We start from the raw sequence: 115,343 nt of genomic DNA, 5'->3' as shown, positions 1-115,343 counted from the left end.
GATGCCGTAAACCTTATCCTCGAACGCCTGCGGGCTGACTCCAATGGAGTGGATCAGTGATTTCCATAGATCGAAGCACGGTAGCAGAGCCATTATCGCTGGCATCGCCAAACGGCAGAGGGGCTAAGGAAAGGCTACGCGCCATCAAGCACTTCGCAGCACTAGCAACCAAACCCGCAGTGGCTAAGGCAAAAGCCACGAAAAAAAAAGGCAAAATAACAAAAGCTAAAATTCCCGAAAAGTTTAACTTCGCAGCATACCGTTCCAAAGATGTTAAAGAAGCGCTGGACAAACTATTTCATGACAAATGCGCCTACTGTGAATCTAGCTATAGGGCCGTGATGTCCGCTCAGGTTGAACACTTTCGCCCCAAAGGACGCGTTGTCGAAGACTCGAGCCACAAGGGTTACTGGTGGCTAGCCTCAACGTGGACAAATCTGTTACCAAGTTGCAGCCATTGCAATATTTCGGAATATCATGAAATACATAAATTGACTGTCGAACAGCCTTATCAGCAAAAAACACAATCAGGTAAATACAAACTGGGAAAATATGACCATTTCCCAATTGGTGGCCAGCGGGCGGTAGCCGAAGGTGATGACCTCGACCTTGAAGACGCCTACCTTATCGACCCTACTCGCCGGAACCCTAATGATCACTTGGATTGGATTGTTGAGGGTGGACTAAGCCTGATTGCGCCAAATAGGGTGGGAAACGCTTGGGACCCTTATGGACTACATACCTATCAAATTTTTGGCTTGAACCGCAAAAAACTGGTCGAAACACGTACATCATTGATGCTTGAAGTAACGAATCAACTCCTCAAAGCGCGTAATAAGCTGATGGATGCGGCCACCAAAAAGCCAGGTGAACTATTCGATTATCTGTACAACGATGCAATGGATATCTTCAAAGATTTAGACAAACTAAAGGCTCCTTCGATGCCCTACTCTGCTATGGTGAAAAAACTTTTGGACAAAGAGCGCACCGAGATTATAGCAGCGTTCACGGCTCTCGCCAGGCGACGATAAACCCTTGGTCAGAGTGTGTAAAAACCGACTTTCGGTCTACCGCAGGCAAGCCAAATCCTACAACGATTGGCGAACACAATTTCGTACAGAGCATAGGGCCGCTACCGTGGGTGGGCGACAGCAGCGACCCGTGCTACCGAATATAGAGTGCCGGGCTACTTGTACCACTCTGCTTTAATTTCCGCGAAGTCCATTTCCTTCCATTCTTTCTTCCATAGTTGCCAATAAGGAATGTCATTGGACGAGGGGCATGAGTGCATGGAGCACCCATGACTTTCCTAGTCGACGAGCGATCAGCCGCACAGTCAGCAAATAGTAGTATCTGGTCCCCTCACTGCTCTGAGCAAGGCGATGTTCTAGGAACCAATCCAGATGCTTTCGCTGCCAGGCCCAAGGTTTCTCTCGCTGCCAACGTTTAGCAATCTCGGCTTGGATATGCTTTGCTTGCCGCAAATGGCGTTGCCGCGTCGCGTGCGATCCGGTCAGCACGCCAGCCAAGAACAACTCCATATCGAATGGCTTACTCATGACTGCGCTCCAATGTACGCGGAGACTACGGCGATCCGACCGTGCCCCAGCTCATAGCTGATTTGTCTCCGGGCCTGACGATCAAGATTCCTATCTACCTGGCAACATTGGCCGCCGTTGATAGGCGCGTGATGTTGGGTGATTTGCTCATAGCGCTCACATGCGTACGCCGCTCGTAGCTCATGGAAGCCTTTGAGGATGTGTGCATGCAGGATGTCCCGCGCAGGGCGGATGATTTCTTGCAGAAAATTCAGGTAGCTTTCGTGTGGCGCAAGCAGGTTGCGGCTACCCGCAGGCGACACTTGCCGTGCAAACCCAAGTGCACCTCGAACATAGCCATCCACCGCAATCCAACGTGGAGCCGAGGCACCGGCGCGGCCGCCTTTGGTGCCATCCTGAATGTTAATCCTGCCTAAATCCTTAGCCTCACGGCTTAGCCGTGGCAGGTCAGCCAGGATAGCCTCACGCAAGCGCATGCCGGTGGCTCGCGCCAACAGAACGATCGCTGCCGCTCGTAGCTGATGACAGCTGCAAAGCGCATCGACGATCTGCTTAACCTGTTCGCGGTCTTGGCCTTGCGGCACTGATTGTCGAACCCCGGTGCGCTGCATACCTAACGCCTTGCTCGGGCTGGGCAACTTCACGCACTGATCACCGCGAAGCGCCGCCATGGTTCTGTTAACGCTGGATATCCGGTTTTGTGCAGTGCTGACGGCGAGCTCACCGCGCCCAACTACGTCGCGCAAATGCGCCGCATAGTCGGCCAACACCTTCAGATCAATCTGCCGCGCATCATTGATACCGGGCCCCAGTTCGGAACGGCACCATTTGACGAATGCCTGCCACCGATCACAGTGCGCTTTGACTGTGCCGTAATGGCCGCCGCCGAACATATCTTTCAGCGCCTGCAGTCCTGCATAGCTCAATTGCCTGCCGTAGCCGAAATTGCGGCCATCGCGTTTCCCCACCAATGCCATGTCGGTTACCTCATCGTCCGCTCTCCGATCCTCGCCCCACGTCATCCCGCCAAGAATGTTGAGTGTTATCAGGGATCAAGGCCCCTGCGACCTGTGGGGAGTGTCCACTAAGCAGGACTGGCGGCTCCTTACAACCGGGAGCAAGGGCATCTCATGATCTGGCCTCCTGAGCACCGATACCGGTGGACGGGTGGAGGCTGCACTGGCTGACGAGACCAGCGCCTGAAGATCTTGAGCTGGGTGAACTCAGCGATGCGATGACCGGGGCATACCTGACTGTCAGTCAGGTGCAGTCCATTCCGTGGTCTGCGGCACCATCATCTACAGCGCTGTTGCTGGTGACGTCGGCGTTTGTCACGCCAATTGTCACGAGAGGAGTTGCCGCAAAGCCAAGTGCGATGAGGTCTGCAGCAGTGTTTGAAGCGCCCGTCTCTTTCCAGGAGAAAGAGACGGGCGCAGGTTGGCGCAAGATTCGGCCAAGCGGATAGGTTGCTGCAGGGCAGCGAAGTAGGAAGTGTCGTCTGGCGCACGAGGGCCATGATCTGAAGTAGGCATCCATCACCGGGGAGGTGACCGGGCGAGCTGCCGGACGCGAATCGCCTTTTGGGGGGAACCACCGCGGGAGCGGCGTGGCCTTCAAGGTTCGGGCCACCTGGGTTGCTGTCATCGACAGCGCTTGCACGGCCAGTTCTACGCCTGTGGATAAACCCGGTCAAGGTTCGAAATTCAGCGCCACTTTGGACTTGAAGAGCGTTTATCCACCGGTGGAATTCCGTGGTAAATCCTGGACAGCGTGGTCGCTTTTTTGCTCTTCAAAGTAAGGTCCATCCAAACAGGGCGGCTTTGCAGCCCTGTTTGGATGGACCCGCGCTTAGAAGCGGATAAGCGAGGCTGCTTGCCCCGAATCTTGAACGTTCAGTTGTTGCTGCAGTTCTTGCGCCTGTACAGCGCTAGCGAATCGGCACCACGTCCTTGTCTCTGATTTGGCCGTACGCTGAGGCGAGCAGGCTGCCGGTGGCGGCTTTCTGGATGTACTCACTCCACCAGGCCATCATCGGGCGCCGGCGCTCGATGTAGTCGGCTCGGTTGTAGGCGCTCCGCACCTCATCCTTGTCGACGTGCGCCAGGGCCACTTCGATGAGCTCAGGATCCCAGCCATGTTCATTCAAGATGGTGCTGGCCATCGAGCGCATGTCGTGGCTGACCAAGCGATCCTGGAAGCCCATGCGTTTCAATGCCATGTTGGCGGTCTGGCTATTGGCGTGGGTGCGTGGATTTCTGTCTGCCGGGAAGACGTATTCGCGATGGCCGCTGTGAGTCTTCAGTGACACTAACAGTGCGACAGCGTGATCACTCAACGGGATGCTGTGAGGGCGGCGCTTCTTCATCCGCTCCGATGGGATAGTCCAGACACGCCTTTCAAAGTCGATGTCAGCCCAGCGAGTAGTCGCCGCCTCGGCGGGACGAGTCATCGTGTGCAACTGCCATTCGATCAGGCAGCGGGTCGTGCGTTTGATGCTGGCGTTCGCGATCTCCAGCATGAACTCGGGGAGTTCTTCGGGCGGAAGCGCAGCCATATTCTCTTTCTCGGGCTTCTTGAATACTGCCCTAATGCCGGTGAGCGGGTTGGCGAAGATCAGGCCGGAATTTACGCCGTAGGTCATGATCTCGTTTAGCCGCTGGCTAAGACGTTTGACCGTCTCCAGGCTGCCTTTCGCTTCGATTGGACGAAGCAATCCGATCACCATCGGTGCGGTGATTTTAGCGAGTGGTGTAGTCCTCAAGTCCGGGAGCACATGCAGCGTGAGCGACCGCCAAATGTCCTCGGCGTAGGTTGGGGTGACCGAGTCTTTCTTGAGCTCGAACCAGGCGGTGGCCACGTTCTCGAAGGTGTGTTCCGTTTCTGCGCGCTTGGCTTCATTCAACGTATTGCGTTGCACCTTCGGATCGATGCCTTGGGCGAGCAGCTCGCGCGCTTCGACTGCCTTCTTTCGTGCGTTCGCCAGTGACAGTTCGGGGTAGGTCCCAAAACCGATGTTGATGCGCTTTTTGGTCACCGGTTCGCGGTAGTTGAAATTCCACAGCAACGAGCCGTTGCTGCGTACGCGGAGCTGCAAACCGTCACCGTCCGTGAGGACGTAATCCTTGGACGCGGGTTTGACTCCCTTGAGCTGTCGATCGGAGAGGCGGAGGTTTTGAGCAGGCATGAGATTGTCCTCAAGCACTGATTCGGTATTCCAAAGATTAGCACCGGATGAGCTGGAATACCGTCTGGAATACCCGAATGGCTGGAACTCAGAAACTCTCAAAAGACCGCAAAAGCGCTGGAGGCCGCGAATTTACTGGGTTTCAGGCACAAAAAAAGACGTCCATGGACGTCTTTTTTTGATCATTTGGTGGAGCCGGGGGGATTTGAACCCCCGTCCGCCAGTACTCCGCTGTCGGTACTACATGCTTAGCCGTGTCTATTGAGTTAACCCTCAGCGACCCGACGGGCAGGGTGCTTTGGGCGAGTTGTGTAAGTTTTAGCCGCTTCGTCCACAACGTACTGCACGGCGATTCTGTTCTATATGACAATCATTTTGGGTTTACAGACATCCCCTGATGATTGCTGGACCCGAAGGTACCAGGGGGGAAGGGCTAGCGCCGCTTACGCAGCGAGAGCGTAATCCCCGTAGGTTTCGTCATTGGCAACTATAGGAAGTTGCAACAGTGGATTTACGAGTTCTGTTACCAACTCGGCATGCACCTAAAGTTTCGCAACCGGCGTCGAATCCTAAACGGCCCCGAACCTGTTGTGCATTACCAACAGGTGGGCGGATTCTACGCTAAGCGAGCGCAGAAGGCCAACCCGAAGGTTGGCTCAATGCATTGAGCTACTGATCGCCCTTGGTGTTGTTCTGCAAGCGCTGGAGCGCTTGGGTGGTCAGGGAGATGCAGTTCTTGGTGCCTTGCTCGGTGCCTTTGGCGTGCTCGGCGGTGGCTTGCTGCACCGTGGCGTCGATGTCGCTGCTCAGGTCCGAGCTCATGGCTTCGGTGCTGACCTTGGCGTCTCTGATTTTTTGCAGGTTGATCTGGCACAGGTCCTCTTGCCCGGCGGCAAACACCGGGGAGGCCAGCATTGCGGCGGTGATGAACAGTCCAGCCAGTGCGGAACGCTTCATGGTGATCTCCTTGATTGCAGGGGCTCGGTGCTGCCGGTCAACAGGACGGGCGGCCGAGTGGGGCTAAGCCCTTTTTGTGCGGGCCTGGAAAGTGGACCCTGGCCGGGTGCCGGGGTTCGGTTTTTTTTGCGATGAAAGGCGATAGCGGTTATCGCGTTCGAGTGGGCGCCCAAAGGAGTGAAGGCCTTGGTGACTGGCTGGTCTGGGCAGGCACCGGGCTTGTGGCTAACTGGGGGGGAGCCCCAGATGCGGGGCTGCTATGCAGCCCAGCGGGAGCAAGCTCCCTCGCCACTGGTGTTGCTCGTTCCTGCGCCTGGCAGGCGTCAGTTCAGATCACCTTGGCCCGGGTGACTCGGTCCACCAGGTAGACCAGACCGTGATAGTCGATTCCGCCGTGCTGGCTGAGGCCGATTTCACAGGTGCGGCTGGTGGAGATGCCTTCGCTGCAATACTGCACCGCGTCCTTGAGGCTGCGCAGGGAGTGGGCGTTGAGTTCCGGGGTGGTGAAGCCCTTGTCGCCGGCGAAACCACAGCAGTGGATGCCTTCGGGGATCACCACATTCTTGCTGCAACGCCGGGCCAGTTCGATCAGCGCCTGGCTCTCGCCCAGGTGCTGGGTGCTGCAGGTGACGTGCACGGCGATCGGTGCTTCCTGTGGTGTGAATTCCAGGCGCTCCAGCAGGTGAGTGCGGATGAAGCGCACCGGATCGTAGAGGTCCAGGCGCACATCGCCCAGGTCCTGCACCAGGCGCAGGGTGCAGGGGCTGGTGTCGCAGTAGATCGGGTCGAGGCCGCCCCGGCTGGCGTGGAGCAGGGCGCCGATCAGTTCCTGGCGCTTGTCTTCGGCCTGGGTGGCGTAGCCCTTGGAGGCGAAGGGCTGGCCGCAGCAGAGGTTGTCCAGGTTGTCCGGCAGCACCACTTGATAGCCGGCTTTTTCCAGCAGGCCGCGGGTTTTTTCGTAGAGCGAGCTTTGTTCCTTGTCGCCTGCCGCTGGCCCCATCACTCGGGACACGCAGGCCGCCAGGTACACCACTCGCGGGCGCGCATCGCTGACGCTCGGGCTGAAGCGAATGGCCTTTTCCGGCTGGGGCATGGCGTTGTTCCACTGCGGCACCCGGCCTTTGGACAGGCGCGTCAGGCTCGCCGACAGCTTGCTCAGGCGCGGTGCTCCCAGGAGCATGCGCGCGCCATTGGCCACGTGCAGGGTGAGGCGGGCGCCCTGCAAGGTGCTGGCGAAGTGTGAGCCGAGCCAGTCGGCGGTGCCGTTATGGGTGGCGTGTTCACTGCGCAGTTTTTTCACCAACTCGCCGGTGTTGATGCCCACTGGGCAGCGCTGGGCGCACAGGCCGGTGGCGGCGCAGGTGTCGATGCCTTGGTATTGATAGGCCGCCTCCAGCTCGGACGTATCGATGCCAGCCCGTTTGCGTGCCTGGATGTCGCGCCAGATGACGATGCGCTGGCGCGGGCTCAGGGTCAGCCCCTTGGACGGGCACACCGGCTCGCAGAAACCGCACTCGATGCACTTATCCACAATCTCGTCGGCCGCCGGCAGCGGCTTGAGATGCTTCAGATGGATCTGCGGGTCTTCGCTGAGCACCACGTCCGGGTTGAGGATGCCGTTGGGGTCCAGCAGGCGCTTGAGCTGCCACATCAATTGGTAGGCATCGCTGCCCCATTCCAGCTCGACGAAGGGCGCCATGTTGCGTCCGGTGCCGTGTTCGGCCTTCAGCGATCCGCCGAATTCCACCGCCACCAGTTGTGCCACGTCGTCCATGAACGCCTGGTAGCGGTTCACTTCCTCGCTGCTGTTGAAGCCTTGGGTGAAGACGAAGTGCAGGTTGCCCTCCAGGGCATGGCCGAACAGGATCGCTTCGTCGTAGTGGTGCTTATCGAACAGCTCGATCAGGCGGTTGACGCCGATGGCCAGCTGTTCCACGGGGAAGGTCACGTCTTCGATGATCACCGTGGTGCCGGTCTTGCGCACCGCGCCCACCGCCGGGAAGGTGTCCTTGCGGATCGCCCAGAGCTTGGCGTTTTCCTGCGGGTCTTCGGTGAAGTCCACCTGTTTTTCCACCGGGAAGGCGGCCAGGGAATTCATGATCTGCGCCAGTTGCTCGTGCAGCAGCGACGAGGACGCGGCGCGGGACTCGATCAGCAGCGCGCAGGCGTTGGCCGAGAGTTGCTGGACGAAAGCCGGCATGCCGGGCTTGTCCTGCACCGAGCGCAGGCTGCGGCGGTCCAGTAGCTCCACTGCCGACACTGGCTGGCTCTTGAGCACGGTCACCGCGTTGCAGCAGGTTTCCACATCGGGAAACACGATCAGCGCCGAGGCCTTGTTCGGGTGGTCGATCACCGTGTCGTAGGTCACTGCGCTGATAAAGCCCAGGGTGCCCTCGGAGCCCACCAGCAGGTGGCTGAGGATGTCCAGCGGTTCGTCGAAATCCACCAGGGCGTTGAGGGACAGGCCGGTGGTGTTTTTCAGCCGGTATTTATGACGGATCTTCGCCGCCAGCTCGCTGTTGGCGCGGGTACTGCGGCCCAGTTCGGCCAGGCGCTCCAGCAACGGGCCATGGCTGGCGCGGAAGGCGGCGATGCTGGCCTCATCCTCGGTGTCCAGGCGCGTGCCATCGGCCAGCACCAGGCGAATGCCGGCCAGGGTGTGATAAGTGTTCTGCGCGGTGCCGCAGCACATGCCGCTGGCATTGTTGGCGACGATGCCACCGATCTTGCAGGCGTTGATCGAGGCCGGGTCGGGGCCGATCTTGCGCCCGAACGGTGCCAGCCAGGCATTGGCCTGGGCGCCGATCACCCCGGGTTGCAGGCGAATCTGCGTACCCTGATGGCGAATCTCCTTGCCGTTCCAGTTATCCCCCAGCACGATCAGCACCGAGTCGCTGATGGCCTGCCCGGACAGGCTGGTGCCGGCGGCGCGGAAGGTCACCGGCACGCGGTCGCGCTGGGCCAGCTGGAGCAGGGCCACCACTTCATCTTCGGATTCGACGCGGATCACCAGCTTGGGGATCAGCCGGTAGAAGCTGGCGTCGGTGCCGAAGGCCAGGGTCGAGAGCGGGTCGTCGAAACGCCGCTCCTGGGGAATCAGTTGCTGGGCATCGCGCAGAAAAGCGGCCGGTAGGCTCATTGGTCCTCCAGGATCAGCACCACCAGGTCTTTCGGGCCGTGGGCGCCGTAAGCCAGGACTTGTTCGATATCAGCGGTCTTCGACGGGCCGGACACCAGCAGTGCGTTGGTCGGCATGCCGGCGGCCCAGTTCATCTGTTGCTGCACCTGATAGAAGTTGTCGCGGATCTCGCTGGCCTTGAGCAGGGCGAAATGCACCGGCGGCACCAGGCTCATCAGCCGCGGCTCTTCCCGGGTCGGCCAGAGGATCAGGCTGCCGGTGGCGGCGATGGCACCCAGGGTGGTGGTGAGGCTGGCCGGGGTGTCGTTGAACAGCTCGGCTTTCCATTCTTCCACCGGGCGGTCGTAGGCCTTGAGCGCCGGCAGTTGCGGGTGCTCGGCCCAGTACTGGGTGACCCGCTGGCCGTGGGGCGTGCTCGGGGCGATCAGCAGGCTGGGCAGTTGGCGCTCCTGCAGCAGGCGGGCGAGCAACTCTGGCCAATCGGCGCCGTTGCTCAGGTGGATTTCGGTGTGCACCGCTTCCATCTGTTTGCGCAACTGCGGGATGCGTTGTTCAGCGCTGTAGCTGTAAGGCTGGGTGACCAGCGCCTCGTCGAAGTTATCCACAATCGGCGTGGTGCCGGTCAGGCTGTTGCGCAGCTTGGCGAGGATGTTGTGTTTCGCGCTCATCAGTGGTCTCCCTGCTTGTCCAGGTGCTCACGGGCCAAGTCATGCAGCGACCGGGCGGCGGGTTTTGGCGCGCTGTGGTTCTGCGTCCAGGGGCCGACCTTGCTCGGGGTGAGGGCGCGCAGGCGGGTGGCGGCCAGGGTGAACAGGCGATACAGGGTCGGCGAGCTGTTGAGGCGGGCCCAGGCGTTCCAGATAAAACGTTCCTTGCGCGAGTACTTGCTGCCCTGACCGCGCATCACTTGATGCGGGCTGTCCGGAGCCTTGACGTTCTCTTCGCGCAGGCGTCGCAGCAGCGCCGGGATCGGGATCTTCACCGGGCAAACTTCGCCACAGGCGCCGCACAGCGACGAGGCGCTGGGGTGATCCGGCACCTTGGCCAGGCCGACCATGTGCGGGGTGATGATCTTGCCGATCGGCCCCGGGTAGACCTCGCCGTAGGTGTGGCCGCCGACCCGGGTGTAGACCGGGCAGTGGTTCATGCAGGCGCCGCAGCGGATGCAGTTCAGGGTCTGGCGCAGTTCGCTGTCGGCAAAGGCCTGGCTGCGGCCGTTGTCCAGCAGCACCAGGTGCACTTCCTGGGGGCCGTCCAGCTCATGCTCTTTGCGCGGGCCGGAGATCATGTTGACGTAGGTGGTGATGGGTTGGCCGAGGGCCGAGCGGGTCAGCAGTGAAAGCAGCGGCACTACGTCTCGCAGGTTCTCGACGACTTTCTCGATCCCGGTGACGGCAATGTGCACTGGCGGCACGGTGGTGGACATGCGCCCGTTACCTTCGTTTTCCACCAGCAGCAGGGTGCCGGTCTCGGCCACGGCGAAGTTGACGCCGGAGACGCCGATATCGGCTTCGAAGAATTTCTGCCGCAGGACCTTGCGACCGATCTGAATGAGTTGGTCAACGTCCTTGGTGTACTCCACGCCGAGTTTGTCGTGGAACAAGGACGCGACCTGACCGGCATTCTTGTGGATCGCCGGCATAATGATGTGTGAAGGCTTCTCGTGGTCGAGCTGGACGATGAATTCGCCCATGTCCGACTCAAGGCATTCAATGCCTTGTTCAGCGAGGACATGGTTCATTTCCATCTCTTCGCTGACCATCGATTTGCCCTTGATCACTTGCCGCGCCTCGTGAGCGCGGATGATCGAGAGGACGATGCCATTGGCCTCGTCCACCGTTTCCGCCCAGTGCACAGTCACACCGTTGCGGGTCAGGTTCTGTTCCAGACGCTCGAGCAGGTCGGGCAGCTTGGACAGCGCCCGGGCGCGAATCGCGTTGCCCAGGGCGCGTAAATGTTCTCTTTCGTGGGCATCGCTGAACGACGCCGCACGCTTGGCCATGAGTGAATCCATGGCGCTGCGAAAGTTGTTTCGCAGTTGTTGGTCACCCAGGGCTTCGTGGGCCCGGGTTCGGAAATCGTCCGCCAGCGTCGTGGTCGGAATCAGCTCGGGGGTGCTCATTGCGCACCTCCAGTACGTTGCCAGAGGAAGCTCGCCAGGTGCTGGCCGCGCAATGCCTCTTTTTGCTTTTCCAGCGCGCCGTTGATGTTCATCAGGCAGCCGCAGTCGGCACTCAGTACCTGATGGGCGCCGGATTCTTTCAGCGCGCGGGTCTTGTCCGCGACCATGGCGCCGGAGATGTCCGGCATTCGGACGCTGAAAGTCCCGCCAAAGCCACAGCATTCGCTTTCGTGGCTGTGTTCTACCCGTTCCACGTTGCTCAGCTGTGACAGCAAATCACGGCCGTGCAGGTGGGTGTTCATTTCCCGGCGGGCCGAGCAGGAGGTGTGCAGCGCCACCTTGATCGGTGCGCCGCTGTCCTTGAGCTGCACCTTGCATACGTGCAGCAGGAACTCGGCCAGCTCGTAGGTGCGGGCAGCCAGGGCCTGCACCTGTTTCAGGGTTTCGGGCTCGTCCTTGAACAAGTCCGCGTAATGCTCGCGCAGCATGCCTGCGCAGGAACCCGACGGCACCACCACCGGATAGTCGCCGGCAAACAGCGCCAGTTGCGAGCGGGCCACGGTGCGCGCCTGCTCGGTGTAGCCCGAGGTGTAGGCCGGTTGTCCGCAGCAGCTTTGCCCTTGCGGGTACTCCACGCGAATGCCTTCGCGCTCCAGCAGGTGAATCGCGTCCATCCCGGCTTCGGGATAGAACAGGTCGACCACACAAGTGCCGAACAGGTAGACCCGCGACGGTTTCGCGCTGGGGTACTGCCGGGGTTCGGCCAGCGGCGGTGCGACGCGGGTCGCATTGGGCACGGCGTTGTAGAAAAGCTCGCTCATCAGGCGTGTCTCCGGGTGATCCCGGTTATTCGTCCGTTGCGGCGGCTGAAAGATAAACCAGCAAGCTTTCAGCAGCCTTGCAGACCGGGTGGTGAATGCGGACGCCGCGGGTGAGGGCGGCGTCGGTTCTATCAGTGTTGCTTAGTGCACCAGCATGCCGGTGAACCAGTAGGCCTGGGCCAGGGTGATCAGGCCGACAATAGTGGCAAAGAACAGGCTGTGCTTGAGGGTGAAGCGGAACAGGTCCGACTCCTTGCCCACCAGGCCGGTGGCGGCGCAGGCCACGGCGATCGATTGCGGCGAGATCATCTTGCCGGTCACGCCGCCGCTGGTGTTGGCCGCGACCAGCAGGGTGTCATTGACCCCGATCTGGTGCGCGGTGGTGGCCTGCAGCGAGCTGAACAGGGCGTTGGACGAGGTATCGGAACCGGTGAGGAACACCCCGAGCCAGCCGAGGAACGGCGAGAAGAACGGGAACGCCGCGCCGGTGGCCGCCAGGACCAGGGCCATGGTCGAGGACATGCCCGAGTAGTTGGTGACGAAGGCGAACGCCAGCACCATGCCGATGGACAGGATCGGCCAGCGCAGCTCGTAGAAGGTCTCTTTTAAAGTGGTCAGACCAGTTTTGACGTTGATCTTCAGCACCAGCATGGAGATCAGCGCGGAGAAGAAAATCGCCGTGCCGGTGGCGGAGATCGGGTCGAGTTTGAACACTGCCGGGATGGCGGTCGGGGTCGCCACGATCGGCGTCATCTTGATCACCAACTGATCCAGATGCGGGATGGCGAAGTTGAACACCCAGCCGTACATCGAGCCGCCGGCGGCGAACATCGCCTTGAAGGGCTTGAGGGTCCAGATGGTCACCAGCACGGTGAGGATCAGGAACGGTGACCAGGCCTTGAAGATCTGCCCCAGGCTGTAGGGCGAAGCGACGGTGCTGCGTGGCTGGCCGAAGCCGCCGGCGCTGGCGGTCACGGCCGCGCTGGAGGTGGCACCGGCGATCTGCGCGCCCGCGGTGCGCTTGGGCTGCCAGATTTTCAGGAACAGGGTCAGGGAGATCAGGCTGGCCAGGGCCGAGGTGATGTCCGGCAGTTCCGGGCCGATGAAGTTCGAGGTGAAGTACTGGGTCACGGCAAAGCTCAGGCCGGCCACCAGCGCGGCAGGCCAGGTCTCTTTGACGCCGCGCATACCGTCCATCATGAACACCAGCCAGAACGGCACGAACAGCGACAGCAGCGGCAGTTGGCGGCCGGTCATGGCGCCGATCTTGAAGGCGTCGATGCCGGTTACCTGGCCGGCAACGATGATCGGAATCCCCAGGGCGCCGAAGGCCACGGGCGCGGTGTTGGCGATCAGGCACAGGCCGGCGGCGTACAGCGGGTTGAAGCCCAGGCCCACCAGCAGGGCGGCGGTGATCGCCACCGGTGCGCCGAAGCCCGCTGCACCTTCGAGGAAGGCGCCGAAGCAGAAGCCGATCAGCAGCACTTGCAGGCGCTGGTCGTCGGTGATCGACAGCACCGAGCTGCGGATGATTTCGAACTGGCCGCTCTTCACGGTCAGTTTGTAGAGGAATACGGCGGCGACGATGATCCAGGCGATGGGCCACAGACCGTAGGCAAATCCATAGCCAGCGGCAGCGAAGGCCATGTCGGCGGGCATCTTGAAAGCGAAGATCGCCACCAGGATCGACAAGGCCAGGGTGATACTCCCGGCGACGTGTCCTTTGAGACGGAACACGGCCAGAGCGAGGAAGAAGAACACGATCGGGATAACGGCGGCGAGGGCGGACAGGCCGAGGCTGCCAAGCGGGCTATAGAGCTGTTGCCAGGTTTGCATAATGGGGTGGCCCCTAATTGTTGTTGGTCAGGCACTGCGAGCGTCTTGGTTAATTGGTAAGACCAATTTACAATCGCTGTTGGCTAGGGTAAAAGCCTTGTGCGTGGTGTGTCAATTTGCCGCCCTAAAACTTTTGTCTCATGCGCTATGGCGCGGCCATCTGATGGGTACAAATGGCTGCGTTCTGCCAGGTGTTGGCGCGCTGTGAATAGGCCAGAATAGAGCCCCCCGGCGATGGGTCGGGAGGGTGGAGAGTGAGTCATGGGGTTTGATCAGATACGCCAGCGCCGTTTGTCCGACGATATTGTCGAGCGCCTGGAAGGGATGATTCTCGAAGGCACCTTGAAGGCCGGCGAGCGGCTGCCTGCCGAACGGGCGCTGGCCGAGCAGTTCGGGGTGTCCCGTCCTTCATTGCGCGAGGCTATCCAGAAACTGACGGCCAAGGGTTTGCTGATCAGTCGTCAGGGCGGCGGCAACTATGTGGTGGAATCCCTGGGCTCGACCTTCAGCGATCCGCTGCTGCACTTGTTGGAAAACAACACGGATGCCCAGCGCGATCTGCTGGAGTTCCGTCATACCCTGGAAGCGTCTTGTGCTTATTACGCGGCGTTGCGCGCAACGGCGGTGGATCGTGAGCGGCTGACTCAAGCCTTCGAGGAGTTGCAGGATTGTTATTCCCGCTCCGACGATGTCAGTCGTATCGAGGAGGGCGCCGCGGATGCCAAGTTCCACCTGGCGATTGCCGAGGCCAGCCATAACGCGGTGTTGCTGCACACCATTCGTGGCCTGTTCGACCTGCTCAAGCGCAACGTGGTGACCAACATCGGCGGCATGTACAAACAGCGCACGGAAACCCGCGACATGCTGATCAGTCAGCACCGTGACCTGTACCTGGCGATTATCGAAGGGCGTGCTGAAGAGGCGCGGGAAATCTCCAGCCGGCATATTCTCTATGTGCAGGAGGTGCTCGAAGAAGTACGCCAGGAAGTGCAGCGAGTGGCCCGGGCCGAACGGCGCAAGGGCATGTAATGCAAATCGCCGGCAAGCTGGCTCCTACCTGGGTGTTGTAGGAGCCGGCTTGCCGGCGAAAGCGACCTCAAGGCAGGAAGATCAGTCTTCCTTGCCCTTGGTCCGCACCGCACGCTGCAGTTCGCGATCGGAATCGCGCTCGCGTTCGGTATGACGCTTGTCGTATTCCTTCTTGCCCTTGCCCAGTGCGATTTCACACTTGACCAGGTGCTTGCTCCAGTAGAGCGAAAGGCAGACGCAGGCGTAACCCTTCTGCTGCACGGCGGCGAACAGCTTCTCCAGCTCGCGCTGGTTGAGCAGCAGCTTGCGCGTGCGCGTGGGGTCGGCGATGACGTGGGTGCTGGCGGTGGTCAGCGGGGTGAAATGGCTGCCAAACAGCCAGGCCTCGCCATCCTTGAGCAGCACGTAACTGTCCACCAGTTGTGCCTTGCCCGCCCGCAGACTCTTTACTTCCCAGCCGGCCAGGACCAGTCCAGCCTCGAACCGATGTTCGATGAAGTAATCGTGACGCGCCTTTTTGTTTTGCGCGATGGTCCCTGTTGGGTGTTTCTTCTGTTTAGCCATAGGGGCGGCATTATAGGGAGTTGCGCGCGCGTCGGCTACGGTGACGCAGCGTGCTTGAGCAGGTTGATTGAATCCCGGACAATGCGGCCTCTTTTTTTTCGGTTGGGCGCGTTAACGATGTCGACAGACAGGGTCTCTGTCCACGGCGGCTGGGCAAGCCGCTGGGTCTTTATACTCGCTGCAACTGGTTCGGCCGTGGGCCTGGGGAGCATCTGGAAATTCCCCTACATGGTCGGCGTCTATGGTGGTGGTGCTTTTGTCCTGGTGTTTCTGGCGTGCATCGCGCTGATTGGGTTGCCGGTGATGCTGGCGGAAACCCTGATCGGTCGTCGGGCGCGGCAGAGCCCGGCCAATGCCCTGAAGGTGCTGGCTCTGGAGGCCGGGCATTCGGCCAAGTGGTCTTGGGGCGCCTTCGCCGGAATGATCACGGCGCTGCTGATTCTCTCCTTCTATAGCGTGGTGGGTGGTTGGTCCCTGGACTACATCATCGACATGGGGCGCGGCGATTTTCAGGGTGTCACGGCGGATCAGGTCAGTGCGTACTTCTTTGCGGTGACGGCCGATCCGTGGCGACTGACGCTTTGGCACACGCTGTTCATGCTGCTGTCGGCATTGGTGATTGCCAAGGGAGTGGTTGCCGGGCTTGAACGCAGTCTGCGGATCATGATGCCGCTGCTGTTCGTGATGCTGCTGGTGCTGCTGGGCTACAGCATGACCACCGGGCATTTCATGCAGGGCCTGCATTTCATGTTCGACTTCAGCCTGGACCGCTTGTTGGACGGGCTGCTGCCGGCCATGGGGCATGCGTTCTTTTCCCTGAGTGTCGGTGTCGGTTCGATCATGATCTATGGCGCCTACATGCCCAAGCATTCGTCCCTGGCTGGCACCGTGGTAGGGGTGGCGCTGCTGGATACCTTTGTTTCCCTGGTGGCGGGAATGGCGCTGTTTCCCATCGTGTTCGCTGCCGGGCTGAACCCTAGCGAAGGGCCTGGTTTGATGTTTATCAGTCTGCCGTTCGCCTTCGGTAATGTGGCGTTCGGCCAGCTTATGGGCGTAGTGTTCTTTGTCCTGGTGGCGATTGCGGCCTGGAGCTCGGCCATTTCCTTGTTGGAACCGATGGTGGCTTATCTCGTCGAGAGGACTAAAATCCGCCGCGGCTGGGTGACATTCTGGCTGGCGTTCAGCTGCTGGTTCGTGGGGTTGGGAACGGTGTTTTCCTTCAACATCTGGCAGCAGGCCAAGTTTTTCGTGAACGAAGGCGGTGTTTTTCATCTCTATCGATGGGGCGCGGCCGGCGGTCTGGACTTCTTTGGTGTGATCGACTTTTTCACCTCGCGGATCATGTTGCCTCTTGGCGGTTTGTGCTTCGTGGTGTTTGCAGGTTGGGTGATGGGCCGTGAGGCTGTTCGTGATGAGTTGTCATTGCGCAGTCCGTTGTTGTTCTCCCTGGCCTTGTTTTTGATGCGCTATGTGGCGCCCGTCGGCATTCTTGTGGTGTTTGCCGCCCAGTTGTGGAAATGAAGCTCACATGACGACCCATATTCAACGTTCGGCCCTTTTGCCCTATCCGGCGCAGTTTCTGTATGACCTGGTCAATGATGTGGCCCGTTACCCGGAGTTTCTGCCCTGGTGCTCTTCGGCCGAGGTGCTGGAGAACAGCGAGGAACGGATGCGTGCCAGCCTGGCAGTGGCTAAGGGCGGCATGAGTCAGCGTTTCGTGACCTGTAATACCCTGGTGCCGGGACAGTCGATCGAAATGAACCTGGAAGAGGGGCCGTTCAATCAATTGCATGGTCTGTGGGTGTTCAAGCCGCTGGGCGAGAAGGCCTGCAAGATCAGTCTTGATCTGTCTTTCGATTATGCGGGGCCTTTGGTGCGGGCCACGTTAGGGCCGCTGTTCAACCAGGCGGCCAATACCCTGGTGGATGCATTCTGTCAGCGGGCCAAGCAACTGCATGGCTGAGTCCCTGATCTCGATCGAGGTGGTTTACGCCGCAGTCGATCGCCAGTTGCTGATCACTGTGTGGGTGCCTCAGGGTTCGACACTGCGCAGTGCGCTGCTGGCTTCTTCTATAGGTGAGCATTTTGCCGAGTTGGATCTGGCGACCTGTCCGGTGGGGATCTTTGGCAAGCAGGTCATGAATCCTGAGCAGCATGTGATTCAGGCAGGGGATCGAATCGAAATCTATCGTCCGCTGCTGGCGGATCCGAAAGAGGTTCGGCGTCTGCGTGCCGCCAAGGCCGCGCAGGCACGTAAACGCGGACAGTAACTGAGTGACAGGCAACAAAAAGCCCGGGCATGCCCGGGCTTTTTCATTCGCCGCAAATTATTGCGGAGAGGTATCCAGTGGTTCAGGAATGGGCACTGGTACGGTTTTGACGCCATCCACATCTTTCTGGATCTGGTCCAGCAGCGAGCCCGGTTTGACCGGCTTCTCGGCCTTGGGTTTCTCGGCGTTCTCGGCAGGGGCGGTGACGGTGTTGCTGCTCTCCTTGCCGAGCAGTGCTTCGTCGCGGCTTACGCCTGGCATGAAGTCGCCGGCCAAGCTGACCAGTTGGTCGTTGCCATTGAAGATCAGGCTGACGCGTTCCTGTTGGCGTTCACCGCCGCCAGGTTGCAGGCTGTACAGATAATCCCAGCGATTGGCATGGAACGTGTCGGTCAGCAGAGGGTTGCCCATGATAAACCTTACTTGCCGTCGGGTCATTCCCGGGCGCAACTGGTCTATCATGTCCTGCGTCACGACATTGCCCTGCTGGATGTCGATTTTGTAAACCCCGGGGAATGAACAACCGGCGAGTGCGAGCAGTCCCACGAATGTGAAACTGGTTAGCAAGAGCTTGGTGTTTTGCATCGGTGGGCGACTTCCACTATCTTGGCTGGGACAACGTAAACCCCGATCATACCCGCATTAAGAGAAGCTGCGAAGCAGCATCGGCGAGAAAGCTGACCATGGTTGAAAATAGCGAACTACGTAAAGCCGGCCTTAAAGTGACTCTGCCACGGGTCAAAATTCTACAAATGCTCGATTCTACTGAGCAGCGGCACATGAGCGCTGAGGACGTCTACAAGGCGCTGATGGAAGCTGGTGAGGATGTCGGTCTGGCCACGGTTTACCGTGTACTGACTCAATTCGAAGCAGCCGGACTGGTGGTGCGCCATAACTTTGATGGCGGTCACGCTGTATTCGAGCTGGCGGATGGCGGTCACCACGACCATATGGTCAACGTGGAGTCTGGTGAAGTGATCGAATTCTTCGACGAGGAAATCGAAAAGCTTCAAAAGGCGATTGTCGAAAAGCACGGTTTCGAGTTGGTGGATCACAATCTTGTGCTGTATGTGCGCAAGAAGAAGTAAGCCTCTCACGCGACTGGCATAGTCGTGAAACGATCGAAGGCGACCTCAGGGTCGCCTTCTTGCTTTGTGCCTATATAAAAGAAGCGTTCCAGCCTCAGGCCTTGGTGGTCACCACCATTTTCTTGGCGTGGGCCAGGGATTCCTTGGTCAGATCGATACCGCCCAGCATTCGGGCAATTTCCTCGATTCTTTCGTTCTTGCCCAGTTTGGAAACGGCGGTATGGGTCGCGTTGTTGCCACGCACCTTGTGCACGAACAGATGTTGATGCCCCTGGGCGGCCACTTGTGGCAAGTGAGTGACCGTCAGCACCTGGCCGCGCTCGCCGAGGCGCCGCAGCAATTGGCCGACGATCTCGGCAGTCGGGCCGCCGATACCCACGTCGACTTCGTCGAACACCAGGGTAGGAACTCTTGAGGTTTGTGCCGTGATGACCTGGATCGCCAGGCTGATGCGTGACAGCTCGCCACCCGAGGCAACCTTGGCCAGTGCCTTGAGTGGTTGTCCCGGGTTGGCGCTGACCAGGAGTTCAACCTGCTCCAGGCCGTTGGGCAGCAGCTCATCACTGGTGTTGGCTCGCAGTTCGATGGTGAAGCGTCCACCGGGCATGCCCAGGCGCTGAATTTCCAGTTCCACCGCGCTGGCCAGTCCGGTGGCTGCCTGCTCTCGCAAGCGACTCAGTTCCTGGGCTTTCTCCTGATAGTGGCGGGCGAAGGACTGCAGCTCCTCGCCGAGGCGCTCGATGCTCTCGTCGTTGGCGTCCAGGGTTTCGATTTCATCCAGCAGGGTTTGCTGCATGGCCGCCAGTTCGAAAGGCTGGATGCGATGTTTGCGTGCCAGGGTATAGATGGAGTCCAGGCGTTCCTCCAGCTGTTGCAAGCGCGCCGGGTCGGCATCGAAGTGATCGAGGAAACGATTCAGTTCGCCAACGGCTTCTTCCACCTGGATCTGGGCGCTGGCCAGCAGGTTGGTGGCCTCGCCTAATGAGCCTGTCGAGTTGCCGATGCTGGACAGGCGATTGAGGCTGACGGTCAAGGCGTTGAGGACATTGCCGGAATCACTTTCGCTGCACTGTTCGACCACCTGCCGGCAGATGCCCAGTAGGGTCTCGGCGTTGGTCAGGTTCTTGTGCTCCTGCTCCAGTTCCTCGAGTTCGTTTTCTCCCAGGCCGAGATTTTCCAGCTCTTCAAGCTGATAGCTCAGCAGTTGATGGCGGGCGCGTTGCTCATCGCCGGAATTGGACAGGCGCTCCAGCTCCTGGCGAGTCTGGCGCCAGCGTTGGGCTGCCAGTTGCACCTGGCGGGCAAGATCGGTAGCGCCGGCATATTCATCCAGCAGGCGTCGATGGGTATCGGTTTTGAGCAGGGACTGGTGCTCGTGCTGGCTGTGAATGTCGATCAGCAGCTCGCCCAATGCCTTGAGGTCGCCAAGTGGGCAGGGCGTGCCATTGATATAGCCGCGTGAGCGCCCTTCGGCCGTGATGACCCGGCGCAGGATGCAGGGGCCGTCGTTGTCCAGGTCGCGCTCGGCCAGCCAGGTGCGGGCCTCGGGAATGTCCGCCAGATCGAAGGTGGCGAGGATGTCGGCCTTGTCGGCTCCTGGTCGTACCACGCCGCTGTCGGCCCGATCGCCCAGGGTCAGGCCGAGTGCGTCGAGCATGATCGACTTGCCGGCGCCGGTTTCGCCTGTGATGACGCTCATCCCTCGATCCAGTTCCAGATCCAGGTGTTCGACGATGGCGTAATTGTGTACGGACAGGTGCACCAGCATGAAGGCCGCTCCCAAACTAAATGTCTGGTTATTTATACAGTGTTTTGTTTTGGGCTGACAATGCTTTCCCTTAGCTTGATTCGCTTGGTTGCTTGGTCTTTTTAGCGCGTTCGGTAATCACGGTCAGCGGGATTTCCTGAAGGCTGATGACTTTTGCTGTGGGGGCGGGCTTGAACCCTGAAAATGCGACCCCATATAGCAGTGCAGAAGAGTGGGCCTGGCTCACTGACGATATTGAAAGGAGAATTTCATGGCTGACGAACAGACGCTGGATACGCAAAATCTAGACGCCAATCAGGCTCCCGAGGCTTCGGGTGAAGACCTGGCGGCTCGTGTACAAGTGCTCGAAGAGCAACTGGCTGGTGCGCAGGATCAGGCTTTGCGTGTTGCAGCTGATCTGCAGAACGTCCGCCGCCGCGCCGAGCAGGACGTGGAGAAAGCTCACAAATTCGCGCTGGAAAAGTTTGCCGGCGACCTGCTGCCGGTGATCGACAGCCTGGAGCGCGGCCTGGAGCTGTCCAATCCGGACGACGAGAGCATTCGTCCGATGCGTGAAGGCATCGAACTGACCTTGAAGATGTTCCACGACACCCTCAAGCGTTATCAGTTGGAAGCCATCGATCCCCATGGCGAGCCGTTCAACGCTGAACAGCACCAGGCCATGGCCATGCAGGAAAGCGCGGACGTCGAGCCCAACAGTGTTCTCAAGGTGTTCCAGAAGGGCTATCAGCTCAATGGTCGCCTGCTGCGCCCGGCCATGGTCGTGGTCAGCAAGGTTCCGGCACCGGTTTCGCCTTCGATTGACGAAAAGGCTTGAAAACGGCTGTAGAGCCCCCATTTATCAGTCAAGCGTTTAAGTGCTACCGCAGTTTGCCACCACGGCTGCGGCATCCAAATCCAAAGTTTCGGGAGAGTTAACATGGGCAAAATTATCGGAATTGACTTGGGGACCACCAACTCGTGCGTCTCCATTCTTGAAAACGGCAACGTAAAAGTTATCGAAAACGCTGAAGGCGCGCGTACCACGCCGTCGATCATCGCGTACGCCAACGATGGCGAGATTCTTGTCGGTCAGTCGGCCAAGCGTCAGGCTGTGACCAACCCGCACAACACCCTGTACGCAGTAAAGCGTCTGATCGGTCGTCGTTTCGATGAAGAAGTTGTGCAGAAAGATATCCAGATGGTCCCTTACAAGATCGTCAAGGCTGACAACAGCGACGCCTGGGTTGAAGTGAACGGCCAGAAAATGGCGCCGCCACAGATTTCGGCTGAAATCCTCAAAAAGATGAAGAAGACCGCCGAAGACTACCTCGGCGAAGCCGTGACCGAAGCGGTCATCACTGTTCCGGCCTACTTCAACGACAGCCAGCGCCAGGCCACCAAGGATGCCGGTCGCATCGCCGGTCTGGACGTCAAGCGCATCATCAACGAACCGACTGCGGCCGCTCTGGCCTACGGTATGGACAAGGCCAAGGGCGATCACACCGTGATCGTTTACGACCTGGGTGGTGGTACTTTCGACGTTTCCGTGATCGAGATCGCTGAAGTCGATGGCGAGCACCAGTTCGAAGTACTGGCTACCAACGGTGACACATTCCTGGGTGGTGAAGACTTTGACATCCGTCTGATCGACTACCTGGTTGATGAGTTCAAGAAAGAAAGCGGCATGAACCTCAAGGGTGACCCGCTGGCCATGCAGCGTCTGAAAGAAGCTGCTGAAAAAGCCAAGATCGAGCTGTCTTCGAGCCAGCAGACCGACGTGAACCTGCCTTACATCACTGCAGACGCCACCGGTCCTAAGCACCTGAACGTGAAGATTTCCCGCGCCAAGCTGGAGTCGCTGGTTGAAGACCTGGTTCAGCGCACCATCGAGCCTTGCCGTATTGCTCTGAAGGACGCCGGTATCGACGTTGGCTCGATCAACGACGTGATCCTGGTCGGCGGCCAGACCCGTATGCCGCTGGTACAGAAAGCCGTAACCGACTTCTTCGGTAAAGAAGCTCGCAAGGACGTCAACCCGGACGAAGCTGTTGCCATGGGTGCTGCGATCCAGGGTGCGGTACTGGCCGGTGACGTGAAGGACGTACTGCTGCTGGACGTTAGCCCGCTGACCCTGGGTATCGAAACCATGGGTGGCGTGATGACCGCGCTGATCGAGAAAAACACCACGATTCCAACCAAGAAATCGCAAGTGTTCTCGACGGCCGATGACAACCAGGGCGCAGTGACCATTCACGTACTGCAGGGCGAGCGTAAGCAAGCGGCGCAGAACAAGTCCCTGGGCAAGTTCGACCTGACCGACATTCCACCTGCTCCACGTGGCGTGCCGCAGATCGAAGTGACCTTCGACATCGACGCCAACGGCATTCTGCACGTAGGTGCGAAGGACAAGGCTACCGGCAAGACTCAGTCGATCGTGATCAAGGCCAACTCCGGTCTGTCGGATGAAGAGATCCAGCAGATGATCCGTGACGCTGAAGCCAACTCGGAAGAGGACCGCAAGTTCGAAGAGCTGGCCACTGCCCGTAACCAGGGTGATGCGCTGGTGCACTCGACTCGCAAGATGGTGGCCGACGCCGGTGACAAAGTCACCGCAGAAGAAAAAACGGCCATTGAAGCTGCCGTGGTCGCCCTGGAAGCCGCTGTCAAAGGCGACGACAAGGCTGCCATCGAAGCCAAGGTCGAAGAACTGTCGAAAGTCTCGGCTCCGGTTGCTCAGAAGATGTACGCCGAGCAGGCTCAGCCAGCAGAGGGCGCGGCCGCACACGCCGAGTCCGCTGAAAAAGCCGATGACGTTGTCGATGCCGAGTTCGAAGAAGTTAAAGACCACAAGTAATAGCTTGTTGGTCGGCCGGTTGACTGCCTTTGGGCGGTGACTGGTAGGATGTCGCCGCGCGGGAGCTTGCTCCCGCGTTGGCGTGTCTGGAGTCAGTGAATTTTTGACGGCGTACAACCTCCGTTTGTGCGCTGGCGGTCGGGCCGGAGAAGCTCCTGCTTTCCGGTTGCGACGACCGCAGTCGTCGACCTGCAATCGGGTCGTCTATCCAAGACCAGGATCGTTGAATTGACGTGAGTTGGGTCCGGGCCTGTATTGGGGCTCAGCGAGTTTGGCAGAGCTCAGGAGGGTTTGCCGGACGTCCTTAAGAGTGCAAAGACTTATGGCAAAGCGTGACTATTACGAAGTGTTGGGTGTGGAGCGCGGCTCCAGCGAAGCGGAGCTGAAAAAGGCTTACCGTCGCCTGGCGATGAAGCATCACCCGGATCGTAATCCCGGCGACAAAGCGTCGGAGGACATGTTCAAGGAGGCCAACGAGGCCTACGAAGTGCTGTCCGATTCCAGTAAGCGTGCAGCGTATGACCAGTACGGTCATGCTGGTGTCGACCCAAGCATGGGCGGCGGCGGTGCCGGTTTCGGCGGTCAGAATTTCTCCGATATCTTCGGTGATGTGTTCAGTGATTTCTTTGGTGGTGGTCGCGGTGGTTCCCGCGGCGGCGCGCAGCGCGGCAGCGACCTGCGTTACACCCTGGAACTGAATCTGGAAGAGGCAGTGCGTGGTACCACGGTGAATATCCGTGTGCCGACGCTGGTCAATTGCAAACCGTGCGATGGCTCGGGTGCCAAGAAAGGCTCGTCCCCTGTGACTTGCCCAACTTGCGGCGGCATTGGTCAGGTGCGCATGCAGCAGGGCTTCTTCTCGGTGCAGCAGACCTGTCCGCGTTGCCATGGCCAGGGCAAGATCATTTCCGATCCGTGCGATTCGTGCCGCGGCGAGGGCCGTGTCGAAGAGTACAAGACGCTGTCGGTCAAAGTGCCGGCCGGTGTCGATACCGGGGATCGCATTCGTCTCTCCGGTGAAGGTGAGGCGGGGACCCAGGGTGGCCCGACCGGCGACCTCTATGTGGTGATCAATGTGCGTGAGCACGCGATCTTCCAGCGCGACGGCAAGCATCTGTTCTGTGAAGTGCCTATCAGCTTCGTTGATGCGGCGTTGGGCGGCGAGCTGGAGATTCCGACCCTGGATGGTCGGGTCAAGCTGAAGATTCCCGAGGGGACCCAGACTGGCAAGCAGTTCCGGATTCGCGGCAAGGGCGTTGCTCCTGTGCGTGGCGGCGGTGCTGGCGACCTGATGTGTCGGGTTGCGGTGGAGACGCCGGTGAATCTGAGTCGTCGTCAGCGGGAATTGCTGGAAGAGCTGCGTGGTTCGCTGGATGGCGACAACTCTCATTCGCCGAAAACCACTGGCTGGTTCGAGGGCGTCAAGCGCTTCTTCGGCGACCTGTAAGGAGTAGGGCATGCGACGTATAGCTGTGATGGGGGCCGCAGGGCGCATGGGCAAGACCTTGGTCGAGGCTGTGCAACTGCGCTCTCCGCTCTCCGGTCTGACGGCGGCGATCGTCCGTCCGGGCAGTTCGCTGGTCGGTGCGGATGCGGGTGAGTTGGCGTCTCTTGGGCGTCTTGGCGTGCCAATGTCCGACAGCCTGGAAAAAGTCGTTGATGAGTTCGATGTGCTGATCGACTTCACCTTGCCGGAAGTGATGCTCAAGAACCTGGCGTTCTGCCGCAAGGCGGGCAAGGCCATGGTGATTGGCACCACCGGTCTTGGGGCCAGGGAAAAGCAATTGCTGGTCGAGGCGGGCAAGGATATCCCCATCGTCTTCGCCGCCAACTTCAGTGTCGGGGTCAATCTGTCGCTGAAGCTGCTGGATATGGCGGCGCGGGTCCTGGGTGATGACGCGGACATCGAAATCATCGAAGCCCATCATCGGCACAAGATCGATGCGCCGTCAGGCACGGCCCTACGCATGGGTGAAGTGATCGCCAGTGCCTTGGGGCGCGACCTGCAGCAGGTTGCGGTTTATGGGCGTGAAGGTCATACCGGGGCGCGGGAGCGCGAAACCATCGGTTTCGCCACTGTGCGCGGCGGCGATGTGGTGGGAGATCACACTGTGTTGTTCGCCAGCGAGGGCGAGCGCCTGGAAATCACTCACAAGGCTTCCAGTCGCATGACGTTTGCCAAGGGGGCGGTACGTGCTGCCCTGTGGCTGGAAGGTCGCGAGGCCGGTCTTTACGACATGCAGGATGTGCTGGATCTGCGTTGAGATGCATCTGAAGTGGGGTTGAGGTTGTCCTTCGGCCCCGCTTCGCACCGCTAGGCGATGTTCTGTCGCATTCCTCTGCCTTTAGGGCTCATTAGCGGTGGACCGAAAAAGCCTTTTTCTGTAAGCTACAGCTTTAGTGTGTCCACTAAAAGCGCGCAGATAATTCGACGAAGAAGCGGGGTGACGTGTCTATACGTCATTCCGCTTTTTTGCAACCTGCGATCGCCCTTTCAGGCTCTATTTACGGGAGGTCTTCTTGACTAAGCCAGCCATACTCGCCCTTGCTGATGGCAGCATTTTTCGTGGCGAAGCCATTGGAGCCGACGGTCAAACCGTTGGTGAGGTGGTGTTCAACACCGCAATGACCGGCTATCAGGAAATCCTTACCGATCCTTCCTACGCCCAGCAAATCGTTACCCTGACTTATCCCCACATCGGCAACACCGGCACCACGCCGGAAGATGCCGAGTCCGACCGCGTCTGGTCGGCTGGCCTGGTCATTCGTGATCTGCCGCTGGTGGCCAGCAACTGGCGTAACACCCTGTCCCTGTCCGATTACCTGAAAGCCAACAATGTGGTGGCGATCGCCGGTATCGACACCCGTCGCCTGACCCGCATCCTGCGTGAAAAAGGCGCGCAGAACGGCTGCATCATGGCCGGTGACAACATCTCCGAAGAAGCGGCGATTGCAGCTGCCCGTGGGTTCCCTGGCCTGAAAGGCATGGACCTGGCGAAAGTCGTCAGCACCAAGCAAAGCTACGAATGGCGTTCGACTGTCTGGGATCTGAAGACCGACAGCCACGCCACCATCGAAGCCGCTGATCTGCCGTATCACGTGGTTGCCTACGACTACGGCGTCAAGCTGAACATTCTGCGCATGCTGGTGGAGCGCGGTTGCCGCGTGACCGTGGTGCCTGCCCAGACGCCAGCGAGCGACGTGCTGGCCCTCAATCCAGATGGCGTGTTCCTGTCCAACGGCCCTGGCGACCCCGAGCCCTGCGACTACGCGATCAAGGCGATCAAGGAAATCCTCGAAACCGAGATCCCGGTATTCGGCATCTGCCTGGGTCACCAACTGCTGGCCCTGGCCTCCGGCGCCAAGACCCTGAAAATGGGACACGGCCACCACGGTGCCAACCACCCGGTCCAGGACCTGGACACCGGCGTGGTCATGATCACCAGTCAGAACCATGGCTTTGCGGTGGATGAAGCCACGCTGCCGGGTAACGTCCGGGCGATCCACAAGTCGCTGTTCGACGGCACCCTGCAGGGTATCGAGCGTACCGACAAGAGCGCGTTCAGCTTCCAGGGCCACCCTGAAGCCAGCCCGGGCCCGAACGATGTGGCGCCGCTGTTCGACCGCTTCATCAATGAGATGGCCAAGCGACGCTAAACGCTCGCCTTGAAAGTGTAGCGAGCAGCGCTTGAGGGCGGCCCCGGCGAGTCCGGCGGAATCCCCTCAGGCGCCTCAGAGAATGTTCAAGACGGCTTGCCGACTGACCTGCGGATTTGAGTGACAACCCATGCCAAAACGTACAGACATTAAAAGCATCCTGATTCTCGGCGCTGGCCCGATCGTGATCGGCCAGGCCTGCGAATTCGACTACTCCGGCGCCCAGGCTTGCAAGGCCCTGCGCGAAGAGGGTTACCGGGTCATCCTGGTGAACTCCAATCCGGCCACCATCATGACCGACCCGGCCATGGCCGACGCCACCTACATCGAGCCGATCAAGTGGCAGACCGTTGCCAAGATCATCGAGAAAGAGCGTCCGGACGCGCTGCTGCCAACCATGGGTGGCCAGACGGCTCTGAACTGCGCCCTGGACCTGGAGCGCGAAGGCGTTCTGGAGAAGTTCGGCGTCGAGATGATCGGTGCCAACGCCGACACCATCGACAAGGCGGAAGACCGTTCGCGCTTCGACGCCGCCATGAAGTCCATCGGCCTGGCGTGCCCACGCTCCGGTATCGCTCACAGCATGGAAGAGGCCAATGCGGTCCTCGACAAGCTGGGCTTCCCTTGCATCATCCGTCCGTCCTTCACCATGGGCGGCACCGGTGGCGGTATTGCTTACAACCGTGAAGAGTTCGAAGAAATCTGCGCCCGCGGTCTGGACCTGTCGCCGACCAAGGAACTGCTGATCGACGAATCGCTGATCGGCTGGAAAGAGTACGAGATGGAGGTGGTCCGCGATAAGAAGGACAACTGCATCATCGTCTGCTCCATCGAAAACTTCGACCCGATGGGCGTGCACACCGGTGACTCGATCACCGTGGCTCCAGCACAGACCCTGACCGACAAGGAATACCAGATCCTGCGTAACGCCTCCCTGGCGGTGCTGCGCGAGATCGGCGTGGAAACCGGCGGTTCCAACGTGCAGTTCGGTATCTGCCCGAACACCGGCCGCATGGTCGTGATCGAGATGAACCCGCGGGTGTCCCGTTCCTCGGCGCTGGCCTCGAAAGCCACCGGCTTCCCGATCGCCAAGGTCGCGGCCAAGCTGGCTGTGGGCTACACCCTGGACGAGCTGTCCAACGACATCACCGGTGGCAAGACTCCAGCCTCCTTCGAGCCGTCCATCGACTACGTCGTGACCAAGCTGCCACGCTTCGCCTTCGAGAAGTTCTCCAAGGCTGACGCACGCCTGACCACCCAGATGAAGTCGGTGGGTGAAGTCATGGCCATCGGCCGGACCTTCCAGGAATCCCTGCAGAAAGCCCTGCGCGGCCTGGAAGTAGGTGTTTGCGGCCTGGATCCGAAGCTCGACCTGAGCAATCCGGAAAGCATGAACGTGCTCAAGCGCGAACTGACCGTGCCGGGCGCCGAGCGTATCTGGTACGTGGCTGATGCCTTCCGTGCCGGCATGACCGTTGAGCAGATCTTCGGCATGAACATGATCGATCCTTGGTTCCTGGTGCAGATCGAAGACCTGATCAAGGAAGAAGAGAAGGTCAAGACTCTGGGGCTGTCGGCCATCGATCGCGACCTGATGTTCCGCCTCAAGCGCAAAGGCTTCTCCGATCAGCGTCTGGCCAAGCTCTTGGGTGTGACCGAGAAAAACCTGCGTACCCACCGTCACAAGCTGGAAGTGTTCCCGGTCTACAAGCGCGTCGACACTTGCGCCGCCGAGTTCGCTACCGACACCGCTTATCTGTACTCGACTTATGAAGAAGAGTGCGAGGCCGCGCCGTCGACCCGCGACAAGATCATGATCCTGGGTGGCGGTCCAAACCGTATCGGCCAAGGTATCGAGTTCGACTACTGCTGCGTACACGCTGCACTGGCGCTGCGCGACGATGGTTACGAAACCATCATGGTCAACTGCAACCCGGAAACCGTTTCCACCGACTACGACACCTCTGATCGCCTGTACTTCGAGCCAGTGACCCTGGAAGACGTGCTGGAAATCGTCCGCGTCGAGAAGCCAAAAGGCGTGATCGTGCAGTACGGCGGCCAGACTCCGCTGAAACTGGCTCGTGCCCTGGAAGCGGCGGGTGTGCCAATCATCGGTACCAGCCCTGACGCTATCGACCGTGCCGAAGACCGTGAGCGTTTCCAGCAGATGGTCGAGCGCCTGAACCTGCGTCAGCCACCAAACGCCACCGTGCGCAGCGAAGACGAAGCGATTCGTGCCGCGACCAAGATCGGTTACCCACTGGTGGTGCGTCCGTCCTACGTTTTGGGCGGCCGGGCGATGGAGATCGTCTACGAGGAAGAAGAGCTCAAGCGCTACCTGCGTGAAGCGGTTCAAGTGTCCAACGACAGCCCGGTGCTGCTGGACCACTTCCTCAACTGTGCCATCGAGATGGACGTGGATGCCGTTTGTGACGGCACCGACGTGGTGATCGGCGCGATCATGCAGCACATCGAGCAGGCCGGCGTTCACTCCGGTGACTCCGCGTGTTCCCTGCCGCCGTACTCGCTGCCTGCGCATATCCAGGACGAGATGCGTGAGCAGGTCAAGAAAATGGCCCTGGAACTGGGTGTGGTCGGCCTGATGAACGTGCAGCTGGCCCTGCAGGGTGAGCAGATCTACGTGATCGAGGTGAACCCGCGTGCCTCCCGTACCGTGCCGTTCGTGTCCAAGTGCATTGGTGTCTCGCTGGCAATGATCGCGGCCCGTGTGATGGCCGGCAAGACTCTGAAAGAGCTGGGCTTCACCAAGGAAATCATTCCGAACTTCTACAGCGTCAAGGAAGCGGTGTTCCCCTTTGCCAAGTTCCCGGGCGTTGACCCGATCCTCGGCCCAGAGATGAAGTCCACCGGTGAAGTGATGGGTGTGGGCGATACGTTCGGTGAGGCCTTTGCCAAGGCGCAGATGGGCGCCAGCGAAGTATTGCCAACTGGCGGTACTGCATTTATCAGTGTGCGTGACGATGACAAGCCGCTGGTTGCAGGCGTGGCCCGTGATCTGATCAACTTGGGTTTCGAAGTGGTTGCGACTGCAGGCACTGCCAAGGTGATCGAGGCCGCTGGCCTGAAAGTGCGTCGTGTGAACAAGGTGACTGAAGGTCGTCCGCATGTGGTCGATATGATCAAGAACGACGAAGTCACCCTGATCATCAACACCACCGAAGGTCGTCAGTCTATCGCTGACTCGTATTCCATTCGTCGTAACGCCTTGCAGCACAAGATTTACTGCACCACCACCATTGCTGCTGGCGAAGCTATCTGTGAAGCGTTGAAGTTCGGTCCGGAAAAGACCGTGCGTCGCTTGCAGGATCTACACGCAGGATTGAAGGCATGAATAAATACCCAATGACCGTCCAGGGCGCTCGCGCCCTGGAAGAAGAGCATGCTCACCTGACCAAGGTCGTGCGTCCGAAGCTCAGCCAGGACATCGGTACGGCCCGTGAGTTGGGTGACCTGAAAGAAAACGCTGAATACCATGCTGCTCGTGAGCAGCAGGGTATGGTCGAGGCGCGGATTCGTGATATCGAAGGCCGTCTGCAGAATTCGGTAGTTATCGACGTCACGACCATTCCTCATACCGGCAAGGTGATCTTTGGTACTACGGTGGAAATCGCCAACGTCGAAACCGACGAAAGCGTCACCTACCAGATCGTTGGTGAGGACGAGGCTGATATCAAGCTCGGTAAAATCTCTGTCGGTTCGCCGATTGCTCGCGCCTTGATTGCCAAGGAAGAGGGTGATGTGGTGGCGGTCAAAACGCCTGGCGGCGTTATCGAGTATGAGATTGTCGAAGTCCGTCACATCTGAAAGAAGGCGCCCGCTGCAAGCGGGCGCCATGCTTTGGCAGCTGACCCAGATGTTATGGGTCGGCGGCTTATGGTTGTTGCATCTCGGCTTGGTTCCCGCCCTGGAGCAGATTGGTCTTGCCCCTTTGCTGATCGAAGAAATTTCCACCTTGCTCAGTGCGTTGTTGGTGGGTTTTTCGGCGGCCTGCCTGATTCTGCAGGCGGCGGTACTGATTCAGTCCGAAGGGCTGAAAAGTCTTTGGCGGGATATTCGGGGGCAACTGCTGTTGATGGCGATGTATGCGTGCGGGATGTATTTCACTGTACGCATTCTGCTGCCGGAGGCTCAGCGCTGGCAGTTGTTCAGCTATCTGGTCCTGGGCTTTTCCGGCCTGGTGTTGGTGTTGCAGCCAGTGCCGGGATGGGGCGCAAGGGTGCGCCAGGCACACCCTTGACCCTTGTCGACGTCAGTGGAAACGATGGACGTTCGACAGTTGCTTGTTTACCTTGGCGTTCTTGCGGTAGATCAACGCCATCTTGCCGATGACTTGCACCAGATCCGCTTTGCCGGCCTTGCACAGTTCGGCGATGGCTTCCAGGCGCGACTCGCGCTCGAGGATGTTGAGCTTGATCTTGATCAGCTCGTGATCGCTCAAGGCGCGTTCAAGTTCGGCTAGCACACCTTCGGTCAAACCGTTGTCAGCCACAGTCAATACTGGTTTCAGATGGTGGCCAATGGATTTGTACTGTTTCTTCTGCTCTTGAGTGAGCGGCATAATCTGACCCCTGCGTCTGATCTTGTAAAAAGCGGCGGCCAGTTTACCCGAGCGAGTCCGGGACCGCCCAGTTAATCACGACCCGTTTTATTTTTGAGGTGGCCCGTGGCCCGTTCCAAGACAAGCCATAACTGGCTGAAAGAGCACTTCAACGACCCATTCGTCAAAATGGCGCAAAAAGATGGGTATCGTTCTCGTGCCAGCTACAAGCTGCTGGAGATCCAGGAGAAGGACCGCCTTATCCGTCCTGGTATGAGTGTTATCGACCTGGGTGCTGCACCGGGCGGCTGGTCGCAAGTGACCAGTCGTCTGATTGGTGGTCAGGGTCGACTGATTGCTTCCGATATTCTGGAGATGGACAGCATCCCCGATGTGACCTTTATTCAAGGGGATTTCACCGAGGACGCGGTGCTGGCGCAGATTCTCGAGGCTGTCGGAAATTCGGAAGTCGACCTTGTGATTTCCGATATGGCCCCCAATATGAGTGGGTTAGCGGCTGTGGATATGCCGCGGGCGATGTTCTTGTGCGAATTAGCGCTGGACCTTGCTAGCCGTGTACTACGTCCAGGTGGTGATTTTCTGATCAAAATCTTCCAGGGTGAAGGCTTTGACGAGTACCACAAGAGCGTTCGGCAGATGTTCGAGAAAGTGCAGATGCGTAAGCCGACGTCTTCTCGTGACCGTTCCCGAGAGCAGTATCTGCTTGGGCGCGGCTTCCGGGGTCGCAGTGAGTAAGTAGGATTTTTGACCGGGGTGATAGGATTTTCGTATTTCGCCCCGTCAGATTAAGCGCATATTGTGTAGTCTAAGTTTCACATAGGGTTACAGACAGCGCCTGCCAGAGCTGTAGGTAATGTAGTAAGTTAGGCCGGTGAATATCATGCGAAGCGCGCGCCAGTAGCGGAGCTTGCTTCAGAGGGTAGTTAATTGAACGACATGGCAAAGAATCTGATCCTGTGGTTGATCATCGCTGCCGTCCTGGTGACGGTGATGAACAACTTCTCCAGCCCTAACGAGCCGCAGACCCTCAACTATTCCGACTTCATCCAGCAAGTTAAGGATGGCAAGGTCGAGCGCGTAGCTGTTGATGGCTACGTTATTACCGGCAAGCGCAACGATGGCGACACCTTCAAGACCATCCGTCCTGCGATTCAGGATAACGGTCTGATTGGCGACTTGGTGGACAACCATGTCGTGGTCGAAGGCAAGCAGCCTGAGCAGCAAAGCATCTGGACCCAGCTCTTGGTGGCCAGCTTCCCGATCCTGGTGATCATTGCCGTCTTCATGTTCTTCATGCGGCAAATGCAGGGCGGGGCAGGTGGCAAAGGCGGGCCGATGAGCTTTGGCAAGAGCAAGGCACGTCTGCTCTCTGAAGATCAGGTGAAAACCACCCTGGCTGACGTCGCAGGTTGTGACGAGGCCAAGGAGGAAGTTGGCGAACTGGTTGAATTCCTGCGTGATCCAGGCAAGTTTCAGCGTCTGGGCGGCCGCATCCCTCGTGGTGTGCTGATGGTCGGTCCGCCGGGTACCGGTAAGACCTTGCTGGCCAAGGCCATTGCGGGCGAAGCCAAGGTGCCGTTCTTCACTATTTCCGGTTCCGACTTCGTCGAAATGTTCGTAGGTGTCGGTGCCAGCCGTGTTCGCGATATGTTCGAACAGGCCAAGAAACATGCTCCATGCATCATTTTCATCGATGAGATCGACGCTGTCGGTCGTCACCGTGGCGCCGGCATGGGCGGTGGTCATGATGAGCGTGAGCAGACCCTCAACCAATTGCTGGTTGAGATGGATGGCTTCGAAATGAACGACGGCATCATTGTGATCGCCGCTACCAACCGTCCTGACGTACTCGATCCGGCGCTGCTGCGCCCCGGTCGTTTCGACCGCCAAGTGGTGGTGGGGCTGCCGGATATCCGCGGTCGTGAGCAGATTCTCAAGGTTCACATGCGCAAAGTGCCAATGGGCGAAGATGTTGCTCCTGCAGTGATCGCGCGCGGTACTCCGGGTTTCTCCGGTGCGGACTTGGCGAACCTGGTGAACGAGGCCTCGCTGTTCGCTGCTCGTACCGGTAAGCGTATTGTCGAAATGAAGGAATTTGAACTGGCCAAGGACAAGATCATGATGGGCGCGGAGCGCAAATCCATGGTCATGTCCGAGAAAGAAAAGCAGAACACCGCTTATCACGAAGCCGGCCACGCCATTGTCGGTCGAGTCGTGCCTGAGCATGATCCGGTCTACAAGGTTTCTATCATTCCTCGCGGTCGGGCATTGGGCGTCACCATGTTCCTGCCGGAAGAAGACCGCTACAGCCTGTCCAAGCGTGCCCTGATCAGCCAGATCTGCTCGCTCTATGGTGGCCGTATCGCAGAAGAGATGACGCTTGGTTTTGACGGTGTGACCACCGGTGCATCCAACGACATCATGCGCGCCAGCCAGATTGCTCGAAACATGGTCACCAAGTGGGGACTCTCCGAAAAGCTCGGTCCGTTGATGTATGCGGAAGAAGAGGGCGAAGTGTTCCTGGGTCGCAGTGCGGGCAGTCAGCACGCCAGCTTGTCCGCTGAAACGGCGAAACTGATCGACTCTGAAGTGCGCAGCATCATCGATCAGTGCTACGGCACTGCCAAGCAGATCCTGACCGACAACCGCGACAAGCTGGACGCCATGGCGGACGCCTTGATGAAGTACGAAACCATTGATGCCGATCAGATTGACGACATCATGGCTGGGCGTACTCCGCGTGAGCCTCGTGATTGGGAGGGCGGCTCGGGCACTACTCCTCCAGTGGTGCAAAACGAACGTCCGGAAACACCCATTGGCGGTCCTGCTGCCGACCACTAAGGTTCTAAATGACTTCTGTCCCATCCTCTACCCGGTTGCCTTGCGGCAACCGGGTTCTTGATTTGGCCCGTGCGCATGTCATGGGCATTCTCAATGTAACTCCTGATTCTTTCTCCGATGGTGGTCGCTTCAGTCAGTTGGACGTCGCCTTGCGGCATGCCGAGGCCATGGTCCTGGCGGGTGCTACGCTGATCGATATCGGCGGTGAGTCGACGCGGCCGGGTGCCCGTGCGGTATCACCTCTGGAAGAGTTGGAGCGTGTGGCTCCGGTCGTGGAGCGAATTAATCGCGAGCTGGATGTGGTTATTTCCGTTGATACCTCGACCCCGGCGGTCATGCGTGAAACTGCTCGTCTGGGAGCAGGGCTGATCAATGATGTGCGTGCACTGCGCCGTGATGGTGCTCTTGATGCAGCAGCCGCTAGTGGCTTGCCAGTGTGCCTGATGCATATGCTCGGCGAGCCTGGCGATATGCAGGACAACCCGCATTACCAGGATGTCACTCGCGAAGTGAGCGAGTTTTTGGTTGAGCGGATGGCCGCGTGTGCGGCGGTAGGGATCGAGGCTGAGCGGATTGTCCTTGACCCGGGTTTTGGTTTTGCCAAGACCCTGCAGCACAACTTGAGTCTGTTCAAGCATATGGAGGCCTTGCATGCCCTTGGGCGCCCCCTGCTGGTTGGGGTGTCGCGCAAAAGCATGATTGGCCAGTCCCTGAATCGACCTGTAGCCGAGCGATTGCACGGCAGTCTGGCACTGGCGGCACTGGCGGTGACCAAGGGCGCGAAGATTATCCGCGTTCATGATGTCGCCGAAACGGTGGATGTGGTGCGAATGATTGCGGCAGTGGAATCCGCCGAATAAGAATGATGGAGTACTTATGACGAAGAAATACTTTGGCACCGACGGCATTCGTGGTCGTGTGGGCGAATACCCTATTACTCCAGATTTCATGCTCAAGCTCGGCTGGGCGGCGGGCATGGCTTTTCGCAGCATGGGGGCTTGTCGTGTACTGGTGGGCAAGGATACGCGTATCTCTGGCTACATGTTCGAGTCGGCCCTGGAGGCCGGACTGTCCGCGGCGGGCGCGGATGTGATGTTGTTGGGGCCGATGCCTACACCGGCGATCGCTTACCTGACGCGCACCTTTCACGCCGAAGCGGGCATTGTCATCAGTGCTTCGCACAATCCTCATGATGACAACGGCATCAAATTCTTTTCGGGCGAAGGTACCAAGCTGCCCGACGAAGTGGAGCTGATGATCGAAGAGTTGCTGGACGCTCCGATGACCGTGGTGGAATCAAGCAAGCTCGGCAAGGTGTCGCGCATCAATGATGCCTCGGGGCGGTATATCGAGTTCTGCAAGAGCAGTGTGCCTTCCAGCACCAGCTTTGCCGGCCTGAAGATCGTCCTGGACTGTGCTCACGGCGCGACCTACAAGGTGGCGCCCAGTGTGTTCCGTGAGCTGGGCGCGCAAGTGACGGTGCTTAGCGCGCAACCTAACGGCTTGAACATCAACGAGAACTGCGGTTCGACTCACATGGCGCAATTGCAGGCCGCGGTTCTAGCGGAGCATGCGGACCTGGGGATCGCCTTCGACGGTGACGGTGACCGGGTGCTGATGGTCGACCAGACCGGTGCGATCGTTGATGGTGACGAGTTGTTGTTCATCATCGCTCGTGATCTGCATGAGCGCGACAAGTTGCAGGGCGGCGTGGTCGGTACTCTCATGAGTAACCTCGGTCTTGAGCTGGCATTGGCGGATCTGGGTATTCCGTTTGTGCGGGCCAACGTCGGCGACCGTTATGTGATTGCTGAACTGCTCGAGCGCAACTGGTTGGTGGGTGGAGAAAATTCCGGCCATATCGTGTGCTTCCGTCACGCGACCACCGGTGATGCGATCATCGCTGCGCTGCAGGTGCTGATGGCGCTCAAGGCGCGTGGTGAAAGTCTGGCGCAATCACGCCAGGGGCTGCGCAAATGCCCTCAAGTGCTGGTCAACGTCCGTTTTGGCGGCGGCGACAGTCCGGTTGAACATCCTGCTGTGAAAGAGGCTTGCGAGCGCGTTACGACCGCCATGGCGGGGCGTGGCCGGGTCTTGCTGCGCAAGTCCGGTACTGAGCCGCTGGTGCGTGTCATGGTCGAAGGTGACGATGAAGCGCAGGTTCGAGCCTACGCCGATGAGCTGGCAAAACTGGTTGCTGAAGTTTCTGCCTGATTTCGGCTTGCCAGTGTTGTTTTGGTTGGGTAACATCTGCGCCCACTTTGACCGACGAGGTACAGCATGCGTCGCCCTATGGTAGCTGGTAACTGGAAGATGCACGGTACCCGCGCCAGCGTCGCTGAGCTGATCAACGGCCTTCGTCATCTGGCCTTGCCGAGCGGTGTTGATGTCGCGGTATTCCCGCCTTGCTTGTATATCAATCAAGTGATTGATGGCTTGAAAGGCAAGTCGATTCAGGTCGGCGCGCAGAATTCTGCGGTGGAATCCATGCAAGGTGCGTTGACGGGCGAAATCGCCCCGAGTCAATTAGTGGATGCAGGTTGCTCACTGGTGCTGGTTGGGCACTCCGAACGCCGCCTGATCATGGGTGAGCGTGACGCGACTCTCAATCGCAAGTTTGCAGCAGCGCAGGCCTGTGGTTTGAAGCCGGTTCTGTGTGTAGGGGAAACCCTTGAGCAGCGTGAAGCTGGTAAGACTTTAGAAGTTGTCGGGCGTCAGCTGGGCAGCATCATCGAAGAGTTGGGTGTTGGCGCTTTCGCCAATGCTGTTATCGCTTACGAGCCGGTCTGGGCCATTGGTACCGGGCTGACTGCAACACCGCAACAAGCGCAGGATGTGCACGCAGCCATTCGCGCGCAGTTGGCGGCAGAGAATTCTGAAGTGGCACGAGGAGTGCGGCTTCTATACGGCGGCAGCGTGAAGGCGGCCAATGCGGTCGAACTGTTCGGCATGCCGGATATCGATGGGGGGCTCATTGGTGGAGCTTCCCTGAATGCAGATGAGTTCGGTGCGATCTGTCGCGCCGCGGGAAACTGAAAAAATGCTGGAAACAGTCGTAGTCGTTTTTCATCTGCTGGGTGCCCTGGGCGTAGTTGCTCTGGTTTTGCTGCAGCAGGGTAAAGGTGCCGATGCTGGCGCGTCTTTCGGTGCAGGTGCTTCAAATACTGTGTTCGGAAGCCAAGGTTCCTCTACCTTTCTTAGTAAGTTTACTGCTATACTTGCCGCCGGTTTCTTCATAACCAGCTTGGGGTTAGGTTACTTTGCTAAAGAGAAAGCTCACCAGCTGACTCAAGTAGGTTTGCCAGATCCAGCAGTGCTTGAAGTACCAAAGCAAAAACCGGCTTCTGATGATGTCCCGGTGCTCCAAGAGCAAAAGTCGGCCAACAGTGCGACTGACGTACCTCCAGCTCCAGAGCAGAAGTAAGAAGAGTTTCACGCAGTAACGTAGTCTATGCCGAGGTGGTGGAATTGGTAGACACGCAACCTTGAGGTGGTTGTGCCCATAGGGTGTAGGGGTTCGAGTCCCCTTCTCGGTACCAATTGTCAGGAGAGCCCGCTGTTGCGGGCTTTCTTGTAGGTGGAAGGTTACATTGACCCAAAAAGGGATCGGTCGTATACTTCCGCCCCAGCTTTGTCGCGGGGTGGAGCAGTCTGGTAGCTCGTCGGGCTCATAACCCGAAGGTCGTCGGTTCAAATCCGGCCCCCGCAACCAGTTTTAGCGGAGCCCCTTTTCAGGGGCTTTTTGTTAGCTGGACACTTTACAGCGCCGCTATTCAACGGCGTTTCCGGGATGGGCGCTTCGCCCATTTTTTATTTGCACAAGCATGCACGAGGGGGTTCAGGTGTCGAGCAAGCTAGAACAGTTGCAGGCCTTGTTGGCCCCGGTGGTCGTGGCCCTTGGCTATGAATGCTGGGGTATTGAGTTTTCGGCTCAGGGTCGCCACTCATTGTTGCGCGTTTATATCGATAAAGAAGGCGGCGTGTTGGTGGACGATTGCGCCATCGTCAGCCGTCAGATCAGTGGTGTTCTCGACGTGGAAGACCCGATCTCCGTTGAATACACCCTTGAAGTTTCCTCTCCTGGCATGGAACGCCCGCTGTTCACCCTTGAACAGTTTGCCAAGTATGTCGGTGAGCAAGTGAAGATCAAGCTGCGCTCGCCCTTCGAAGGTCGGCGTAATTTTCAGGGCCTTCTCCGCGGGGTGGAGGAGCAGGACGTCGTGGTGCAGGTAGATGATCACGAGTTCCTGTTGCCGATCGATATGATCGACAAGGCCAACATTATTCCCAGTTTTGACTGAGACGCGGATCCCGCGGATCCAATGGCTTGCGAAAGGCGAGGCGTACGATGAGCAAAGAAGTACTGCTGGTTGTTGAGTCGGTATCCAATGAAAAGGGTGTACCGGCAAGCGTGATTTTTGAAGCGCTGGAGCTGGCTCTGGCCACTGCTACCAAAAAGCGCTTTGAGGACGAAGTGGACCTGCGTGTGGAAATCAATCGCCACACCGGTTCCTACGAGACTTTCCGTCGCTGGACGGTGGTCGAAGAAGCCGATCTGGATGATCCAGCGGTCGAGACCTGGTTGAGCAAGGCTCGTGAAACCCATCCCGACGCCAAAGTCGGTGATGTGATCGAAGAGAAAATCGAATCCATTGAGTTCGGCCGCATCGCTGCCCAGACCGCCAAGCAGGTCATTGTGCAGAAAGTTCGCGAAGCCGAGCGCGCACAGGTAGTTGATGCCTATCGCGAGCGCCTGGGTGAAATCATCTCCGGCACCGTGAAAAAAGTGACACGTGACAACGTGATCGTTGACCTGGGCAACAACGCCGAAGCGTTGCTGGCCCGTGAAGACATCATCTCCCGTGAGACTTTCCGGGTCGGCGTGCGTCTGCGCGCGCTGCTCAAGGAAATCCGCACCGAGAACCGCGGCCCGCAGCTGATCCTGTCGCGTACCGCGCCGGAAATGCTGATCGAGCTGTTCCGTATCGAAGTGCCGGAAATTGCCGAAGGCCTGATCGAAGTCATGGCCGCTTCCCGTGATCCGGGTTCGCGGGCCAAGATCGCAGTCCGCTCCAAAGACAAACGCATCGACCCGCAGGGCGCGTGCATTGGTATGCGCGGTTCGCGCGTCCAGGCCGTTTCCGGCGAGTTGGGCGGCGAGCGTGTGGACATCGTCCTGTGGGACGAGAACCCGGCGCAGTTCGTGATCAATGCCATGTCGCCGGCTGAGGTCGCGGCAATTATCGTTGACGAAGATGCCCATGCCATGGACATCGCCGTTGGCGCAGACAATCTGGCTCAGGCCATTGGTCGCGGTGGTCAGAACGTGCGTCTGGCCAGCCAATTGACTGGCTGGACCCTGAACGTGATGACCGAATCGGACATCCAGGCCAAGCAGCAAGCAGAAACCGGCGACATCCTGCGCAATTTCATCGATGAGCTGGAAGTCGATGAAGAACTGGCACAGGTTCTGGTTGATGAAGGCTTCACCAGCCTGGAAGAGATTGCCTACGTACCGCTGGAAGAAATGCTCAACATCGACGGCTTTGACGAAGACATCGTCAACGAGCTTCGCGCTCGGGCCAAGGATCGCTTGTTGACTAAAGCCATCGCTACTGAGGAAAAGCTGGCAGACGCCCATCCGGCCGAAGACCTGCTCTCGCTTGAGGGTATGGACAAGGATTTGGCGATGGAACTGGCGGTGCGCGGCGTAATTACCCGCGAAGACCTGGCCGAGCAGTCTATTGACGACCTGCTCGACATCGACGGCATTGACGATGATCGTGCCGGCAAGTTGATCATGGCCGCCCGAGCCCACTGGTTCGAGTAATTAGGCGCGGCCTGAGGAGAGAAGTGCATGACGCAAGTCACGGTGAAACAACTGGCCGATGAGGTCAAAACACCGGTAGAGCGCCTGCTGCAGCAGATGCGTGAGGCAGGTCTGCCGCACACCGCCGCCGAGGAACATGTGAGCGACAGTGAGAAGCAGTCGTTGCTGACTCATCTGAAAAGCAGCCACAAGGCGAAAGTGGAAGAACCACGCAAGATCACTTTGCAGCGCAAGACCACCAGCACCCTGCGTGTGGCTGGCAGCAAGAGCATCAGCGTTGAAGTGCGCAAGAAGAAAGTCTTCGTGCAGCGCAGCCCGGAAGAAATCGAAGCCGAGCGTCAACGCGAACTGGAAGAACGTCGCGCAGTAGAAAATGCTGCTCGTCAAAAGGCTGAAGAAGAAGCCAAGCGTCGCGCCGAAGAAGAAGCGCGTCGCCAGCCTGCTCCGGTTGCCGAGCCTGTTGCTGCGCAAGCTGCTGCAGCCCCTGCACCTGCGCCTGTGGTCGACACTGTGCAAGAAGCTCCGGTGGCCGCTCCGGCACCGGTTGCCGAGCGCAAGAAAGACGAGCAGCGCCGTCCGGACAAGTCCCGCAACGACGACAACCGTCGCAGCGGCGATGGCGAGCGCAAAAACGCTCCGCATCGTGCTTCGGTCAAGGAAAAGGCGCCTGCGCCGCGCGTTGCCCCACGTACTACCGACGAAGAAAGCGATGGCTTCCGTCGTGGTGGTCGCGGCAAGGCCAAGCTGAAGAAGCGCAACGCTCACGGTTTCCAGAGCCCAACCGGGCCAGTGGTACGTGACGTGCAGATCGGCGAGACCATCACTGTGGGCGAGTTGGCCCAGCAGATGTCGGTCAAGGCTGCCGAAGTCATCAAGTTCATGTTCAAGCTGGGTACTCCAGCCACCATCAACCAGGTTCTGGATCAGGAAACTGCCCAGCTGGTTGCTGAAGAACTGGGCCACAAAGTGACCCTGGTCAGCGACACCGCCCTGGAAGATTCCCTGGCCGAGTCCCTGAAGTTCGAAGGTGAAGCGGTCGCCCGTGCGCCGGTCGTGACCGTAATGGGCCACGTTGACCACGGTAAGACCTCGTTGCTGGACTACATCCGTCGCGCCAAAGTGGCCGCGGGCGAAGCCGGTGGCATCACCCAGCACATCGGTGCCTACCACGTAGAAACCGAGCGCGGCATGGTCACCTTCCTCGACACCCCTGGTCACGCCGCGTTTACCGCCATGCGTGCCCGTGGTGCCAAGGCCACCGACATCGTGATCCTGGTGGTTGCAGCGGACGACGGCGTGATGCCGCAGACCGTTGAAGCCGTTCAGCACGCACAGGCTGCCGGCGTTCCGCTGGTGGTGGCGGTGAACAAGATCGACAAGCCAGGCGCCGATCTGGACCGTATCCGCAGTGAGCTCTCGGTTCACGGCGTAACGTCGGAAGACTGGGGTGGCGATACGCCGTTCGTACCGGTTTCCGCGAAAATGGGTACCGGTGTCGACGACCTGCTCGAAGCGGTTCTGCTGCAGGCTGAAGTACTGGAACTCAAGGCCACTCCTTCGGCTCCTGGCCGTGGCGTCGTGGTTGAATCCCGTCTCGACAAGGGCCGCGGCCCGGTAGCCACCGTGCTGGTTCAGGACGGTACGCTGCGTCAAGGCGACATGGTGCTGGTTGGCTCGAACTATGGCCGCGTGCGCGCCATGCTCGACGAGAACGGCAAGCCCATCAAGGAAGCCGGTCCTTCCATACCGGTCGAGATCCTCGGCCTGGACGGTACCCCGGACGCTGGCGACGAGATGAGCGTAGTGGCCGACGAGAAGAAAGCCCGTGAAGTGGCTCTGTTCCGTCAAGGCAAGTTCCGCGAAGTCAAGCTGGCCCGTGCTCACGCCGGCAAGCTGGAAAACATCTTCGAAAGCATGGGCCAGGAAGAGAAGAAGACGCTCAACATCGTCCTCAAATCCGACGTCCGTGGTTCGTTGGAAGCTCTGCAAGGCGCTCTGAACGGCCTGGGCAACGACGAAGTGCAAGTGCGCGTAGTGGGCGGCGGCGTCGGTGGTATCACCGAAAGCGACGCCAACCTGGCACTGGCCTCCAACGCTGTACTGTTCGGCTTCAACGTGCGTGCCGATGCCGGCGCCCGGAAGATCGTCGAGCAGGAAGGTCTGGATATGCGTTACTACAACGTGATCTACGACATCATCGAAGACGTCAAGAAAGCCCTGACCGGTATGTTGGGCAGCGACGTTCGGGAGAACATCCTGGGTGTTGCCGAAGTTCGCGACGTGTTCCGCTCGCCGAAGTTTGGCGCGATCGCCGGTTGCATGGTCATCGAAGGTGTCGTGCACCGTAACCGTCCAATCCGCGTACTGCGTGAAGACATCGTTATCTTCGAAGGCGAGCTGGAATCCCTGCGCCGCTTCAAGGATGACGCGTCCGAAGTGCGTGCCGGCATGGAATGCGGTATCGGCGTGAAGAGCTACAACGACGTCAAAGTCGGCGACAAGATCGAAGTCTTCGAGAAGGTCCAGGTTGCTCGCAGCCTCTAACTCGCGCACTTCAAGAGCCCTGGTGGCCCGTAGCATGTCTATGCACGGCACCGCCAGCGGCCTCTAAACGCAACGCCCGGTCTGGCTCCTGCCAGGCCGGGCGTTTGCCGCTTTCAGACCACACGGGTTTCACCGTGAGGCAGTAACAGGTAACAAGACATGGCAAAAGAATACAGCCGTACCCAACGTATCGGTGATCAGATGCAGCGCGAACTGGCGCAACTGATCCGTCGCGAAGTCAAGGATCCACGCGTCGGCCTGGTGACCATCACCGCCGTGGAAGTCAGCCGCGATGTCGGTCACGCGAAGATCTTCATCACCGTGATGGGCCAGGAAAACGCCGAAGAGATCGCCCAGAGCATCAAGGTACTGAACTCGGCGGCAGGTTTCCTGCGCATGCAACTGGCCAAGGAAATGAAGCTGCGCAGCGTGCCGCAACTGCACTTCCATTACGACGAAAGCGTGGCCCGCGGGGCGCACTTGTCGGCCCTGATCGAGCGCGCCGTGGCTGAAGACAGCCAGCATGGCGACGCGCCTGCCCCTGAAGACGCCAAGGAGTAAGCGGTGGCTCAGGTCAAGCGTATCCGTCGTAACGTCAGCGGCATCATCCTTCTGGACAAGCCGCTGGGCTTCACCTCCAACGCGGCGCTGCAGAAAGTCCGCTGGTTGCTCAATGCCGAGAAGGCCGGTCACACCGGCAGCCTCGATCCACTGGCCACCGGTGTGCTGCCGCTGTGCTTTGGCGAGGCCACCAAGTTCTCGCAATACCTGCTCGATTCCGACAAGGGTTACGAAACCCTGATGCAATTGGGCAAGACCACCACCACCGCGGACGCTGAAGGCGAAGTTTTGCAGACCCGTGAAGTGACCGTTGGTCGTGCCGATATCGAAGCGGTATTGCCGGAATTTCGCGGTGAAATCAAACAGATACCGCCGATGTACTCCGCCCTCAAGCGCGATGGCCAGCCCCTCTACAAACTGGCTCGTGCAGGGGAAGTGGTGGAGCGCGAACCGCGTTCTGTTACTATTGCGCGCTTGGAATTACTCGCCTTTGAAGGCGACACTGCGCGCCTGGCGGTGGACTGCAGCAAAGGCACCTATATCCGCACCCTGGTGGAAGATATCGGTGAAAAACTTGGCTGCGGTGCTTACGTTGCAGAATTGCGACGGACCCAGGCCGGACCTTTCAGCCTGGCCCAGACGGTCACCCTGGAAGAGCTTGAAGCCGTGCACGCCGAAGGCGGCAACGAAGCGGTAGATCGCTTCCTGATGCCATCGGACAGCGGTCTGCTGGATTGGCCCCTGCTGCAGTTCTCGGAGCACAGCGCGTTCTACTGGCTCAATGGCCAGCCGGTGCGTGCCCCGGATGCGCCGAAGTTCGGCATGGTGCGGGTACAGGATCACAACGGTCGCTTCATCGGTATCGGTGAAGTGAGCGAAGACGGGCGCATCGCGCCGCGTCGACTGATTCGGTCAGAATGACCGAACGAGGGTGGCTGTTAACAGGCACGGTCACTACTCATTTATAGATACAGGGATTTGTCCCTGGCCTGTTGAAACTGTTCTTGAACAGTTTCCTGATATAAGGATTGCCCACATGGCACTCAGCGTTGAAGAAAAAGCTCAGATCGTAACCGACTACCAGCAAGCTGTTGGTGACACTGGTTCGCCAGAAGTGCAAGTTGCACTGCTGACCGCCAACATCAACAAACTGCAAGGTCACTTCAAAGCCAACGGTAAAGACCACCACTCCCGTCGTGGCCTGATCCGCATGGTAAACCAGCGTCGTAAGCTGCTGGACTACCTGAAAGGCAAAGACCTGAGCCGTTACAGCACCCTGATCGGTCGTCTGGGTCTGCGTCGCTAATCAGCGATTGCGCTATGAGGTTGGTTGTTTGCCATGCGTCAGCGGTTTTTCCGCCGGCGTATGGCAGGCTCCCAGCCTCAAGTTTTATCTGCTGCACCGTTTTACCTGGACAATAAAGGCTGGGCCGATTCCCCGCATTGCCCAAGAATTTCGCAAGAAGCAAGTTTCCCCAAGAGCCACAAAGAAGGTAGGACACCGTGAACCCGGTAATCAAAAAATTCCAGTTCGGTCAGTCGACCGTCACCCTCGAGACTGGCCGTATCGCCCGTCAAGCCTCCGGCGCAGTATTGGTCACCGTTGACGACGACGTCAGCGTATTGGTGACCGTGGTTGGCGCCAAGCAAGCCGATCCAGGCAAGGGCTTCTTCCCTCTGTCCGTGCACTACCAGGAAAAGACTTACGCTGCCGGTAAGATCCCTGGCGGTTTCTTCAAGCGCGAAGGCCGTCCTTCCGAGAAAGAAACCCTGACCTCGCGTCTGATCGACCGTCCGATCCGCCCTCTGTTCCCAGAAGGCTTCATGAACGAAGTGCAGGTTGTCTGCACCGTGGTTTCCACCAGCAAGAAGACCGATCCGGACATCGCGGCGATGATCGGTACCTCGGCAGCCCTGGCGATCTCCGGCATTCCTTTCGACGGCCCGATCGGCGCCGCTCGCGTGGCTTTCCACGAAAGCACCGGCTACCTGCTGAACCCGACCTACGAGCAACTGGCTGCTTCGAGCCTGGACATGGTCGTGGCCGGTACCGAAGAAGCCGTACTGATGGTTGAATCGGAAGCCAAAGAGCTGACCGAAGACCAGATGCTGGGCGCTGTACTGTTCGCCCACGACGAATTCCAGTCGGTGATCAAGGCGGTCAAAGAGCTGGCCGCCGAAGCTGCCAAGCCTACCTGGGACTGGGCTGCTGCCCCAGAAGCCACCGAACTGCTGGGCGCTATCCGTGCCGAGTTCGGCGAAGCCATCTCCCAGGCTTACACCATCACCGTCAAGGCCGACCGTTATGCGCGCCTGGGCGAGCTGAAAGACCAAGTGGTCGCCAAGCTCTCCGGTGAAGAAGGCCAGCCTTCGGCTGCCGAAGTCAAAGCCGCTTTCGGCGAGATCGAATACCGCACCGTTCGCGAAAACATCGTCAACGGCAAGCCACGTATCGACGGCCGCGACACCCGCACCGTGCGTCCGCTGAACATCGAAGTCGGCGTCCTGCCCAAGACTCACGGTTCGGCCCTGTTCACCCGTGGCGAAACCCAGGCCCTGGTGGTTGCGACCCTGGGTACTGCCCGCGACGCACAGCTGCTGGACACCCTGGAAGGCGAGAAGAAAGACCCCTTCATGCTGCACTACAACTTCCCTCCGTTCTCGGTGGGCGAGTGTGGTCGCATGGGCGGCGCGGGTCGTCGTGAAATCGGTCACGGCCGTCTGGCCCGTCGTTCGGTCCAGGCCATGCTGCCAGCCGCCGACGTGTTCCCTTACACCATCCGCGTCGTATCGGAAATCACCGAATCCAACGGTTCCAGCTCCATGGCTTCCGTGTGCGGTGCTTCCCTGGCACTGATGGACGCCGGTGTACCGATGAAGGCACCGGTTGCCGGTATCGCCATGGGTCTGGTTAAAGAAGGCGAGAAGTTCGCCGTCCTGACCGACATCCTGGGTGACGAAGACCACCTGGGCGACATGGACTTCAAGGTAGCCGGTACCGCCAAAGGCGTCACCGCGCTGCAGATGGACATCAAGATCAAGGGCATCACCGAAGAAATCATGGAGATCGCCCTGGGCCAGGCCCTGGAAGCTCGCCTGAACATCCTCGGCCAGATGAACCAGATCATCGGTCAGTCCCGTAGCGAACTGTCGGCCAACGCACCGACCATGATCGCGATGAAGATCGACACCGACAAGATCCGTGACGTCATCGGTAAAGGCGGCGCCACCATTCGCGCGATCTGCGAAGAAACCAAGGCTTCGATCGACATCGAAGACGACGGTTCGATCAAGATCTTCGGCGAAACCAAGGAAGCTGCAGAGGCCGCGCGTCAGCGCGTTCTGGGCATCACCGCGGAAGCCGAGATCGGCAAGATCTACCTCGGCAAGGTTGAGCGCATCGTCGACTTCGGCGCCTTCGTCAACATCCTGCCGGGCAAGGACGGTCTGGTGCACATCTCCATGCTGAGCGACGCTCGCGTTGAGAAAGTCACCGACATCCTGAAAGAAGGTCAGGAAGTGGAAGTGCTGGTACTGGACGTGGACAACCGCGGCCGTATCAAGCTGTCCATCAAAGACGTGGCAGCAGCCAAGGCTTCGGGCGTTTAATCGTCCCTTAGCCTTACGCTGAACAAGCAAGCGCCCCGACTGGTTCGGGGCGTTTTGCTATCTGCGCCAAGGCTTCTGGTTGCCGGCCTCGGGCGCCGATGCTAGGTTTTAACCCACGCCGGTGTAGCTCAGTCGGTAGAGCAGCGCACTCGTAACGCGAAGGTCGCAGGTTCGATTCCTGTCTCCGGCACCAGTCAATAGATTCATGCAGTGCCAAGCAGTCGCATGAAATCCACCAGAAGCCCGCCTAGTGCGGGCTTTCTGTTTCATGCGGTGCCATCCAGTTCCATCCCAGCGCTTGTCCTTTGAGTACCTGTACGAGTACCTTATCGTGGTTCAATAATCCATGGGTACTCAGCATGCCTTTGACGGCACTACAGGTTAAGAATGCCGCTCCACGTGAAAGGGACTATGGGCTTGCCGACGGGGCAGGCTTGTTTCTCTGGATTCGTGCAGCGGGTGGCAAGTCGTGGCGCTTTCGATTCCGCTTAGATGGCAAGCAGTCACACATTTCGCTTGGCACCATCGAAAAGGTCACTCTTGCGCAGGCGCGACAGCATGCCTCAGAGGCCCGTCAGCTTGTGGCACAGGGGCGACATCCTGGGCTTGAGCGAAAGGTTGCACGAGCGCAGGCAGCGGTCTCACGTGCGAATACTTTCAAAAGCCTGGCGTTGGAGTGGCATCAGCACAAGTCGCCTCGTTGGTCAGCAGGTTATGCCACTGATGTAATCGAGGCCTTTGAACTCGATATCTTTCCGCAAGTCGGGTCTTTCCCGTTAGCTGAAATCAAGCCCATGCAGTGGTTGCAGGTCTTCCGCCGTATCGAGTCCAGAGGCGCTCTCGAAAAACTGCGCAAGGTTCGGCAGCGTTGCCAAGAGGTTTATCGTTTTGCGATTGCCACTGGACGTGTTGAGTACAACCCCATCGCAGATATCGGAGGGGCGCTTCAAACCCCAACGTCTCGACACTACCCCTTCTTGCCCATCGCAGAGCTACCCGACTTGATACACAGCTTTCAGGCATGTCCTGGGCACGATGTGGTGAAAATCGCTACCCGCCTACTCATTCTGACAGGGGTACGAACTGCTGAGTTGAGGGGAGCGCCCTGGTCTGAATTCGATCTTGATAAAGAGCTATGGGTCATCCCCGCTGAGCGAATGAAAATGCGCCGCGCTCATTCTGTGCCTTTGCCTAAACAGGCAGTGGCTGCATTGCGTGAGTTAGAGGGCATTACTGGCGGCTATACCCTTGCATTCCCTGGCCGGAACGATCCAGCCAAGCCCATGAGCGAGGCTGCCATAAATCAGCTACTCAAGCGCTCTGGTTACGACGGTCGTGCTACAGGGCATGGGGTCCGCCATACGATGTCGACTACTTTGCATGAACAAGGATATCGCAGCGAATGGGTCGAAACTCAGTTAGCGCATGTGGACAAAAACAGTATTCGCGGCACATACAATCATGCCCAGTATTTGGACGGTCGTCGTGAGATGCTCCAGTGGTATGCGGACCATCTGGATTCACTATCATTGAACAGGGTAGTCGTTTCCGCTGCATCGGTGGAGAGAAATACATGAATGATGAACTGATTCGCTTATGTGATCTTCTACCTATGTACTCTAATTATCATGGGGTCAGCTTTCCTGAGGCCGCATTTGGCCTCCACGAGCTTATAGATGAAGCGTTTCTTGCATATTTAGGTCGTGCTGAAGAGCTGCTTCCCGAACGACTATTTTGGGTTGGTGGGGTCGGTTCATCAAAACGATCAGCCAGGGGTTATGTATTAGGTCATGAAGGATTGGTCAAGTATTTTAAAGCTTTGTGTGAGCCTTCGGGTAGCACTCAGTTCATTAACTGTTTTTGTCATGCGGAATATGAGTATGTTAACGTTCCCGCTAGCATTGTTTACTCCTCGAAGACGGCTCTCAGCGAATGGTTAAAAAATGCGGGGGTTTCAGATTTTTCGTTTGTTTTGGGTGTTGGGGTGAGTTCGAAAGAGTGTGGCGGTAGCAGTGTTATTAGTTCTAAGGAGCTTAATTCAATTAGCTTGATTATTAATGGCTTGGTTGAGTTAATTAAAGAGGTTGATAAGGCTCATACAGTCCAAGGGATTGATGCAGCTGCTCAGATTCGAGCTGATGCTATCAAGCGTCGTGCTTTGGGCGTTCGTTCGGTACGCAAGAATTTTAACCCATGCATGGCAATTCTATCGTTAGCCGACGCTGCTCAGGTCGAAATGCCGAAAAGCCACAAGACTCTAGGGAAATTCATGAAAGGTCATATTCAGAGTGATATGGCGCAAAGCACATAATTTTTAAGAGTTTCTGGCATTTCCTTGAAAAAAAGGCAATTGCCACGACTAGTTGCCACTGGTGCCATTAAATCCCTAGCCATCCAATCCGGTTCCAAGGAGACCCGCCCAGATGGCTAGTCAACCAATCTCACCTTTACTGCTTCGTTTGCCTGGCGTCTGTGCCCTGGTAGGGCTTAGCAAATCTCAGATCTACCGGTTGATCCGGTCTGGCGATTTCCCACCAGGCGTTTCCCTTGGTGCGAACTCCGTGGCTTGGCCTGCCGAGCAAGTGCATGCCTGGGTGGTGCAGAAGATCAGTGCATCCATTCCTCAGTGATGACTGTGAATAAGACACTTACGAGCATGCTTGCTCGGATTGAGGCAAATCAGAAGCGCTCTCTTGCTAAGCCCCAAGAGGTAAAAGTTGAGGATGAGATTAATTTACTGCCGAACTGGTCAGAATCGGTACGTCGTGTTCCGAACGTCGCTCTACGCTCAGCCTTATTTGGTGCAATTGGAAAAGGAAATCGGCCATATGTTGAACAAATGGAAATTAACGCTATCGGCGGTGTCAGTATTTTCTATACGGGCGCACTACTTGATCAGGGTGATCTAGATGTGTGGGAGACGGTGTTGCACCTGGCGCGAATGCAGGAGTTGGGTTCGGAGTGCAGGGTAACCGCGTATCGGCTGCTGAAAATTCTTGGTAAAACAGATACAGGGAAGAATCGAAAGATTCTAGATAAGCATATTAGCAGGCTCAAGGCTACAGCGTTGCAGATTAAGGTGGGGATACATTCATATGAGGGAAGCTTTATTCATGAAGTATATCGTGCTCAAGATGAGCGAAGTGAGCGTATATACGCCATTCGGTTGAATCCAAAGCTTCATGTGCTGTTTAATGGCAGTCAGTATACCAATGTGAACTGGTCCGTTCGCCAAGCACTACATGGAAAGCCACTTGCTCAGTGGGTGCACGGATTTTATTCGTCGCATGCAAAATCTTATGATTACAAAATTGAGACCTTGCACCAACTATGCGGGAGTCGTGCGAAGTCTTTATCTGACTTCAAAAAAGATTTGCGCCGCTCCCTTGAAGCTGTAGCGCTTGCAAGCACCGCAGAGGGACTACCATTTAGCTATCTTTTGGAAGGAAATCTAGTGCAGGTTAAAACTACCCCAAGCGCTTCACAGCAGCGCTATCTGGCGAAAAAACGCTGATACCGTTCCAGCGCCCGTTTTTTACCGTCCCAACACCCTAGGCTGCCGTTCCAAGACCCCGGCGATGCCGTTCCAACGCCCATGATGCACCGTTCTAGCGCTCCTTGAGTTCGACTGTCAAATGGCGCTCTAGCCCAGTAAGGGTAGGGTATGCAGTGATTTTTACTGAGTACACTAATCTGTTATTAATCAATTCTAATCACTGCCGTTACGGTTGGATCCATGAGGTTTTCAAGGATGAACCAAGAACCATTGCCTAGCGCTTGGGTTATCGAGGAGGCGCGAACATTCATGAGAGCTGCTCAGATACTAGAGCAAAGGGCTACTGATGACCGCGATCCGAATCTGTTCTGGCCAGCCGTTATGAATTCGGCGCTCGCCTGTGAGCTGTTTCTGAAATCGTGCTTGGTGGAAGCTGACCCCCGATATCCGAGAACTGAGCATGATCCCGAAGGGCATCTGCGGCTTGCTGTGCGGATGCCTGGAAATGGTCATGGCCTGGCCGATCTGTACAACGTCATTTCGCCTGAGTTGACCAATCAACTATGCGAAATCTCAAAGCAAATGGCGCCAGATTTCCCCCTAGAAAAATGGATCAAAATAGCCTCGAGGCTATTCGTCGGAACTCGATATCCATACGAAGCGAACTCCGTCCAGAGCGTAGATTTGGAGGTGCTGAAGCTTGCTCCGCACTTGGATTGCGTGCTGGCGGAAATGATGCGGTGAGCCTAAACAGGACCTATGAGAGGGTATGAAAACGGCGAGTGCGCTCGGCTGTAAGGGCATGTCTAACGGCAGAAGCTGTTTCGTCGCCTCCGGAGGCCCAAGAGTCCATCAATGCGGTGACTTGATCCAGCCGGTCCTGCATTAACCGGAGTTGTTCTTGATCTCTGTAGGCGGCCCTCAATGCCACGTCGCGGTCTTGGTCAGAAATGGCAAGGATGTCACGCAGGCTTTCAATCTCTTGATGGTGACGTTTGGAAATGCCAGAAATATGGCCAATGTGGTGCAGCTCCATCTCTTTGAGTGCGTCGCTGTGCTCCTTAAGCAGAGCTTTATGCCGATCGACGCTTGCGTCGAGGGTGGCCTTGAGCCGCGCTCCGGACTTTTTGCTTTCCAAGAGCACCACTGCCAAAACGCCAATCGCGATCACCGTTACGCCAATGACAAAGAGCAAGCTACTGCTGATCCATGTGGGGTCGATGTTTATTCTCAACGCAGATAAACCTCAGTAATTTCCGGCCGGAAGTGGCCCATTTCCTGCGAAACCACCGCCAGTGCCTGTTTTCGCGTTAAATGACTCTGCAATGTCGTCATGCGCTCCTGGGCGTAGGTATGCCGCAGTCCATGTGCGCCGTTCGACCACCCGAGTGCGACTTTGGAAGCTGCGCTAACGCTTTTGCTCCACGGCTGACCACCGCCAATCTCGTAAAACTGTTGGTAGTTGATTCCTCGATCTTTGACAGTTCGTGGCCCTGTCAGCCGGGTTCTCTCTAGTCGCTGGGCTAGGGGGATTGGAATACGGACTTCGCGGATCAGCCCACCTTTCCCGTGAACGGTGTAGCTGATGGTCGATTCGCGAATTCCTGAAAACTTCATTCCATGCGCGGGACGTTGATCCGGTACGCGTTGGTGCGTTCTGCGAAGGCCGAGTAACTCATGGGCACGAAGGCCTGCGGCATACGCAATCTCTGTCGCCAGGGCATTGTGGGGAGCTTGACGAGCCGCAATCAATGACATTTGCTCGCCGTTGTAGGCTCTCGTTTGATCGGCCAGTCTGCGGCCCAAGGCAGGATGGTTTGTCGTTCCTGTGCGACCTATTGCGGTGCTCTTGATGACTTCAAGGGGCTGGCCCGGTGGTAGCCGGTGAGTGACATGCTGCATCATGGCTTGCAGGGCCTGGCGCTCCATATCCAAGGTTTTCTGGCCAACGACGGTCGCTCTTTGGCGGAGGTACTCAAGGGCACGGGCGGGCGTCATTTCACGGAGGCTGCCGAGTCGATGCTCCTGAAGGTAAGCGGTAATGCGCACCAAGCGTTGCTCATAATTGCGAACGGTGCCAACTGACCGGATGTGAGTGCCCTGGAGGCTTTTCATCACGGACGCGGCTTGTTTTGCAGGCTTGGCAAACTTAGCCACTCAGGCGATTCCGATGTAGCCATCGGTGTACTGTCGAACGCTGAATCTTGATGCCTTTTTCCGCGACCCAGCGTTGCAGTTCGGTGCCGTTGCAGCCTGCTGAATCAAGCTGTAACAGCTCGTACTTGTAGTTATCCAGCAATGAGCGACGTTGGGCATAGGTTCGGGGTTTTCTCCGAATCCTAGATTCGGCCTTGAGGCGTGCAGTAATGCTATGCGCATCGAATTCGCTCATGGGATTCTCTCTATCAGATGTAAGAACTCCTGACCGTTACCGGTTCAGCGACACACCATCCGTAGATGGTTCGTTGTGTGCCTGTTCGCCCCCCTTTGCATCAGATGCAGGCGGGGACTGTTCACGCCTACTCGGAGTCTCCGAGTGAGTTCCTGAATGTCCGCTCAGGTTCGTTTGCCATTGGGTCTGGCTGACCATGCTTGGTTGTCTTCTCTCCTTAAGTGATTGGTCGTTGATGGTCCCGACACATAGTCGGCGTTAGGGAGGGCGCACACGCGATGACGCAGGTGTGGCCGATGGGCTACTGCCCGCGATGACGCAGGCCGAGCCCCCTGCCACTGTCCCAACCCATGAATCACACGGGTAACGAGACTGCCGGGCAGTGCGGTTTGGTTCCCGATCAGCTTACGAAAATGGGGATGGGCAGACAACGCAATGTCGCTGCGTTGTATTTGTTGCGTCAAATCGGAATGGTCGAGTGTGCCCGCTATGTAGAGCGCCGTTTAGGCGCGTTACATAGCGGGCACATAGGCGCTGAAAAGTGAGACGGTAGTAACTGTATCGAGTTGAGTGGAGACGCAAGAAGGGGGGCGATAGGCTGGAGGTCGTTCAGCTTAACTTGCGGAGAAATGTGAGCATGAAACTGAGTGATTTTCTGGATTCAACGCACCTGCGGATGCCCTTTGCCACTAAGTGGGTAGGCAGGACGGGCATTGTCCTCGGGCCAATCCTTGGCCTGCTGCACCTGCTCGCTGCGGCAGTTATGCGGCCATATGGTCAGCATGTGGTGGAGCAGTACGATGCCGTTCAAAGCATGGGCAATTTGTTAGCTGCACCTGCAGCCCAGCATTTCATCCTGTTCGGTTTTTCACTGTGTCTGCTCTGGTTTGGTTTGTGGGCTGCCAGGATTGGTTTGGCCATTCGTAGCTGGATAATTCGGCGGCGGGCAGTGTAATGAGTGTCGCGTCGGCTGAGGATTTTGCCGGGTTCAACTGGGTATTCGGTCTATGGGAAAACGTCGCGTTGACGATCATGACCGCTACCGAACCACTGTTCGTTGCGCTCAATGAGACGAGTACTGAACTGATCGTGGTCGTGGGGTTTGGCTGGCTACTGCTGGTTATCCTGCGTTTAGGTGAAGGTGCAGGCCGTACGTTTTTTGCCGGTATCCTAATTTTCCTGCTTTTGGCGTATGGGATGAGACCGGCCACTGTGACGCTTCCTAGTGGTGCGTCAGTGCGGATGGTCGAGGTCCAAGCGGTTCCGCTTAAAATTGTCATGGCGATACACGTGATGTACCGGCAGGCATTTGACCAGGTTTTGAGCGACCAGACTGTGGCTGGCACAATCGTCCCTGCGCAGGCGGCAATCGACAATATGGTAGGGCGCTCAGCGGATGTGTTTGCGGGCAGCGATCTCGCCCGGCTAATCAGGGATTACAACGTCAGTTGTGCCCCTGCACCGGCTGAGCTAGCAGGGGCTGAGCATGCTGCCAAAGTGGAGGCGTTGCATGCCATTGGCCTGTTGGGCGGTGGCGGGCTTGGGATTCCGGATAAAGAAGTTGGTCTCATTGCGCAGGCACGTACCGGCCTTGGAGGTGCATGGACATACGTTTTTGGCTCCGCTGAAGAAAATGGCGGTTGGGGGGCCTACTTACTGGGAGGAGGAGCTGCTCGTACAGGTTTGGAGCATGTGCTCGATCAGAGAGCTATCCAGTCCCGCCGAGAGGCGGGTATACGAGCTTTAGAATCGGCAGGCCCCTTCATGGGGAGCGGCTATGCATTGCCAACTCAGTCACATTGGGCTGCAACGCTTGCAGGTCAAGAGGATGCGACGCCATCCTATTTGCCAATCAGCAAAATGCCTAATCAGAAATCGACAATCGTCGGGGATGACCAGGGAATCATGTTTCGGCCATCCAGCTGTGTCGAGGCATACCAGATCGCGCAGATGGGAGCAGAGCAGGCCTACCAAGCGCTGCGTGAGTCAGGTCAGGTCATTGCGGGTGGGCAGCGAGTTAGTGCAGAGGTTGGAGCCGTCAGTACCGCCGTGGCGTGGCAACGGTTCATGACTCGTTCTCTACCGAGAACGACGGGCATGTCGCATGAGAGCAGCGAGGTCGCCGGGGGAATATTGGCCGCTGCTCAGATGTTCAAAAACTTCAGTGGCTGGCTGGATCTACAAACGCTTCTGCCGGGATATGTCATCATGTCTGCATGGTTGTTTTGGATTGTCTTGATCCTCGGCCCGCTTTTCCTGCTACTGGCGCCTCTAAGAGGGGGTAAGATACTCGTTAATTGGCTATCTCTACTCCTTTTGCCGGTCATCGCGGTTATGACCGCTCAGATGATCACGGTTGCGATTTCACAAACTATGGCTGCTGTAGCCCTAGCGCAGGCGGGAGCCGCAAGTGGATGGACCGGAGTAGGGGCTGATTACGATGGTCTTCGTGGATTGATGTCAGCTGTAGCTGCTGTATCGCTTGGCCTTTCCACTTGGATCACTTCGAGTATGCTAGGTGTTTCGTTGGGAGGTCTGGCGGGCAGCCTGTCAGGCGCTGTGGCTACAGCCAGTGATGCGGGTCGTTTCGCTATGAAAGCGGTTGGTGTTGCTATGTTGGGAACTAGGTTGGCGGGGATAGGTGCTGCGGCTTCATCACGAGGTGGAGGTGGTTCGAGCCCACAGAACCGTGCCGGAGCGTCTACATCGGTCCCACGATCTGCCAATCCGGTGGGGCCTAATTCGATTCCACCACCTCGGCCAAGTAGTCAAGGTGCAGGGCGGTCGCTAAACCCCCCGAAACCTAGTAGGTAGAGTTTGGGCAGGAGGGGCGGCGTTGACCGCCCTGGTGCAGATGATGACGCCACGTTCAGTGGGGCGCGTCTGCACAAGCCCCCCATTCCGCAGGAGCTCTCGCGCTGCTGCATGTCCCCGGCAGAAATCTCAAGTTTCGTTCCGCCCAGGTATCGGTCCGCACCGCTTCACCATCGGCATGACAGTGAGTCACCTTTAGGCTGCCCGTCAACGATCACCTCGAAACCTGGCGCTACCATCGACATGTATTCGTGCCAACTAATGGCGCCACTGCCGCACCAGTGACAGGCCGATAGGATTCATCTTCACACCCTGTGGCGCCTTGTTATTTTCTTGGCGCACCTCGCGGCCTCTCAAGACATCGTTGCGGCATCCTCAAATCCCAGTGGGGGAATTCAGCATTTTTTCTAGAGCGCAATGACACACCATGAGATGGAGATAACTTCACCTCCAAATGAGGCTGGAGGTCGGTATGAAGCAGTTTTGGGTCACAGTTGTGTGTGTCGGCGCGGGTTTTTGGCTAGGGGCTCACCGTTTGGTTCCCCTATGGTTGATCGTCGTTCTGGCAGTGCTAGGCGCGGGGTTGTGGGGAGTGGCCGAGTGGATTGAGCGCCGAGAAGCGAATGGCGAGGGCAAACCATGATGCGAGCCGATCTGCAGGAGCTTCTGGTGCTCTCTGCGATGTTCCCTACCTGGTCGTGGAGGCAGACGGCGGCTCGTCGGGTCATCGTGGCCACTGAGGGCTCCGTCATCCGCCTGTACTGGATGCCGGCGCTTTTATGTCTGGACGAATTACGCTGCCAACTGTTTGTGCAGCAGCTCAATGCTGTGGGCGTATGCCATAGCTTTGGCGAGAGGTAAATTGAACAATGGCACATTGTCATCAAGGAGCGTGCTGGGTGAAGAAATGGAAATTAGCGTTACTGGCTATGGTATCTGTGTCTGTAGCTGGATGTTGGCAGGGCGACTATGCATTCGAGGGAAAGTATTTCGCCGCAGAAGGTGAGGACTGCACAACGCCGTCCAGCCCCACGGACCGGGAGCAATACTTTTTGGAGATAACCAAGCAGGTACGCAACGGCACTGCACTTTACTCGGCTAAATTTCCAATCGCGGCGCGGGCAGGAGCCCCGATTGTCGCCGCTCAAAGCGTCTCGGCAACAGACGATGATGAGCTTACCTTCAACTTCACCAAGCCAGAGGTGTCGGGAACGTTTTCAGGTAGCCCGGCAGTCGATATTGTCATCACCGTCATTCCTAACAAGAGTAAGGATGGTCATCTTTGGCTCAAAAAGGCAGAGCTCACAAGCGTGAGGAATGGAAAGGTCAGCGAAGCTGATCTTCTTGCGAACCTGAGAAGAGCCGCAACTATTGGCGAGACAGGTGCCTGCTTGAGGAAAGACAGCGACTGATAATGGGCACGGTGGGCCGTGTTAGTACTCAGGGGTGCTCACCCAATAGCAGGGCACGTAGATCATTGCGGGTTATCTTCGAGTCTCCACGCATTTCCATCACTAGAGATATCAATCGGTCTTGCCCTTGTTCGCTCGATGTTACGGCGCCTGACAACTCAAATGCTTTCAAAGCCTGAATGACCTTGTCTGATCCGTGGATCACGATCTTGCATTTCGCAAGCGCTGCATCAGCCAGCACCTTATGCCTATCTGGTGGATTTGCTGAGACCGAGCGCGCCACTGCCGACAAGTATTCTGCATACGCTTCATTCCGTAGCGAATGCCTACGTTTGCTGCGCTCAATCAGAGTGCCAGATGCGAATGCCAAAGCAGCGGCCAGAATGGCGACCAGCAAAGGAATCCAAACGGTCCAGGCCATCGTGCCATGCTCCTAAATGATCAGCGGCTCCAACTGCCGTTCAAGACGGTCAGCTAGTGAGGCGGTTTCTGCTCGATAGCTGGCCAGGCTGTGATGGGCGGCTGTGTCGAAAGGCATCGTGCCGGCGGCCCACTCCCGAAGCCCCCTGGGCTCTGTGCCCGTAAGGCTCTGGAACTCACTGAACCAGATGCCTTGCTGATACCCATGAGAATCGAGGCAATTCTTACACCGGACGCGCTTTACGTCCGATGTGCCAGTGAGGTTGTGGTTGTTCCGACCGCAGGCAGATTTTCCACTCTCATACATATAGTGCGTAATCATGGTAAACCCTCCAGCTCGGCTTGCCGGCGTTTAGATGCACGTTCAACGCATTCCTGGATGGAATCTGGCATAGGGTGGCTCTGGCCAGGTTTGGTTTTGCGCTCATGCTTGGAACATTCCCACTTTACTTTTCTCTCCTGATTCTTCGGGGGCTGTAGTGGGTGGTTCGAAAATCGCGGTTGAGGCCACCTCCCGTTTCGATTTGGTTCGAAACAGATCAGGCGCGGCCGTCCGATGTCAATCCGAAGCGTGCGGCCGCGCAGCGACTGCTGCCTGTAAGGCGCGTTGGCAGTGGCAGAGGTCAGGCGACTAGCTTGAGCAGATTCTCCAAAAGGTCCTTGAGTTCAGCGCGATCTACCCCATTCTCATGATACGTAGAGCGATCAATGATCTGCGTAGCTGTCATTAGCGGCCAGAACTTGTCAATCACATCGTCTGGCTTCATGCCAACTGCCTTGCCGATAATTTTTTTGGCGTCGCAAGTGTCTGTGAACGTAACCCTTTTTCCGCTTTGGGCATCGATCATGTCGGGGCACAAGTAGTTTTCGATTTCACGTTTACGCGTCGAGTAGAACGCTCTTCCCTGACCCTCGACTTCCTGCTTACGTTTCAAGATGGCTGCAACCTGCTCCGGGCTTCCGCCAATATCGGAGTCCAAAAACACACACCAAGGCAATCCGAGGTCGTCCGCAAGATTGAGGGTTACCCAATGCTTAACGCTACCACAGCCCCCAATTAGGATCGGGACGATTCCCGCGTCTTCCAAGCTGGATGGGAGGTGTCCCCCTGCTTTGAGGGTGTTTGAAGTGTGACGGAGGAAGGTGACGTCGGACTTGCCCTCCACTAAGACGACCCCTTTTGCTCGTTCCATACCTGTCTCGGGTAGTACGCCTAGACTCTCGGCGGCTTCCGTAAGAACTTCCTTGGTTGGCATTTTTACAATTGGGACGCCTTGTTCGTCCTTGGTTACGTAACGGATGCCGTCGATGGGCATCAGGCCAGCTAATGCAGGGACGTGGGTGGTGACGATGATCTGCCTATTGGTTTGATTGGATAGCTCCAGAAGGGCCTTCATCAACATCATCTGATAGTTGGGGTGCTGTGAGGTTTCCGGTTCTTCGATTGCGTAGATCACGTTGCGTGGGCTACCAGCCACTGCATTTTTTTCGGCTTCAGCTCGGAAGAAGTTCAGCAAAATGAGCCTACGTACCCCGCTGCCGCGTTTATTTATGGGGATGCCATTCTCGCCCTCAAGAGTAAAGCTGAAGCTCCACTTGGGCTTTTCTTTGAAACGGGGGGTCAATTCATTAGCCAACTCCGGAGCCATTTCTCGAAGTTTGTCGAGGGTGCGTCCAGCAACGTCCAACACACTGCTCTCGATCTGCCGCTCTAGCTCACTGATCTGCTCCTGTAGCGCTGCTTGGGCTTCCTTGACCGCCTGCTGTAGAGGGTTCTTGGCCTCGGCATCACCGTCGCTGCTCTCCCTGTCCGCCTTGAAAAGCGCGAATGTTGGCAGCAGCGCCTCGATTTTATCCCAAACAGATTTGCCTTCTGTGGACAGCCCCTTGCCTACATCAAGAAGTGTCTCTTGGCAGGCAACATCTCCGGCCGCATCGCGAATGGCTTTCCGCCATTGGGATGCCACCCGCTGATCTGCTACTCGATCAGCGATCTCAAACTGTGCGCCGAGCTTTTTCAGGTCGACCATTTTCAGACTGAGTAGGCTAGCGAGCGCTTTATCAGCCGGATGCTCACAGCGGATGGCTGTACTGTCCAGTTTACCGGTGCTCGCTTTGAACGTTTTGACCACCTCAAGGAGGCCAGCCGCATTCAACAGGTATTCCTGCGATAGCGAGGTGTGTACATTTTCATCCAGCACCAAAGCCTCAGGAAGGTCGTCAAACTCACAGGCAATCTCGAACTGAGTGAGACCCTCGGCTAGACTGAAGCAGTTCATATCACTCTTGTCGGGTTTGATGTCCGCGCTGTCGAAGAAGATGGCCAGTGCTTCCAGGATGGTCGACTTACCAAAGTCGTTTCGACCCACAATACCGGTCATAGATGAATCGATAGGAATGACGGTGGGTGTGCTATAGCCGCGAAAATGACTGAGCTTGACGGTCTTAAGGCGCATCGTGAGATCCCAGATATGTGTATGTCTTCGTTTCCTTACCAACCGCTGTCAGTCCTCAACGGCAAAAAGTGACGTCCATTCTGCCGGAAGGAAATGTCATCAAGAGGCCTAAGGCATCGATATGAACCCGAGGCGCCACTGATCCAGTGGAACTTCGAAACACAACCTGTAGGTAGCTGCGGTGTGGTTAGTCGCTCGGGTGCGCATCGATTATAGGTAGAGGATGGCAAAGCGCCAGGATAAGCAGGTGGCTCATAGGCATTATTTAGCTATCACAAGATTCGTGTTGGATTTGCTTGGTAAGCAGCGGTCTCGTGGGTATGAGTGCCTAATTGAGTACCTTAATGGAAATTGGAACGGCAGATAGGCTTTGTTCATTTGGCTTGTGTCTTCCGAATTCGACTCCTGTCTCCGGCACCAGATATCGAGTTTGGGGCGGTTTGCCAATGTTTAGCCCCGCCAGCAAAGTCCCTCTAGCGCTGAATGAGCGCCCTCGAAAGATACCTCTCTCAGAAAGTCCGGCAGTCAGGTTTGACTGGTGTTGAGTTCGCCGGTTGTATTCATGACTCATTATTGAAAGTTGCCAGGGCTTGCTCTGAAAGTTTCAGGCGCTGCTTTTCTATTGAGTTGGGCACTTCTGTAGTTGATTGTTGAGTGGTGTTTTTTAAAAGGTTCTTATGGTTGGTAAGTAGTAAGCCGAACTAAGACTTCACTTTTCTATATTTACTAGTGCTTATCGTGCTTCTGGCAGTTTGGTCGATGCTGCTTGAAGACTCATCTTTCGTGATGAAATGGGAGTTGTACTGGGTTCCTTGTGCGGGTACCTGATGCTGTTCATGAATCAAGTGGTGCCAGCGAACGGCATTGCCCATAATGACGCCCTGAAATCAAGGAGTGTTCAGCGTGAAGAAGTGGAAGTTGGCGTTAATCGGCGCAGTGTCGCTGTCCCTTGCAGCCTGTGAGAAGGCCCCCACGTATGAGTTTGAGGCGCAGTATTTTGCAATGGAGGGCGAAGAGTGCACGACTCCAGCGAATGTGAAAGATACTGAACAATATTATCTGGAGATCACCAAAGAAGTGCGGGGCAGAAGCGTGTTGTTCTCGGCTCATTTCCCAGCAGCTGCGAAGGCTGGACTGCCTGTTGTTAGTGCGCAAAGCGTCTCGCCCAATGATGATAACCAGCTGACTTTCAATTTTTATGAACCCAAATCAGCCGGGACGCCTCCTGAGGCTACAAAGTTTAATATCGTGCTCTCCGTTATTCCCAATCAAAGCAAGGAAGGGCACTTGTGGGTGACTAAGGCTGAAATGAATATTGCCCGCGATGGGACCGTTCAGCAGTACGACATCCTGGAAAATCTCAGAAGGTTTTTCGAACTCGGTAAGGCAGGCGTTTGCTTGAGAAAAGGCACAACGACCGGCTGAGCAACCTTGTTTCCTGAGGTTTCTTCTGGGGCTGTCTCGGGTGGTGGCCCGCAAATCCGCCGATTTTTCCCTCATGGGTGCATCAGGTCATATAAATCGTCGCTCAAAGGTCCTATATTCGGTTGCTGTCTGAGTACCAGCATGCTGTTTTCAGATGATCCCGAATGGTTCTGAAGGCCAGATAAATCGCCGTTTACGACGATTTTTTGCGGCAGAGAGATCCCAACGATCCAGATCCATCTTCCATTCCCATGATCAGAGAGAACGAGATGATTCCTAAAGAGGCAAGAATCGACGTAGCGCTTGAACGGTACCTGGCTGCCACGCCTTCCTTGCAAGAGGAAATCAGCGCCCTGAGCCCCGAAGAACAGAAGCAGCAGGCCCAATGGGCCTTTGAGGACGAGGCAGAGTCTCGCGGCATCGAGCCGTGGGAACTGGTGCTCGATCTGGTGGCCGAGACACCGGAGGAACTGAAGGCCATGCGCCTGGAGGTGCATCAGGAGGTTGCTGAAGCGCTGGGCATGGACCTCGAGGACTATCTGCAGCTCAACGAGATCGACGATTGAGCCTGACGCCAGCCTGACCCAGGCTGGCGTTTTTCATGGGTTACAGGCTCAGGCGCATGGACAGGTCCACAGCCTTCACGTCCTTGGTCATGGCCCCGATAGAGATGTAGTCCACCCCGGTTTCGGCAATCGGCCGCAGGGTGCTTTCATTGATCCCGCCACTGGCTTCCAGCTTGGCCTTGCCGGCATTCAGGCGCACCGCCTCGCGCATATCGTCCAGGCTCAGTTCGTCGAGCATGATGATGTCGGCTCCCGCCGCCAGGGCTTGTTTCAACTCCCCAAGGCTTTCCACTTCCACTTCCACCGGCTTGCCCGGGGCGATCTTGTGGGCGGTGCTGATCGCCTGGGCGATGCCCCCGCAGGCAGCGATATGGTTTTCCTTGATCAGGAAGGCGTCATACAGCCCGATGCGGTGGTTGTGGCAGCCGCCACAGGTGACCGCGTACTTCTGCGCCAGGCGCAAGCCAGGCAGCGTCTTGCGGGTATCCAGCAGCTTGACCTGGGTATCGGCGACAAAGTCGGCCAAATAGCGAGCGCGGGTGGCCACCCCGGACAGCAGTTGCAGGAAGTTCAGCGCGCTACGTTCGCCAGTGAGCAGCGAACGGGCCGGTCCTTCGAGGTGAAACAGCGCCTGGTTGGGCAGCACTCGCTCGCCGTCAGCCACTTGCCAGTGCACGGCGACCCGTGGATCCAGTTGGCGGAACACCGCGTCCACCCAGGCGGTGCCGGCGATGACCGCGGCTTCGCGGGTAATGATGGTGGCCTTGGCCAGACGTTCGGCCGGGATCAATTGCGCGGTGATGTCGCCGCTGCCGATGTCTTCCAGCAACGCGCGGCGCACGTTGGCTTCGATTTCGGCGGTCAGGTCGGCGAGGCGTAGATTCGGCATAACGGGCTCCACAATCAAGGTGCGCCGATTATAGGGGCATGGGATCGGCGAACCCAAGGCGGCAAGTGCCGGCGGGTCGCGGGCGAACCGCTCTTTCGTCGTTTTGTCTGATGGGGATAAGTGAACTTTCTTGGTTGGATGAGGGTTATTTCCAGAGAGGCGGCAGAGTCTGCTGGCGCAAGAGGGGAGTTTTACAAGATAATATGACTTGTAATTGACGTCATAGCTTTGACGTATCTTTGGCTCCCTCTTAAACGAAGTGCTGTGGAGTGCACCTGCCTCCGCTGAGAACCGACTGTGAGCGCCGTCGGCTTGACTGAATCTTGATCTCGAACCGAAGAAACACCTTTCCAGGAGGCTTGGATGCACAACGACGGGAATGTAGTGCCTTTGCACAAGGCGGCTACAGATCAGGCGAACGCTTCGCCGCTTGCCCGCCTGCCGGTGATTCTGCTTCAGGTTCGTGACAAGGCCGCCCAGCAACTGCGTCACGGTTTGCAGGAGCTGTTCGATAACGCCGACGACACCCTGTTCGAAATGGCCGACCGTGCCCAGAACAATGTCGAACAGAACACCCTGTTCGAAGCCATGCGCGACCTGCGCCTGAAGCGCAAGAGCATCGAGCGCGCGTTCCTGGAAAAGTTTTTCGAAGCCTTCGCCAGCCTGGTGCAATACGACCCGGCCCTGGTCATTCCCCACGCGGTGGCATACGACCCTTCCTTTGATCCCTCCCGGGATGACCTGGAAAAGAAGGTCGCGGTGCAGGCCATGGTGGCCAAGGTTCTCAACCGCGACGGCTTTGCCCTCGGGCAACTGACGGCGCGCCTGAGCGTGTTGCTGGGCCGGCGCCTGCTGGATGCGGAGAATCCCCTGGGACCGGCGCTGCTGTGTGAGTACTTCCTGCAGGCCGGGCGCAGCCTGGGGGTGGAGATCAAGGTCAAGTTGATCATCCTCAAGCTGTTCGAGCGTTACGTGCTCAGCGATGCCGAGCAGCTTTATGGCGAAGCCAACCAACTGTTGATCGCCACCGGCATTCTGCCGGAGCTGATGCCGGCACCGGCGCGTCGAGCCTCGGACCGGGCCCGGGTCGAAGCCCAGGCACAGGCTGGCGAAGGCGCCAAGCCCAGCCAATGCCAGCTCGACGAGAGCGTGCAGGAGGTTTTCGCCGCCTTGCAGACCTTGCTGCTGCAGGTGCGTGGCAGCGTCGCGCCGACCCTGGAAGCCAGCGCCGAGACACAGCCGATTTCCACCCGCGACCTGCTGCGCCTGCTCTCGCACCTGCAGCAATACGTGCCACCCCCCAGCGCCCAGGAAGATTTCGACCTGCGCAACCAACTGGAGCAACTGCTCACCCGGGTCAGCGTCAAGAGCGGCAAGTCGCGGGTGGTGGACGTGGCCGACGAGGACGTGATCAACCTGATCGCCATGCTCTTCGAGTGCATCCTCGATGATCGCAACCTGCCGGATTCCCTCAAGGCTCTGATCGGGCGCCTGCAGATTCCCATGCTCAAGGTGGCGGTGCTGGACAAGAGCTTCTTCAGCCGCGGCAACCACCCGGCTCGACGCCTGCTCAATGAAATCGCCGCGGCGGCCATGGGCTGGGGCGGTTGCGCTGACCATCAGCGCGACAGCCTGTACCTGCGTATCGAACAAGTGGTGCAACGCCTGCTGAGCGAGTTCAGCGACGATCCGGCGATCTTCTCCGAACTGCTGGCCGATTTTCTCGCCTTTACCGCCGACGAACGACGTCGTGCCGAGTTGCTGGAGCAGCGCACCCGAGACGCGGAGGAAGGGCGAGCCAAGGCGGAACTGGCCCGGCGCCGGGTCGAGCGGGCACTCAATGAGGCGCTGCTGGGCAAGGTCCTGCCGCACAAGGTGGTGGATTTTGTTCGCGATGCCTGGAGTCAGGTGTTGCTGCTCAGTTGCCTCAGGCACGGCGACGACTCCGTCGAATGGCAGACCGCCGAGCGTACCCTGCACGACTTGATCTGGAGTGTGCAGCCCCAGCAACGAGCGGATACCGCGATGCGCTTGCTGGAGCTGGTGCCGGGCCTGCTCAAGGGCCTGCGTGACGGTCTGAGCAGTGCGGCGTTCGATCCCTTTGCCACCAGCGAATTCTTCAGCCTGCTGGAGGCCCTGCACCTTCAGGCCTTCGAGCGCCAGGCCCTGGCGCCGCCGCTGCGCGGCAGTGCGTCGCTGGCCGAGCCGGCGCAAATGATTGTGGTGGCCCAGGAGATTGTCCTGCCTTCTGCCGAGGAGGGACCGCTGGAGGCTGCGCCCCTGGTCCTGCCGGCCAATGACCCCAGCGTGCTGCTGGTCGATCAATTGCGGCTGGGGGCCTGGGTCGAATTCCAGGAAGAGGAGGATACCACCTTGCGCTGCAAACTGGCGGCGATTGTCCCCCATCCCGTGGCCAAGTACGTGTTCGTCAACCGCACCGGGATGAAGGTCCTGGAGCGCACGCGCATGGGCCTGGCCCTGGAGTTCCAGCGCGGCGCGGTGCGGGCTCTGGACGACACCCTGTTGTTTGACCGGGCCCTGGAGTCGGTGATCGGCAATCTGCAGCGACTCAATCACGGCAAGTGATCGCAACCCGAGGGGGTAACGCGGCATACTGGGCCACTCAAGGCTTCAATTGAAGGAATCGGTATGCGGCTGGACCCTGCCACGGGTTGGTGTCACGGCGTGCGGCACTGCCCGTCAGTCAATTTCAATGAGCGTCCCACGGGGGAAATCTCCCTGCTGGTGATCCATAACATCAGCCTGCCGCCGGGGCAGTTCGGCACCGGCAAGGTTCAGGAATTCTTCCAGAATCGTCTTGATGTCACAGAGCACCCGTATTTTGCCGGGATCGCCGATTTGCGCGTTTCGGCGCATTTCCTGATCGAACGTGACGGCATGGTCACCCAGTTTGTCTCCTGTCTGGACCGGGCCTGGCACGCGGGGGTGTCGAGCTTCGAGGGGCGCGATACCTGCAACGACTTTTCCCTCGGCATCGAGCTGGAAGGCACCGACGAACTACCGTTCACCGAGGCACAGTACCGCTCCTTGAGTGCCCTGACCGAACAATTGCAGGCCGCGTACAGCGCCATCACCACACAACGGATCTGTGGCCATAGCGACATTGCGCCCGGGCGCAAGACCGACCCGGGCCGGGCTTTCGACTGGGCACGCTATCGTGCCGCCTTGGAAAAGGGGGAAGGACAATGAGTTTTCTGGTGTTGCTGCTGGCGGTGTGGGTCGAGAAGTTCTCGGCCTTGCGTCAGCGGGTGCAGCGTGACGGCTGGTGGCTGAAGAACCTGGCGCAACTGGAGTCCAGCCCGCGTCTGGCCGGACACCCATGGTGGCTGTTGCTGATACTGGTGCTGCTGCCGGTGGCCTTGCTCGGTCTTTTGTTGCTGGTGCTGCAACCGGTCGCCTACGGCCTGCTGGCCTTGCCGCTGCATCTGCTGGTGGTGATCTACGCCCTGGGGCGCGGCGACCTGCTGGGTGGTCTCGGGCCGTTTCGCGACGCCTGGCGGCGCGAGGACCTGCAAGCGGCGGTGCATGTTGCCAAGCGTGACCTGGACATTGGCGCCGACAGCGGCGAGCAACTGCTGGAGCGGGTGCAAGGCTATGTGCTGTGGCAGGCCTTCCAGAGCTTCTTTGTGGTGATCTTCTGGTACTTCCTGCTGGGGCCGGTGGCGGCCTTGAGCTACCGCCTGCTGGCCCTGGCTGCCGAGCACGGCAAGAATCCCGCCCTGGTGGAGCGGGCCGCGCAACTGCGCCATGCCTTCGACTGGTTGCCGGTGCGCCTGCTGGCGGCGAGCTTTGCCCTGGTGGGCAACTTCGTGGCCGTGAGCCGGGTGATGCTCCACGAGTTGCTCAACTGGCACATCAGCGCCGCCCAACTGGTGGAGCGGGTCGGCCTGGTGGCCGCCGAAATTCCGCCGCCCCTGACCGGCCCCGAAGGCATCAACAGCCTGGACCGCATCTGGGAACTGCTGCTGCGGGCCGCCGTGCTCTGGTACGCCGGTTTTGCCCTGTGGACCGTTCTCGCCTGAATCTGTGCCCCTGGCGCAGCGAGCCAGTCTGGCTCACTGCGCCAGCCCGGGCCACGGGCTCGATCCACCGCCCCGATCCACCGCCCATGCGCGGTTAACTTTAAGTTACAAAACCTCCCCCGAAATTGCGCTATACAGACGCAGCGCCGAATAGTGGCTATCTGCTGCCTTCGCCTGCCTGCCAATAAAAATAAAAGAAAAGGGAGACTTCTTTGTGAAGAGCTTGCTCTATCCCGCTGTCGCGCTGATGAACCGCCTGAGCTTCGGCATGAAGTTCAGCCTGATCAGCGTGCTGTTCTTTGTGCCCATGCTGGTGACCAACTTCTATCTGGTGCGCGATTCCTACCGCGAGTTCCAGGGCACCCGGGTCGAGCTGCAAAGCCTCGACCTGCTCGGCAGCAGCCTGAGCCTGCGCCGGGATCTGGAAACCCTCAACAACCTGGTGCAGATCAACGCCAGCCTTGGTCAGTCCGGCAAGGCAGGGGATCTGGAGGGCAAGATAGTCGCCTTGGAAAAGTCCGTGCTGGAGCGCATGCAGGCTCTTGAGGCCGTCACCGTCGACCCCCAGCAGGTCGAGATGTTCAACGCCAAGCGCGATGAGTTGGTGGCGGCCTTCAAGGCCCAGCAGGTGGAAAGCTCGCTGCTGAACAAGAGCGGGTTGATCGGCAAGCTCCTGGGCAGCGCGCAGTTGTTCAGCCAGATCATCGCCAGCCAGTCGGGCCTCAGCCGCGACGGCCAGGGCGACATCCGCCAGCTCAGCGAACTGATCACCAGCATCACCCCGCAAGTCACCCAAACCCTTGGAGAAGGTCGAGCCATGGGCGCCTATTCCCTGGGCCAGGGCTTTCTCAACTCTTCATCCAGCACCCGCTTCGACGAACTGCTGGTGCAGATCGAAAAACTCCAGGCCGAGTACGGGCTCAAGCTGCAGGACGCCCTGGGCTCCAGCCGCGCCGCCCACGACGCCCTGGACAGCCTGGCCAGCGCCAGCAAGGGCAGCCTCAAGCAGGCCAGTGAACTGTTCGAAGAGCAGGTGGTGATGGCCGATACCCTGGACGCGCCCTGGCAGGGCTTCTACGACCAGATCAGCGGGCTGATGGCACAGACCTATCAACTCAACGAAGGCACCCTGAAATTCCTCGATGTCGAGCTGCAAAAACGCCTGGCGCAGAACCGCAGCCACATGGTGCTGCTGGTGGCGGCCCTGGCCCTGGTGTTCCTCTCGATCGTCTATCTGTACGGCGGTTTCTACGCCTCGACCCGCACCACCTTGCGCCGCCTGGGGGCGATGATGGACAAGGTGGCGGCGGGGGACATGACCGTCACCTTCACCGCCCACAGCCGCGATGAGCTGGGCGAACTGGGCAGTGTATTCAACGGCACGGTGCGCAAGATCCACGACCTGATCGAGCGGGTCGGCCACACCGTCAGCGAGGTCGAGCGCCAGGCCGGGCAGGTGGAAAGCGTCTCGGCCCAGAGCAACCAGGCCGTGGCCGGCCAGCGCAGCCAGATCGAACAAGTGGCCACGGCCATGAACCAGATGTCCGCCACCTCCCAGGAAGTGGCCCGCAGCGCGGCGGCGGCGGTCAGCAGCGCCCACAGCGTCAACGATGAAACCATCAGCGGCCGCGGGCTGGTGGAGTCGCAGCAGGGCAGCATCGCGCGTCTGGCCAGCGAGATCGATCAGTCGGTGCTGGTGATCAATCAGCTGGCCAGCGACAGCCAGTCCATCAGTCGGGTGCTGGAGGTGATCAAGAGCATTGCCGAGCAGACCAACCTGCTGGCGCTCAATGCGGCCATCGAGGCCGCGCGGGCCGGCGAACAGGGGCGTGGCTTTGCGGTGGTGGCCGATGAAGTGCGGACCCTGGCCAAGCGCACCCAGCAGTCCACCGAGGAAATCGAGGAGATGATCGGCAAGCTGCACGGCGGTGTCAGTGCGGCGGTCAAGGCCATGGGCAGCAGCCACGCCATGGCCAACGGCACGGTGGACCAGTCGGAAAAGGTCCAGCAGGCCCTGGAAAACATCCTCGGCGCGGTGGGCATGATCGTCGACCAGAACCAGCAGATCGCCGCCGCCGTGGAGCAGCAGACATCGGTGGCCCACGACATCGACCAGAACATCGTCGAGATCAACCGCGCTGGCGAACGTACCGCCGAAGGCGCACACCAGACCGAAGACGCCAGCCGTCAGCTCTCGGCCCAAGTGATGCAGCTCAAGCAACTGATCGGCGCCTTCCGGGTCTAGGCGCGGAAGGCAACGAGCGTCGGCGGGGGGCCTTGTACCAAGGTGCTCCGCCGTCTCGCATACAAACTGTAGTAATTAAAGTCTTTGTCTGCGGCGGATTTCCTGTTTTCCTGCGCGTCCGTTTTTTTGAGCGCCCCGCCTCGGGCGACTCGCCCCGTCGGCCATGACCCTCCCATGGCCTGAGGACATGTAGCGATGACTGTCATTTCTGGAATCCGCGGCCGCTGTGCCCATTGCCAGACCCTTCTCGATCTTGAGCCCTGGCAACTCAACGCCATGGCGTTGCAGGAACCCTTCAACTGCAACCATTGCCACAAACCCCTGAAGCTCAGTTGCCCGGCGCAGATCAAGCGCCTCAAACGCTTCGGCGGCCTGGCCGGGCTGCGGGCGCTGATGCTCGTGCTGTGCGCCACTTTGCTGTTGGTGACCCTGGTACTGGAGTGGCTGGGACTGGTCAGTCCGACCCTGCAGTTGAGCCTGTCGGCGCTGATGCTGCTGAGCTACCTGCTGGTGATGGGCATTGCCCGGCGGCGATTGCGCCAGCCCTTGCTGCTACAGGCCGCCTGAGGGCCAGCCGAACAGTTCGCAGGCATTGCGGGTACTGGCGCTGGCCAGTTGCTCGGGAGCAATGCCGATGATCTGCGCCAGGGCGGCGCCAATGGCGGGCAAATGTTGCGGGCTGTTGCGCTGGCCGGGAAACATGGCGGGGGCCATGTCCGGCGAGTCGGTTTCCAGCACCACGGACTCCAGGGGCAACCCGGCGATCACCTTGCGCAAGCGCAGGGCCTGGGGCCAGGTGGCGGCGCCGCCCAGGCCCAGCTTGAACCCCAGTTTGATGTATTCCCGGGCCTCCTCGCGGCTGCCGGCAAAGGCGTGGATGATGCCGCCGCGCTTGAGCTTGAAACGCTTCAAGGTGGCGATCACCGCCGCGTGACTGCGCCGCACGTGCAGCAGGGCGGGCAAGTGAAAGTCCGCCGCCAGCTGCACCTGGGCCTCGAACAGTGATTGCTGGCGCTCGCGGTCCAGTTGCGCAAGAAAGTAATCCAGGCCGATCTCGCCCACCGCGCACAGCTGGGGATGCCCCGCCAGCCGTGTCAGCCAGTCCCCCAGTTGCGGGAGGTCGGCGGGTTGATGAGCGTCCAGATAGACCGGGTGCAGGCCAAAGGCCGCATACAAGCGGGCATCGTTCTGCACCAGGTCCCAGACCCGCTGCCAATTGGCCTGATAGACCCCCAGCACCACCATTCGCGAGACGCCCCGGGCGCGGCTGTCGGCCAGCAGCACCTCGCGGTCGTCGTCGAAATCCGGAAAATCCAGGTGGGTGTGGGTGTCGATCAGTTCCACGGTTCAGGCCTGGCGGATGCGCTGTTTGAAGGTCCGCGGGATGGCCTGGACGCCGGGCTGGTATTGCCCTTCCTCGATGGCGGCCAGGGCCAGTTGCAGGGCTTTTTCGGCGATCAGTTGATGCTGCTGGGCCATGGCGTTGACCGGCAGCGGCAAAAAGTCCAGCAACTGGGTATCACCGAAGGTGCCCAGGCGCAGCGGCCGGGATTTCAGCGGGAAGTCATGCAACGCGTCGAACACCCCCTGCAGCAGCACATAGGAGGTGGTCACCAGGGCATCCGGCAGGTGGCCCAGGCGCTGCAGCAACTCTTCCATCAACTGCCGGCCGCATTCACGGCTGAAGGCTTCGCCCTGCTCGATCAGCACCTCACCGGCAAAGCCTTGCAGGGCCTGGCGGAAACCGGCGGCGCGCTCCTGGCTGATGCTCAGTTCCGGGCGCGCGCCGATCAGCGCGATCTGCTTGGGCTCGGGCTCAAGCAGGCTCTGGGTCAGTTGCAGGCTGGCTTGCAGGTCGTCGCTGATCACCGAGCAGAACTGCTGCGCCGGCATCACCCGGTCGATGGCGATGATCGGCAGGCCCTGGGCCTGCAATTGCTCATAGCTGTCGTCTTCCGGCGGCAGGCAGCTGGCGACGAACAGCGCGTCGCAACGCCGCGCGCGAAACAGCTGGAGCAATTGCCGCTCGCTGTCCGGCGCATCGTCGGAGCTGGCGATCAGCAACTGATAACCTCGGGCCCGGGCGCCTTGCTCCAGCAGCTTGGCGATGCGCGCGTAGCTGGGGTTTTCCAGGTCCGGAAGAATGAACCCCAGGGTCCGGGTGTGGCGGCTGCGCAAGCCGGCGGCCTGGGGATTGGGGGTGAAGCCGTGTTCCTCCACCACCGCGCGCACCCGTTCCACGGTGGCGTTGCTGATGCGTTGTTGTTCGGCCTTGCCGTTGATGACGTAACTGGCGGTGGTGACGGACACACCGGCCAGGCGAGCGATATCACTGAGTTTCAACCCGGGATTTCCTTGTTTTTGGTGCTTGCCCCGACATTTTCGCCAATCCTACCTGATCTGGGCAGGCGACCAACGTCGGAACCGGCCATCGAGCAGAAGGACTTCAAGGCGCCGAGATTATCGAGTAACTTAGCAAACTTGCTAGATTAAACGTTTCAGCAGGCGTATTTTCTAGGCTAGATCATAAGCGGAAAACTGCCCCTGCCCGGTAACAAGTCCCGTTTGTGGCCCTAAACACGCCTACGCTGCTTACTTAAAACAATACCTAGCGCCGCCCCCTGCCGCGCTAAATAGGAGAAGCCATGCTCGAGCTCACTGTAGAGCAGATATCCATGGGCCAAACGGCTGTGGATAAGTCCGCGGCGCTGCATTTGCTGGCCGACAAACTGGTGGCTGACGGCCTGGTGGCCGACGGTTATCTGGCGGGGCTGAAGGCCCGCGAAGCCCAGGGCTCGACCTTTCTCGGCCAAGGCATCGCCATTCCCCACGGCACCCCGGAAACCCGCGATCAAGTCTTTGCCACCGGCGTGCGCCTGTTGCAGTTTCCCGACGGCGTGGACTGGGGCGACGGGCAGATCGTCTACCTGGCCATCGGCATCGCGGCCAAATCCGACGAGCACCTGCGCCTGCTGCAACTGCTGACCCGGGCCCTGGGGGAAACCGACCTGGGCCAGGCCCTGCGTCGCGCCAGTACCCCGGAGGCCCTGCTCAAGCTGTTGCAGGGCGCGCCTCAGGAACTGGCGCTGGACGCGCAGATGATCGGCCTCGGGGTCGCGGCGGAAGATTTCGAGGAGCTGGTCTGGCGCGGCGCTCGCCTGTTGCGTCAGGCCGAGTGCGTGAGCAACGGCTTTGCCGCGGTGCTGCAACAAGTTGAAGCGCTGCCCCTGGGCGACGGCCTGTGGTGGTTGCACAGCGAGCAGACCGTGCTGCGCCCCGGGCTGGCCTTTGTCACCCCGGACAAACCCATCCGCTACCTGGGGCAGCCTCTGAGCGGCCTGTTCTGCCTGGCCAGCCTTGGGGAAGCCCATCAAGCCCTGCTGGAGCGCCTGTGTGCGCTGCTGATCGAAGGCCGAGGCCAGGAACTGGGCCGCGCCACCAGCCGCCGCGCGGTGCTGGAAGTGCTCGGCGGTGAGTTGCCCGCGGACTGGCCCAGCGCGCGCATCGCCCTGGCCAATGCCCACGGCCTGCATGCGCGCCCGGCCAAGGAGCTGGCGCAACTGGCGAAAAACTTTGAAGGCGAGATCCGCATCCGCATCGTCGATGGCCAGGATTCCGCGGTGTCGGTCAAGAGCCTGAGCAAGCTGCTGAGCCTCGGAGCCCGACGCGGCCAGGTGCTGGAGCTGATCGCCGAACCGAGCATTGCCGCCGATGCCTTGCCGGCCCTGCTGGCGGCCATCGAAGCCGGCCTCGGCGAAGCCGTCGAGCCCCTGCCGGCGGCCAGCGCCCCCCGGGAACAACCACAAGAAGTCGAGGTGCCGCTCAGCGCCCCGGCTTCCGGCAGCCTGATCCAGGCCATCGCCGCCGCTCCCGGCATCGCCATCGGCCCGGCCCACATCCAGGTTCAACAAGCCATCGACTACCCGCTGCGGGGCGAGTCCACCGCCATCGAGCGTCAGCGCCTGCAGCAGGCCCTGGCCGAGGTGCGCCTGGACATCGACGGGCTGGTCCAGCGCAGCCAGGCCAAGGCCATTCGCGAGATCTTCATCACCCACCAGGAAATGCTCGACGACCCCGAGCTGAGCGACGAGGTGGACACCCGCCTCAAACAGGGTGAAAGCGCCGAAGCGGCGTGGATGACCGTGATCGAAACCGCCGCCAAACAGCAGGAAGCCCTGCAGGACGCCTTGCTCGCCGAACGTGCCGCCGACCTGCGGGATATCGGTCGCCGGGTGCTGGCGCAACTGTGCGGCATCGAAACCCCGGCCGAGCCGGACCAGCCCTACATCCTGGTGATGGACGAAGTCGGTCCTTCGGACGTGGCGCGCCTCGATCCGGCCCGGGTCGCCGGCATTCTCACCGCTCGCGGCGGCGCCACCGCCCACAGCGCCATCGTCGCCCGGGCCCTGGGCATTCCAGCCCTGGTGGGCGCGGGCGCCAGCGTGCTGCTGATCAAGTCCGGCACGCCCTTGCTGCTGGACGGCCAGCGCGGCCGCCTGCATGTCGACGCCGATAGCCACACCCTGCAGCGGGCCGCCGAGGAGCGTGACAGCCGCGAGCAACGGCTCAAGGCCGCCGCCGAGCAACGTCATCAACAGGCCCATACCACGGACGGTCACGCCGTCGAGGTGTTCGCCAATATCGGTGAGAGCGCCGGGGTCGCCGCCGCCGTGGAAAACGGCGCCGAAGGCATCGGCCTGTTGCGCACCGAACTGATCTTCATGGCCCATCCCCAGGCCCCGGACGAAGCCACCCAGGAAGCCGAATATCGCCGCGTGCTCGACGGCCTCGCCGGGCGTCCGCTGGTGGTGCGCACCCTGGATGTGGGCGGCGACAAACCGCTGCCTTACTGGCCGATCGCCAAGGAAGAAAACCCCTTCCTCGGCGTGCGCGGCATCCGCCTGACCCTGCAGCGGCCGCTGATCATGGAAGCGCAATTGCGCGCCCTGTTGCGCTCGGCGGACAACCGCCCGCTGCGGATCATGTTCCCCATGGTCGGCAGCGTCGAAGAATGGCGTCAGGCCCGGGACATGACCGAGCGCCTGCGCCAGGAAATCCCGGTGGCCGACCTGCAACTGGGGATCATGATCGAAGTGCCGTCCGCCGCCTTGCTGGCGCCGGTGCTGGCCAAGGAAGTGGACTTCTTCAGCGTCGGCACCAACGACCTGACCCAATACACCCTTGCCATCGACCGTGGCCACCCGACGCTCTCCGCCCAGGCCGACGGCCTGCACCCGGCGGTGCTGCAACTGATCGACATCACCGTGCGCGCCGCCCATGCCCACGGCAAATGGGTGGGTGTGTGCGGCGAACTGGCGGCCGACCCGCTGGCGGTGCCGGTGCTGGTGGGCCTTGGCGTGGATGAACTCAGCGTCTCCGGGCGCAGCATCGCCGAGGTCAAGGCGCGGATTCGCGAACTCAGCCTGACCCAGGCGCAAACCCTTGCTCAACAGGCTTTGGCCGTCGGCAGCGCCCACGAGGTGCGCGCCCTAGTGGAGGCCATGTAATGGCAAAGATTCTCACCCTGACCCTCAATCCGGCGCTGGACCTGACGGTGCAGCTGGCCCGCCTGGAGGTCGGGGAGGTCAACCGCAGCGACGCCCTGCACAGCCACGCGGCGGGCAAGGGCCTGAACGTGGCCCAGGTGCTGGCCGACCTTGGCCATCAACTGACCGTCAGTGGCTTTCTCGGGGAAAACAATCCACAGGCGTTTGACGCACTGTTCGCCCAGCGCGGATTTGTCGATGCCTTTATCCGCGTGCCCGGCACCACCCGCAGCAACATCAAGCTGGCCGAAAGCGATGGCCGCATTACCGATATCAACGGCCCCGGGCCCGAGGTCAGCGAGGCCGCGCAACAGGCATTGATCGAGCGCCTGGAGCAGATCGCCCCCGGGCATGACGCGGTGGTGGTCGCCGGCAGCTTGCCGCGAGGCGTCAGCCCCGAATGGTTCCAGGCGCTGTTGCTGCGCCTGAAAAACCTGGGTCTGAAGGTCGCCCTCGACACCAGCGGCGCCGCCTTGCGTGCTGGTCTGTCGGCGGGGCCCTGGCTGATCAAGCCCAACACGGAGGAACTGGCGGACGTCCTCGGCAGCCCGGTGCTTGGCGTGGCGGTGCAGGCCGAGGCGGCGCGCCTTCTGCACGCCCAGGGCGTCGAGCACGTGGTGATTTCCCAGGGTGCCGAGGGCGTCAACTGGTTCAGCGCCGCGCCGTCCCTGCAGGCCTTGCCGCCCAAGGTCAGCGTGCTCAGCACCGTGGGCGCTGGCGACTCGCTGTTGGCGGGCATGCTCCACGGCCTGCTCAGCGCTCAGCCGTTCGAACAGACCCTGCGCACCGCCACGGCGATTGCCGCCATGGCCGTGACCCAGATCGGTTTCGGCATCAGCGACAGGGCCCAATTGGCCCGGCTGGAGCAGGGGGTGCGCGTGCATCCCCTCCTAGAACAATAAGAGGGTTGCGTATGAAGTTAGCCATTATTACCGCCTGCCCCAACGGCATGGTCACCAGCGTACTCTGCGCCCGCCTGCTGGACGCCGCGGCCCAGCGCCAGGGCTGGAGCACCAGCGTTGAAGTGCACGACGACGCCCATCCGGAACGCCAACTGTCAGCGGCCACCCTTGAGGCCGCCGAATGGGTGCTGGTGGTCAGCACCGGGCCTGTGGATATGTCGCGTTTTGTCGGCAAGCGGGTCTACCGCAGCACCCCGGCCCAGGCTCTGCAAGACGTTGATGCGGTGCTGCGTCGCGGCGCCGAAGAGGCCCAGATCCATGTCGCCGCCCAAGCCAATGCCGAGCCGCTGATCGAGGCTGGCAAGCGCGCGCCGCGCCTGGTGGCGATCACCGCTTGCCCGACTGGCGTGGCCCACACCTTCATGGCCGCCGAGGCTTTGCAGCAGACCGCCAAGCGCCTGGGCTACGACCTGCAAGTGGAAACCCAGGGCTCGGTTGGCGCGCGCAACCCGCTGAGCGCCGAAGCCATCGCCGCCGCCGACGTGGTGCTGCTGGCGGCGGACATCGAAGTGCCCACCGAGCGTTTTGCCGGCAAGCGCATCTACCGCTGCGGCACCGGCGTGGCCCTGAAGCAGTCCGAGGCGACCCTGAACAAGGCCCTGGCCGAAGGCCAGCTGGAGTCCTCCGCGGCAGGCGCCCAGGCACCGGCCAAGCAGGAAAAGACCGGGGTCTACAAACACCTGCTGACCGGGGTGTCGTTCATGCTGCCGATGGTGGTGGCGGGCGGCCTGATGATTGCCCTGTCCTTCGTCTTCGGCATCACCGCCTTCAAGGAGCAGGGCACCCTGGCTGCGGCCCTGATGCAGATCGGCGGCGAGACCGCCTTCAAGTTGATGGTGCCGCTGCTGGCCGGTTACATCGCCTACTCCATCGCCGACCGGCCAGGGCTGGCGCCGGGGATGATCGGTGGGATGCTCGCCAGCACCCTGGGCGCGGGTTTTATCGGCGGCATCATCGCCGGCTTCCTGGCCGGTTATGCGGCCAAGGCGATCAGCCAATATGTGCGGCTGCCGCAAAGCCTGGAGGCGTTGAAACCGATCCTGATCATCCCGCTGCTGGCCAGCCTGTTTACCGGGCTGGTGATGATCTACGTGGTGGGCAAGCCGGTGGCCGGCATGCTCGAAGCCCTGACCCACTTCCTCGACAGCATGGGCACCACCAACGCCATTCTGCTTGGGGTGCTGTTGGGCGGGATGATGTGCGTCGACCTGGGCGGGCCGATCAACAAGGCGGCCTATGCGTTCTCGGTGGGGCTGCTGGCCTCGCAGAGTTATGCACCGATGGCCGCGACCATGGCCGCGGGCATGGTGCCGCCGATTGGCCTGGGGATTGCCACCTTCATTGCCCGGCGCAAATTTGCCCAGACCGAACGTGAGGCCGGCAAGGCGGCGCTGGTGTTGGGGTTGTGCTTTATCTCCGAAGGGGCGATTCCGTTTGCCGCCAAGGACCCGCTGCGGGTGATTCCGGCGAGCATTGCCGGTGGTGCTCTGACTGGGGCCTTGTCGATGTATTTCGGCTGCAAGCTGATGGCGCCTCATGGCGGCCTGTTTGTGATGCTGATTCCGAATGCCATCAATCATGCGCTGCTGTATTTGCTGGCGATTGTCGCGGGGAGTTTGCTGACGGCGGTGGTGTATGCGTTGGTGAAGCGGCCCGAAAGCGTCGAACTGGCTCTGGAACCGGCCAAGGCGGCCTGACCTGTTGCCAACGGCCCCCAACATTCACACCTGTAGCCGCTGCCGCAGGCTGCGAACGGCTCCGCAGGAGACGCGGCGATCCTGAAGACGCCCGAGGCTCGTCGGTAAATCGCCAAGCAAGGCCCTGCGGTCCTTTTCGCAGCTTCGCAGGCTCAGCAGCGGCTACAGGGCAGAGCTTCGTGTAGCCGCTGCCGCAGGCTGCGAACGGCTCCGCAGGAGACGCAGTGATCTTGAAGACGCCCGAGGTTCGTCGGGACATCGCCAAGCAAGGCCCTGCGGTCCTTTTCGCAGCTTCGCCGGCTCAGCAGCGGCTACAGGGCACGGCTTCGTGTAGCCGCTGCCGCAGGCTGCGAACGGCTCCGTAGGAGACGCGGCGATCTTGAAGACGCCAGAGGTTCGTCGGTATATCGCCAAGCAAGGCCCTGCGGTCCTTTTCGCAGCTTCGCAGGCTCAGCAGCGGCTACAGGGCACGGCTTCGTGTAGTCGCTGCCGCAGGCTGTGAACGCTCTGGGCTGCACTCCGTCGTAGGAGACGCGCTATTTCAAGGACGCTGGAAATCCTGCGTCCGAATCTTGGTCGATCTCAGCCTTTGGTGGTGGTAACGGTCGGCCAAGTCTCTTTCTTTTGTAAGGCGTTTCCGAGACATTCCTTGGCGCTTGCGGCTGGGGACTCGGCTCACTAGGTTCGTCACTGAATGTTCAGTGATCGGGTTTAGCCGCCTGATTCCGAGACACGCAAGTATTGCCCCTGTCCCGGTTGGCTTTTGGTCTGCCGAGTTCTGTTATGGCGGCTGTGCGTGGGGCGCCCTTGGGTGCGCCGGATTTCTTGAGCAGGCCAGCGGCGTCGAGCATGGCCTGATCTGGTCCCTGGTGCATTCGGTGGAAATGGCCCGTGGCGTGGTCGATGCCTTGCTTGATGGCAATCGCTTGGTTCGGTAGTCGAGGTTTCCCGCTCTTTTGGCAAGGGGCTTCGGCGCCCTTGCCATTACGTTCAGCGTGGCGCGCGTTCAATCGGCGGCCTGGTTCTTCACCATGAGCAAGGCTGCACCCATGGCCATCAGTACCCCGCCAAAGAATCGGCTCTGAATGCGTTGGGCCGATGGGCTGCGCAGATACTGTTGCAGTCGGTTGGCGCTGTAGGCGTAGGTTGTCATCACCAGCATGTCCACCAGGGTCATGGTCAAGGCCATGAGTGCAAGTTGAGGGACTAAGGGCAGTGCCTGGTTTATGAACTGGGGCAGGATGGCCACCATGAAAATGATGCCTTTGGGATTGGAGACGTTAGTTGCAAATCCGGTCATGAAGAGTCGGGTGGTCGGGACGCTGGAGTGTCCAGCTTGAGCCTGGCTTTGAGTCCCGGCGCTGCGCCATTGAGCGAGTCCGAGCCAGATCAAGTAGAGGGCGCCAATGACTTTGATCACGCCGAACCAGAATCCGGAGGCCAGTAACACAGAGCCCACTCCTACTCCTGCCAACAAGAGTATGACCGCGCCACCGGCTTCCAGGCCGGCAATGGTGAAGAGGGTCCGGCGCCAGCCAAGAAGAGTGCCATGACTCATCGCCAGAACAGCACCGCTGCCTGGAGAGATACAGATGAAGATGCAGGCTATTAAGTAAGTGATCCATGTTTCAGCTTCCACGTTAATCTCCGGTGTTTGGCTGTTATTCAGTTGGCCTGTATTGCAAATGCTTGGGTCACTCCATGTGACTGGGGCGTATGCCCAGTCCGGCAGAGGCATCAATGATGCAACCATGTAATACGGTGGATTCAGGTTCTAATAGTTTGGCGACCCAGTGGGCTATTTCTTCAGGCTGAATAAGACGTCCTTTCGGGAGTTTCTGGACAAAGTGTGCTCGTTCCGACGGGCTCAGTTTATTCAGGGTACTGGCCTCAAACATTGATGTTTCGGTCGCTCCGGGGCACAGGGTGAACACATCGATGCCAGAGTCCGTGTTCTCCGTGGCGATCTGTCTGGCCAGATAGCTCAGGGCCGCCTTGCTCATTCCGTCGCTGTAGCGAAAGCCGGGAAACGCGGCGATGCCTCCTCCCACCGATGAAATGAAGATTATCTTTGCGTGGTTGTTTTTGATCAGGTTCGGCTTGAGTCGCCGGTACAGGGATAGCGGCCCCAAGGCGTTGATTTTCAACATGGCCTCATCTAACTGATCTTCAGAAGTATCAGGGCTATTGGCATAGTTGTTGACGCTGGCGGAACCCACTCCCGCATTGAAAATAATGCCGTACCAATCGGATATCTGACTAAAGCCGCCAGTGTTGATGGAGTCAGGGTCCGCCATATTCAAATAGTGGGCGAACACCTTGTTGGGGAACTCGCGGCACAGTTTCTCAGCACTGCTTTTTGATCGGCAGTAGGTGAAGTGCGTTTCGTAGCCCTTGCTTACCAACAGGCGAATGACTTTTTCGCCTATTCCTTTTCCGCCACCGGTTACCAAAATTTTTTTTTATTATTCATGTTTGACTCGGTTGGTTATATCGGAAAGGGCGAGCTTAGCGTGTCGGTTGTTTCGGGTAGGTGGGATCAAACTTGATGTAGAAGTGATTTTTCAGATGCGGCTAGTGATTGTTCTTGTTGTGTTGTAAGGCCGGGTCGCAGGTTAACGGCGGCTGGCTCCAAGTCGCTTGTCACACCCCCTTCATCCCCGCTGACTAAGGTTGCCTTTTGACCATTGTCAGGGAGTCACCATGAGCGAGTTCAACCTCGGCCGTCGTCGGGTCATGCAGATCGCCGGGGCGGGGCTGTTGCTGCCGAGTCTGGCGCCGGCGGTGATTGCTTCGGTCAAGGATCGGCCGCAGCTCACCGATGGGGTGCAGTCCGGGGATTTGCTGGGGGATAAGGCGATGATCTGGAGCCGCACCGATCGCCCGGCGCGGATGGTGGTGGAGTGGGACACGCGAAGCCTGTTCGGCAACCCTCGGCGTTTTGTTTCGCCGCTGGCCGATGCGCGCACGGATTTTACCGCGCGGGTGGAGTTGACCGGGTTGCCGGCCGATCAGGCGATCTTCTATCGGGTGAGGTTCGAGGACGCGCAATCCGGTGTGGCCAGTGAGCCGTGGTTCGGTCATTTGCGCAGTGCGCCGTCGCAACGCCGGGATATCCGTTTTGTCTGGAGCGGCGACACGGTGGGGCAGGGCTTCGGCATCAACCCGGACATTGGCGGCATGCGCATTTATGAGGCCATGCGCCTGCGCTTGCCGGACTTTTTTATCCACAGCGGCGACACCATTTACGCCGACGGCCCGGTGCCGGCGCAGTTGACCGTGGAGGACGGGCGCGTCTGGCGCAATATCACCACCGAGGCCAAGAGCAAGGTGGCGCAAACCCTGGATGAGTACCGGGGCAATTACCGCTACAACCTGATGGACGACAACCTGCGTCGCTTCAATGCCGAGGTGCCGCAGATCTGGCAGTGGGACGACCACGAGGTGGTCAACAACTGGTCGCCCGGCAAGCAGTTGGACGAGCGCTACGCGGTCAAGGATATCCAGACCCTGGTGGGCCGCGCGCGGCAGGCGTGGCTGGAGTATTCGCCGATGCGCCGGCAGAGCGCCGATGGCGGCGGGCGGATTTACCGCAAGCTCAGCTATGGGCCGTTGCTGGATGTATTTGTGCTGGACATGCGCAGTTATCGCGGGGCCAACGATGACAACCTCGGTGGCGAGAAACCCTTCCTGGGGCGTGAGCAGCTGGATTGGCTCAAGCGTGAACTCAAGGATTCACAGGCCCAATGGAAAGTGGTGGCGGCGGACATGCCGATTGGCCTGGGTGTGCCGGATGGCGAGGTCAGCCCGGGAGTGGCGCGCTGGGAAGCGGTGGCCAATGGTGATCCTGGGCCGGCCCAGGGGCGTGAGCTGGAGATTGCCGAATTGCTGGCGCACCTGCGCAAGCATCAGGTGCGCAACCATGTGTGGCTGACGGCGGATGTGCATTACTGCGCGGCTCACCATTACCACCCGGATCGCGCGGCGTTCCAGGATTTCGAGCCGTTCTGGGAGTTTGTCGCCGGTCCCCTGAATGCCGGGAGTTTCGGGCCCAATGTGCTGGACAAGACCTTCGGCCCGGAAGTGGTGTTTCAGAAGGCGCCGCCGGCGCAGAACACTTCGCCCTTTGCCGGCTTCCAGTTCTTTGGCGAAGTGCAGATCGATGGGCAGACGGCAGAGCTGAAGGTGATCCTGCGGGACCTGGATGGCGTGGCGGTGTACGAGCAAAAACTGCAGCCGGTGTGATCGAGCTGCACCGGGGCGCGTTCTGGGGCGAGGTGGTCAAGGAGCTGCAACGGCCCTTTTGGGGGCGAGCGGATCAACCTGTGTTGTCAGAAATTTTCAGAGCGTGGCCGCGACTAAAGTCGGCCAAGTCTCTTTCTTTTGTAAGGGGTTTCCGAGAAACTCCCAGGCGCTTGCGGCTGGGTACTTGGCTCACTAGGCTCGGGGAGTCACTGAATGTTCAGTGATCGGGTTTAGCAGCTCGATAAGTCTCAGACGTATAAGCGCTATCTCTTTCTTGGCCAGATCTTGTTCTGGCCTGCTTGTTATGGCGGCTGTACGTGGGGCACCTTCGGGTGCGCCGGGTTCCTGAGCCCTGGTCTGCTAACCCGCGTCCAGCCGCCACCTTTCGTTTAGCAGCGATGGGTGAAGGCTCTACTGCTCGGGAGCTACACCATGAAAAAGATCGTCCCCGATCCGCCTGTTTCCCATTCTGTTTCCCGTCGTAATCCAGATCACGATCTGGCCAACGAAGTGGTTCGTTATGCCCTGGCCAACAATGCGCTGAACCGCTCGTTGGTCACTGAGTTGAAGCCCACGGCGGCGGGCCCTGCGGGCTCCGATTCGCCCTTCAGCGTCCGCCCCGGCATCAGTGCCGAAGAAGCCTTGCTCCACGTGTCCATGCTGCTCAAGGCGGCCGAGGAGGTGTCCGACGAGATCACCGAACACGCCAGCGGTATCGAGCGTGGCCTGATCTGGTCCCTGGTGCATTCGGTGGAAATGGCCCGTGGCGTGGTCGATGCCTTGCTCGACGGTAATCGTCACGCGGGCGGTTGAGCTAGCCAAAGCACCGACTGTGGCGAGGGGCTCGCACTGGCAGGCTGCTGACTTGTGGCGAGGGAGCTTGCTCCCGCTGGCGCGCGCAGCGCGCCCAAGGCCAGCCATCGCAACCTGTCAGACAGACCTCGCACTCAGGGGTTACGGCCGCTGCGCAGCCGAGCGGGAGCAAGCTCCCTCGCCACAGTCCTTTTTTCAGCCCCTTGGCGATGGCGCTCGCAGGTCGCCTGCAGCACAGAGCGCCCCGCGCCAGCGGTTTTGTCAGTAGACGTCGCGGCGATAGCGCCCCTGTTCGATCAGGCGTTCGACGTGGTCTGCGCCCAGTACCTCGTTGAGCACCTGATCCACCCCTGAAGCCATGCCCTGCAAGCTGCCGCAGATGTAGATCGCGGCGCCGTCGGCCAGCCATTTTTTCAGTTCGTCGGCCGCTTGGCGCAGGCGGTCCTGGACGTAGATCTTTTCGGCCTGGTCCCGGGAGAACGCCAGGTCCAGGCGGCTCAGGTCGCCCCGGGTGCGCCATTCCTGCAGTTCATCCTTGCAGTAGAAATCATGCTCGGCGTTGCGCTCGCCAAAGATCAGCCAGTTGCGTTGCTGGCCCTCGGCGATCCGTGCCTTGAGCAAACTGCGCAAGCCGGCCAAGCCGGTGCCGTTGCCCAGCAGAATCAGCGGGCAAGGTTCGGCCGGCAGGTGGAAGCCGCTGTTGCGCCGTACCCGCAGGCTGATGCTGGAACCCACCGCTGCATGCTCGGTGAGCCAGCCGGAACCAATCCCCAGGCTGCCATCGGGGTGGCATTCCTGACGCACCAGCAACTCCAGGCAGCCATCGGCGGCAATCGAGGCGATGGAGTATTCGCGCATGCTCAGGGGCACCAGGGCGTCCACCAGGGCCTGGGCGTGCAGGCCGATCAAATGGGCGCGGTTTTCCGGAAGCTGGCGGCTGCCCAGGGCTTGTTCGAGGCTTTCCTGCAGGCCGTCCAGGTGCACCGGGGTGCTGCCGGAGAGGCCCAGGCCCGCGAGGAAATCCGCCACCGCGCCACGGCTGTTGCGCGGCATGACTTCCACCAGATCCCCGGCCAGCCAGCTGCTGGCGCTGGGGGCCAGCAGTTGCAGCAGGTAGACCCCGGAGCCGCTGCTTTCAGGGTTGAGCAGGGTGCGGGTGTTCAAGGTCCAGTTGTCGAAGGCCGGGGCCTGCCACAGGTCCACCGGCGCATGGCCGGTGACTTGGCCCAGCTGCTGTTGCCAGTGACGCAGGGCGTAGCTGTCGCCGCTGTCCACCTCGATGGGGGCGAACAGGGTGCTGGCGCCCTGGTTCGCCAGCCAGTCGTGCAGGCGCCGGGCAAAGCCGCAGAAGTGCGGGTACTGGCGGTCGCCCAGGCCGAGCACGGCGTACTCCAGGCCCGGCAGCGACAGCTCGCGGCCCAGCAGTTTGCGCTCGAAGCCGCGGGCGCTGTCCGGGGCTTCGCCGTCGCCGAAGGTGCTGACCACGAACAGGGCTCGCTGGGCGTCACGCAGGTCCTGTTCGCTGAGGTTGCCCAGGGGCAGGACCCGGGCGGCGATCCCGGCAACCTGCAATTGCCCGGCGGTCTGCCAGGCCAGTTGTTCGGCAAAACCGCTCTGGCTGGCGAAGCCGATCAGCCACGCCGAGCCCTCGTTGGCGACGCTTTCCAGGCCCTGGCGTGCCTGCTTGATCTGGCGCTTCTTGCGCCGGCGATCCAGGTACAGCAGCCAGCCGGTGATGAAGAACAGCGGCATGCTCAGTGAGGCCAGGGTCAGCACGATGCGCCCGATCAGGCCGAAGTAGCTGCCCACGTGCAGGGCGTAGACGCTGGTCAGCAACTGCGACTTGAAGCTCTGGTCGGCGTAGCGCTCATGCCGGCTGATGACCCCGGTGACGGGGTCCAGGGTCAGTTGGTTCAGGGCGCGATCGTGGGGCGAACCTTTAAGCAGGTAGAACACCGTCGCCGGCTGTCCGGCCACGGCGGGCATGCGGATGTTGTAGGCGTTGAGGTCCTTGCCGGCGGCGCTGTAGATGCTGCTCCACAGGGCGTTGTAGTCTGCCTGCGGCGCCTCGCCCTTGGGTGGCGGGCCGCCGCGACCGCCGCGCTGGCGTTCGCTGTGTGGCGCGTCGGAGAGCAGCTTGGTCAGGCCCTCCCGGTACCAGTCGTAGGACCAGTACAGGCCGGTGAGGGCGAACAAGAGGTAGAACAACAGGCACCAGGTGCCGAACACCGCGTGCAGGTCCCAGTTGAAGCCGCGGCCTTTCTTGGCCCAGTCCAGGGTCAGCCATACGCGCCAGTTGCCGACCTGGCGCGGCCAGCGCAGGTACAGCCCGGACAGGCAGAAGAAGATCAGCAGCAGGGTGCAGGCGCCGGTGATCTGCCGGCCGGTGTCGCCGATGGCCAGGAAGCGGTGCAGTTGCAGCATGAGGCCGAAGAAGTCCTGGCCGACCGCGTCGCCCAGTAGCTCGCCGGTGTAGGGATCGAAGTAGCGCATCTGCCCGCGACGCTCCCCCGGCGGCGGGGTGAAGAACACCCGCGCGGCGTTGCCGCTGTCGGTTTCCACCCAGAGCATGGACACCGTCTTGCCTTCGGCGGCCTGGATTTTGTCCACCAGTTCGGCGGGCGGCAGCACCCCGGCGGGGAGCGGGTCGACTTGCAGCACCGAAGGGTTGAGGGCGCGCAGGATCTCGTCCTGGAACGACACCGTCGCCCCGGTGATGCCCATCAGGGCCAGGATCAGCCCCGCGCTGATGCCGAAGAACCAGTGCAGCTGGAACAGGGTTTTCTTCAACACGTCACTCGCCTTGTTCGTCCAGAGAGAGAAAACACGGCGCGCATTATGCCGTGTGTTGTCGAGAAGCATTCGTTTTTACACGCAAAAGCCCCAGGCATTGCGATGCGTGGGGCTTGGCGGCCTGTGGCGGGGGCCACAGGCGGTTGGGTGCTGGGTCAGAAGTGGAAGTTGGCGCTCATCAGGGCGGTACGGCCGGCGGCCTGGTTGGCGAAGTGCGCCGAGTAGGCTTTGTCGTAGTAGGTCTTGTCGGTGAGGTTCTGCACGTTCAGCTGCAGGTCGACGTTCTTGGTCAGCTTGTAGCTGGCCATGGCGTCGTAGCGGGTATAGGACGGCACGTACACGGTGTTGCCGGTGTCGCCGTAGACTTGGTCGACATAGAACGCGCCGCCACCCACGGTGAGTTTCGGGGTGATGTCGTAGGTGCTCCACAGGCTGAAGCTGTTCTTCGGCGTATTGGGCATTTGATTGCCTTTGGCCGAGGCGGCACCTGCGGTGATCACGCCGTTACGACCGGTCAGGCCGGCCTCCACCAGTTCGCTCTTGAGGTAGCTGTAGCCGGCGAAGACTTGCCACTTGTCGGTGATCTTGCCGCTGGCGCCCAATTCCAGGCCATCTACACGGGACTCACCGGCGTTCTGGTAGGTCAGCGCGTCGACCAGGACTCGGGTGTTTTTCTTCTCGGTGCGAAAGACCGCCGCGGTGAGGGACAGGCGGTCGTTGAACACGTTCCACTTGGTGCCCAGCTCGTAGTTGACCGTTTCTTCAGGTTGCAGGTCACTGGTGCTGGCGCCTGCCGCCAGGGGGTTGCCCTCGGCGCCTTCGCCCACCAGGGCGCCGGGCGGGGTGGCCGAGGTCGCGTAGGAGGCATAGACGCTACCGTTCTCCATCGGTTTCCAGACCAGGCCGGCCTGCCAGTTCCAGAACTGGCTGTCGTTCTTGAGCTTGGTGCGGCCCGCGGCGGCGTTGGTGTTGGCCACGGTGTCGAAGGTGTCGTAGCGCAGCCCTACGTTCAACAGCCATTGCGGGTCCAGTTCGATGGTGTCGAAGACGTAGGCGGCGCGGCTGGTGGCCTTGGTGTTGGTGCCGTAGTAGTTGCGAGTGATGCTGCCGGTCCAAGGGTCGTTGGGGTTCGGATTGCCCAGCGAGGTGCAGCTGGGCGTGCTGCCCGGATTGCATACTTGGGCAGTATTGCCGGCGATGTTGTAGCTGCTGACCCGGGTTTCTTCCCCTGTGAACTCAAGCCCGGTGGAGTAATTGTGCTTGAAGCCCAACGCGTGGAACTCGCCAAACAGATCGGTCTGGTTGGTGGTGGTTTCGGTGGTGGACACTCGCGAATTGGCCCGGCGCCATACGGTGCCGAACTGGTTGACGTTGTGTTGGCTGTCGTCCGGTTGGGTGAGGATGTAGTCCTGGCCGGTGCTGCCATGACGCAAGGTGTTTTTCAGCGTCATGTTGTCATTCAGGTCGTGCTCGATGGAGAAGGTGCTGATGTCCGCACGGGTCTTGCGGAAGTCACGGTCCTTCAGGCCGTAGAAGTTGCTGCTGTCACCGCCATCGGTGGGTTTGTCATGGATGTGCGCGGCCCTGGGGGCTTTTGAGCTGTAGCCGTAGGGAATGCCCGAATCCGGCAGGTCGTCGCTTTCCATGTGGTAGTAGCTGAGGTTGACCCGGGTCGGGGTGCCCAGGCCGAAGGTCAGCGATGGCGCCACGCCCCAGCGGTCGTAATTGACGGCGTCGCGGCCCGCCACATTCTGTTCGTGGCTCATCAGGTTCAGGCGGAACGCGGCACCCTCGAGGAACTGCCGGTTGACGTCCAGGGTGTAGCGCCGGGTCTGGTCGGAGCCGTAGGTGAAGCCGCCGTTGAGGAAGTCTTGCTGCTTGGGCATCTTGCTGGTCAGGTTCAGGCTGCCGCCCGCCGAGCCACGTCCGCCAAAGGCGGAGTTCGGACCTTTGCTCACTTCGATGGTTTCGATGTCGAAGATTTCGCGGCTCTGGCCACCGGTATCACGCACACCGTCGAGGTAGGTGTCGCCCTGGGCGTCGAAACCACGAATGAACGGACGGTCGCCTTGAGGGTTGCCCCCTTCACCGGCGCCGAAGGTGATGCCCGGCACGGTGCGCAGTGCGTCTTGCAGGGAGGTGGCAGCGGTGTCCTTGAGAACTTGCTGCGGGACCACGGTCACCGAGCGCGGCGTGTCCACCAGCGGTGCGGTGTACTTCTGCGACGAAGCCTTTTCCACTTGGTAGGAGGTGCTGTCCTGGGCCTCACCACTAATGCTGGTGGCATCCAGGGCAATGGCCTTGCCCGCGGTCTTTTGCTGGGTGTCTTCGGCGGCCTGAACCATATGGCCCGCGGAGCCGGCGGTAATCGCCACGCCAATGGCGGAGGCCAGCAGGCGCGGTGAACTGACAGCGGATGGTGGTTGTTGGCGTGACATGGTGGTTCCCCTCCCCAAGGATTTGAGGTCGCGGAATATAGGGGAAAGAAACAATCGTTATCAATTGCGAAACGTTACTATTCGCACTGAATTTACAATCTTTACAATTTATCCTTACGGTTTTTGCCCGCTCATTCGTCACCGGGTTTTACACAGTCAATAAGAATCAATATCATTGACGGCCTTTCGCTGCTCAGGTACCTGGCCATGTTGCTGCACATCCCCGGCGTGTTCACCCGTGATGAAGTGGGGCGTATCCGCGAAGCCCTGGAGCAGGCGGACTGGGCGGATGGCAAGATCACCGCCGGTTACCAGTCGGCCAAGGCCAAGCACAACCTGCAATTGCCCGAAGGGCACCCGCTGGCCCAGGAGATCGGCGCGGCAATGCTTGAGCGCCTGTGGCAGAACCCGCTGTTCATGTCCGCCGCCTTGCCGCACAAGGTGTTCCCGCCGCTGATCAACTGCTACACCGCCGGCGGCAGTTTCGACTTCCATATCGACAACGCCGTGCGCCAGCCCAAGGGCAGCCCGGAGCGGGTGCGCACGGACCTGTCCTCGACCCTGTTCTTCAGCGACCCCGAGGACTATGACGGCGGCGAACTGGAGATCCAGGACACCTACGGCCTGCAGCGGGTCAAGCTGCCGGCGGGGGACCTGGTGCTGTACCCCGGCACCAGCCTGCACAAGGTCAACCCGGTGACCCGCGGCGCCCGCTACGCCTCGTTCTTCTGGACCCAGAGCCTGGTACGCGAAGACAGCCAGCGCGCCTTGCTGTTCGAGATGGACGGGGCGATCCAGGAACTGACCCGGGACGTGCCCGACCATCCTTCGCTGATCCGCCTGACCGGCACCTATCACAACCTGCTGCGGCGCTGGGTCGAGGTGTAAGCGGTGACTGTTCAACTTCGCCGCGAGGAAGTCCTCGACGGCGCGCAACTGAGCGCCATGCTCCAACAGAGCCCGGCCCGCGCCGCCCAGGCAATCTTGGTGGCGGCCCGCGAAGGGCTTTTGGAGGCCCAGGCGCTGCTGGGACAGATCCTCCTCGACGGTCACGGCATCCAGCAGGATCAAGCCCTGGCCGTGCGCTGGTTCGACATCGCCGCGCGACGTGGGCACCTGATGGCGCGCAACATGCTCGGCCGCTGCCATGAGCACGGGTGGGGTTGCCCGGCGGATGCCGCCCGCGCTGCCGGACACTACCGATTGGCCGCCGAAGCGGGGCTGGACTGGGGGCTGTACAACTACGCCAACCTGCTGGCCACCGGCCGTGGCGTGGCCCAGAACCACGCCTTGGCCCTGGCTTGCTACCGCCGCGCGGCGGAGCTGGGGCATGCCAAATCGATGAACCTGCTGGGGCGTTACCTGGAGGAAGGGCTGGTCTGCCCGGCCGACCCGCAAGCGGCCCACGAATGGTATCGGCGCTCGGCCGAAGGTGGGGATTTCCGTGGGCAGTTCAGCTATGCGGCGGTGCTGGCCGATGCCGGTCGTATCGACGAAGCCGTGGATTGGCTGCAACAGGCCCTGGCTGGCGGCAACCTGAATTTCCTGCGAGTGGCTTGCGCTGCGTTGCTCAATGCCACGCACCCAAAGATTCGCGAACTGGCCCTGGCCTATCAGCGGCGGGCAGTGCAATTGGGTGATGAGCGGGATGTAGCGCGGCCTGCCGAGTTGGCCTGAGTGGCGATGATTGAGCACCGGCTTACGCGAGGAAAAGCCTCATGAGTGATTCCCTGGCCTCTTTTGGCCCGCCGTCTTTCGATGTCGCCACTCGCAGGACACAGGAAGCAATGGCTGATGTCGATTGCGCAAGAGTGATCGACCATCAGCAGGTAGTGGCGTGGGCTGCGAGCTTGAGTCAGCCTTGTCCTTTGCCAAAACCGCTTCCACAAAAAGCCAAAAGCCCATGACAGGTCATGGGCTTTTTCTTGCCGCTTGTCGCTAGCAGCTAGGCACTGCCTTTAAACGTAAAAGGCTTTCAGCGGCGGGAAGCCGTTGAATTCCACCGCGCTGTAGCTGGTGGTGTAGGCGCCGGTGGACAGCCAGTACAGGCGGTCGCCGATGGCCAGGTTCAGTGGCAGGCCGTACTTGTAGTTCTCGTACATGATGTCGGCGCTGTCGCAGGTTGGGCCGGCGATCACCACTTCTTCCACTTCACCTTTCTTCTCGGTCCAGATCGGGAACTTGATGGACTCGTCCATGGTTTCGATCAGGCCGGAGAATTTGCCCACGTCGGTGTAGACCCAGCGCTCGACGGCGGTGCGGGATTTGCGTGCCACCAGCACCACTTCGCTGACCAGGATGCCGGCGTTGGCGATCAGCGAACGGCCCGGTTCGAGGATGATTTCCGGCAGGTCGTCACCGAAGTCTTCCTTGAGGAAGCGGATGATTTCCTCGGCGTAGGTTTCCAGGCTGTTGGTGCGGGTGATGTAGTTGGCCGGGAAGCCGCCACCCATGTTGATCAGCTTGAGTTCGATGCCGTCTTCTTCTTTCAGGCGTTCGAAGATCACCTTGACCTTGGCGATTGCTGCGTCCCAGACGCTGATGTCGCGTTGTTGCGAACCCACGTGGAACGACACGCCGTAAGGCACCAGGCCCAGGTCGCGGGCGAGGATCAGCAGGTCCATGGCCATGTCGGTCTGGCAGCCGAATTTGCGCGACAGCGGCCAGTCGGCGGTGGTGGAGCCTTCGGTGAGGATGCGCACATAGACTTTCGAGCCCGGGGCGGCCTTGGCGATGTTGCGCAGGTCGGCTTCGGAGTCGGTGGCATACAGACGCACGCCCTTCTCATAGAAGTAGCGGATGTCCTTGGACTTCTTGATGGTGTTGCCGTAGCTGATGTTGGCCGGGTTGACGCCGCGGCTCAGCACTTTGTCCAGCTCGTAGATCGAGGCGATGTCGAAGCTGGAGCCTTTTTCGTGCAGCAGGTCGATGATCTCGACGGCCGGGTTGGCCTTGACCGCGTAGTAGACCTTGGCGAATTCGAAACCGGCGCGCAGGTCATCGTAGGCCTGGGCGATCATCTGGGTGTCGATGACCACGAATGGGGTTTCTTGCTTGTCGGCGAAGGCCTTCATTTTTTGAAAGGTTTCGCGCGCAAAATAGTCTTCGACGTTAATCGACATGCGTTGGGAGCTCCTACTGGCAAACGTTAGAAATCAATGGGTGCAAATGAACGTCCTCCGTATCCCCACTTTGGTTCGCCTACTTCCCAAGGCATGTCGCCGAAAGCAAAAAGGCCATGGGCAATCTGCCCTTGGCCTTGCTGTCTCGTCGTCAGTACTTGAGCCGGATGGATCGTTTCCAGCATGGACGTTCGGCGCGAACTTTAGGCGGTGAGGGGCCTGAGATCAACAAAAAATGTCGCGTTTTTGCACTTGTCTGACGTGCGTAAACGACACCTCTCTTTGTAGCCGACACAGATGACGGACATATGTTCCCGAAGAATTCGCCAGTGTTAAAAATACCTGCACGTTCGCTGCTTTTGCGTGCCAATTGGCCGGTAAGTATGAAAGCGTCAACATCGGCGACGTTAGCGGCGAGAGGATGGTGTGAGGGGGATTTTGGCTGTTTGGGAGAGTGTCGCCGGACAGCTTTGACCGTAGCGGCTGTTGATATTTTTTTCCGGCGCGTTGGCGGGCAAAAAACCTTGTGGCGAGGGAGCTTGCTCCCGCGGACTGCGCAGCATTTCCACTCTTGTTTGCCAAGAGGGGCCGCTTCGCGGCCCAGCGGGAGCAAGCTCCCTCGCCACAGGCTGGTTGTTGGCTATTTATTGATCAGGCAACCACCGCTTCAGCCGGTGAGACGATATTGGTCTTCATCCCCCGTGAACGCCCGGAGCTCAGGTAGGCGGCGATGGATTCCTGGGTCACTTCCCCCAGGAACACCCGTTCGGCATCCAGCACCGGCAGCCACGAGCGGTTGAACTCGTACATGCGTGACAGAAGAATCCGCAGGTGCTCGTCGTAGGCGGCGGTGGCGTTGAACTCGCGCAGGAACTGGGCACAGGTGCCGGTCTGACGGTGCAGGTCGCGGCGGCGTACATAGCCCAGGGCCTTGTTCTCGGCGCAGGTCACCACCACGTAGCGGCGGTCGTGCTCGTCCATCAGCTCCAGGGCTTCGGCCACCGGGGTTTCCGGGCTCACCGACGGGGCGTTGTCCGCCGCGTCCTCGGCTTTCACCAGCAACAGGCGCTTGAGGGTGCTGTCCTGGCCGACGAAGTTGCTGACGAAGTCGTCCGCCGGGTGCGCCAGCAGGGTGTCGGGGTGGTCGATCTGCAGCAGCTTGCCGGCGCGGAAGATGGCGATCTTGTCCCCCAGCTTGATGGCTTCGTCGATGTCGTGGCTGACCATGATCACGGTCTTGTTCAGCGCCCGTTGCATCTCGAAGAACTCGTTCTGGATCATCTCGCGGTTGATCGGGTCCACCGCGCCGAAGGGTTCGTCCATCAGCAGCAGCGGGGCGTCCGCCGCCAGGGCGCGGATTACCCCGATGCGCTGTTGCTGGCCGCCGGACAGCTCCCGTGGGTAGCGATGCAGGTACTGCTTGGGTTCGAGCTTGATCATGCTCATCAGCTCGCGGGCGCGGTCGTGGCATTTCTGCTTGTCCCAGCCCAGCAGGCGCGGCACCACCACGATGTTTTCCTCGATGGTCATGTTGGGGAACAGGCCGATCTGCTGGATCACGTAGCCGATGTTGCGGCGCAGGGTCACTTCGTCGAGGTCGGTGGTGTCTTCGCCGTTGATCAGCACCTTGCCCGAGGTGGGCATGATCAGGCGGTTGATCATCTTCAGGGTGGTGCTCTTGCCGCAGCCGGACGGCCCGAGGAACACGCAGATCTCGCCTTCATTGACGGTCAGGCTTACGGAGTCAACGGCGGTGATGGTCTTGCCGTTGCTTTGGAAGGTCTTGGTCAGGTTTTGAAGTTCGATCATTTGAGCAGTCCTTTTGGAGTCAGCGAGCGTTGCAGCCATTGCAGAAGCAGGTCGGCGAAGATGGCCAGGAGACTGACCAGCACCGCGCCGACGATCAGCATCGACATGTCGCTGCGGCTGATGGAAGCAAGAATGAGTACGCCCAGGCCGCCGGCGCCGATGGTGGCGGCGATGGTCATGACGCCGATGTTCATCACCACCGCGGTGCGCACCCCGGCGAGGATCACCGGCACCGCGATCGGCAACTCGACCATGCGCAGGCGCTGGCCGAAGGTCATGCCGATGCCGCGGGCGGCTTCGCGGATGCCCGGCTCGACGCCGGTCAGCGCCAGGTAGGTGTTGCGCATGATCGGCAGCAGCGAATAGAGGAACACCGCGGTGATGGCCGGCAGCGGCCCCAGGCCCTGGCCGAACTTGGAGTAGAACGGCAGCAGCAGGCCGAACAGGGCGATGGACGGGATGGTCAGCAGCACCGTGGCGCTGGCCTGCAACGGGCCGGCCAGGGTCGGGAAGCGGGTCATCAGGATGCCCAGGGGCACGCCAAAGACAATCGCCAGGGTCACGGCGATGCCCACCAGGGTGATGTGCTGCCAGGTCAGGTGCAGGACCTGGGCCCAATCGAGATGGGAAAAGGCGTTCAGAAATTCCATGTCTTCTCCTCTCTATCAGTGGTTGAGCGGATGCTGGCGCAGAAAATCTGCGGCCACGGCGGAAGGGCTTTCATGGTCGACGTCGACCCGCGCGTTCAGCTGGCGCATGGTTTCGTCGTCGAACAGCGCCGCCAGCGGCTTGAGCTCTGCAGCCAGTTGCGGGTGGGCGTCGAGGTACGCCTGACGCACTACGGGGGCCGCGGTGTAGTCCGGGAAGTAGTGCTTGTCGTCTTCCAGCAGCTTGAGCTTGAAGGCGTTGAGCCGACCGTCGGTGGTGTACACCAGGCCGGCAAACACCTGGCCGTTGCGCAGTGCGGTGTAGACCAGGCCGGCGTCCATCTGCCGGGTGTTCTTGCGGGTCAGGTTCATGTCGTACAGCTTGACCATGCCGGCCAGGCCGTCGGAACGGTTGGCGAACTCGGTGTCCAGGGCCACCAGGCGGTTCTCCTTGGCGTCTTCAGCCAGGGCTCGGGTCAGGTCGCTGATGCTGTTGATCTCGGGATGTTCCTTGGCCACGTTCTCCGGCAGGGCCAGGGCGTAGGTATTGCTGAACTTGGACGGCGCCAGCCAGACCAGGCCTTTTTTCGCGTCGAGTTCTTTGACCCGGGCGTAGGACTGCTGGCTGTCGAGTTTCTCGTCGATGTGGTTGTAGGCCACCAACGACACCCCGGTGTACTCCCAGATCAGGTCCAGCTGGCCGCTTTCCTGGGCGCTGCGCGCCAGGTTGCTGCCCAGGCCGCCGGTAACGCGGGTGTCGTAGCCCTTGCTGCGCAGGTACTGGGAGGTGATTTCCGCCAGCAGGGTCTGTTCGGTGAAGACCCGGGCGCCAATGCGGATCAGCGGTTTTTCCGCGGCTTGCACCAGTCCGGCAAGCAGCAGGGCGCAGCCGAGTATCAGGCTTAATTTCTTCATGTTCATTCCTTGTCTCTGTCGGACTTAGGACGGGCGCAGACCGCGTTCCAGCCAGAGGCGGCTGGCCAGGGTCACCAGGCCGTCGAGGAGCAAGGCCAGCAGCGCGGTGCAGGCGGCGCCGAGCAGCAGTTGCGGCTGATTGTTCAGGGCGATGCCGGGGAAGATCAGGCTGCCCAGGCTGTTGGCGCCGATCAGGAAGGCCAGGGGCGCGGTGCCGACGTTGATCGCCAGGGCCACCCGCACGCCACCGATGATGATCGGCACGGCGTTGGGCAATTCGACTTTCCACAGCACCTGGCGCGGGGTCATGCCGATGCCGATCGCGGCTTCCTTGAGCGAGCCCTGGACGTTTTTCAGGCCTTCGTAGGTGTTGCGCACGATGGGCAGCAGGGAGGCGAGGAACAGCGCGAAGATGGCCGGGCCACTGCCGATGCCGAGGATCCCCAGGGCGATGGCCAGGACGGCCAGAGGGGGAACGGTGTTACCGATGTTGAACACTTGCATGAAGCGTTCGGCGCGTCCGGCCATGTTCGGGCGGCTGAGGAAGATGCCGGCGGGGATGCCCACCAGCAGTGCGGCGAGCATGGACGCCAGGACCAGGAACAGATGAGCTTGCAGGTAGAACAGTAGATCGTCGCGGTAGTGTTCGATCGTCGTGATGCCGATCCAGTGGACCAGCAGGGCCAGGAGGGCGATCACCGCAACCCCTCCTATCAGCCCTTTGCCATAGCGAATAGCCACAGGCGGACTCCTTTTTTCAGTCGGCGGGCACTTTCCCGTGTGGCAAGGCCATTCCTGGCTGCCGCGAAAGTACGCGCGAAAAGCAGCTCGTCGAGCGCCGGCAAAGCGGCGGGTGAACGAGCCATGAGCGCAGCTTCGTCAAGCTAACGTGCTGATATTTCAGCCCCTGACGACAGCGCGTGACAGGGGAGTGGACGTCTCCACGTTTTAAAAGGTTCCATACTTGGCTGCATTTAGCCACCGTTTATCTGCCGCGCGGTGGCCTGGGCGACGGGGGCAGCGGTGGCCCGCAAGGCTTTGTCTGGGCTATAATCTGCGCCCTTTTTTGATCACCGCCAGGCGATTTCCCATGACCAACCAGGCCGCCGAAGTCGCGAAACGCCGCACTTTCGCCATTATTTCCCACCCGGATGCGGGTAAGACCACCATCACCGAAAAGCTCTTGCTGATGGGCAAGGCGATTGCGGTGGCGGGTACCGTCAAATCGCGTAAGTCCGACCGCCATGCCACTTCCGACTGGATGGAGATGGAGAAGCAGCGGGGTATTTCCATTACCACGTCGGTCATGCAGTTCCCCTACCGGGAACACATGATCAACCTGCTGGACACCCCGGGCCACGAAGACTTCTCGGAAGACACCTATCGCACCCTGACCGCCGTGGACTCGGCGCTGATGGTGCTCGACGGTGGTAAGGGCGTTGAGCCACGGACCATCGCCCTGATGGACGTCTGCCGCCTGCGCGACACGCCGATCGTCAGCTTCATCAACAAACTCGACCGCGACATTCGCGACCCGATCGAGCTGCTGGACGAAATCGAAGCGGTACTGAAGATCAAGGCTGCGCCGATCACTTGGCCGATCGGTTGCTACCGTGACTTCAAGGGCGTGTACCACCTGGCGGGCGACTACATCATTGTCTACACCCCGGGCCACGGCCACGAACGCACCGAAACCAAGATCATCGAGAAGCTCGATTCCGACGAAGCCCGCGCCCACCTGGGTGACGAGTACGAGCGTTTCATCGAGCAGCTGGAGCTGGTGCAGGGGGCCTGCCACGAGTTCAACCAGCAGGAGTTCCTCGACGGCCAGCTGACCCCGGTGTTCTTCGGTACCGCCCTGGGCAACTTCGGCGTCGACCACGTGCTCGACGCCGTGGTGGACTGGGCGCCGCTGCCGCTGCCCCGTGAAGCCAACGAACGTGTCGTGGCGCCGCAGGAAGAAAAATTCAGCGGCTTCGTGTTCAAGATCCAGGCCAACATGGACCCCAAGCACCGCGACCGTATCGCCTTCATGCGTATCTGCTCGGGCAAGTACGACAAGGGCATGAAGATGCGCCACGTGCGTACCGGCAAGGACGTGCGCATCGGCGACGCCCTGACCTTCTTCTCCTCCGAGCGTGAACAGCTGGAAGAAGCCTACGCTGGCGACATCATCGGCCTGCACAACCACGGCACCATCCAGATCGGCGACACCTTCACCGAAGGCGAAGCCCTGGGCTTCACCGGGATCCCGCACTTCGCCCCGGAACTGTTCCGCCGCGTGCGCCTGAAGGACCCGCTCAAGTCCAAGCAACTGCGTCAGGGCCTGCAGCAGCTGGCCGAAGAGGGCGCGACCCAGGTGTTCTTCCCCGAGCGCAGCAACGACATCATTCTCGGCGCCGTCGGTGTGCTGCAGTTCGATGTGGTGGCCAGCCGCCTGAAGGAGGAATACAAGGTGGAGTGCTCCTACGAGCCGATCACCGTGTGGTCCGCCCGCTGGATCGAGTGCAGCGACAAGAAGAAGCTCGAAGAGTTTTCCAACAAGGCGGTGGAAAACCTGGCGTTGGACGGCGGCGGTCACCTGACTTACCTGGCGCCGACCCGGGTCAACCTGGCGCTGATGGAAGAGCGCTGGCCGGACGTGAAATTCCGCGCTACCCGCGAACACCACTAAGTTCGTCTGTGACACCCCAAGCCCCGCTGTGCAGACAGCGGGGCTTTTTGTTGCGCGCAGGATTGGCCCGCTGCCGCCCCGTAGAGGCTGGCTGGGCAGCGAAGGCGGCGGACGCTGTGGTGCATGGCTTGCGGGCCTCTGCGCCGGCAAGCCGGTTGCTACGGGGAGTGGTGTTTTTCAGGGAGCGCCGTTAGTCGGAAGGGCTTGGATGGCCCGGGTATCGATAGGGGGCTATCTGGAAAAGCCGGGAGATCGCGACTAGGTTTCAGACAGTGCTGTGGCCACTGTACGGCAGGGCGCGCAGCCTTCGCAGATTCACCTATGAAGGGATGGAATCGACCATGAGAATTTTCCAACGCGTTGTGCTGTTGATCAAAGTGCTGGTGATGCTGTCGCTCGGAACCTCGGCGGCCTGGGCCCACAACCTGATGCAGGTGAAAGAGCCGGGCTATCAGTCGAGCCATGGCGCACCGGTGCAGATGCTTGCCAAGTCCGACTCGGAGCCGGGCGATCAAGGCCAGGGTGGCAGTTCAGGCGATGACGATCAGACCACCGACGAGGGCGAAGGCGACAGTCAGGGCTAAAAGAAACCCCCAGCGACGGACTGATGCGCAATCCGTCGCCAGGGGCGGGTCGAACAAGGTTCAGGCGCTTGCGGAGGTATTCGCAAGCGCCTTTTTCATGGCCGCTACAGCACGAATTGCTCGGCGTAGTGGCAGGCCACTTGCCGGTTGTCCAGCGGGCGCAGGGCCGGCTCTTCAGCGCTGCAACGCTCGGTGGCGTAGGGGCAGCGCTTGTGGAAGGCGCAGCCGGGTGGCGGGTTCAGCGGGTTGGGCAGTTCACCGACGATCTTGATCTTCGGCTTGTCCGGGTCTGGATGAATGGTCGGGGTCGCCGACAGCAGGGCCTGGGTGTAGGGGTGCAGAGGGCGGGTGTAGATGTCCTCCTTGGGACCCATTTCCACCGGCCGGCCGAGGTACATCACCAGTACCTGGTCGGCGACGTGACGCACCACCGCCAGGTTGTGGGAGATGAACACGTAGGCGGTGTTGAATTCCTGCTGCAGGTCCATGAACAGGTTCAGCACCTGGGCCTGGATCGACACGTCCAGGGCCGAGGTCGGTTCGTCCGCCACCAGCACCTTGGGCTGCAGCATCATCGCCCGGGCCAGGGCAATGCGCTGGCGCTGGCCGCCGGAGAACATGTGCGGGTAGCGCTGGTAATGCTCGGGGCGCAGGCCCACCTGTTTCATCATCGCCTGGACTTTCTCCCGGCGTTCGGCGGCCGACAGCTTGGTGTTGATCAACAGCGGCTCGGCCAGTTGATCACCAATCTTCTGCCGCGGATTGAGCGAGGCATACGGGCTCTGGAACACCATCTGCACATCTTTGCGCAGCTGCTTGCGCTGGGCCTTGTCGGCGCCGGCGACTTCCTGGCCGGCGATTTTCAGCGAGCCCGAGGACGGCTCTTCGATCAGGGTCAGGGCCCGGGCCAGGGTGGACTTGCCGCAGCCCGACTCGCCGACCACGGCCAGGGTCTTGCCGGCTTCCAGCTCAAAGGACACGCCGTTGAGGGCGCGCACGGTGGCGTGGCCCTTGAACAGGCCTCGGGACACTTCGTAGTGACGGGTCAGGTCGCGGGCGGTAAGAACGACGGCCATTACGCCACCTCCTGATTCAGCGGATAGAAGCAGCGCACCAGGCTGGCGGCTTGCGGATCAAGGCTTGGACGCTGCTGGCGGCAGTTGTCCTGGGCGTAGGGGCAACGCGGCGACAGCAGGCAACCCTGGGGCCGGTCGTAACGCCCGGGGACGATACCCGGCAGGGTCGACAGGCGGGTGGCGCCCAGGCTGTGCTCGGGAATCGCCGCCAGCAGCGCTTCGCTGTAGGGGTGCGCGGGGATGTCGAACAGCTGCGGCACCTGGCCGACTTCCACGGCTTGCCCGGCGTACATCACGCACACGCGCTGGGCGGTTTCGGCGACCACGGCCAGGTCGTGGGTGATCAGCACCAGGCCCATGTTCTGTTCCTGTTGCAGGTTGAGCAGCAGTTCCATGATCTGCGCCTGGATGGTCACGTCCAGGGCGGTGGTGGGTTCATCGGCAATCAGCAGCTTGGGTTCGCCGGCAATCGCCATGGCGATCGCCACTCGCTGGCTCATGCCGCCGGACAGCTGGTGCGGGTAGGCGTCCATGCGGCTGGCGGCGCCGGGGATCTCGACCTTCTCCAGCAGTTCGATGGCACGCTTGCGCGCGGCCTTGCTGGACATTTTCAGGTGCAGGCGCAGCACTTCCTCGATCTGGAAGCCCACGGTGTAGCTGGGGTTGAGCGCGGTCATCGGGTCCTGGAAGACCATGGCCAGGTCCTTGCCGACGATCTGCCGGCGCTGGCGGGCGCTGAGCTTGAGCATGTCGCGACCGTCAAAGCTCAAGGCATCGGCGGTGACGATGCCGGGGTGCTCGATCAGGCCCATCAGGGCCATCATGGTCACCGACTTGCCGGAGCCGGACTCGCCGACAATGGCCAGCACTTCGCCCTTGTCGACCTTGAGGTCGAGGCCATCGACCACCGGCACCGCCGTGGCGTCGCCGAAACGGACATTGAGATTCTTGATTTCGAGCAGTGACATGGGAATCTCCTCAGGCGGCGTTCTTGAGTTTCGGGTCCAGCGCATCGCGCAGGCCGTCGCCCATCAGGTTGATTGCCAGCACGCTGAGCAAAATGGTCAGGCCCGGCAGGCTCACCACCCACCAGGCGCGTTCGATGTAGTCGCGAGCCGAGGCCAGCATGGTGCCCCACTCCGGAGTCGGCGGTTGTACGCCCAGGCCGAGGAAGCCCAGGGCGGCGGCGTCGAGGATGGCCGAGGAGAAGCTCAAGGTGGCCTGGACGATCAGCGGCGCCATGCAGTTGGGCAGCACGGTGATGAACATCAGGCGCGGCAGGCCGGCACCGGCCAGGCGCGCGGCGGTCACGTAGTCGCGGTTGATCTCGCCCATCACCGCGGCGCGGGTCAGGCGCACATAGGAGGGCAGGGACACCACGGCGATGGCGATCACGGTGTTGATCAGGCCTGGGCCGAGGATGGCGACAATCGCCACGGCCAGCAGCAGCGAGGGCAGGGCCAGCATGATGTCCATCAGGCGCATGATGGTCGGGCCGAGCAAGCGCGGGAAGAAACCGGCGAACAGGCCCAGGAGGATTCCCGGGATCAGCGACATCACCACCGACGACAGGCCGATCAGCAGCGACAGGCGCGAACCCTGGATCAGTCGCGACAGTAGGTCGCGGCCCAGCTCATCGGTACCCAGCAGGAACTGCATCTGCCCGCCTTCGAGCCAGGCCGGCGGGGTCAGCAGGAAGTCGCGGTATTGCTCGCTGGGGTTGTGCGGCGCCACCCAGGGGGCGAACAGCGCGCAGAACACGATCAGCAGCATGAACAGCAGGCCGGCCACCGCGCCCTTGTTGCGCGAGAAGTGCTGCCAGAATTCTTTGTACACGGACGGATAGAGCAGGCTTTGATCGACTGCTACTGAGGAAGTTGGAGTGCTCATTAGTCTTGATCTCAGCGCTGATGACGGATGCGTGGGTTGGCAAAGCCGTAGAGGATGTCCACCACGAAGTTGACCATGATCACCAGACAGGCGATCAGCAGGATGCCGTTCTGCACCACGGGATAGTCGCGGGCGCCGATGGCTTCGATCAGCCACTTGCCGATGCCCGGCCAGGAAAAGATGGTTTCTGTCAGGACCGCCCCGGCCAGCAGGGTGCCGACTTGCAGGCCGACCACGGTCAGTACCGGAATCAAGGCGTTGCGCAGGCCGTGGACGAATACCACTCGCGCCGGCGACAGGCCCTTGGCCTTGGCGGTGCGGATGTAGTCCTCGCGCAGCACTTCGAGCATCGAGGAGCGGGTCATCCGCGCGATCACCGCCAGGGGAATGGTGCCCAGGACGATGGCCGGCAGGATCAGGTGCTGCAGGGCGTCGAAGAAGGCGTCGGTGTCTTTGGCCAGCAGGGTGTCGATGAGCATGAAGCCGGTTCTGGGCTCGATGTCGTAGAGCAGGTCGATACGCCCGGACACCGGGGTCCAGCCCAGGCTCACCGAGAAGAACATGATCAGGATCAGGCCCCACCAGAAGATCGGCATCGAATAGCCCGCCAGGGAGATGCCCATCACCCCGTGGTCGAACAGTGACCCTCGCTTGAGGGCGGCGATCACCCCGGCCAGCAGCCCGATGATGCCGGCGAACAGCAGGGCGGCCATGGACAGCTCCAGGGTCGCGGGGAACAGCGAGGTGAACTCGCTCCACACGCTGGTGCGGGTGCGCAGGGATTCACCCAGGTCACCGTGGGCCAGCTTGCCGATGTAGTCCAGGTACTGGGCGTACAGCGGCTTGTTCAATCCAAGGCGTTCCATTGCCTGGGCATGCATCTCGGGGTCGACCCGACGCTCGCCCATCATGACTTCCACGGGGTCGCCGGGAATCATGCGTATCAAGGCGAAGGTCAGCAAGGTGATGCCGAAGAATGTGGGGATCAACAACCCCACACGGCGGGCAATAAAACTAAACATCTTCTGAAGTACCTCAATCAGCCGGTTAGGCGTACCCGCCACCCTTGGGGTCAAGGGCGGCGGGCGTTTCTTATCACTTCACTTGGGTGGTCGCGAAGTTGTTGGTGGTCAGGGGGCTCTGGTGGTAACCCTCGACGTTCTTGCGCATGGCGGTGAACATTTTCGGATAGGCCATGGGAATCCAGGGTTGGTCCTGTTGGAAAACCAGCAGTGCTTTTTCATAGAGCGCGGCGCGCTTGGCAGGTTCAGCGTCGGCGCGGGCCTGGTCGATCAGCTGCTGGAACTCCTTATTGCACCAGCGGGCGTAGTTTTCGCCGTTTTTCGCTGCGTCACAACTCAGGTTCGGGGTCAGGAAGTTGTCCGGGTCACCGTTATCCCCAGCCCAGCCGGCCGACACCATATCGTGTTCGCCGTTTTTCGCACGCTTGAGCATCTCGCCCCATTCCATGACGCGGATATCGAGCTTGAGGCCGATCTTGGCCAGGTCGGCCTGCATCATCTGCGCGCCCAGCAGGGGATTGGGGTTGGTCGGGCCGCCGCCGTTGCGGGTGAACAGGGTGATCACCGTACCATCCGGCACCCCGGCTTCCTTGAGCAGGGCCCGGGCCTTGTCCAGATCCCGGGGCGGATTCTTCAGGCTGTTGTTGAAGCCCAGCAGGGTCGGCGGGTAAGGGCCGGTGCCGATCAGCGCGTTGCCTTTGCCGTAGAGGCTGTTGACGTAGGCTTCCTTGTCGAAGGCGATGTCGATGGCTTTGCGTACCCGCACGTCGCTCATGTATGGGCGGGTGGTGTTCATGGCGATGTAGCCGGTGGTCATGGCCGCCAGTTCGTCGACCTTGAGGTTGGGGTCGGCCTTGATGCTGGGAATGTCATCGGGCTTGGGGTACAGGGCAACCTGGCACTCGTTGGCCTTGAGCTTCTGCAGGCGCACGTTGTTGTCGGTGGTGATCGCCAGTACCAGCGGGTCGGCCGGTGGCTTGCCGCGGAAGTAGTCCGGGTTGGCCTTGAAGCGGACCTGGGCGTCCTTGGCGTAACGCGTGAAAATGAAGGGGCCGGTGCCGATGGGCTTGCTGTTGAGGTCGGCTGTCTTGCCTTCCTTGAGCAGCTTGTCGGCGTATTCCGCCGGGTAGATCGATGAGAAGGCCATGGCGATGTCGGCCAGGAACGGTGCCTCGCGGCGGGTCAGGGTGAAGACCACGGTGTGCTCGTCGGTCTTTTCGACGCTTTTGAGCAGTTCCTTGAAGCCCATGCTTTCGAAGTAGGGGAAGCCCACGCTGGACTTGTCATGCCAGGGGTGCTTCGGGTCCAGCTGGCGCTGGAAGCTCCAGAGCACGTCGTCGGCATTCATGTCGCGGGTCGGGGTGAAGTAGTCGGTGCTGTGGAACTTGACACCCTTGCGCAGGTGGAAGGTGTATTGCAGGCCGTCCGGGCTGATGTCCCAGGACTCGGCCAGGGCGGGCTCGATGTCAGTGGTGCCGGGCTTGAAGTCCACCAGCCGGTTGAAGATGGTTTCCGCCACTGCGTCGGCCGTGACTGCAGTCGTGTACTGGACCATATCGAAGCCTTCCGGGCTGGCTTCGGTACAGACCACCAAGGGTTTGGCTGTGGCGCCCAGGGCGGCGCTCAGCAGGGCGGCGCCAATGGCCGCTTTCAGGGGAAGCATGTTCATCAGGAACCCTCTGCAATCGATTGAACCAGATTAGCTTGAACGGCGGATTCGTCATGAACCCGCCCTTCAACTGGTGGCTTAGAGAATGTTGAACGGGATGGTGGTAACCAGGCGGAACTCGTTGATGTTGCCGTCGGCCTGGTTCTTGCTGGCGCGGTGCGTGGTGTAGGTGGCACGGATCGCGGTGGCTTTGAGTGGCCCGCTCTGCACGGCGTAGGAGGCGCCGATGCCGTATTCGTAGTGGGTTTCGCCATCCATGGTCCTCACGCCGTAGAGTTTGCCTTCGGAGTTGATGCCGCCGTAGGCGCTGCCGGTGTAGTGGGTGCCGTCGATGCCCCAGCCGCGAGCCTGGTAGACGTTGAACTTGAGGCCAGGCACGCCGTATTCGGCCATGTTCAGGCCGTAGGCGATCTGGAAGGATTTCTCGTTCGGGCCGTTGAAGTCCGAGAGCAGGGAGTTGGCCAGGTAGATGCCGTTGGTTTCGTGCAGGTAGTCGAAGTACTCGTTGCCGCTGACTTCCTGGTACGAGAAGGTCAGGCTGTGGGCCTGGTGGGTCAGCCCCATGGACAGGGAGTAGGTATCGTTGTCGATTTCGCCCATCTCTTTCTTGCCGGTGTCGACGGTCTTGTAGTAGTTCAGGCCGGTGGTCAGGCTCAGCACCGAGCTGTCGCCCAGCTCGTGGGTGGCGCCGAAGTAGTACTGGTTCCAGAAGTCTTCCACCTTGGAGGCGTAGAGGCTGGTCTTCAGGCTTTTCAGCGGCTGGTAGTTGAGGCCGACGATGCTCACGCGGTCAGTCTCGGCGGTGTTGCTGGTGTACTCGGAACGGAATTTCGACAGGCTCTGTTCGGTCCGTGGCGATACCCGGTCGAAGGTGCCGGCATCGAACGACAGGTTGTTGAACTCTTCGCTGTGGATGCTCACCCCTTCGAAGCTCGAAGGCAGCGCACGGTTGCCGATGACGTCGACGATCGGCGTGCTGAAGTTCTGCCGGCCGGCGGTCAGGGTGGTGTTGGATACGCGGAACTTGACGTTGGCCAGACCGAGCTTGCTCCACTGGCCCACGGCGTCGCCGTCGGAATGGGTCAGGGTGCGGTTGTTCTTGCCGGCGATGTCCTTGCGGTCGCGATCCAGGGCAATGGCGTTGTAGGCCGCGACTTCGGTGCTGACCCCCACGGTGCCTTCGGTGAAACCGGAGCTGTAGTTGAGGATGGTGCCCTGGACCCAGTTGATGCGACGCGGAGTCGAGGTATCGACGCCATTGTGGTTGTACGAAAAACGGTCATTGCGGCGTTTCAGCTCGTTGGCGTACCAGTTGCGCGTGGTGCCCGACAGGCTCTGCCCTTCGACGAAACCCTTGGCCTCAGCCTGGGCGTTGGTGCTGTTCTGTACAGTCGGGACGAAATCCTGGCTGACGTTCTCCGCATAGGCCGTGGCGGTGATGCTACTGATAGCTAAGGCTAACAATGCGCTGCTGCTCAGTTTCATGGGTGAAGCTCCTTTATTTTCTTTTTTAGATGCCGGTTTTTTTCGGCCGGCTGGTTTTTGGAACTCATTCACGGCATCGCAAACGTTTGCATGCGGCTTGATCGCCGAATTCAGGCAAAGCGCCTACGTGAGGACGAAAATCGTCCTCAAGGTTTTGACTCATCGGTTATGGGGCCAGGCTGACACCCGAGAAGGTGTTGCGGCCGAAAGGACTGACCTTGAAACCCTCGACTTTCGCGCTCAATGGCTGACTGATCGTCGAGTGGGCCACCGGCGTGATCGGCACCTGCTGCTTGAGCAGCTGTTGGGCTTGTTTATAAAGCTCGGTGCGTTGCTGGCGGTCGGTCACTAGCTTGGCTTGCTTGATCAGCTTGTCGTACTGCGGGTCGCACCACATGGAGTAGTTGTTGCCGCCGATGGCGTCACAGCTGTACAGGGTGCCCAGCCAGTTGTCCGGGTCGCCGTTGTCTCCGGTCCAGCCGATCAGGCTGATGTCGTGTTCGCCATTCTTGGTGCGCTTGATGTACTCGCCCCATTCGTAGCTGACGATCTTCACCTTGAGGCCGATCTTCGCCCAGTCGGACTGCAGCATTTCCGCCATCAGCTTGGCATTGGGGTTGTAGGGACGCTGCACGGGCATGGCCCAGAGGGTGATTTCCGTGCCTTCCTTGACCCCGGCGGCCTTGAGCAGTTCGCGGGCCTTTTCCGGGTTGTAGGCCGCGTCCTTGATGGTTTCGTCGTAGGACCACTGGGTCGGTGGCATGGCGTTGACCGCCAGCTGGCCGGCCCCCTGGTACACGGCGTTGAGGATGCTGGGCTTGTTCACCGCCATGTCCAGTGCCTGGCGCACTTCGAGGCGGTCGAAGGGTTTGTGTTGCACGTTGTAGGCGATGTAGCCGAGGTTGAAGCCGGGCTTCTCGATGACTTGCAGTTTTGGGTCGTTTTTCAGCGCATCGATATCCGCGGGGCGCGGGTGCAGGGTCACCTGGCATTCGCCGGCCCGCAGCTTCTGCACCCGTACCGAGGCGTCGGTGTTGATGGCGAAGATCAACCGGTCGAGCTTGACCCGGCTCGGGTCCCAATAGTGCGGGTTGGCGGCGTAGCGGATCTGCGAGTCTTTCTGATAGCGCTGGAACACGAACGGTCCGGTGCCGATGGGCTTCTGGTTGATCAGGCTCGGGGTGCCGGCCTTGAGCAGTTGCTCGGCGTATTCGGCGGAGAGGATCGCGGCAAAGCTCATGGCCAGGTTCTGGATGAACGCCGCGTCCACGCTATTGAGGGTCATGACCACGGTCAGCGGATCGGTTTTCTCGACCTTGGCGATGTTCTTGTTCAGGCTCATGCCGTTGAAGTAGGGAAACTCTGTCGGGTAGGCCTTACGGAATGGGTGATTGGCGTCGAGCATGCGGTTGAAGGTGAACAGCACGTCGTCGGCGTTGAGGTCGCGGGTGGGCTTGAAGTACGGGGTGCTGTGGAACTTCACCCCTTCACGCAGGTGAAAGCGGTAGGTGAGGCCGTCCTCGGAAATGTCCCAGCTTTTGGCCAGGGCGGGCAGCACGTTGGTCGCGCCCTTCTCGAATTCCACCAGGCGGTTGTACAGCGGCTCGGCGGCGTCGTTGTCGGTGGCGGTGGTGTATTGCGCCGTGTCAAAGCCCGCCGGGCTGCCTTCGGAACAGAACACCAGGCTGCGCTCGGCGGCGCCGCCGGTAGCGCTGGCGGCCAGCAGGCTGCTCCCTACCAGGGCCGAGAAAATCAGGGAATGACGCATAACGGTCCATCTCCATTTTTTGTTGTGATGATCAATCGACCCTGGCTCCTTCCTGGAGCCTGTACAGGTCATTGATGCCAAACCATGGCTGTAGCAAAGGTCCGCCGACAGACGCAGCCTTGCCTGGCCTCGACGTTAAGGGTCGAAGGCCGGGGCGTATATCCGCTGTGCCTGAAAGCCCTGTAAGAATCGGCTGTAAATTCGCGGGACCGCTCTTTGCCGAGGCGGTATGTCGAAGGTAGGCCGGGTGCTTACTGTGCGGGCCGGTAAAACAACGGCGACGTCAGGGACGCCGCCGTTGCCGGGCCTTATTTGCCGATGCTGACACCATAGAAGGAGTTCAAGCCGAAGGGGCTGATCTTGAAGTCCTGCACGTTGGCGCGCATGGGTTGGAACACCGTCGAGTGTGCGATAGGTGTCATCGGAACGGCGTCTTTGAGGATGTGTTGCGCCTGCTTGTACAGCTCGGTGCGTTTGGCCACATCCGACGTGGCCTTGGCTTGCTTGATCAGCGCGTCGTAAGGCTTGTCGCACCATTTCGAGAAGTTGTTGCCATTGAGCGCATCGCAGCCGAACAGGGTGCCGAGCCAGTTGTCGGGGTCACCGTTGTCACCGCTCCAGCCAATGATCATGGCCTGGTTCTCGCCGCCCTTGGAGCGCTTGATGTACTCGCCCCACTCGTAGCTGACGATGTTGACCTTGAGTCCGATCTTGGCCCAGTCGGACTGCAGCATTTCCGCCATCAGCTTGGCGTTGGGGTTGTAGGGGCGTTGTACCGGCATGGCCCACAGGGTGATCTGGGTGCCTTCCTTGATGCCGGCTTCCTTGAGCAACTGCTTGGCTTTCTCAGGGTCGTACTTGGCGTCCTTGATGGTGGTGTCGTAGGACCACTGGGTCGGTGGCATGGCGTTGACCGCCAGCTGGCCGGCGCCCTGGTAGACCGAGTCGATGATTTGCGGCTTGTTGACGGCCATGTCCAGTGCCTGGCGAACCTTGAGGTCGGCCAGCGGGTTGGCGTCGGTACGGCCCTTGAGCACCGGCATCACGTTGTAGGCGATGTAGCCGAGGTTGAAGCCGGCCTGTTCAGGCATCTTCAGGTCCTTGTCTTCCTTGAGCGCCTTGAGGTCGGCCGGACGCGGGAACAGGGTCACCTGGCATTCGTTCTTCTTCAGCTTTTGAATGCGCACCGATGGGTCGGTGGTGATGGCGAAGATCAGGTTGTCGATCTTCACGTCTTCAGGCTTCCAGTAGTCCTTGTTGCCGGTGTAGCGGATGTTGGAGTCTTTCTGGTAGCTCTTGAACACGAACGGGCCAGTGCCGATCGGCTTCTGGTTGATGTCGCTGGCCTTGCCTTCTTTGAGCAGCTTGTCGGCGTACTCGGCGGACTGGATCGAGGCGAAGCTCATGGCCAGGTTCTGGATGAACGCGGCGTCCACGGTCTTCAGGGTGAACTTGACGGTCTTGTCGTCGAGCTTCTCGACCTTGGTGATGTTGGTGTCCATCCCCATGTCGGTGAAGTACGGGAATTCGGTGGGGTAGGCCTTACGGAACGGCATGTCCTTGTCGAGCATGCGGTTGAAGGTGAACAGCACGTCATCGGCGTTGAAGGTACGGGTCGGGGTGAAGTAGGGCGTGGTGTGGAACTTGACGCCTTCACGCAGATGGAAGGTGTAGGTCAGGCCGTCGTCCGAGATGTCCCAGCTGGTGGCCAGGCCCGGGATGACGGCGGTGCCGCCACGTTCGAACTGGCTGAGGCGGTTGTACAGGGTTTCGGCTGAGGCGTCGAAGTCGGTTCCGGTGGTGTACTGGCCTGGGTCGAAACCGGCCGGGCTCCCTTCAGAGCAGAACACCAGGTTAGTCGCCGCCTGGGCGAAGGGGGCACTGGCAAGCAAGCCGGCGCTGACTAAAAACGGAAGGACTGCTTTCTTGAACATGGTGGCCTCATGATTTGTTGTCATTTTTGGAGTAGAGGGCGACCTTGTGAGTCGACCCGCCGATACTTATGCAGGCCCCGTACCCAATGCAAGATGCGGGGCGGACACAAGCCTCAAAGAGTGGAACGAACGTACAGGAATGACGCATTTGTATAAAACTTGACGCATTTGATCGTTTGCGCGGGTTGTTTCTGCTGCATACGTCGCCTTTTTCTTGGGCCGCCAGGGCGGGCCGCGCCTCCAATCGGTGCTTGGCTGGCGCAGGTGCCGACCGGCTTGTGTCGGAGCCGCCAGGCCGTGGCTGGCGCACACAGGGGCTCGACGCATTCGCTTGAGCGGATGACGGCGTTCGCTGGGTTAGGGGAGGCCGTGGGAGACGGATGCCCGGGACCTTGCAGGCGATGGCGGGTGAACAGCGCATCGTCGGCGGTGTGGGAGTCTTGGCTCGCAGTGAGGTTGTCACTGTGGAGGTTGCGGAAGGCGTTCGAGCGTCCGCTGGGCTGGGTCAGCCTCGTTGTTTGCCAAACCTGAAGCGCAAAGGTCTTACACATGCAAACCTCATTTTTTCTTCTTCTAGGGCAGATCTGAGGATTGGCCTTGTGGGCCGTGGCAATTCGCCTTGCTATGGGGCGTTGAGCCAGCCCCATGGACCCTGTGCGGCGACGGCGATCGCTTGTTATATGGTTGATTGTCGATTCGCCGATGCCGAAATTAAGTCATGCTGAAATCGTGGTCAACGAAAATTAAGCCTGACTAACATTTCTCTACGGCACAGTGCCGCGTGTGAGGCGCCATGGGCGGCTGTGGAGTCGGCTCAGGCCGCCGAATGATCGTCGAACAGGCCCATGGTGGTGACGGTCAGCACTTCCGCCGGGCCATGGCCTGCATTGGCCAGGAAATGGCTCTTGGTCGCGTCGAAGTGCACCGAGTCTCCGGCACTGAGCGGGTATTGCTGACCTTCGATGGTGTAGACGATCTGCCCGGAAAGCACGTAGGAAAACTCCGAGCCGTCATGGGAGATCAGCTCCGACTGATAACCCACCGGTATGTTCATCTTCACCGCGTTGATCAGGTTGCCGGGGAAGGAACTGGACAGCCGCTCGTAGGCCAGAGGCTGGCCCTCGATGGTGTAGCGCACCCGCTTGCCGTCGTGGGAGTCGGGCTGTGCCTGGATCGGCTGGTCGAACAGGGCGTTCAGGGGAACGTTCAGCGACTTGGCAATGTTCACCAGGGAGGAGATGGAGACCCCGGTGAGGTTGCGTTCTGCCTGGGAGAGGAAACTGGCGGTCAGTCCCGATTCACTGGCGATCTGACGCAAGGTTTTCTTGGCGGCGCGGCGATAGCGACGCAGGCGTTCGCCGATGCGATCTGCGGTCATTGTCGAGACTCTTATTGGATAGGCGCGGTTATACCCTGTGGACGTCAGTCACCTCTGACTGGCCCGGTACCGGGGTCGTAACTCTAACATCACCGAGCCGAGTTCCCCGGGTCCGGCTTGAAATAGTAGGTAATGAAAAACGGCGATAACCTTTCTGTAGAAGGTTATCGCCGCTGGAAGAGGCCGGGAAAAGATTACGGCATCAGCACTTCGATGGCGCCATCGGCGGTCATGCTGACCTGGCTGGTGCCGGCTTCCACTTCCGGGGTCACTGGTGCCGAGTCCATGCTGGCGGCCTTCATCATCATCGGTGCGCGCAGATAGGGCTGTGGATAACCGTTGCTGTTGAGGTTCAGGTTGACGATCTTGTAGCCCTTGCCGCCCAGGGCCTCGGTGGCCAGTTGCGCGCGGGCCTTGAACGCCTTGACCGCATCCTTGAGCAGGGCATCTTCGCTGGCCTTGCGGGTCGGATCGGCGATGGCGAAGTCCATGCCGGCCATTTTCAGGTCGCCCAGCAGCTCGCCGGTGAGCTTGGACAGGGCGGCGAAGTCGGCGCTTTCCAGGCGCAGCTCGGCGCGCTCACGCCAGCCGGTGATCTTCTGGCCCTTGCCGTCGTAGATCGGATAGCTGTTGCGGCTGCCCTGGCGCAGGGTCACGTCCTTGACCTGGCGGGCCTGCTCCAGGGCTTTGTTCATGGCGGTGGTGATTTCTGCTGCGAGCTTGGCCGGGTCGCTGTTCTGCGATTCGCTGTAGAGGGTCACGATCATCAGGTCGCGGGCCACTTCCTGGCTGACTTCGGCGCGTAGGGAAATCTGGTTGTAGTGCAGTTCATCGGCGGCCAGGGCGGGCAGGCTGGTGAGCGTGCCGGCGCTGAGGGCCAGAAGGGCGAGGCTGCGACTGAAATGCGGCATGGAAACTCCTTGAGTGCGGTCCACAGGGTTGATCCCGACCTGCGTGAAACCTTCAGACCGACAAGGCCGTGGCAAGTTTCAAGCCGCAAGCGGCAAGCCACTAGGCTTGTAGCTGAATGCTTGCAGCTTGCAACTGTTTTTCTGTGACGCTTTGCCGCAGTTTTGCCTGCGTCGGGGGCTGCTTGGTTATACTCCCGCCGATTGCCCTGGAGCGCTCATCAGGAGAGCTCATGCTCGCCCCCTTAAAATTGCTGTCCGCTACCCGTCAGAATCTCTGGCGGCTGACCTTCATCCGCACCCTGGTGCTGGCCGCCCAGGCCGGTTCGGTAGGGCTCGCCTATTGGCTGGATCTGTTGCCCCTGCCCTGGCTGCAGCTGGGTGTGACCCTGATGTTTTCCATGGTGCTCTGCGCCTTCACGGCCATCCGCCTGCGCACCTCATGGCCGGTAACGGAGCTGGAATATGCCCTGCAGCTGGCCTGTGACCTGTTTATCCACAGCGTGCTGCTGTATTTCTCCGGGGGCTCCACCAACCCCTTCGTCTCCTATTACTTGGTGCCCCTGACGATTGCCGCGGTGACCTTGCCCTGGCGCTATTCGGTGGTGCTGTCGGGCATCGCGCTGACGCTCTACACCTTGCTGCTGGCCCGCTTCTATCCCTTGCAGACCTTCCCCATCGCCCGGGAAAACCTGCAGGTGTACGGCATGTGGCTGAGTTTCGCCCTGGCGGCGGCGGTGATCACCTTCTTCGCCGCGCGCATGGCCGAAGAGCTGCGCCGCCAGGAAGAGCTGCGGGCGATCCGCCGCGAAGAGGGGCTGCGGGATCAGCAATTGCTGGCCGTGGCGACCCAGGCCGCCGGCGCCGCCCATGAGCTGGGTACGCCGCTGGCGACCATGAGCGTATTGCTCAAGGAGATGCGCCAGGACCATCCCGACCCGCTGTTGCAGGATGACCTCAGCGTGCTCCAGGACCAGGTCAAGTTGTGCAAGGAAACCCTGCAGCAACTGGTGCGCGCCGCCGAGGCCAATCGCCGTATGGCGGTAGAGATGCAGGAAGTCACCCAGTGGCTGGACGAAGCCTTGAATCGCTGGCACCTGATGCGCCCCGAGGCCAGCTACCGCTTTCATCTGCTGGGAGAGGGGCCGGTGCCGCGCCTGGCGCCGCCGCCGGACCTGACCCAGGCCTTGCTCAATCTGTTGAACAATGCAGCCGATGCCTGTGCCGAAGGCCTGGAAGTGCGCCTGGACTGGGATGCGGAAAACCTCACCATCAGTATTCGCGACCACGGCGCCGGAGTACCCTTGGCCATCGCCGAGCAGATCGGCAAGCCGTTTTTTACCACCAAGGGCAAAGGCTTCGGCCTGGGCCTGTTTTTGAGCAAGGCCAGCGTGACCCGTGCTGGCGGCTCAGTGAAACTCTACAGTCATGAGGAAGGCGGAACGCTCACTGAGCTGCGCCTGCCTCGTGCCGCCCGAGGAGACGACCATGAGTGAAGAGATCCAAGTCGAAGGCGAAGAACTGCCGCATTTGTTGCTGGTGGACGATGACGCCACCTTTACCCGGGTCATGGCCCGGGCCATGAGCCGGCGGGGTTTTCGCGTCAGTACCGCAGGTTCCGCGGAAGAGGGCCTGAGCATCGCCCAGCAGGATCTGCCGGACTACGCCGCGCTGGACTTGAAGATGGACGGCGACTCCGGGTTGGTGCTGTTGCCCAAGCTGCTGGAGCTGGATCCGGAAATGCGTGTGCTGATCCTCACCGGCTACTCGAGCATCGCGACAGCGGTGGAGGCCATCAAGCGCGGCGCCTGCAACTACCTGTGCAAGCCGGCGGACGCCGATGACGTGCTGGCCGCGCTGCTCTCCGAACACGCCGACCTGGACACCCTGGTGCCGGAAAACCCGATGTCCGTGGACCGTCTGCAATGGGAGCACATCCAGCGCGTGCTGACCGAGCACGAAGGCAATATCTCCGCCACTGCCCGTGCGCTGGGCATGCATCGCCGCACCTTGCAGCGCAAATTGCAGAAGCGCCCCGTCCGTCGCTGAACCGCGACTGAACGAATGTCCGCCGGGCATCGTGAAAAAGCGAGCCGATCTACTAAGATCGGCTCAATGCTTGTCCTCTTTCCAATCGAGCCTCAACGATGAATCAGAACGCTGAATACTCTGCGGTCAACGATGCTGTGCGCGGTCAATTCTTCCGACGGGTCTGGGCCATGATCACGCCTTACTGGCGCAGCGAGGAGAAGGGCAAGGCCTGGCTGCTGCTGATTGCCGTGATTGGCTTGTCGCTGTTCAGCGTGGCCATCTCGGTGTGGATCAACAGTTGGTACAAGGACTTCTACAACGCCTTGCAGAAAAAGGACGAAGCGGCGTTCTGGAGCCTGATCCTGTATTTCTGCGGGATCGCCGCGGTGGCCATTCTCGGGGCGGTCTATCGTCTCTACCTGACCCAGATGCTGACCATCCGCTGGCGGGCCTGGCTGACTGAGAGGCACTTTGCCCGCTGGCTCGGTAACAAGAACTACTATCGGCTGGAGCAGGGCGGCTACACCGACAACCCGGACCAGCGGATTTCCGAAGACCTCAACAGCTTCACCAGCAATACCTTGTCCCTGGGCCTGGGGCTGATTCGCAACATCGTGAGCCTGGTGTCGTTCTCGATCATCCTGTGGGGCGTGTCCGGCAGCATCGAGGTGTTCGGCTACACCATTCCCGGCTACATGTTCTGGTGTGCGCTGGTGTATGCGGCGGTCGGCAGCTGGCTGACCCACTTGATCGGGCGTCGCTTGATCGGCCTCAACAACCAGCAACAACGTTTTGAAGCCGATTTGCGTTTTTCCATGGTGCGGGTCCGGGAGAACGCCGAGAGCATTGCCCTGTATGACGGTGAGAAAAACGAGAATCAGCGCCTGAGCAGCCGCTTCGGCAAGGTCTGGCACAACTTCTGGGACATCATGAAGGTGTCCAAGCGCCTGACCTTTTTCACCGCCGGTTACGGTCAGATCGCGATCATCTTCCCGTTCATCGTCGCCGCGCCGCGCTACTTCGCCGGCAAGATCGAGCTGGGCGAGCTGATGCAGATCAACTCGGCCTTCGGCAACGTCCAGGAGAACTTCAGCTGGTTCATCAGCGCCTATTCGGACCTGGCCGCCTGGCGCGCCACCTGTGATCGTCTGCTGAGCTTTCGCCAGGCCATGAGCGAAAACGAAGAGTGCCCGCCGGCAATCGACGTGCAGCACCAGGGCGAGCAATTGCAAGTGCGTGACCTGAGCCTGGACCTGGCAGACGGCCGCCATCTGCTGGCCGGAGCCCAGATGACCGTGAATCCCGGCGAGCGGTTGATGCTCAGTGGCCGCTCCGGCAGTGGCAAGAGCACCCTGCTGCGCGCCATGGGCCGGTTATGGCCGACGGGGCACGGCAGCATTCTGCTACCCAATCAGCGCTACCTGTTCCTGCCGCAGAAACCTTACCTGCCCATTGGCAGCCTGCGTGAAGCCTTGAGTTATCCACAGCCGGGCGACAGCTACCCCCAGGAGCGTTATGCGCAGGTCCTGGAGACTTGCCGCCTGCCGCACCTGGTTGCACGCCTGGACGAAAGCAATCACTGGCAACGCATGTTGTCCCCGGGTGAACAGCAGCGTCTGGCCTTTGCCCGGGCGCTGCTCTATGCGCCGCAGTGGCTGTACATGGACGAGGCGACTTCGGCCATGGATGAGGAAGACGAGGCCTGCCTGTACCAGGCACTGATCGATCAGTTGCCGGGCTTGAGCATTGTCAGTGTCGGTCACCGCAGCAGTCTCAAGCGCTTCCACCCGCGGCATGTGCGCATCGAGCAGGGGCATCTGCGGGAGCAGGCTGTCACCGCTTGACGGCGTTGCCGTCAGGGCGGCAGTGGCTCCCTGACGCTCTAATCCTGTCGCAAGCCGCCTGCCAGGGCGGCGCTGGCCCCAGGCTCATGGGGTCGCCATGGGGCTGAGGCCGTTTCGCGGGCAAGCCCGTTCCAACAGAGGGCGATCAGGACGAGTGCAGGATCGAGCGGTCTACACGCACGGCCAGTTGGCCAGTTCCCGGCTTGGCGTTGAAGGCCACCTTGCCATGCTCATCCACGCGCGCTCGGGCAATAGGCGCGCCGTTGAGCAACAGCTCCAGCGGTGCGTCGTTCAGGGATTGGCCCGAGGCCAGTTGCAGGTTCAGTTTGATAGTCATGGTGATGTCCTTATCAGGCGTTGCGATCGATGAAGCGGCTGGTGTTCTTGTCGATGGAGCCGATCAGCTCCGGTGAGCCTGCGCGGAACTGACGGAAGACATTGCGTCCGGTGGCGCTGCTGTTGCTGGTGCCGGGCGGAATGTCCAGGGTGGGCTGGAAGCTGTCGCTCAGTTCCACATAGGCCGACCAGGGGCCGATGTAGGACTCGTTCAAGCCGTTGGTTTCGCTGAGGGCATAACGCACGGCCTGGCCTGGCAGCCAGTTGGGCGCGCTGGGAGTGTGGCTCTGCCAGCCATCGACCAGGATCGTCGGCACCGCGCTTGGGGTGTCCAGATAGCCTGCCGGTTTGTTCGGGCTGTAGTTCTTCAGCAGCAGGTAGGTGCTCCAGCCCCACCAGTTGTCGATGGTCTTGCTGTCGTTGAGGTTGTTGACGTCGCTTCTGCGCAGCACTTTGTCCCCGCTCATCACGAACAGCGGCGAGAAATTGCCGGTTTTCGCCGCGTTCAGATCCGGCAGCGCCTGAAGCGCCCCGTAGCTGCCGGCAGCCGGCAACTGGCCGCTCAGGTAGCAGGCGAAGATCTCGTCCGCCGAACGCTGGACTGCCTGTTTCACTTGCTGGCGATTGCGCTGATCGACACTGTCGAAGTAGCGCTTGTCGCCGTAGGCATGCCAGCGCTCGCCCAGGGCGTTGCTGACATTGAGGCCGAACTTGCTGTCCTCGTCGTGCATGAAGCGGGTGATCAACGAGCCCAGGTCGCTGGGGGTGACCACCGCGGCCAGTTGCTTGCGTGGCACGCGTACAT

General features: G+C 60.2%; 98 protein-coding genes, 3 tRNA genes, 1 other RNA gene and 1 pseudogene (2 of these 103 cut by a window edge). 60 read left to right on the top strand and 43 right to left on the bottom strand.

What is annotated here, in order from left to right:
- Positions 1–60 carry the 3' end of an AAA family ATPase gene (locus tag GGI48_RS10830; RefSeq protein WP_179598243.1) on the top strand. 2,136 nt of this gene lie to the left of the window's left edge, so the window shows 60 of its 2,196 coding nt (coding positions 2,137–2,196); its start codon lies beyond the left edge, outside the window; the stop codon is at positions 58–60.
- Positions 57–1,031: a hypothetical protein gene (locus tag GGI48_RS10825; RefSeq protein WP_179598241.1), complete on the top strand. Its 975-nt coding sequence runs from the start codon at positions 57–59 to the stop codon at positions 1,029–1,031. Before GGI48_RS10830 ends, GGI48_RS10825 begins: the two co-directional genes overlap by 4 nt.
- 234 nt (positions 1,032–1,265) lie before the next feature.
- On the opposite strand, the gene GGI48_RS10820 is transcribed toward GGI48_RS10825, so the two are convergent.
- The 10 genes from GGI48_RS10820 to GGI48_RS10775 form a co-directional block, all read right to left on the bottom strand.
- Positions 1,266–1,559, bottom strand: a complete 294-nt coding sequence (locus GGI48_RS10820; RefSeq protein WP_098467388.1) for a hypothetical protein — start codon at positions 1,557–1,559, stop codon at positions 1,266–1,268.
- Positions 1,556–2,536, bottom strand: a complete 981-nt coding sequence (locus GGI48_RS10815) for an integrase domain-containing protein (protein WP_179598239.1) — start codon at positions 2,534–2,536, stop codon at positions 1,556–1,558. Before GGI48_RS10815 ends, GGI48_RS10820 begins: the two co-directional genes overlap by 4 nt.
- Before the next feature lie 950 nt (positions 2,537–3,486).
- Positions 3,487–4,743: an integrase domain-containing protein gene (locus GGI48_RS10810; RefSeq protein WP_179598237.1), complete on the bottom strand. Its 1,257-nt coding sequence runs from the start codon at positions 4,741–4,743 to the stop codon at positions 3,487–3,489.
- Between the two features lie 187 nt (positions 4,744–4,930).
- Positions 4,931–5,324, bottom strand: a transfer-messenger RNA (tmRNA) gene (gene ssrA / locus GGI48_RS10805).
- An 88-nt stretch (positions 5,325–5,412) separates the two neighbouring features.
- Positions 5,413–5,700 (bottom strand): hypothetical protein, encoded by a 288-nt coding sequence (locus tag GGI48_RS10800; protein WP_016967212.1) that lies wholly within the window; start codon positions 5,698–5,700, stop codon positions 5,413–5,415.
- 328 nt (positions 5,701–6,028) lie between these two features.
- Positions 6,029–8,839: an FAD-binding and (Fe-S)-binding domain-containing protein gene (locus GGI48_RS10795; protein ID WP_179598235.1), complete on the bottom strand. Its 2,811-nt coding sequence runs from the start codon at positions 8,837–8,839 to the stop codon at positions 6,029–6,031.
- Positions 8,836–9,507 (bottom strand): lactate utilization protein, encoded by a 672-nt coding sequence (locus GGI48_RS10790; RefSeq protein WP_179598233.1) that lies wholly within the window; start codon positions 9,505–9,507, stop codon positions 8,836–8,838. The genes GGI48_RS10795 and GGI48_RS10790 overlap by 4 nt, the downstream gene beginning before the upstream one ends.
- Positions 9,507–10,961, bottom strand: coding sequence for a LutB/LldF family L-lactate oxidation iron-sulfur protein (locus tag GGI48_RS10785; protein ID WP_179598231.1), 1,455 nt, complete (start codon positions 10,959–10,961; stop codon positions 9,507–9,509). The genes GGI48_RS10790 and GGI48_RS10785 overlap by 1 nt, the downstream gene beginning before the upstream one ends.
- Positions 10,958–11,782, bottom strand: coding sequence for a (Fe-S)-binding protein (locus tag GGI48_RS10780; protein ID WP_179598229.1), 825 nt, complete (start codon positions 11,780–11,782; stop codon positions 10,958–10,960). The genes GGI48_RS10785 and GGI48_RS10780 overlap by 4 nt, the downstream gene beginning before the upstream one ends.
- A 141-nt stretch (positions 11,783–11,923) precedes the next feature.
- Entirely contained in the window at positions 11,924–13,618 is a 1,695-nt protein-coding gene (locus GGI48_RS10775; RefSeq protein ID WP_179598227.1) for a lactate permease LctP family transporter, read from the bottom strand.
- Between the two features lie 261 nt (positions 13,619–13,879).
- Here GGI48_RS10775 and GGI48_RS10770 point away from each other — a divergent pair, with 261 nt between their 5' ends.
- Positions 13,880–14,647, top strand: coding sequence for a GntR family transcriptional regulator (locus GGI48_RS10770; RefSeq protein ID WP_179598225.1), 768 nt, complete (start codon positions 13,880–13,882; stop codon positions 14,645–14,647).
- A gap of 81 nt (positions 14,648–14,728) precedes the next feature.
- Here the strand turns inward: GGI48_RS10770 and smpB are convergent, their stop codons facing one another.
- Positions 14,729–15,211 carry an SsrA-binding protein SmpB gene (smpB, locus tag GGI48_RS10765; protein ID WP_022642145.1) on the bottom strand — a complete coding sequence of 161 codons (483 nt, stop codon included), beginning with the start codon at positions 15,209–15,211 and terminating at the stop codon, positions 14,729–14,731.
- Between the two features lie 117 nt (positions 15,212–15,328).
- Between smpB and GGI48_RS10760 the strand changes: the two genes are divergently transcribed.
- From GGI48_RS10760 to GGI48_RS10750, 3 genes are read left to right on the top strand one after another with little or no spacing between them, the layout of a single operon-like run.
- Entirely contained in the window at positions 15,329–16,732 is a 1,404-nt protein-coding gene (locus GGI48_RS10760; protein ID WP_179598223.1) for a sodium-dependent transporter, read from the top strand.
- A 7-nt stretch (positions 16,733–16,739) separates the two neighbouring features.
- A complete protein-coding gene (locus tag GGI48_RS10755; RefSeq protein ID WP_016967218.1) occupies positions 16,740–17,174 on the top strand; it encodes a type II toxin-antitoxin system RatA family toxin in 435 nt (144 codons plus the stop codon).
- Positions 17,167–17,481: an RnfH family protein gene (locus GGI48_RS10750; protein ID WP_179598221.1), complete on the top strand. Its 315-nt coding sequence runs from the start codon at positions 17,167–17,169 to the stop codon at positions 17,479–17,481. The genes GGI48_RS10755 and GGI48_RS10750 overlap by 8 nt, the downstream gene beginning before the upstream one ends.
- A gap of 57 nt (positions 17,482–17,538) precedes the next feature.
- On the opposite strand, the gene GGI48_RS10745 is transcribed toward GGI48_RS10750, so the two are convergent.
- Complete coding sequence (locus tag GGI48_RS10745; protein WP_179598219.1) at positions 17,539–18,066, bottom strand: outer membrane protein assembly factor BamE; 528 nt, start codon at positions 18,064–18,066, stop codon at positions 17,539–17,541.
- Between the two features lie 98 nt (positions 18,067–18,164).
- On the opposite strand from GGI48_RS10745, the gene fur reads away from it, so the two are divergent.
- Positions 18,165–18,569 (top strand): ferric iron uptake transcriptional regulator, encoded by a 405-nt coding sequence (fur, locus tag GGI48_RS10740; protein WP_011059185.1) that lies wholly within the window; start codon positions 18,165–18,167, stop codon positions 18,567–18,569.
- Between the two features lie 94 nt (positions 18,570–18,663).
- Here the strand turns inward: fur and recN are convergent, their stop codons facing one another.
- A complete protein-coding gene (gene recN, locus GGI48_RS10735) occupies positions 18,664–20,337 on the bottom strand; it encodes a DNA repair protein RecN (protein ID WP_047301676.1) in 1,674 nt (557 codons plus the stop codon).
- A gap of 250 nt (positions 20,338–20,587) precedes the next feature.
- Here recN and grpE point away from each other — a divergent pair, with 250 nt between their 5' ends.
- From grpE to GGI48_RS10695, 8 genes are all read left to right on the top strand, one after another.
- Positions 20,588–21,154 carry a nucleotide exchange factor GrpE gene (gene grpE / locus GGI48_RS10730; RefSeq protein WP_047301678.1) on the top strand — a complete coding sequence of 189 codons (567 nt, stop codon included), beginning with the start codon at positions 20,588–20,590 and terminating at the stop codon, positions 21,152–21,154.
- Positions 21,155–21,256: 102 nt separating this feature from the next.
- Positions 21,257–23,173 carry a molecular chaperone DnaK gene (gene dnaK / locus GGI48_RS10725; protein ID WP_047301680.1) on the top strand — a complete coding sequence of 639 codons (1,917 nt, stop codon included), beginning with the start codon at positions 21,257–21,259 and terminating at the stop codon, positions 23,171–23,173.
- A gap of 322 nt (positions 23,174–23,495) precedes the next feature.
- A complete protein-coding gene (gene dnaJ / locus GGI48_RS10720) occupies positions 23,496–24,620 on the top strand; it encodes a molecular chaperone DnaJ (RefSeq protein WP_016967224.1) in 1,125 nt (374 codons plus the stop codon).
- Positions 24,621–24,630: 10 nt separating this feature from the next.
- On the top strand, positions 24,631–25,437 hold the full coding sequence (gene dapB / locus GGI48_RS10715) for a 4-hydroxy-tetrahydrodipicolinate reductase (protein ID WP_179598217.1): 807 nt from the start codon (positions 24,631–24,633) through the stop codon (positions 25,435–25,437).
- A 256-nt stretch (positions 25,438–25,693) separates the two neighbouring features.
- Positions 25,694–26,830 carry a glutamine-hydrolyzing carbamoyl-phosphate synthase small subunit gene (gene carA / locus GGI48_RS10710; protein ID WP_047301683.1) on the top strand — a complete coding sequence of 379 codons (1,137 nt, stop codon included), beginning with the start codon at positions 25,694–25,696 and terminating at the stop codon, positions 26,828–26,830.
- 130 nt (positions 26,831–26,960) lie between these two features.
- On the top strand, positions 26,961–30,182 hold the full coding sequence (gene carB / locus GGI48_RS10705) for a carbamoyl-phosphate synthase large subunit (protein ID WP_016967227.1): 3,222 nt from the start codon (positions 26,961–26,963) through the stop codon (positions 30,180–30,182).
- Positions 30,179–30,655, top strand: a complete 477-nt coding sequence (gene greA, locus GGI48_RS10700) for a transcription elongation factor GreA (protein ID WP_011059193.1) — start codon at positions 30,179–30,181, stop codon at positions 30,653–30,655. Before carB ends, greA begins: the two co-directional genes overlap by 4 nt.
- 28 nt (positions 30,656–30,683) lie before the next feature.
- On the top strand, positions 30,684–31,088 hold the full coding sequence (locus GGI48_RS10695) for a hypothetical protein (RefSeq protein WP_016967228.1): 405 nt from the start codon (positions 30,684–30,686) through the stop codon (positions 31,086–31,088).
- 12 nt (positions 31,089–31,100) lie between these two features.
- Here the strand turns inward: GGI48_RS10695 and GGI48_RS10690 are convergent, their stop codons facing one another.
- Positions 31,101–31,409 (bottom strand): YhbY family RNA-binding protein, encoded by a 309-nt coding sequence (locus GGI48_RS10690; RefSeq protein WP_007920867.1) that lies wholly within the window; start codon positions 31,407–31,409, stop codon positions 31,101–31,103.
- 105 nt (positions 31,410–31,514) lie between these two features.
- Here GGI48_RS10690 and rlmE point away from each other — a divergent pair, with 105 nt between their 5' ends.
- The 21 genes from rlmE to GGI48_RS10585 all read left to right on the top strand — a co-directional run bounded on the left by rlmE (position 31,515) and on the right by GGI48_RS10585 (position 51,034).
- A complete protein-coding gene (gene rlmE, locus GGI48_RS10685) occupies positions 31,515–32,144 on the top strand; it encodes a 23S rRNA (uridine(2552)-2'-O)-methyltransferase RlmE (RefSeq protein ID WP_016967229.1) in 630 nt (209 codons plus the stop codon).
- 201 nt (positions 32,145–32,345) lie between these two features.
- A complete protein-coding gene (gene ftsH, locus GGI48_RS10680) occupies positions 32,346–34,250 on the top strand; it encodes an ATP-dependent zinc metalloprotease FtsH (protein WP_016967231.1) in 1,905 nt (634 codons plus the stop codon).
- Between the two features lie 8 nt (positions 34,251–34,258).
- Positions 34,259–35,110, top strand: a complete 852-nt coding sequence (folP, locus tag GGI48_RS10675) for a dihydropteroate synthase (protein WP_179598215.1) — start codon at positions 34,259–34,261, stop codon at positions 35,108–35,110.
- Between the two features lie 16 nt (positions 35,111–35,126).
- Entirely contained in the window at positions 35,127–36,464 is a 1,338-nt protein-coding gene (gene glmM, locus GGI48_RS10670; protein ID WP_016967235.1) for a phosphoglucosamine mutase, read from the top strand.
- Positions 36,465–36,530: 66 nt separating this feature from the next.
- Positions 36,531–37,286 carry a triose-phosphate isomerase gene (gene tpiA, locus GGI48_RS10665; RefSeq protein WP_011059200.1) on the top strand — a complete coding sequence of 252 codons (756 nt, stop codon included), beginning with the start codon at positions 36,531–36,533 and terminating at the stop codon, positions 37,284–37,286.
- Positions 37,287–37,290: 4 nt separating this feature from the next.
- Positions 37,291–37,674, top strand: coding sequence for a preprotein translocase subunit SecG (gene secG, locus GGI48_RS10660; RefSeq protein ID WP_015634120.1), 384 nt, complete (start codon positions 37,291–37,293; stop codon positions 37,672–37,674).
- Positions 37,675–37,703: 29 nt separating this feature from the next.
- Positions 37,704–37,789 (top strand) — tRNA-Leu (locus tag GGI48_RS10655).
- A 96-nt stretch (positions 37,790–37,885) separates the two neighbouring features.
- Positions 37,886–37,962 (top strand) — tRNA-Met (locus GGI48_RS10650).
- A 130-nt stretch (positions 37,963–38,092) separates the two neighbouring features.
- Entirely contained in the window at positions 38,093–38,551 is a 459-nt protein-coding gene (rimP, locus tag GGI48_RS10645; protein WP_041120545.1) for a ribosome maturation factor RimP, read from the top strand.
- Between the two features lie 47 nt (positions 38,552–38,598).
- Positions 38,599–40,080 carry a transcription termination factor NusA gene (gene nusA / locus GGI48_RS10640; protein ID WP_011059201.1) on the top strand — a complete coding sequence of 494 codons (1,482 nt, stop codon included), beginning with the start codon at positions 38,599–38,601 and terminating at the stop codon, positions 40,078–40,080.
- 27 nt (positions 40,081–40,107) lie between these two features.
- A complete protein-coding gene (infB, locus tag GGI48_RS10635; RefSeq protein ID WP_016967777.1) occupies positions 40,108–42,624 on the top strand; it encodes a translation initiation factor IF-2 in 2,517 nt (838 codons plus the stop codon).
- Between the two features lie 159 nt (positions 42,625–42,783).
- Positions 42,784–43,185 (top strand): 30S ribosome-binding factor RbfA, encoded by a 402-nt coding sequence (rbfA, locus tag GGI48_RS10630; RefSeq protein ID WP_016967778.1) that lies wholly within the window; start codon positions 42,784–42,786, stop codon positions 43,183–43,185.
- A gap of 3 nt (positions 43,186–43,188) precedes the next feature.
- The gene (gene truB, locus GGI48_RS10625; RefSeq protein ID WP_016967779.1) at positions 43,189–44,106 is read left to right on the top strand and encodes a tRNA pseudouridine(55) synthase TruB; all 918 of its coding nucleotides are present in this window, start codon (positions 43,189–43,191) and stop codon (positions 44,104–44,106) included.
- A gap of 115 nt (positions 44,107–44,221) precedes the next feature.
- Positions 44,222–44,491: a 30S ribosomal protein S15 gene (rpsO, locus tag GGI48_RS10620; protein ID WP_011059205.1), complete on the top strand. Its 270-nt coding sequence runs from the start codon at positions 44,222–44,224 to the stop codon at positions 44,489–44,491.
- A gap of 197 nt (positions 44,492–44,688) precedes the next feature.
- Positions 44,689–46,794: a polyribonucleotide nucleotidyltransferase gene (gene pnp, locus GGI48_RS10615; RefSeq protein WP_016967781.1), complete on the top strand. Its 2,106-nt coding sequence runs from the start codon at positions 44,689–44,691 to the stop codon at positions 46,792–46,794.
- A gap of 117 nt (positions 46,795–46,911) precedes the next feature.
- A tRNA-Thr gene (locus tag GGI48_RS10610) sits at positions 46,912–46,987 on the top strand.
- Positions 46,988–47,153: 166 nt separating this feature from the next.
- Positions 47,154–48,371: a tyrosine-type recombinase/integrase gene (locus GGI48_RS10605; protein WP_179598213.1), complete on the top strand. Its 1,218-nt coding sequence runs from the start codon at positions 47,154–47,156 to the stop codon at positions 48,369–48,371.
- A complete protein-coding gene (locus GGI48_RS10600; RefSeq protein WP_179598211.1) occupies positions 48,368–49,105 on the top strand; it encodes a hypothetical protein in 738 nt (245 codons plus the stop codon). The genes GGI48_RS10605 and GGI48_RS10600 overlap by 4 nt, the downstream gene beginning before the upstream one ends.
- Positions 49,106–49,217: 112 nt before the next feature.
- On the top strand, positions 49,218–49,424 hold the full coding sequence (locus GGI48_RS10595; RefSeq protein WP_179598209.1) for an AlpA family transcriptional regulator: 207 nt from the start codon (positions 49,218–49,220) through the stop codon (positions 49,422–49,424).
- A gap of 26 nt (positions 49,425–49,450) precedes the next feature.
- Positions 49,451–50,308 (top strand): plasmid replication initiator TrfA, encoded by an 858-nt coding sequence (trfA, locus tag GGI48_RS10590; RefSeq protein ID WP_260620647.1) that lies wholly within the window; start codon positions 49,451–49,453, stop codon positions 50,306–50,308.
- A 237-nt stretch (positions 50,309–50,545) separates the two neighbouring features.
- Positions 50,546–51,034 (top strand): hypothetical protein, encoded by a 489-nt coding sequence (locus GGI48_RS10585; protein ID WP_179598207.1) that lies wholly within the window; start codon positions 50,546–50,548, stop codon positions 51,032–51,034.
- A 13-nt stretch (positions 51,035–51,047) separates the two neighbouring features.
- On the opposite strand, the gene GGI48_RS10580 is transcribed toward GGI48_RS10585, so the two are convergent.
- The 3 genes from GGI48_RS10580 to GGI48_RS10570 are packed head-to-tail and all read right to left on the bottom strand — an operon-like array spanning position 51,048 to position 52,682.
- Positions 51,048–51,485: a hypothetical protein gene (locus tag GGI48_RS10580; protein ID WP_179598205.1), complete on the bottom strand. Its 438-nt coding sequence runs from the start codon at positions 51,483–51,485 to the stop codon at positions 51,048–51,050.
- Between the two features lie 35 nt (positions 51,486–51,520).
- On the bottom strand, positions 51,521–52,447 hold the full coding sequence (locus GGI48_RS10575) for a site-specific integrase (protein WP_260620646.1): 927 nt from the start codon (positions 52,445–52,447) through the stop codon (positions 51,521–51,523).
- Positions 52,440–52,682: a hypothetical protein gene (locus GGI48_RS10570; RefSeq protein ID WP_179598203.1), complete on the bottom strand. Its 243-nt coding sequence runs from the start codon at positions 52,680–52,682 to the stop codon at positions 52,440–52,442. Before GGI48_RS10570 ends, GGI48_RS10575 begins: the two co-directional genes overlap by 8 nt.
- A gap of 637 nt (positions 52,683–53,319) precedes the next feature.
- On the opposite strand from GGI48_RS10570, the gene GGI48_RS10565 reads away from it, so the two are divergent.
- The 3 genes from GGI48_RS10565 to GGI48_RS10555 all read left to right on the top strand — a co-directional run bounded on the left by GGI48_RS10565 (position 53,320) and on the right by GGI48_RS10555 (position 56,908).
- Positions 53,320–53,637 (top strand): hypothetical protein, encoded by a 318-nt coding sequence (locus GGI48_RS10565; protein ID WP_179598201.1) that lies wholly within the window; start codon positions 53,320–53,322, stop codon positions 53,635–53,637.
- Complete coding sequence (locus GGI48_RS10560; RefSeq protein WP_179598200.1) at positions 53,637–55,496, top strand: hypothetical protein; 1,860 nt, start codon at positions 53,637–53,639, stop codon at positions 55,494–55,496. The genes GGI48_RS10565 and GGI48_RS10560 overlap by 1 nt, the downstream gene beginning before the upstream one ends.
- An 899-nt stretch (positions 55,497–56,395) precedes the next feature.
- A complete protein-coding gene (locus GGI48_RS10555) occupies positions 56,396–56,908 on the top strand; it encodes a hypothetical protein (protein WP_260620645.1) in 513 nt (170 codons plus the stop codon).
- A 28-nt stretch (positions 56,909–56,936) separates the two neighbouring features.
- On the opposite strand, the gene GGI48_RS10550 is transcribed toward GGI48_RS10555, so the two are convergent.
- A complete protein-coding gene (locus GGI48_RS10550) occupies positions 56,937–57,329 on the bottom strand; it encodes a hypothetical protein (protein WP_179598195.1) in 393 nt (130 codons plus the stop codon).
- Positions 57,330–57,951: 622 nt separating this feature from the next.
- On the bottom strand, positions 57,952–59,784 hold the full coding sequence (locus GGI48_RS10545) for an AAA family ATPase (protein WP_179598190.1): 1,833 nt from the start codon (positions 59,782–59,784) through the stop codon (positions 57,952–57,954).
- 903 nt (positions 59,785–60,687) lie between these two features.
- Here GGI48_RS10545 and GGI48_RS10540 point away from each other — a divergent pair.
- Complete coding sequence (locus GGI48_RS10540) at positions 60,688–61,209, top strand: hypothetical protein (RefSeq protein WP_179598188.1); 522 nt, start codon at positions 60,688–60,690, stop codon at positions 61,207–61,209.
- Positions 61,210–61,478: 269 nt separating this feature from the next.
- Positions 61,479–61,775 (top strand): DUF6388 family protein, encoded by a 297-nt coding sequence (locus GGI48_RS10535; protein ID WP_042942084.1) that lies wholly within the window; start codon positions 61,479–61,481, stop codon positions 61,773–61,775.
- Between the two features lie 40 nt (positions 61,776–61,815).
- Here GGI48_RS10535 and nadC read toward each other — a convergent pair whose 3' ends face one another.
- Positions 61,816–62,664, bottom strand: coding sequence for a carboxylating nicotinate-nucleotide diphosphorylase (nadC, locus tag GGI48_RS10530; protein WP_179598186.1), 849 nt, complete (start codon positions 62,662–62,664; stop codon positions 61,816–61,818).
- Positions 62,665–63,027: 363 nt separating this feature from the next.
- Here nadC and GGI48_RS10525 point away from each other — a divergent pair, with 363 nt between their 5' ends.
- From GGI48_RS10525 to GGI48_RS10505, 6 genes and pseudogenes are all read left to right on the top strand, one after another.
- The gene (locus tag GGI48_RS10525; protein ID WP_179598184.1) at positions 63,028–65,250 is read left to right on the top strand and encodes a DUF1631 domain-containing protein; all 2,223 of its coding nucleotides are present in this window, start codon (positions 63,028–63,030) and stop codon (positions 65,248–65,250) included.
- Between the two features lie 63 nt (positions 65,251–65,313).
- Positions 65,314–65,874 (top strand): 1,6-anhydro-N-acetylmuramyl-L-alanine amidase AmpD, encoded by a 561-nt coding sequence (gene ampD, locus GGI48_RS10520; protein ID WP_179598182.1) that lies wholly within the window; start codon positions 65,314–65,316, stop codon positions 65,872–65,874.
- Positions 65,871–66,707 carry a regulatory signaling modulator protein AmpE gene (ampE, locus tag GGI48_RS10515; RefSeq protein ID WP_016965095.1) on the top strand — a complete coding sequence of 279 codons (837 nt, stop codon included), beginning with the start codon at positions 65,871–65,873 and terminating at the stop codon, positions 66,705–66,707. The genes ampD and ampE overlap by 4 nt, the downstream gene beginning before the upstream one ends.
- Positions 66,708–66,954: 247 nt before the next feature.
- Positions 66,955–68,046: pseudogene (locus GGI48_RS31430) on the top strand (methyl-accepting chemotaxis protein); the annotation flags it as partial.
- Positions 68,023–68,952: a methyl-accepting chemotaxis protein gene (locus GGI48_RS31425; protein WP_409565400.1), complete on the top strand. Its 930-nt coding sequence runs from the start codon at positions 68,023–68,025 to the stop codon at positions 68,950–68,952. The pseudogene GGI48_RS31430 and the gene GGI48_RS31425, both read left to right, overlap by 24 nt.
- A gap of 195 nt (positions 68,953–69,147) precedes the next feature.
- Positions 69,148–69,519, top strand: coding sequence for a hypothetical protein (locus tag GGI48_RS10505; RefSeq protein ID WP_179598179.1), 372 nt, complete (start codon positions 69,148–69,150; stop codon positions 69,517–69,519).
- Here GGI48_RS10505 and GGI48_RS10500 read toward each other — a convergent pair.
- Positions 69,505–70,296, bottom strand: coding sequence for a TatD family hydrolase (locus GGI48_RS10500; RefSeq protein ID WP_179598177.1), 792 nt, complete (start codon positions 70,294–70,296; stop codon positions 69,505–69,507). The two genes, GGI48_RS10505 and GGI48_RS10500, sit on opposite strands and share 15 nt — an antisense overlap.
- Before the next feature lie 3 nt (positions 70,297–70,299).
- A complete protein-coding gene (gene cra / locus GGI48_RS10495; RefSeq protein WP_016965099.1) occupies positions 70,300–71,295 on the bottom strand; it encodes a catabolite repressor/activator in 996 nt (331 codons plus the stop codon).
- A 302-nt stretch (positions 71,296–71,597) separates the two neighbouring features.
- Between cra and ptsP the strand changes: the two genes are divergently transcribed.
- Genes ptsP through GGI48_RS10480 form a run of 3 tightly spaced genes read left to right on the top strand, consistent with a single transcriptional unit; the run spans position 71,598 to position 77,157 of the window.
- Complete coding sequence (gene ptsP / locus GGI48_RS10490; RefSeq protein WP_179598175.1) at positions 71,598–74,459, top strand: phosphoenolpyruvate--protein phosphotransferase; 2,862 nt, start codon at positions 71,598–71,600, stop codon at positions 74,457–74,459.
- The gene (pfkB, locus tag GGI48_RS10485) at positions 74,459–75,400 is read left to right on the top strand and encodes a 1-phosphofructokinase (RefSeq protein ID WP_179598173.1); all 942 of its coding nucleotides are present in this window, start codon (positions 74,459–74,461) and stop codon (positions 75,398–75,400) included. Before ptsP ends, pfkB begins: the two co-directional genes overlap by 1 nt.
- An 11-nt stretch (positions 75,401–75,411) precedes the next feature.
- Entirely contained in the window at positions 75,412–77,157 is a 1,746-nt protein-coding gene (locus GGI48_RS10480) for a PTS fructose-like transporter subunit IIB (RefSeq protein WP_179598171.1), read from the top strand.
- A gap of 1,006 nt (positions 77,158–78,163) precedes the next feature.
- Here GGI48_RS10480 and GGI48_RS10475 read toward each other — a convergent pair.
- Together GGI48_RS10475 and GGI48_RS10470 are read right to left on the bottom strand one after the other, a co-directional pair.
- Entirely contained in the window at positions 78,164–78,796 is a 633-nt protein-coding gene (locus tag GGI48_RS10475) for a LysE family transporter (RefSeq protein WP_179598169.1), read from the bottom strand.
- Positions 78,797–78,851: 55 nt separating this feature from the next.
- Positions 78,852–79,610, bottom strand: coding sequence for an SDR family NAD(P)-dependent oxidoreductase (locus tag GGI48_RS10470; protein WP_181956958.1), 759 nt, complete (start codon positions 79,608–79,610; stop codon positions 78,852–78,854).
- 250 nt (positions 79,611–79,860) lie between these two features.
- Between GGI48_RS10470 and GGI48_RS10465 the strand changes: the two genes are divergently transcribed.
- The gene (locus GGI48_RS10465; RefSeq protein WP_179598167.1) at positions 79,861–81,402 is read left to right on the top strand and encodes an alkaline phosphatase D family protein; all 1,542 of its coding nucleotides are present in this window, start codon (positions 79,861–79,863) and stop codon (positions 81,400–81,402) included.
- A gap of 432 nt (positions 81,403–81,834) precedes the next feature.
- Entirely contained in the window at positions 81,835–82,215 is a 381-nt protein-coding gene (locus GGI48_RS10460; protein WP_047301721.1) for a hypothetical protein, read from the top strand.
- A gap of 261 nt (positions 82,216–82,476) precedes the next feature.
- Here GGI48_RS10460 and GGI48_RS10455 read toward each other — a convergent pair whose 3' ends face one another.
- Positions 82,477–85,008, bottom strand: coding sequence for a sulfite reductase flavoprotein subunit alpha (locus GGI48_RS10455; protein ID WP_179598165.1), 2,532 nt, complete (start codon positions 85,006–85,008; stop codon positions 82,477–82,479).
- A 155-nt stretch (positions 85,009–85,163) separates the two neighbouring features.
- Positions 85,164–87,446, bottom strand: coding sequence for a TonB-dependent receptor (locus GGI48_RS10450; RefSeq protein WP_179598163.1), 2,283 nt, complete (start codon positions 87,444–87,446; stop codon positions 85,164–85,166).
- Positions 87,447–87,653: 207 nt separating this feature from the next.
- Here GGI48_RS10450 and GGI48_RS10445 point away from each other — a divergent pair, with 207 nt between their 5' ends.
- The 3 genes from GGI48_RS10445 to GGI48_RS10435 are packed head-to-tail and all read left to right on the top strand — an operon-like array spanning position 87,654 to position 89,353.
- Positions 87,654–88,334: a Fe2+-dependent dioxygenase gene (locus GGI48_RS10445; protein ID WP_016967196.1), complete on the top strand. Its 681-nt coding sequence runs from the start codon at positions 87,654–87,656 to the stop codon at positions 88,332–88,334.
- Positions 88,335–88,337: 3 nt separating this feature from the next.
- Positions 88,338–89,123 (top strand): tetratricopeptide repeat protein, encoded by a 786-nt coding sequence (locus GGI48_RS10440; protein WP_179598162.1) that lies wholly within the window; start codon positions 88,338–88,340, stop codon positions 89,121–89,123.
- Positions 89,124–89,164: 41 nt separating this feature from the next.
- Entirely contained in the window at positions 89,165–89,353 is a 189-nt protein-coding gene (locus tag GGI48_RS10435; protein ID WP_103740906.1) for a hypothetical protein, read from the top strand.
- 51 nt (positions 89,354–89,404) lie between these two features.
- Here GGI48_RS10435 and GGI48_RS10430 read toward each other — a convergent pair whose 3' ends face one another.
- The 5 genes from GGI48_RS10430 to GGI48_RS10410 form a co-directional block, all read right to left on the bottom strand.
- A complete protein-coding gene (locus tag GGI48_RS10430) occupies positions 89,405–90,568 on the bottom strand; it encodes a type III PLP-dependent enzyme (protein ID WP_103740907.1) in 1,164 nt (387 codons plus the stop codon).
- 651 nt (positions 90,569–91,219) lie between these two features.
- Positions 91,220–92,377 (bottom strand): betaine/proline/choline family ABC transporter ATP-binding protein, encoded by a 1,158-nt coding sequence (locus tag GGI48_RS10425; protein WP_047301733.1) that lies wholly within the window; start codon positions 92,375–92,377, stop codon positions 91,220–91,222.
- Positions 92,374–93,027: an ABC transporter permease gene (locus GGI48_RS10420; protein WP_016967202.1), complete on the bottom strand. Its 654-nt coding sequence runs from the start codon at positions 93,025–93,027 to the stop codon at positions 92,374–92,376. Before GGI48_RS10420 ends, GGI48_RS10425 begins: the two co-directional genes overlap by 4 nt.
- Positions 93,028–93,042: 15 nt before the next feature.
- On the bottom strand, positions 93,043–93,939 hold the full coding sequence (locus tag GGI48_RS10415) for a glycine betaine ABC transporter substrate-binding protein (RefSeq protein ID WP_179598160.1): 897 nt from the start codon (positions 93,937–93,939) through the stop codon (positions 93,043–93,045).
- A 24-nt stretch (positions 93,940–93,963) separates the two neighbouring features.
- Positions 93,964–94,680 (bottom strand): ABC transporter permease, encoded by a 717-nt coding sequence (locus GGI48_RS10410; protein WP_016967204.1) that lies wholly within the window; start codon positions 94,678–94,680, stop codon positions 93,964–93,966.
- Positions 94,681–95,029: 349 nt separating this feature from the next.
- Here GGI48_RS10410 and GGI48_RS10405 point away from each other — a divergent pair, with 349 nt between their 5' ends.
- The gene (locus GGI48_RS10405) at positions 95,030–96,613 is read left to right on the top strand and encodes a peptide chain release factor 3 (protein ID WP_047301737.1); all 1,584 of its coding nucleotides are present in this window, start codon (positions 95,030–95,032) and stop codon (positions 96,611–96,613) included.
- A 341-nt stretch (positions 96,614–96,954) separates the two neighbouring features.
- Positions 96,955–97,197, top strand: coding sequence for a hypothetical protein (locus tag GGI48_RS10400; RefSeq protein ID WP_042942222.1), 243 nt, complete (start codon positions 96,955–96,957; stop codon positions 97,195–97,197).
- 104 nt (positions 97,198–97,301) lie between these two features.
- Here GGI48_RS10400 and GGI48_RS10395 read toward each other — a convergent pair whose 3' ends face one another.
- The 10 genes from GGI48_RS10395 to GGI48_RS10350 form a co-directional block, all read right to left on the bottom strand.
- The gene (locus tag GGI48_RS10395) at positions 97,302–98,273 is read right to left on the bottom strand and encodes a peptide ABC transporter ATP-binding protein (protein ID WP_047301741.1); all 972 of its coding nucleotides are present in this window, start codon (positions 98,271–98,273) and stop codon (positions 97,302–97,304) included.
- Entirely contained in the window at positions 98,273–99,241 is a 969-nt protein-coding gene (locus tag GGI48_RS10390) for an ABC transporter ATP-binding protein (protein ID WP_179598159.1), read from the bottom strand. Before GGI48_RS10390 ends, GGI48_RS10395 begins: the two co-directional genes overlap by 1 nt.
- A gap of 10 nt (positions 99,242–99,251) precedes the next feature.
- Positions 99,252–100,163, bottom strand: a complete 912-nt coding sequence (locus GGI48_RS10385; protein ID WP_016968408.1) for an ABC transporter permease subunit — start codon at positions 100,161–100,163, stop codon at positions 99,252–99,254.
- 11 nt (positions 100,164–100,174) lie between these two features.
- Positions 100,175–101,185 carry an ABC transporter permease subunit gene (locus GGI48_RS10380; RefSeq protein ID WP_047301743.1) on the bottom strand — a complete coding sequence of 337 codons (1,011 nt, stop codon included), beginning with the start codon at positions 101,183–101,185 and terminating at the stop codon, positions 100,175–100,177.
- Between the two features lie 73 nt (positions 101,186–101,258).
- On the bottom strand, positions 101,259–102,854 hold the full coding sequence (locus GGI48_RS10375) for an ABC transporter substrate-binding protein (protein ID WP_179598157.1): 1,596 nt from the start codon (positions 102,852–102,854) through the stop codon (positions 101,259–101,261).
- A gap of 78 nt (positions 102,855–102,932) precedes the next feature.
- Complete coding sequence (locus GGI48_RS10370) at positions 102,933–104,339, bottom strand: OprD family porin (RefSeq protein WP_016968406.1); 1,407 nt, start codon at positions 104,337–104,339, stop codon at positions 102,933–102,935.
- A 166-nt stretch (positions 104,340–104,505) separates the two neighbouring features.
- Complete coding sequence (locus GGI48_RS10365) at positions 104,506–106,107, bottom strand: ABC transporter substrate-binding protein (RefSeq protein ID WP_179598155.1); 1,602 nt, start codon at positions 106,105–106,107, stop codon at positions 104,506–104,508.
- Between the two features lie 308 nt (positions 106,108–106,415).
- A complete protein-coding gene (locus GGI48_RS10360; protein ID WP_016968404.1) occupies positions 106,416–108,041 on the bottom strand; it encodes an ABC transporter substrate-binding protein in 1,626 nt (541 codons plus the stop codon).
- A gap of 814 nt (positions 108,042–108,855) precedes the next feature.
- Positions 108,856–109,419 carry a cupin domain-containing protein gene (locus GGI48_RS10355; RefSeq protein WP_016968403.1) on the bottom strand — a complete coding sequence of 188 codons (564 nt, stop codon included), beginning with the start codon at positions 109,417–109,419 and terminating at the stop codon, positions 108,856–108,858.
- A 194-nt stretch (positions 109,420–109,613) separates the two neighbouring features.
- A complete protein-coding gene (locus GGI48_RS10350) occupies positions 109,614–110,330 on the bottom strand; it encodes an SIMPL domain-containing protein (RefSeq protein WP_016968402.1) in 717 nt (238 codons plus the stop codon).
- A 230-nt stretch (positions 110,331–110,560) separates the two neighbouring features.
- Between GGI48_RS10350 and GGI48_RS10345 the strand changes: the two genes are divergently transcribed.
- The 3 genes from GGI48_RS10345 to GGI48_RS10335 all read left to right on the top strand — a co-directional run bounded on the left by GGI48_RS10345 (position 110,561) and on the right by GGI48_RS10335 (position 114,202).
- The gene (locus GGI48_RS10345; protein WP_179598153.1) at positions 110,561–111,823 is read left to right on the top strand and encodes an ATP-binding protein; all 1,263 of its coding nucleotides are present in this window, start codon (positions 110,561–110,563) and stop codon (positions 111,821–111,823) included.
- Positions 111,816–112,376 (top strand): response regulator transcription factor, encoded by a 561-nt coding sequence (locus GGI48_RS10340; RefSeq protein ID WP_016968400.1) that lies wholly within the window; start codon positions 111,816–111,818, stop codon positions 112,374–112,376. The genes GGI48_RS10345 and GGI48_RS10340 overlap by 8 nt, the downstream gene beginning before the upstream one ends.
- A 98-nt stretch (positions 112,377–112,474) precedes the next feature.
- The gene (locus GGI48_RS10335; protein WP_179598152.1) at positions 112,475–114,202 is read left to right on the top strand and encodes an ABC transporter ATP-binding protein/permease; all 1,728 of its coding nucleotides are present in this window, start codon (positions 112,475–112,477) and stop codon (positions 114,200–114,202) included.
- Between the two features lie 145 nt (positions 114,203–114,347).
- Here the strand turns inward: GGI48_RS10335 and GGI48_RS10330 are convergent, their stop codons facing one another.
- Both GGI48_RS10330 and GGI48_RS10325 read right to left on the bottom strand, forming a co-directional pair.
- Positions 114,348–114,539 carry a hypothetical protein gene (locus tag GGI48_RS10330; protein WP_179598151.1) on the bottom strand — a complete coding sequence of 64 codons (192 nt, stop codon included), beginning with the start codon at positions 114,537–114,539 and terminating at the stop codon, positions 114,348–114,350.
- Between the two features lie 13 nt (positions 114,540–114,552).
- Positions 114,553–115,343, bottom strand: partial view of a phospholipase gene (locus tag GGI48_RS10325; protein ID WP_179598149.1) — the 3' portion only. 850 nt of this gene lie beyond the right edge of the window; only the last 791 of its 1,641 coding nucleotides appear in the window; the start codon falls outside the window, past its right edge — the gene reads right to left on this strand; it ends in the stop codon at positions 114,553–114,555.

The sequence above is a fragment of the Pseudomonas protegens genome (assembly GCF_013407925.2).
Lineage (GTDB): Bacteria > Pseudomonadota > Gammaproteobacteria > Pseudomonadales > Pseudomonadaceae > Aquipseudomonas > Aquipseudomonas fluorescens_AP.
The sequence above is the reverse complement of the archived record's forward strand: the minus strand, read 5'-3'. Positions and strand labels throughout refer to the sequence as shown.

Bases quoted from the DNA above. Each gene is read 5' to 3' on its own strand.
- GGI48_RS10565 (WP_179598201.1), top strand. From the start codon at position 53,320: ATGAAACTGAGTGATTTTCTGGATTCAACGCACCTGCGGATGCCCTTT.
- GGI48_RS10600 (WP_179598211.1), top strand. From the start codon at position 48,368: ATGAATGATGAACTGATTCGCTTATGTGATCTTCTACCTATGTACTCT.
- rbfA (WP_016967778.1), top strand. From the start codon at position 42,784: ATGGCAAAAGAATACAGCCGTACCCAACGTATCGGTGATCAGATGCAG.
- GGI48_RS10380 (WP_047301743.1), bottom strand. From the start codon at position 101,185: ATGTTTAGTTTTATTGCCCGCCGTGTGGGGTTGTTGATCCCCACATTC.
- GGI48_RS10435 (WP_103740906.1), top strand. From the start codon at position 89,165: ATGAGTGATTCCCTGGCCTCTTTTGGCCCGCCGTCTTTCGATGTCGCC.
- GGI48_RS10775 (WP_179598227.1), bottom strand. From the start codon at position 13,618: ATGCAAACCTGGCAACAGCTCTATAGCCCGCTTGGCAGCCTCGGCCTG.
- dnaJ (WP_016967224.1), top strand. From the start codon at position 23,496: ATGGCAAAGCGTGACTATTACGAAGTGTTGGGTGTGGAGCGCGGCTCC.
- GGI48_RS10770 (WP_179598225.1), top strand. From the start codon at position 13,880: ATGGGGTTTGATCAGATACGCCAGCGCCGTTTGTCCGACGATATTGTC.
- nusA (WP_011059201.1), top strand. From the start codon at position 38,599: ATGAGCAAAGAAGTACTGCTGGTTGTTGAGTCGGTATCCAATGAAAAG.
- fur (WP_011059185.1), top strand. From the start codon at position 18,165: ATGGTTGAAAATAGCGAACTACGTAAAGCCGGCCTTAAAGTGACTCTG.
- GGI48_RS10460 (WP_047301721.1), top strand. From the start codon at position 81,835: ATGAAAAAGATCGTCCCCGATCCGCCTGTTTCCCATTCTGTTTCCCGT.
- GGI48_RS10800 (WP_016967212.1), bottom strand. From the start codon at position 5,700: ATGAAGCGTTCCGCACTGGCTGGACTGTTCATCACCGCCGCAATGCTG.
- GGI48_RS10505 (WP_179598179.1), top strand. From the start codon at position 69,148: ATGACTGTCATTTCTGGAATCCGCGGCCGCTGTGCCCATTGCCAGACC.
- GGI48_RS10535 (WP_042942084.1), top strand. From the start codon at position 61,479: ATGATTCCTAAAGAGGCAAGAATCGACGTAGCGCTTGAACGGTACCTG.
- GGI48_RS10815 (WP_179598239.1), bottom strand. From the start codon at position 2,536: ATGGCATTGGTGGGGAAACGCGATGGCCGCAATTTCGGCTACGGCAGG.
- GGI48_RS10810 (WP_179598237.1), bottom strand. From the start codon at position 4,743: ATGCCTGCTCAAAACCTCCGCCTCTCCGATCGACAGCTCAAGGGAGTC.
- GGI48_RS10795 (WP_179598235.1), bottom strand. From the start codon at position 8,839: ATGAGCCTACCGGCCGCTTTTCTGCGCGATGCCCAGCAACTGATTCCC.
- GGI48_RS10760 (WP_179598223.1), top strand. From the start codon at position 15,329: ATGTCGACAGACAGGGTCTCTGTCCACGGCGGCTGGGCAAGCCGCTGG.
- GGI48_RS10395 (WP_047301741.1), bottom strand. From the start codon at position 98,273: ATGGCCGTCGTTCTTACCGCCCGCGACCTGACCCGTCACTACGAAGTG.
- GGI48_RS10750 (WP_179598221.1), top strand. From the start codon at position 17,167: ATGGCTGAGTCCCTGATCTCGATCGAGGTGGTTTACGCCGCAGTCGAT.
- ampE (WP_016965095.1), top strand. From the start codon at position 65,871: ATGAGTTTTCTGGTGTTGCTGCTGGCGGTGTGGGTCGAGAAGTTCTCG.
- GGI48_RS10450 (WP_179598163.1), bottom strand. From the start codon at position 87,446: ATGTCACGCCAACAACCACCATCCGCTGTCAGTTCACCGCGCCTGCTG.
- trfA (WP_260620647.1), top strand. From the start codon at position 49,451: ATGCTTGCTCGGATTGAGGCAAATCAGAAGCGCTCTCTTGCTAAGCCC.
- GGI48_RS10355 (WP_016968403.1), bottom strand. From the start codon at position 109,419: ATGACCGCAGATCGCATCGGCGAACGCCTGCGTCGCTATCGCCGCGCC.
- GGI48_RS10390 (WP_179598159.1), bottom strand. From the start codon at position 99,241: ATGTCACTGCTCGAAATCAAGAATCTCAATGTCCGTTTCGGCGACGCC.
- GGI48_RS10585 (WP_179598207.1), top strand. From the start codon at position 50,546: ATGAACCAAGAACCATTGCCTAGCGCTTGGGTTATCGAGGAGGCGCGA.
- GGI48_RS10605 (WP_179598213.1), top strand. From the start codon at position 47,154: ATGCCTTTGACGGCACTACAGGTTAAGAATGCCGCTCCACGTGAAAGG.
- ptsP (WP_179598175.1), top strand. From the start codon at position 71,598: ATGCTCGAGCTCACTGTAGAGCAGATATCCATGGGCCAAACGGCTGTG.
- smpB (WP_022642145.1), bottom strand. From the start codon at position 15,211: ATGGCTAAACAGAAGAAACACCCAACAGGGACCATCGCGCAAAACAAA.
- tpiA (WP_011059200.1), top strand. From the start codon at position 36,531: ATGCGTCGCCCTATGGTAGCTGGTAACTGGAAGATGCACGGTACCCGC.
- folP (WP_179598215.1), top strand. From the start codon at position 34,259: ATGACTTCTGTCCCATCCTCTACCCGGTTGCCTTGCGGCAACCGGGTT.
- GGI48_RS10790 (WP_179598233.1), bottom strand. From the start codon at position 9,507: ATGAGCGCGAAACACAACATCCTCGCCAAGCTGCGCAACAGCCTGACC.
- GGI48_RS10370 (WP_016968406.1), bottom strand. From the start codon at position 104,339: ATGAAACTGAGCAGCAGCGCATTGTTAGCCTTAGCTATCAGTAGCATC.
- GGI48_RS10445 (WP_016967196.1), top strand. From the start codon at position 87,654: ATGTTGCTGCACATCCCCGGCGTGTTCACCCGTGATGAAGTGGGGCGT.
- grpE (WP_047301678.1), top strand. From the start codon at position 20,588: ATGGCTGACGAACAGACGCTGGATACGCAAAATCTAGACGCCAATCAG.
- GGI48_RS10340 (WP_016968400.1), top strand. From the start codon at position 111,816: ATGAGTGAAGAGATCCAAGTCGAAGGCGAAGAACTGCCGCATTTGTTG.
- GGI48_RS10785 (WP_179598231.1), bottom strand. From the start codon at position 10,961: ATGAGCACCCCCGAGCTGATTCCGACCACGACGCTGGCGGACGATTTC.
- ftsH (WP_016967231.1), top strand. From the start codon at position 32,346: ATGGCAAAGAATCTGATCCTGTGGTTGATCATCGCTGCCGTCCTGGTG.
- GGI48_RS10780 (WP_179598229.1), bottom strand. From the start codon at position 11,782: ATGAGCGAGCTTTTCTACAACGCCGTGCCCAATGCGACCCGCGTCGCA.
- GGI48_RS10405 (WP_047301737.1), top strand. From the start codon at position 95,030: ATGACCAACCAGGCCGCCGAAGTCGCGAAACGCCGCACTTTCGCCATT.
- GGI48_RS10430 (WP_103740907.1), bottom strand. From the start codon at position 90,568: ATGTCGATTAACGTCGAAGACTATTTTGCGCGCGAAACCTTTCAAAAA.
- GGI48_RS10570 (WP_179598203.1), bottom strand. From the start codon at position 52,682: ATGAGCGAATTCGATGCGCATAGCATTACTGCACGCCTCAAGGCCGAA.
- dnaK (WP_047301680.1), top strand. From the start codon at position 21,257: ATGGGCAAAATTATCGGAATTGACTTGGGGACCACCAACTCGTGCGTC.
- GGI48_RS10595 (WP_179598209.1), top strand. From the start codon at position 49,218: ATGGCTAGTCAACCAATCTCACCTTTACTGCTTCGTTTGCCTGGCGTC.
- GGI48_RS10385 (WP_016968408.1), bottom strand. From the start codon at position 100,163: ATGAGCACTCCAACTTCCTCAGTAGCAGTCGATCAAAGCCTGCTCTAT.
- GGI48_RS10755 (WP_016967218.1), top strand. From the start codon at position 16,740: ATGACGACCCATATTCAACGTTCGGCCCTTTTGCCCTATCCGGCGCAG.
- GGI48_RS10695 (WP_016967228.1), top strand. From the start codon at position 30,684: ATGCTTTGGCAGCTGACCCAGATGTTATGGGTCGGCGGCTTATGGTTG.
- GGI48_RS10400 (WP_042942222.1), top strand. From the start codon at position 96,955: ATGAGAATTTTCCAACGCGTTGTGCTGTTGATCAAAGTGCTGGTGATG.
- GGI48_RS10480 (WP_179598171.1), top strand. From the start codon at position 75,412: ATGAAGTTAGCCATTATTACCGCCTGCCCCAACGGCATGGTCACCAGC.
- dapB (WP_179598217.1), top strand. From the start codon at position 24,631: ATGCGACGTATAGCTGTGATGGGGGCCGCAGGGCGCATGGGCAAGACC.
- GGI48_RS31425 (WP_409565400.1), top strand. From the start codon at position 68,023: ATGACCGTCACCTTCACCGCCCACAGCCGCGATGAGCTGGGCGAACTG.
- GGI48_RS10745 (WP_179598219.1), bottom strand. From the start codon at position 18,066: ATGCAAAACACCAAGCTCTTGCTAACCAGTTTCACATTCGTGGGACTG.
- GGI48_RS10820 (WP_098467388.1), bottom strand. From the start codon at position 1,559: ATGAGTAAGCCATTCGATATGGAGTTGTTCTTGGCTGGCGTGCTGACC.
- GGI48_RS10690 (WP_007920867.1), bottom strand. From the start codon at position 31,409: ATGCCGCTCACTCAAGAGCAGAAGAAACAGTACAAATCCATTGGCCAC.
- greA (WP_011059193.1), top strand. From the start codon at position 30,179: ATGAATAAATACCCAATGACCGTCCAGGGCGCTCGCGCCCTGGAAGAA.
- infB (WP_016967777.1), top strand. From the start codon at position 40,108: ATGACGCAAGTCACGGTGAAACAACTGGCCGATGAGGTCAAAACACCG.
- GGI48_RS10525 (WP_179598184.1), top strand. From the start codon at position 63,028: ATGCACAACGACGGGAATGTAGTGCCTTTGCACAAGGCGGCTACAGAT.
- GGI48_RS10350 (WP_016968402.1), bottom strand. From the start codon at position 110,330: ATGCCGCATTTCAGTCGCAGCCTCGCCCTTCTGGCCCTCAGCGCCGGC.
- GGI48_RS10545 (WP_179598190.1), bottom strand. From the start codon at position 59,784: ATGCGCCTTAAGACCGTCAAGCTCAGTCATTTTCGCGGCTATAGCACA.
- GGI48_RS10375 (WP_179598157.1), bottom strand. From the start codon at position 102,854: ATGAACATGCTTCCCCTGAAAGCGGCCATTGGCGCCGCCCTGCTGAGC.
- recN (WP_047301676.1), bottom strand. From the start codon at position 20,337: ATGCTGGTGCACCTGTCCGTACACAATTACGCCATCGTCGAACACCTG.
- carB (WP_016967227.1), top strand. From the start codon at position 26,961: ATGCCAAAACGTACAGACATTAAAAGCATCCTGATTCTCGGCGCTGGC.
- GGI48_RS10365 (WP_179598155.1), bottom strand. From the start codon at position 106,107: ATGCGTCATTCCCTGATTTTCTCGGCCCTGGTAGGGAGCAGCCTGCTG.
- rpsO (WP_011059205.1), top strand. From the start codon at position 44,222: ATGGCACTCAGCGTTGAAGAAAAAGCTCAGATCGTAACCGACTACCAG.
- GGI48_RS10360 (WP_016968404.1), bottom strand. From the start codon at position 108,041: ATGTTCAAGAAAGCAGTCCTTCCGTTTTTAGTCAGCGCCGGCTTGCTT.
- glmM (WP_016967235.1), top strand. From the start codon at position 35,127: ATGACGAAGAAATACTTTGGCACCGACGGCATTCGTGGTCGTGTGGGC.
- GGI48_RS10550 (WP_179598195.1), bottom strand. From the start codon at position 57,329: ATGGCCTGGACCGTTTGGATTCCTTTGCTGGTCGCCATTCTGGCCGCT.
- secG (WP_015634120.1), top strand. From the start codon at position 37,291: ATGCTGGAAACAGTCGTAGTCGTTTTTCATCTGCTGGGTGCCCTGGGC.
- pfkB (WP_179598173.1), top strand. From the start codon at position 74,459: ATGGCAAAGATTCTCACCCTGACCCTCAATCCGGCGCTGGACCTGACG.
- ampD (WP_179598182.1), top strand. From the start codon at position 65,314: ATGCGGCTGGACCCTGCCACGGGTTGGTGTCACGGCGTGCGGCACTGC.
- GGI48_RS10415 (WP_179598160.1), bottom strand. From the start codon at position 93,939: ATGAAGAAATTAAGCCTGATACTCGGCTGCGCCCTGCTGCTTGCCGGA.
- GGI48_RS10560 (WP_179598200.1), top strand. From the start codon at position 53,637: ATGAGTGTCGCGTCGGCTGAGGATTTTGCCGGGTTCAACTGGGTATTC.
- GGI48_RS10345 (WP_179598153.1), top strand. From the start codon at position 110,561: ATGCTCGCCCCCTTAAAATTGCTGTCCGCTACCCGTCAGAATCTCTGG.
- GGI48_RS10335 (WP_179598152.1), top strand. From the start codon at position 112,475: ATGAATCAGAACGCTGAATACTCTGCGGTCAACGATGCTGTGCGCGGT.
- GGI48_RS10425 (WP_047301733.1), bottom strand. From the start codon at position 92,377: ATGATCGAACTTCAAAACCTGACCAAGACCTTCCAAAGCAACGGCAAG.
- GGI48_RS10465 (WP_179598167.1), top strand. From the start codon at position 79,861: ATGAGCGAGTTCAACCTCGGCCGTCGTCGGGTCATGCAGATCGCCGGG.
- GGI48_RS10420 (WP_016967202.1), bottom strand. From the start codon at position 93,027: ATGGAATTTCTGAACGCCTTTTCCCATCTCGATTGGGCCCAGGTCCTG.
- GGI48_RS10330 (WP_179598151.1), bottom strand. From the start codon at position 114,539: ATGACTATCAAACTGAACCTGCAACTGGCCTCGGGCCAATCCCTGAAC.
- nadC (WP_179598186.1), bottom strand. From the start codon at position 62,664: ATGCCGAATCTACGCCTCGCCGACCTGACCGCCGAAATCGAAGCCAAC.